The organism is Avibacterium sp. 21-595, assembly GCF_023611905.1.
Classification (GTDB): domain Bacteria; phylum Pseudomonadota; class Gammaproteobacteria; order Enterobacterales; family Pasteurellaceae; genus Avibacterium.
Map to the genome: position 1 here is coordinate 1,110,001 of NZ_CP091455.1, position 115,343 is coordinate 1,225,343.

Annotated in this window: 102 protein-coding genes, 2 rRNA genes, 1 other RNA gene and 1 pseudogene (2 of these 106 only partly in view); 67 read left to right on the top strand and 39 right to left on the bottom strand. The window is 40.2% G+C overall.

Features of this window, described 5'->3' with window-relative positions:
* Nucleotides 1-1,798 (top strand): 23S ribosomal RNA (locus L4F92_RS05190); it begins 1,101 nt to the left of the window's first position.
* A 113-nt stretch (nucleotides 1,799-1,911) separates the two neighbouring features.
* Nucleotides 1,912-2,027 (top strand): 5S ribosomal RNA (gene rrf / locus L4F92_RS05195).
* Between the two features lie 211 nt (nucleotides 2,028-2,238).
* On the opposite strand, the pseudogene L4F92_RS11120 reads toward rrf, so the two are convergent.
* Nucleotides 2,239-2,494: pseudogene (locus L4F92_RS11120) on the bottom strand (lipopolysaccharide kinase InaA family protein).
* Between the two features lie 412 nt (nucleotides 2,495-2,906).
* Between L4F92_RS11120 and L4F92_RS05200 the strand changes: the two are divergent.
* The 4 genes from L4F92_RS05200 to L4F92_RS05215 all read left to right on the top strand — a co-directional run bounded on the left by L4F92_RS05200 (nucleotide 2,907) and on the right by L4F92_RS05215 (nucleotide 4,621).
* The gene (locus tag L4F92_RS05200; protein ID WP_250364464.1) at nucleotides 2,907-3,071 is read left to right on the top strand and encodes a phage minor head protein; all 165 of its coding nucleotides are present in this window, start codon (nucleotides 2,907-2,909) and stop codon (nucleotides 3,069-3,071) included.
* The gene (locus L4F92_RS05205) at nucleotides 3,068-3,757 is read left to right on the top strand and encodes a PBECR3 domain-containing polyvalent protein (protein WP_250364465.1); all 690 of its coding nucleotides are present in this window, start codon (nucleotides 3,068-3,070) and stop codon (nucleotides 3,755-3,757) included. Before L4F92_RS05200 ends, L4F92_RS05205 begins: the two co-directional genes overlap by 4 nt.
* A 158-nt stretch (nucleotides 3,758-3,915) precedes the next feature.
* Entirely contained in the window at nucleotides 3,916-4,104 is a 189-nt protein-coding gene (locus L4F92_RS05210; protein WP_250364466.1) for a hypothetical protein, read from the top strand.
* A gap of 31 nt (nucleotides 4,105-4,135) precedes the next feature.
* A complete protein-coding gene (locus L4F92_RS05215; protein WP_250364467.1) occupies nucleotides 4,136-4,621 on the top strand; it encodes a phage virion morphogenesis protein in 486 nt (161 codons plus the stop codon).
* 455 nt (nucleotides 4,622-5,076) lie between these two features.
* Here L4F92_RS05215 and treC read toward each other — a convergent pair whose 3' ends face one another.
* From treC to dksA, 6 genes are all read right to left on the bottom strand, one after another.
* A complete protein-coding gene (gene treC / locus L4F92_RS05220; RefSeq protein WP_250364468.1) occupies nucleotides 5,077-6,756 on the bottom strand; it encodes an alpha,alpha-phosphotrehalase in 1,680 nt (559 codons plus the stop codon).
* 13 nt (nucleotides 6,757-6,769) lie between these two features.
* Complete coding sequence (treB, locus tag L4F92_RS05225; RefSeq protein WP_250364469.1) at nucleotides 6,770-8,188, bottom strand: PTS trehalose transporter subunit IIBC; 1,419 nt, start codon at nucleotides 8,186-8,188, stop codon at nucleotides 6,770-6,772.
* Between the two features lie 288 nt (nucleotides 8,189-8,476).
* Nucleotides 8,477-9,421, bottom strand: a complete 945-nt coding sequence (gene treR, locus L4F92_RS05230) for a trehalose operon repressor TreR (RefSeq protein WP_250364470.1) — start codon at nucleotides 9,419-9,421, stop codon at nucleotides 8,477-8,479.
* Between the two features lie 31 nt (nucleotides 9,422-9,452).
* Nucleotides 9,453-9,947: a 2-amino-4-hydroxy-6-hydroxymethyldihydropteridine diphosphokinase gene (gene folK, locus L4F92_RS05235; protein ID WP_250364471.1), complete on the bottom strand. Its 495-nt coding sequence runs from the start codon at nucleotides 9,945-9,947 to the stop codon at nucleotides 9,453-9,455.
* Complete coding sequence (gene pcnB, locus L4F92_RS05240; RefSeq protein WP_442778767.1) at nucleotides 9,947-11,443, bottom strand: polynucleotide adenylyltransferase PcnB; 1,497 nt, start codon at nucleotides 11,441-11,443, stop codon at nucleotides 9,947-9,949. Before pcnB ends, folK begins: the two co-directional genes overlap by 1 nt.
* 119 nt (nucleotides 11,444-11,562) lie before the next feature.
* Complete coding sequence (gene dksA / locus L4F92_RS05245; protein ID WP_250350415.1) at nucleotides 11,563-12,000, bottom strand: RNA polymerase-binding protein DksA; 438 nt, start codon at nucleotides 11,998-12,000, stop codon at nucleotides 11,563-11,565.
* Between the two features lie 377 nt (nucleotides 12,001-12,377).
* Between dksA and L4F92_RS05250 the strand changes: the two genes are divergently transcribed.
* Nucleotides 12,378-13,826: an NAD-dependent succinate-semialdehyde dehydrogenase gene (locus L4F92_RS05250; RefSeq protein WP_250364473.1), complete on the top strand. Its 1,449-nt coding sequence runs from the start codon at nucleotides 12,378-12,380 to the stop codon at nucleotides 13,824-13,826.
* Nucleotides 13,827-13,868: 42 nt separating this feature from the next.
* Here L4F92_RS05250 and argA read toward each other — a convergent pair whose 3' ends face one another.
* Both argA and L4F92_RS05260 read right to left on the bottom strand, forming a co-directional pair.
* Nucleotides 13,869-15,182, bottom strand: a complete 1,314-nt coding sequence (argA, locus tag L4F92_RS05255) for an amino-acid N-acetyltransferase (RefSeq protein ID WP_250364474.1) — start codon at nucleotides 15,180-15,182, stop codon at nucleotides 13,869-13,871.
* A 120-nt stretch (nucleotides 15,183-15,302) separates the two neighbouring features.
* Entirely contained in the window at nucleotides 15,303-15,566 is a 264-nt protein-coding gene (locus L4F92_RS05260) for a GrxA family glutaredoxin (protein WP_250364475.1), read from the bottom strand.
* A gap of 199 nt (nucleotides 15,567-15,765) precedes the next feature.
* Between L4F92_RS05260 and L4F92_RS05265 the strand changes: the two genes are divergently transcribed.
* Entirely contained in the window at nucleotides 15,766-16,683 is a 918-nt protein-coding gene (locus tag L4F92_RS05265) for an ATP-grasp domain-containing protein (RefSeq protein WP_250364476.1), read from the top strand.
* 110 nt (nucleotides 16,684-16,793) lie between these two features.
* Nucleotides 16,794-17,333: an alpha/beta hydrolase YcfP gene (gene ycfP / locus L4F92_RS05270; protein ID WP_250364477.1), complete on the top strand. Its 540-nt coding sequence runs from the start codon at nucleotides 16,794-16,796 to the stop codon at nucleotides 17,331-17,333.
* 45 nt (nucleotides 17,334-17,378) lie between these two features.
* Here ycfP and L4F92_RS05275 read toward each other — a convergent pair whose 3' ends face one another.
* From L4F92_RS05275 to L4F92_RS05290, 4 genes are read right to left on the bottom strand one after another with little or no spacing between them, the layout of a single operon-like run.
* Nucleotides 17,379-17,987, bottom strand: coding sequence for a hypothetical protein (locus L4F92_RS05275; RefSeq protein WP_250364478.1), 609 nt, complete (start codon nucleotides 17,985-17,987; stop codon nucleotides 17,379-17,381).
* A gap of 58 nt (nucleotides 17,988-18,045) precedes the next feature.
* On the bottom strand, nucleotides 18,046-18,435 hold the full coding sequence (locus L4F92_RS05280) for a SufE family protein (RefSeq protein ID WP_250364479.1): 390 nt from the start codon (nucleotides 18,433-18,435) through the stop codon (nucleotides 18,046-18,048).
* A 4-nt stretch (nucleotides 18,436-18,439) separates the two neighbouring features.
* Nucleotides 18,440-19,639, bottom strand: a complete 1,200-nt coding sequence (locus tag L4F92_RS05285; protein WP_250364480.1) for an aminotransferase class V-fold PLP-dependent enzyme — start codon at nucleotides 19,637-19,639, stop codon at nucleotides 18,440-18,442.
* Entirely contained in the window at nucleotides 19,629-20,162 is a 534-nt protein-coding gene (locus tag L4F92_RS05290) for a thermonuclease family protein (protein ID WP_250364481.1), read from the bottom strand. Before L4F92_RS05290 ends, L4F92_RS05285 begins: the two co-directional genes overlap by 11 nt.
* Nucleotides 20,163-20,285: 123 nt before the next feature.
* Between L4F92_RS05290 and L4F92_RS05295 the strand changes: the two genes are divergently transcribed.
* Genes L4F92_RS05295 through L4F92_RS05305 form a run of 3 tightly spaced genes read left to right on the top strand, consistent with a single transcriptional unit; the run spans nucleotide 20,286 to nucleotide 22,736 of the window.
* The gene (locus L4F92_RS05295) at nucleotides 20,286-20,699 is read left to right on the top strand and encodes a CidA/LrgA family protein (RefSeq protein ID WP_250364482.1); all 414 of its coding nucleotides are present in this window, start codon (nucleotides 20,286-20,288) and stop codon (nucleotides 20,697-20,699) included.
* The gene (locus tag L4F92_RS05300; protein WP_250364483.1) at nucleotides 20,696-21,382 is read left to right on the top strand and encodes a CidB/LrgB family autolysis modulator; all 687 of its coding nucleotides are present in this window, start codon (nucleotides 20,696-20,698) and stop codon (nucleotides 21,380-21,382) included. Before L4F92_RS05295 ends, L4F92_RS05300 begins: the two co-directional genes overlap by 4 nt.
* 1 nt (nucleotide 21,383) lies before the next feature.
* Nucleotides 21,384-22,736, top strand: a complete 1,353-nt coding sequence (locus L4F92_RS05305) for an anti-phage deoxyguanosine triphosphatase (protein WP_250364484.1) — start codon at nucleotides 21,384-21,386, stop codon at nucleotides 22,734-22,736.
* A gap of 14 nt (nucleotides 22,737-22,750) precedes the next feature.
* Here L4F92_RS05305 and L4F92_RS05310 read toward each other — a convergent pair whose 3' ends face one another.
* Nucleotides 22,751-23,086 carry a hypothetical protein gene (locus L4F92_RS05310; protein WP_250350402.1) on the bottom strand — a complete coding sequence of 112 codons (336 nt, stop codon included), beginning with the start codon at nucleotides 23,084-23,086 and terminating at the stop codon, nucleotides 22,751-22,753.
* Between the two features lie 236 nt (nucleotides 23,087-23,322).
* Between L4F92_RS05310 and lrp the strand changes: the two genes are divergently transcribed.
* The 6 genes from lrp to prfA all read left to right on the top strand — a co-directional run bounded on the left by lrp (nucleotide 23,323) and on the right by prfA (nucleotide 31,565).
* Nucleotides 23,323-23,802, top strand: a complete 480-nt coding sequence (lrp, locus tag L4F92_RS05315) for a leucine-responsive transcriptional regulator Lrp (protein WP_103852795.1) — start codon at nucleotides 23,323-23,325, stop codon at nucleotides 23,800-23,802.
* A gap of 1 nt (nucleotide 23,803) precedes the next feature.
* A complete protein-coding gene (locus L4F92_RS05320) occupies nucleotides 23,804-26,698 on the top strand; it encodes a DNA translocase FtsK (RefSeq protein ID WP_250364485.1) in 2,895 nt (964 codons plus the stop codon).
* Nucleotides 26,699-26,800: 102 nt separating this feature from the next.
* Nucleotides 26,801-27,421, top strand: a complete 621-nt coding sequence (gene lolA / locus L4F92_RS05325) for an outer membrane lipoprotein chaperone LolA (protein ID WP_250364486.1) — start codon at nucleotides 26,801-26,803, stop codon at nucleotides 27,419-27,421.
* Nucleotides 27,422-27,510: 89 nt separating this feature from the next.
* Nucleotides 27,511-28,860 (top strand): replication-associated recombination protein A, encoded by a 1,350-nt coding sequence (locus L4F92_RS05330; RefSeq protein WP_250364487.1) that lies wholly within the window; start codon nucleotides 27,511-27,513, stop codon nucleotides 28,858-28,860.
* A 73-nt stretch (nucleotides 28,861-28,933) separates the two neighbouring features.
* The gene (gene serS / locus L4F92_RS05335) at nucleotides 28,934-30,223 is read left to right on the top strand and encodes a serine--tRNA ligase (protein WP_250364488.1); all 1,290 of its coding nucleotides are present in this window, start codon (nucleotides 28,934-28,936) and stop codon (nucleotides 30,221-30,223) included.
* A 259-nt stretch (nucleotides 30,224-30,482) separates the two neighbouring features.
* Nucleotides 30,483-31,565 (top strand): peptide chain release factor 1, encoded by a 1,083-nt coding sequence (gene prfA, locus L4F92_RS05340; RefSeq protein WP_250350397.1) that lies wholly within the window; start codon nucleotides 30,483-30,485, stop codon nucleotides 31,563-31,565.
* Between the two features lie 75 nt (nucleotides 31,566-31,640).
* Here prfA and prmB read toward each other — a convergent pair whose 3' ends face one another.
* Nucleotides 31,641-32,579: a 50S ribosomal protein L3 N(5)-glutamine methyltransferase gene (gene prmB / locus L4F92_RS05345; protein ID WP_250364489.1), complete on the bottom strand. Its 939-nt coding sequence runs from the start codon at nucleotides 32,577-32,579 to the stop codon at nucleotides 31,641-31,643.
* A gap of 179 nt (nucleotides 32,580-32,758) precedes the next feature.
* A complete protein-coding gene (purE, locus tag L4F92_RS05350; RefSeq protein ID WP_250364490.1) occupies nucleotides 32,759-33,256 on the bottom strand; it encodes a 5-(carboxyamino)imidazole ribonucleotide mutase in 498 nt (165 codons plus the stop codon).
* A 252-nt stretch (nucleotides 33,257-33,508) separates the two neighbouring features.
* Between purE and pepN the strand changes: the two genes are divergently transcribed.
* The 5 genes from pepN to tyrA all read left to right on the top strand — a co-directional run bounded on the left by pepN (nucleotide 33,509) and on the right by tyrA (nucleotide 40,512).
* Nucleotides 33,509-36,118, top strand: coding sequence for an aminopeptidase N (gene pepN / locus L4F92_RS05355; RefSeq protein WP_250364491.1), 2,610 nt, complete (start codon nucleotides 33,509-33,511; stop codon nucleotides 36,116-36,118).
* A 73-nt stretch (nucleotides 36,119-36,191) separates the two neighbouring features.
* Nucleotides 36,192-37,208: a quinone-dependent dihydroorotate dehydrogenase gene (gene pyrD / locus L4F92_RS05360; protein ID WP_250364492.1), complete on the top strand. Its 1,017-nt coding sequence runs from the start codon at nucleotides 36,192-36,194 to the stop codon at nucleotides 37,206-37,208.
* Between the two features lie 148 nt (nucleotides 37,209-37,356).
* On the top strand, nucleotides 37,357-38,193 hold the full coding sequence (gene rnm / locus L4F92_RS05365) for an RNase RNM (protein ID WP_250364493.1): 837 nt from the start codon (nucleotides 37,357-37,359) through the stop codon (nucleotides 38,191-38,193).
* Nucleotides 38,194-38,297: 104 nt separating this feature from the next.
* Complete coding sequence (locus L4F92_RS05370) at nucleotides 38,298-39,362, top strand: 3-deoxy-7-phosphoheptulonate synthase (RefSeq protein ID WP_250364494.1); 1,065 nt, start codon at nucleotides 38,298-38,300, stop codon at nucleotides 39,360-39,362.
* 25 nt (nucleotides 39,363-39,387) lie between these two features.
* Nucleotides 39,388-40,512 carry a bifunctional chorismate mutase/prephenate dehydrogenase gene (tyrA, locus tag L4F92_RS05375; RefSeq protein ID WP_250364495.1) on the top strand — a complete coding sequence of 375 codons (1,125 nt, stop codon included), beginning with the start codon at nucleotides 39,388-39,390 and terminating at the stop codon, nucleotides 40,510-40,512.
* Nucleotides 40,513-40,722: 210 nt separating this feature from the next.
* Here the strand turns inward: tyrA and rarD are convergent, their stop codons facing one another.
* A complete protein-coding gene (rarD, locus tag L4F92_RS05380) occupies nucleotides 40,723-41,604 on the bottom strand; it encodes an EamA family transporter RarD (RefSeq protein ID WP_250364496.1) in 882 nt (293 codons plus the stop codon).
* 392 nt (nucleotides 41,605-41,996) lie between these two features.
* On the opposite strand from rarD, the gene L4F92_RS05385 reads away from it, so the two are divergent.
* The 4 genes from L4F92_RS05385 (at nucleotide 41,997) to L4F92_RS05400 (ending at nucleotide 44,508) form a co-directional block, all read left to right on the top strand.
* Nucleotides 41,997-42,308: an ArsR/SmtB family transcription factor gene (locus L4F92_RS05385; RefSeq protein ID WP_250364497.1), complete on the top strand. Its 312-nt coding sequence runs from the start codon at nucleotides 41,997-41,999 to the stop codon at nucleotides 42,306-42,308.
* Nucleotides 42,309-42,364: 56 nt separating this feature from the next.
* Nucleotides 42,365-42,823, top strand: coding sequence for a nuclear transport factor 2 family protein (locus L4F92_RS05390; RefSeq protein WP_250364498.1), 459 nt, complete (start codon nucleotides 42,365-42,367; stop codon nucleotides 42,821-42,823).
* On the top strand, nucleotides 42,816-43,187 hold the full coding sequence (locus L4F92_RS05395) for a nuclear transport factor 2 family protein (protein WP_250364499.1): 372 nt from the start codon (nucleotides 42,816-42,818) through the stop codon (nucleotides 43,185-43,187). The genes L4F92_RS05390 and L4F92_RS05395 overlap by 8 nt, the downstream gene beginning before the upstream one ends.
* A 109-nt stretch (nucleotides 43,188-43,296) precedes the next feature.
* A complete protein-coding gene (locus L4F92_RS05400) occupies nucleotides 43,297-44,508 on the top strand; it encodes an NADH:flavin oxidoreductase/NADH oxidase family protein (protein WP_250364557.1) in 1,212 nt (403 codons plus the stop codon).
* Nucleotides 44,509-44,801: 293 nt separating this feature from the next.
* On the opposite strand, the gene L4F92_RS05405 is transcribed toward L4F92_RS05400, so the two are convergent.
* The gene (locus tag L4F92_RS05405) at nucleotides 44,802-45,656 is read right to left on the bottom strand and encodes an aldo/keto reductase (RefSeq protein WP_442778848.1); all 855 of its coding nucleotides are present in this window, start codon (nucleotides 45,654-45,656) and stop codon (nucleotides 44,802-44,804) included.
* 154 nt (nucleotides 45,657-45,810) lie between these two features.
* Between L4F92_RS05405 and L4F92_RS05410 the strand changes: the two genes are divergently transcribed.
* The 5 genes from L4F92_RS05410 (at nucleotide 45,811) to cdd (ending at nucleotide 52,232) form a co-directional block, all read left to right on the top strand.
* The gene (locus L4F92_RS05410; RefSeq protein WP_250364500.1) at nucleotides 45,811-46,719 is read left to right on the top strand and encodes a LysR family transcriptional regulator; all 909 of its coding nucleotides are present in this window, start codon (nucleotides 45,811-45,813) and stop codon (nucleotides 46,717-46,719) included.
* 102 nt (nucleotides 46,720-46,821) lie between these two features.
* Nucleotides 46,822-48,219 carry a DUF262 domain-containing protein gene (locus L4F92_RS05415; protein WP_250364501.1) on the top strand — a complete coding sequence of 466 codons (1,398 nt, stop codon included), beginning with the start codon at nucleotides 46,822-46,824 and terminating at the stop codon, nucleotides 48,217-48,219.
* The gene (locus L4F92_RS05420) at nucleotides 48,216-50,162 is read left to right on the top strand and encodes a DUF262 domain-containing protein (protein ID WP_250364502.1); all 1,947 of its coding nucleotides are present in this window, start codon (nucleotides 48,216-48,218) and stop codon (nucleotides 50,160-50,162) included. The genes L4F92_RS05415 and L4F92_RS05420 overlap by 4 nt, the downstream gene beginning before the upstream one ends.
* 184 nt (nucleotides 50,163-50,346) lie before the next feature.
* Nucleotides 50,347-51,081 carry a phosphotransferase gene (locus tag L4F92_RS05425; protein WP_326938226.1) on the top strand — a complete coding sequence of 245 codons (735 nt, stop codon included), beginning with the start codon at nucleotides 50,347-50,349 and terminating at the stop codon, nucleotides 51,079-51,081.
* Between the two features lie 242 nt (nucleotides 51,082-51,323).
* Entirely contained in the window at nucleotides 51,324-52,232 is a 909-nt protein-coding gene (gene cdd, locus L4F92_RS05430; RefSeq protein ID WP_250364504.1) for a cytidine deaminase, read from the top strand.
* 124 nt (nucleotides 52,233-52,356) lie between these two features.
* Here the strand turns inward: cdd and tdeA are convergent, their stop codons facing one another.
* From tdeA to L4F92_RS05445, 3 genes are all read right to left on the bottom strand, one after another.
* Entirely contained in the window at nucleotides 52,357-53,733 is a 1,377-nt protein-coding gene (gene tdeA, locus L4F92_RS05435; RefSeq protein ID WP_250364559.1) for a toxin/drug exporter TdeA, read from the bottom strand.
* A gap of 107 nt (nucleotides 53,734-53,840) precedes the next feature.
* A complete protein-coding gene (locus tag L4F92_RS05440; RefSeq protein ID WP_250364505.1) occupies nucleotides 53,841-55,775 on the bottom strand; it encodes a MacB family efflux pump subunit in 1,935 nt (644 codons plus the stop codon).
* A gap of 17 nt (nucleotides 55,776-55,792) precedes the next feature.
* Entirely contained in the window at nucleotides 55,793-56,959 is a 1,167-nt protein-coding gene (locus L4F92_RS05445; RefSeq protein ID WP_250364506.1) for an efflux RND transporter periplasmic adaptor subunit, read from the bottom strand.
* Nucleotides 56,960-57,191: 232 nt separating this feature from the next.
* On the opposite strand from L4F92_RS05445, the gene glnS reads away from it, so the two are divergent.
* Nucleotides 57,192-58,850 (top strand): glutamine--tRNA ligase, encoded by a 1,659-nt coding sequence (gene glnS, locus L4F92_RS05450; RefSeq protein WP_250364507.1) that lies wholly within the window; start codon nucleotides 57,192-57,194, stop codon nucleotides 58,848-58,850.
* 293 nt (nucleotides 58,851-59,143) lie between these two features.
* Here glnS and ssrA read toward each other — a convergent pair.
* From ssrA to L4F92_RS05470, 4 genes are all read right to left on the bottom strand, one after another.
* Nucleotides 59,144-59,510, bottom strand: a transfer-messenger RNA (tmRNA) gene (ssrA, locus tag L4F92_RS05455).
* A gap of 105 nt (nucleotides 59,511-59,615) precedes the next feature.
* Nucleotides 59,616-60,251, bottom strand: a complete 636-nt coding sequence (locus tag L4F92_RS05460; protein ID WP_250364508.1) for a hypothetical protein — start codon at nucleotides 60,249-60,251, stop codon at nucleotides 59,616-59,618.
* Nucleotides 60,252-60,618: 367 nt separating this feature from the next.
* Nucleotides 60,619-62,757: a phosphate acetyltransferase gene (gene pta / locus L4F92_RS05465; protein ID WP_250364509.1), complete on the bottom strand. Its 2,139-nt coding sequence runs from the start codon at nucleotides 62,755-62,757 to the stop codon at nucleotides 60,619-60,621.
* 65 nt (nucleotides 62,758-62,822) lie between these two features.
* Nucleotides 62,823-64,025 (bottom strand): acetate kinase, encoded by a 1,203-nt coding sequence (locus L4F92_RS05470; RefSeq protein ID WP_250350296.1) that lies wholly within the window; start codon nucleotides 64,023-64,025, stop codon nucleotides 62,823-62,825.
* A 257-nt stretch (nucleotides 64,026-64,282) separates the two neighbouring features.
* Between L4F92_RS05470 and yfbV the strand changes: the two genes are divergently transcribed.
* From yfbV to smrB, 5 genes are all read left to right on the top strand, one after another.
* Nucleotides 64,283-64,723 (top strand): terminus macrodomain insulation protein YfbV, encoded by a 441-nt coding sequence (gene yfbV, locus L4F92_RS05475; RefSeq protein WP_250364510.1) that lies wholly within the window; start codon nucleotides 64,283-64,285, stop codon nucleotides 64,721-64,723.
* Nucleotides 64,724-64,887: 164 nt separating this feature from the next.
* Complete coding sequence (locus L4F92_RS05480; RefSeq protein WP_250350294.1) at nucleotides 64,888-65,388, top strand: CvpA family protein; 501 nt, start codon at nucleotides 64,888-64,890, stop codon at nucleotides 65,386-65,388.
* 12 nt (nucleotides 65,389-65,400) lie between these two features.
* Nucleotides 65,401-66,912 carry an amidophosphoribosyltransferase gene (gene purF / locus L4F92_RS05485; RefSeq protein ID WP_250350293.1) on the top strand — a complete coding sequence of 504 codons (1,512 nt, stop codon included), beginning with the start codon at nucleotides 65,401-65,403 and terminating at the stop codon, nucleotides 66,910-66,912.
* On the top strand, nucleotides 66,912-67,484 hold the full coding sequence (locus L4F92_RS05490; RefSeq protein ID WP_250364511.1) for a UbiX family flavin prenyltransferase: 573 nt from the start codon (nucleotides 66,912-66,914) through the stop codon (nucleotides 67,482-67,484). The genes purF and L4F92_RS05490 overlap by 1 nt, the downstream gene beginning before the upstream one ends.
* A gap of 281 nt (nucleotides 67,485-67,765) precedes the next feature.
* On the top strand, nucleotides 67,766-68,269 hold the full coding sequence (smrB, locus tag L4F92_RS05495; RefSeq protein WP_250351694.1) for an endonuclease SmrB: 504 nt from the start codon (nucleotides 67,766-67,768) through the stop codon (nucleotides 68,267-68,269).
* A gap of 19 nt (nucleotides 68,270-68,288) precedes the next feature.
* Here the strand turns inward: smrB and L4F92_RS05500 are convergent, their stop codons facing one another.
* A complete protein-coding gene (locus L4F92_RS05500) occupies nucleotides 68,289-69,131 on the bottom strand; it encodes a patatin-like phospholipase family protein (RefSeq protein WP_250364512.1) in 843 nt (280 codons plus the stop codon).
* A gap of 111 nt (nucleotides 69,132-69,242) precedes the next feature.
* Here L4F92_RS05500 and L4F92_RS05505 point away from each other — a divergent pair, with 111 nt between their 5' ends.
* The 4 genes from L4F92_RS05505 (at nucleotide 69,243) to folC (ending at nucleotide 73,124) form a co-directional block, all read left to right on the top strand.
* The gene (locus L4F92_RS05505) at nucleotides 69,243-70,007 is read left to right on the top strand and encodes a glycosyltransferase family A protein (RefSeq protein ID WP_250364513.1); all 765 of its coding nucleotides are present in this window, start codon (nucleotides 69,243-69,245) and stop codon (nucleotides 70,005-70,007) included.
* A 1-nt stretch (nucleotide 70,008) separates the two neighbouring features.
* Nucleotides 70,009-70,800, top strand: coding sequence for a tRNA pseudouridine(38-40) synthase TruA (truA, locus tag L4F92_RS05510; protein ID WP_250350289.1), 792 nt, complete (start codon nucleotides 70,009-70,011; stop codon nucleotides 70,798-70,800).
* Between the two features lie 73 nt (nucleotides 70,801-70,873).
* Nucleotides 70,874-71,773: an acetyl-CoA carboxylase, carboxyltransferase subunit beta gene (accD, locus tag L4F92_RS05515; protein WP_250364514.1), complete on the top strand. Its 900-nt coding sequence runs from the start codon at nucleotides 70,874-70,876 to the stop codon at nucleotides 71,771-71,773.
* Nucleotides 71,766-73,124, top strand: a complete 1,359-nt coding sequence (folC, locus tag L4F92_RS05520; protein ID WP_250364515.1) for a bifunctional tetrahydrofolate synthase/dihydrofolate synthase — start codon at nucleotides 71,766-71,768, stop codon at nucleotides 73,122-73,124. Before accD ends, folC begins: the two co-directional genes overlap by 8 nt.
* Nucleotides 73,125-73,179: 55 nt before the next feature.
* Here folC and L4F92_RS05525 read toward each other — a convergent pair whose 3' ends face one another.
* Complete coding sequence (locus tag L4F92_RS05525) at nucleotides 73,180-74,184, bottom strand: ornithine carbamoyltransferase (protein ID WP_250364516.1); 1,005 nt, start codon at nucleotides 74,182-74,184, stop codon at nucleotides 73,180-73,182.
* Nucleotides 74,185-74,260: 76 nt separating this feature from the next.
* Here L4F92_RS05525 and L4F92_RS05530 point away from each other — a divergent pair, with 76 nt between their 5' ends.
* Together L4F92_RS05530 and cspD are read left to right on the top strand one after the other, a co-directional pair.
* A complete protein-coding gene (locus L4F92_RS05530; RefSeq protein WP_250362976.1) occupies nucleotides 74,261-74,428 on the top strand; it encodes a YoaH family protein in 168 nt (55 codons plus the stop codon).
* 240 nt (nucleotides 74,429-74,668) lie between these two features.
* Nucleotides 74,669-74,878, top strand: coding sequence for a cold shock domain-containing protein CspD (gene cspD, locus L4F92_RS05535; RefSeq protein ID WP_103852945.1), 210 nt, complete (start codon nucleotides 74,669-74,671; stop codon nucleotides 74,876-74,878).
* A gap of 67 nt (nucleotides 74,879-74,945) precedes the next feature.
* Here the strand turns inward: cspD and yccS are convergent, their stop codons facing one another.
* The 3 genes from yccS to L4F92_RS05550 all read right to left on the bottom strand — a co-directional run bounded on the left by yccS (nucleotide 74,946) and on the right by L4F92_RS05550 (nucleotide 78,316).
* Nucleotides 74,946-77,099 (bottom strand): YccS family putative transporter, encoded by a 2,154-nt coding sequence (yccS, locus tag L4F92_RS05540; RefSeq protein ID WP_250351693.1) that lies wholly within the window; start codon nucleotides 77,097-77,099, stop codon nucleotides 74,946-74,948.
* 37 nt (nucleotides 77,100-77,136) lie between these two features.
* Nucleotides 77,137-77,595, bottom strand: coding sequence for a methylglyoxal synthase (gene mgsA / locus L4F92_RS05545; protein WP_250362977.1), 459 nt, complete (start codon nucleotides 77,593-77,595; stop codon nucleotides 77,137-77,139).
* A 61-nt stretch (nucleotides 77,596-77,656) separates the two neighbouring features.
* A complete protein-coding gene (locus L4F92_RS05550; RefSeq protein WP_250350283.1) occupies nucleotides 77,657-78,316 on the bottom strand; it encodes a curli polymerization inhibitor CsgI-related protein in 660 nt (219 codons plus the stop codon).
* Nucleotides 78,317-78,489: 173 nt separating this feature from the next.
* On the opposite strand from L4F92_RS05550, the gene L4F92_RS05555 reads away from it, so the two are divergent.
* Nucleotides 78,490-78,765, top strand: a complete 276-nt coding sequence (locus L4F92_RS05555; protein ID WP_250362978.1) for an acylphosphatase — start codon at nucleotides 78,490-78,492, stop codon at nucleotides 78,763-78,765.
* Between the two features lie 154 nt (nucleotides 78,766-78,919).
* Here L4F92_RS05555 and L4F92_RS05560 read toward each other — a convergent pair whose 3' ends face one another.
* The 6 genes from L4F92_RS05560 to L4F92_RS05585 form a co-directional block, all read right to left on the bottom strand.
* Complete coding sequence (locus L4F92_RS05560) at nucleotides 78,920-79,756, bottom strand: metal ABC transporter permease (RefSeq protein WP_250362979.1); 837 nt, start codon at nucleotides 79,754-79,756, stop codon at nucleotides 78,920-78,922.
* Nucleotides 79,756-80,607, bottom strand: a complete 852-nt coding sequence (locus L4F92_RS05565) for a metal ABC transporter permease (RefSeq protein WP_250362980.1) — start codon at nucleotides 80,605-80,607, stop codon at nucleotides 79,756-79,758. The genes L4F92_RS05560 and L4F92_RS05565 overlap by 1 nt, the downstream gene beginning before the upstream one ends.
* Nucleotides 80,604-81,521 carry an ATP-binding cassette domain-containing protein gene (locus L4F92_RS05570; RefSeq protein WP_250362981.1) on the bottom strand — a complete coding sequence of 306 codons (918 nt, stop codon included), beginning with the start codon at nucleotides 81,519-81,521 and terminating at the stop codon, nucleotides 80,604-80,606. The genes L4F92_RS05565 and L4F92_RS05570 overlap by 4 nt, the downstream gene beginning before the upstream one ends.
* Entirely contained in the window at nucleotides 81,511-82,398 is an 888-nt protein-coding gene (locus tag L4F92_RS05575; protein ID WP_395897669.1) for a metal ABC transporter substrate-binding protein, read from the bottom strand. Before L4F92_RS05575 ends, L4F92_RS05570 begins: the two co-directional genes overlap by 11 nt.
* A 76-nt stretch (nucleotides 82,399-82,474) precedes the next feature.
* Nucleotides 82,475-82,804: a TusE/DsrC/DsvC family sulfur relay protein gene (locus tag L4F92_RS05580; protein ID WP_250362982.1), complete on the bottom strand. Its 330-nt coding sequence runs from the start codon at nucleotides 82,802-82,804 to the stop codon at nucleotides 82,475-82,477.
* Nucleotides 82,805-82,884: 80 nt separating this feature from the next.
* Nucleotides 82,885-83,547 carry a Bax inhibitor-1 family protein gene (locus tag L4F92_RS05585; RefSeq protein WP_250350277.1) on the bottom strand — a complete coding sequence of 221 codons (663 nt, stop codon included), beginning with the start codon at nucleotides 83,545-83,547 and terminating at the stop codon, nucleotides 82,885-82,887.
* Nucleotides 83,548-83,723: 176 nt separating this feature from the next.
* Here L4F92_RS05585 and L4F92_RS05590 point away from each other — a divergent pair, with 176 nt between their 5' ends.
* Nucleotides 83,724-84,170 carry a YcgN family cysteine cluster protein gene (locus tag L4F92_RS05590; RefSeq protein WP_250362983.1) on the top strand — a complete coding sequence of 149 codons (447 nt, stop codon included), beginning with the start codon at nucleotides 83,724-83,726 and terminating at the stop codon, nucleotides 84,168-84,170.
* Nucleotides 84,171-84,197: 27 nt separating this feature from the next.
* Here the strand turns inward: L4F92_RS05590 and L4F92_RS05595 are convergent, their stop codons facing one another.
* Nucleotides 84,198-84,488, bottom strand: a complete 291-nt coding sequence (locus L4F92_RS05595; protein WP_250350275.1) for an addiction module antidote protein — start codon at nucleotides 84,486-84,488, stop codon at nucleotides 84,198-84,200.
* A 3-nt stretch (nucleotides 84,489-84,491) separates the two neighbouring features.
* Nucleotides 84,492-84,788, bottom strand: coding sequence for a type II toxin-antitoxin system RelE/ParE family toxin (locus L4F92_RS05600; protein WP_250350274.1), 297 nt, complete (start codon nucleotides 84,786-84,788; stop codon nucleotides 84,492-84,494).
* A 249-nt stretch (nucleotides 84,789-85,037) separates the two neighbouring features.
* Here L4F92_RS05600 and malQ point away from each other — a divergent pair, with 249 nt between their 5' ends.
* From malQ to L4F92_RS05705, 21 genes are all read left to right on the top strand, one after another.
* The gene (gene malQ, locus L4F92_RS05605; RefSeq protein WP_250364560.1) at nucleotides 85,038-87,134 is read left to right on the top strand and encodes a 4-alpha-glucanotransferase; all 2,097 of its coding nucleotides are present in this window, start codon (nucleotides 85,038-85,040) and stop codon (nucleotides 87,132-87,134) included.
* 9 nt (nucleotides 87,135-87,143) lie between these two features.
* Entirely contained in the window at nucleotides 87,144-89,426 is a 2,283-nt protein-coding gene (gene glgB / locus L4F92_RS05610) for a 1,4-alpha-glucan branching protein GlgB (protein WP_250362984.1), read from the top strand.
* 56 nt (nucleotides 89,427-89,482) lie between these two features.
* Complete coding sequence (glgX, locus tag L4F92_RS05615) at nucleotides 89,483-91,486, top strand: glycogen debranching protein GlgX (RefSeq protein WP_250362985.1); 2,004 nt, start codon at nucleotides 89,483-89,485, stop codon at nucleotides 91,484-91,486.
* Between the two features lie 31 nt (nucleotides 91,487-91,517).
* Nucleotides 91,518-92,825 (top strand): glucose-1-phosphate adenylyltransferase, encoded by a 1,308-nt coding sequence (gene glgC / locus L4F92_RS05620; RefSeq protein ID WP_250350271.1) that lies wholly within the window; start codon nucleotides 91,518-91,520, stop codon nucleotides 92,823-92,825.
* Between the two features lie 74 nt (nucleotides 92,826-92,899).
* Nucleotides 92,900-94,333, top strand: a complete 1,434-nt coding sequence (gene glgA, locus L4F92_RS05625; RefSeq protein ID WP_250362986.1) for a glycogen synthase GlgA — start codon at nucleotides 92,900-92,902, stop codon at nucleotides 94,331-94,333.
* A 131-nt stretch (nucleotides 94,334-94,464) separates the two neighbouring features.
* The gene (locus L4F92_RS05630) at nucleotides 94,465-96,927 is read left to right on the top strand and encodes a glycogen/starch/alpha-glucan phosphorylase (protein WP_250362987.1); all 2,463 of its coding nucleotides are present in this window, start codon (nucleotides 94,465-94,467) and stop codon (nucleotides 96,925-96,927) included.
* Between the two features lie 159 nt (nucleotides 96,928-97,086).
* Complete coding sequence (locus L4F92_RS05635) at nucleotides 97,087-97,443, top strand: DsrE/DsrF/TusD sulfur relay family protein (protein ID WP_250362988.1); 357 nt, start codon at nucleotides 97,087-97,089, stop codon at nucleotides 97,441-97,443.
* A 6-nt stretch (nucleotides 97,444-97,449) separates the two neighbouring features.
* Nucleotides 97,450-101,073, top strand: coding sequence for an exodeoxyribonuclease V subunit beta (gene recB, locus L4F92_RS05640; protein ID WP_250364561.1), 3,624 nt, complete (start codon nucleotides 97,450-97,452; stop codon nucleotides 101,071-101,073).
* Nucleotides 101,073-103,112 carry an exodeoxyribonuclease V subunit alpha gene (gene recD, locus L4F92_RS05645; protein WP_250362989.1) on the top strand — a complete coding sequence of 680 codons (2,040 nt, stop codon included), beginning with the start codon at nucleotides 101,073-101,075 and terminating at the stop codon, nucleotides 103,110-103,112. Before recB ends, recD begins: the two co-directional genes overlap by 1 nt.
* Nucleotides 103,113-103,393: 281 nt before the next feature.
* On the top strand, nucleotides 103,394-103,618 hold the full coding sequence (locus L4F92_RS05650; protein ID WP_250362990.1) for a Flp family type IVb pilin: 225 nt from the start codon (nucleotides 103,394-103,396) through the stop codon (nucleotides 103,616-103,618).
* Nucleotides 103,619-103,824: 206 nt separating this feature from the next.
* Entirely contained in the window at nucleotides 103,825-104,271 is a 447-nt protein-coding gene (locus L4F92_RS05655) for an A24 family peptidase (protein ID WP_250362991.1), read from the top strand.
* 8 nt (nucleotides 104,272-104,279) lie between these two features.
* Nucleotides 104,280-105,110: a hypothetical protein gene (locus L4F92_RS05660; protein ID WP_250362992.1), complete on the top strand. Its 831-nt coding sequence runs from the start codon at nucleotides 104,280-104,282 to the stop codon at nucleotides 105,108-105,110.
* A 1-nt stretch (nucleotide 105,111) separates the two neighbouring features.
* On the top strand, nucleotides 105,112-106,494 hold the full coding sequence (locus L4F92_RS05665) for a type II and III secretion system protein family protein (protein WP_250362993.1): 1,383 nt from the start codon (nucleotides 105,112-105,114) through the stop codon (nucleotides 106,492-106,494).
* A gap of 21 nt (nucleotides 106,495-106,515) precedes the next feature.
* The gene (locus L4F92_RS05670) at nucleotides 106,516-107,658 is read left to right on the top strand and encodes a pilus assembly protein (RefSeq protein ID WP_250362994.1); all 1,143 of its coding nucleotides are present in this window, start codon (nucleotides 106,516-106,518) and stop codon (nucleotides 107,656-107,658) included.
* A 15-nt stretch (nucleotides 107,659-107,673) separates the two neighbouring features.
* On the top strand, nucleotides 107,674-108,957 hold the full coding sequence (locus tag L4F92_RS05675; RefSeq protein WP_250362995.1) for a CpaF family protein: 1,284 nt from the start codon (nucleotides 107,674-107,676) through the stop codon (nucleotides 108,955-108,957).
* Between the two features lie 2 nt (nucleotides 108,958-108,959).
* Nucleotides 108,960-109,841: a type II secretion system F family protein gene (locus tag L4F92_RS05680; protein WP_250364562.1), complete on the top strand. Its 882-nt coding sequence runs from the start codon at nucleotides 108,960-108,962 to the stop codon at nucleotides 109,839-109,841.
* A complete protein-coding gene (locus L4F92_RS05685; RefSeq protein ID WP_250362996.1) occupies nucleotides 109,838-110,695 on the top strand; it encodes a type II secretion system F family protein in 858 nt (285 codons plus the stop codon). The genes L4F92_RS05680 and L4F92_RS05685 overlap by 4 nt, the downstream gene beginning before the upstream one ends.
* Nucleotides 110,685-111,437 carry a tetratricopeptide repeat protein gene (locus L4F92_RS05690; protein ID WP_250362997.1) on the top strand — a complete coding sequence of 251 codons (753 nt, stop codon included), beginning with the start codon at nucleotides 110,685-110,687 and terminating at the stop codon, nucleotides 111,435-111,437. The genes L4F92_RS05685 and L4F92_RS05690 overlap by 11 nt, the downstream gene beginning before the upstream one ends.
* A gap of 15 nt (nucleotides 111,438-111,452) precedes the next feature.
* A complete protein-coding gene (locus tag L4F92_RS05695) occupies nucleotides 111,453-111,962 on the top strand; it encodes a TadE/TadG family type IV pilus assembly protein (protein ID WP_250362998.1) in 510 nt (169 codons plus the stop codon).
* A 4-nt stretch (nucleotides 111,963-111,966) separates the two neighbouring features.
* Entirely contained in the window at nucleotides 111,967-112,620 is a 654-nt protein-coding gene (gene tadF, locus L4F92_RS05700) for a tight adherence pilus pseudopilin TadF (protein ID WP_250362999.1), read from the top strand.
* A 17-nt stretch (nucleotides 112,621-112,637) separates the two neighbouring features.
* The gene (locus L4F92_RS05705) at nucleotides 112,638-114,986 is read left to right on the top strand and encodes a TadE/TadG family type IV pilus assembly protein (RefSeq protein WP_250363000.1); all 2,349 of its coding nucleotides are present in this window, start codon (nucleotides 112,638-112,640) and stop codon (nucleotides 114,984-114,986) included.
* Between the two features lie 134 nt (nucleotides 114,987-115,120).
* Here L4F92_RS05705 and asnS read toward each other — a convergent pair whose 3' ends face one another.
* Nucleotides 115,121-115,343, bottom strand: the 3' end of a protein-coding gene (asnS, locus tag L4F92_RS05710; RefSeq protein WP_250363001.1) for an asparagine--tRNA ligase. 1,181 nt of this gene lie beyond the right edge of the window; only the last 223 of its 1,404 coding nucleotides appear in the window; the start codon falls outside the window, past its right edge; the stop codon is at nucleotides 115,121-115,123.

Below are 115,343 nucleotides of genomic sequence, written 5' to 3' on the forward strand. Positions count from 1 at the left end.
CTAGTCGAGTCGGCCTGCGCGGAAGATGTAACGGGGCTAAAATATAGTACCGAAGCTGCGGCATCAATCGAAAGATTGTTGGGTAGGGGAGCGTTGTGTAAGCGGAAGAAGGTGAATCGAGAGGTTTGCTGGACGTATCACAAGTGCGAATGCTGACATAAGTAACGATAAAACGGGTGAAAAACCCGTTCGCCGGAAGACCAAGGGTTCCTGTCCAACGTTAATCGGGGCAGGGTGAGTCGGCCCCTAAGGCGAGGCTGAAAAGCGTAGTCGATGGGAAACGGGTTAATATTCCCGTACTTGGTAAAGCTGCGATGTGGGGACGGAGAAGGTTAGGTTAGCGTACTGTTGGAGATGTACGTTTAAGTTGGTAGGTGGGTAGACTAGGCAAATCCGGTCTACTGTCAACACAGAGAGATGATGACGAGGCTCTAAGGAGCTGAAGTAACTGATACCACACTTCCAGGAAAAGCCACTAAGCTTCAGGCTTTACTAAACCGTACTGAAAACCGACACAGGTGGTCAGGTAGAGAATACTCAGGCGCTTGAGAGAACTCGGGTGAAGGAACTAGGCAAAATAGCACCGTAACTTCGGGAGAAGGTGCGCTGGCGTAGTGTGAAGTTCTTTGCGAATGGAGCATGAACCAGTCGAAGATACCAGCTGGCTGCAACTGTTTATTAAAAACACAGCACTCTGCAAACACGAAAGTGGACGTATAGGGTGTGATGCCTGCCCGGTGCTGGAAGGTTAATTGATGGTGTAATCGAAAGAGAAGCTCCTGATCGAAGCCCCAGTAAACGGCGGCCGTAACTATAACGGTCCTAAGGTAGCGAAATTCCTTGTCGGGTAAGTTCCGACCTGCACGAATGGCATAATGATGGCCAGGCTGTCTCCACCCGAGACTCAGTGAAATTGAAATCGCCGTGAAGATGCGGTGTACCCGCGGCTAGACGGAAAGACCCCGTGAACCTTTACTATAGCTTGACACTGAACCTTGAATTTTGATGTGTAGGATAGGTGGGAGACTATGAAGCGGTAACGCCAGTTATCGTGGAGTCGTTGTTGAAATACCACCCTTTAACGTTTGATGTTCTAACGAAGCGCCTGAAACGGGTGTTCGGACAGTGTCTGGTGGGTAGTTTGACTGGGGCGGTCTCCTCCCAAAGCGTAACGGAGGAGCACGAAGGTTTGCTAATGACGGTCGGACATCGTCAGGTTAGTGCAATGGTATAAGCAAGCTTAACTGCGAGACAGACAAGTCGAGCAGGTGCGAAAGCAGGTCATAGTGATCCGGTGGTTCTGAATGGAAGGGCCATCGCTCAACGGATAAAAGGTACTCCGGGGATAACAGGCTGATACCGCCCAAGAGTTCATATCGACGGCGGTGTTTGGCACCTCGATGTCGGCTCATCACATCCTGGGGCTGAAGTAGGTCCCAAGGGTATGGCTGTTCGCCATTTAAAGTGGTACGCGAGCTGGGTTTAGAACGTCGTGAGACAGTTCGGTCCCTATCTGCCGTGGGCGTTGGAGAATTGAGAGGGGCTGCTCCTAGTACGAGAGGACCGGAGTGGACGCATCACTGGTGTACCAGTTGTCTCGCCAGAGGCACTGCTGGGTAGCTAAATGCGGAAGAGATAAGTGCTGAAAGCATCTAAGCACGAAACTTGCCTTAAGATGAGTTCTCCCCGACTTTAAGTTGGTAAGGGTTGTTTGAGACTAAGACGTAGATAGGCTGGGTGTGTAAGCGATGTGAGTCGTTGAGCTAACCAGTACTAATTGCCCGAGAGGCTTAACTATACAACACTCAAGGGTTTTGGCTTGTTTTTGATTGAGAGAGTAGAGATTTTAGAGCGGAAGGCTTTGAAGTCTGTAGATAAGAGAGATAAGCTTTAGATAAGCGAAAGAATTATCTTGGCGGCGTTAGTGCAGTGGACCCACCTAAATCCATGCCGAACTTAGAAGTGAAACGCTGTAACGCCGATGGTAGTGTGGGAGTTTCCCATGTGAGAGTAGGGCACCGCCAGGTTTTGAATGAAAGAAGAACGCCATTGAGGGAACTCAGTGGCGTTTTTCCATTTTTGGAGGGAGGAGGATATTTTCACTCTATGGCTCAAAAGATAAAAGAGGCTTGAAATCTAAGTAGGCTATTAAATTTTTGAAATTCACTTTTTGCAAGGTCAAATAAAAATTTCTATTTTTATTCAAAATAAGAGAAAAGGATTTATATAGCTGCTAAATTATTTAGGATATCCAACTAAAATTTCATTCCAATCTGGCTGAGTAAATTGAATTGCCAGTTTATTTGCCTTTTTATTAAAAGAGCGGTGTAATTTAGTTAGATTTTGGGCTTTCCAACTATTACCCGATTTTTCTGTGCATTTCTAAGAGCCAATATTTTTGTTCTGGCGTGGCGAAATGTTGTACTAAAATAGTATGGGTGTTGAGGTTGGTGTGGCAAATTTGTCGATCATGTAATTGACGGATTAGTCGCAATACTCATTCAAACCCTGCTTCAAATAAACGCCTATCCATCGTAGCTGAATAAATCGTGAATGTAATTAAGCTATTTTGCTCTTTGATTTGAGCTGCAACAGGTGATGTGCGCAGGTATCGTTTAGCACTTTATTAGGCATAAGGGCGGTAATAAAAGGTATCCAATTCTGTTTCATCAATAAAACGGCTTAATATTCATCGCATTGTTCCAATGTATGTTGATAAGCGGCTACTTGCTCTGGTTTTTGCTCTCCTTTATAGCGGGCTGTCTTTTTTACGCGTAATACCCAAAATTCACTCAAATAAGTCATATTTGAGCGATTTTGTAAGTGTGGTGCTTTTTTGTTAATTATTTACTCGCCAAAATCATTGCTTTTTTGAGGATGGTGATTTTGCTCAGTGGTATCAACAAATGCGGGATAATGTAGATAGTCGCCCTTATTGGCAATATAGTGCCGTCAATGATGATCGCACCCGTCCAAGTCATAGTGCGATGAATGGTTTAGTATATGCCTACGATGATCCATCTGGCACACCTTTTACCCGCCTAATGGCTTTAATTGCCGTTGTACGGTGATTGCCCTTGCCGAGCGGGATATTAAGCGGCGTAATTTAACCGTGAGCCAAAGTGAAGGGCGATTGGTGGAATATGAGCGTAAAATTAACCAACGAGAAACCGAGAAAACCACGGCGTTTAAGGTCAATGAAGATCGTTGGGTGATTACTGACCGTGGCTTTGATTACAATGTAGGGCGCACAAGTTATAAACCCAATTTAGACCTGTACCCCGAAAAACTCGCTCACCAATTTACTAAACGGGAAATGAGTGGTACTGGCTTTAAATGGGATTTTAAGCAATTTGAAAAAGAGTTTAATACCGCTAAACAGGCATTAAAATTAGGTGATAAACCGAATAGCACGCAACTGACTGCCATCCGTAACCAGCTATGCCGTGAATATAAATTTACTGCTGGGGTGCTAAATGCAGAAGATAAAGCCAAACTCGCTAGCCAAACGGCAACCGTGTGGCTGTCTGATGATACTTTGATTAAGCAGTTTAGTAGTCGAGAGGGGCAAAACTTTGAGGCGGAAGAATATGCCGTATTGCCTGAATTAATCTATCAGCCAGATCTTATTAAGGAAGGAAAACAGAAGAAGCATTTTGAATTATATAAAACCATTGATGGTAAAAGCTATATAGCCGTAATTAAAGTGCTAGAAAAGGAAATCTTTGTGCAGTCATTTAGACGAGGAAAATTATAAATTAGCCACTAGGTAGGGCTCCCTACACCTACACACGCTCTCGCACATTTAAGTAGCTTTGAGGCTATTCAAACAGGCTGCGATCGGGAGATTCATCGCTTTTCTAGTGGCTATGATGACTATACCCCTTTTTATTTTTAATGACAATAGGAGATGCAATGGAAACATTACTTAACGACAAAAATTGGCAGGCTTACTTACCCTTAGCTTTGAGCCTACAGGAAAAAGATGAGATTAAAGCCGCATTGCTGAAAAACATAGCGCAAACCCCTGACAGTTTTACTGCGCTATGTGAATACTTAAGATGCTTACGCATTATTGAAGACTATCCGTTAAAAACAGAATAAGGCGATATAAACGAAATACACACGGGGTATTATGATCGAAATAAAAATCAACAACGAAAAAGAAGTGTTTGAGCTATTGGAACGCTTAAGCCAAGGTGTGCGTTATAACGCCCCTTTAATGCGTGTCATTGCGGGGACAATGCAATCGGCGGTAGATCAAAACTTTCAGGCAGGTGGGCGCCCCAAATGGTTGGGGGTAAAATCTCGCCCGAATGGTTCGCCTTTGATTGATAGTGGGGCGTTACGTAATAGTATTCGCGCCAGTTGGGATAATGATGAAGCTATTGTTGGCACGAATTTTGCTTATGCCGCTATTCATCAATTTGGCGGAAAAACCAAGCCCCATAAGATTAAGGCAGTAACCAAAAAAGCCTTGAGCTTTGGGGGCATTGTGCGAAAATCCGTTAATCACCCGGGGAGCAATATCCCAGCTCGTCCATTTCTGGTTTTAACCCCACAAGATGAAGCGGATATTTTAGAGGACGTACAAGCCTATTTTCAGCGTTTGATAAAATAATGCTATTTAGCCCCTAAATCGCACATTGTGCGATTTTTTCTTTTATGGGTACAATTTATCATTCCAAAATTTTTAAAACAAATTAAAGCGATTTAAAACGGTTTTAAAATGGGTTTGCTACTCTCTTTACCTTTTTATTTATTCTTTGCACTTAAATCTGTGCTGAACGTCAACACTTCTTTTCTCCTTTCTCTTTCTCGTTATGTTTGTCTTCATTGGATGAATGAGGACTTTTTAGGAAATTAGACTTATAACTGAGTGATAACGAAGAAAGTTTGAATATCTGCGCATACCATTTGTAATGAATAGCTCAGTTAAGTAGCAAAAAATGAAGTAAGTGACGAAGAAACGACAATGCGAGAAAGTGGATTTAAATACAAAATAAATGTTCTAAAAATGCTCTGCACTTGAGGTATCAAGCACAGAGCAAAGAGCGGTAGTTTTTCTACAAATTTTTATTTTTGATAGAAATACAGTCCTTGGAACGGTTCAAGTGTGAACTGGCTTGTTACTTGAGGTTCAGTTACCTGAATATGGCTATTTTCAAGTAATATCCATTGCTGGTTTGCCAAGTTTTCCGGCAGTTTAATGTGTTGTGGCTCGTTACTTAAATTGGCTAAAACTAACAATTTTTCATCCGCACTTTCACGCAAATAAGTCCATAGGTTTGGTGAAGTTGGATTGAGATCTTGGTAGTTTCCTTCAATGAAAATTGGATATTGTTTGCGTAAGGCGATTAAGCGTTGATAAGTATAAAATACCGATTGTTCATCAGCCAAAGCCTGTTCTACGTTAATCTCTGTTTGTCCAACACCAATCCAAGGTTCAACTTGGCTGAACCCGCAGTAAGTGCCATTATTCCATTGCATTGGTGTGCGGCTATTATCGCGAGATTTTTGTGCCAGAATTTTTATTAATAGGTTTTCATCCATTCCTTGTTCACGCAGTTCAGCGAACATATTCAGGCTTTCTACATCACAATATTGCTCAATTTTCGAGAAGTTTGGATTAATCATTCCAATTTCTTCACCTTGATAAATATAAGGCGTGCCTTCCATTCCGTGTAATACCATTGCTAGCATTTTGGCTGATTGTTGATGCCATTTGCCTTCATCACCAAAACGCGAAACAATGCGTGGTTGATCGTGGTTACACCAAAATAGTGCATTCCACGCTTTGCCGTGCATTCCTTGTTGCCAATAATTAAAAATTTGTTTTAATTCCACAAAATCAGGTTTGGCGAGTGTCCATTTTTCACCATTTGGATAATCCACTTTCAAATGATGGAAATTAAAGGTCATTGATAATTCTGAACCTTGCTGATTGGCATATTGCTGACAATGCTCAAGGCGGGTGGAGGACATTTCACCCACTGTCATTAAGTTACGAGGTTGGAACACTTCGCGACTTAATTCTTGCATAAATTCGTGGATGCGTGGGCCATCGGTATAGAAACGACGTCCATCACCTTGATTATCATCAGGAAAATCTTGTTGCTTGGAAACCAGATTAATGACATCTAAACGTAACCCATCTACGCCTTTGTCTGCCCAAAAATGACAAATTTTTTGTAATTCTGACCGCACTTGTGGATTTTCCCAATTCAGATCTGCTTGCTCTGTGGCGAAAAGGTGTAAATAATGTTTGCCCACGCGTTCATTCCATTTCCATGCGTTGCCACCAAATTTAGAACGCCAGTTATTTGGTGGGGTAGTGGCATCATCCCCTCGCCAAATATAAAATTGGTGATAAGGGCTTTGTGGATCTTGTGCCGCTTTGAACCATTGATGTTCCGTTGAAGTGTGATTAAACACCATATCCATAATAATACGGATATGACGTTGATGCGCTTGAAAAACCAGTTGCTCAAAATCTTGCATTGTGCCGTAAATGGGATCGATGGCACAATAATCTGCCACATCATAGCCATTATCTACTTGAGGCGACACATAAATTGGCGTGATCCAAATGGCATCTATGCCCAGTTTTTGTAAATAATCTAAGCGCTGAATAATGCCTTGTAAATCACCAATGCCATTGCCGGTGGTATCTTGGAAACTTTTTGGATAAATTTGATAAATTACGCCGTTTTTCCACCATTGAGGGTGAGAAAGTGCGGTATTTTTTTCTATCATTTTTGCCTCGCTGTTATTGTGGAAGTGTGCCATTGGCAGCACGACGTTTATACACGATCATTGTTAAAATGAGTGGCACAACCACGGCAACCACCATCGCAAAGGCAAACACACCCCAGAATGGTAATTGAATGGAAAGAATGCCGGGTAAACCACCCACACCAATACTGTTTGCCAGCACGCCATTTAAGCCACAAATTAGACCTGCACAAGCTGAGCCGATCATTGCACAAAGCATAGGGAAACGGTATTTCAAGTTGATCCCATACATTGCAGGCTCGGTAACACCTAGGTAAGCAGAAATGGTTGCTGGCACAGAAATTTCACGTTCATTGGCTTTTTTGCTTACAATTACAATGGCTAACACCGCAGACGCTTGTGCGATATTTGAAAGGGCAATCATTGGCCATACGGGCGTGCCTCCAATATTTTGAATCATTTGCATATCAATGGCGAGGGTAGTTTGATGAACCCCCGTGATAACTAATGGAGCATAAAGAAAGCCAAATAACGTTGCACCGATTGGCGCGAAACTGCCTGTTAATCCTGCGCGGACGACATAAGCCACGCCATTACCGATTTCACGACCAATAGGGCCGATAATAGAATGCGCAAGGAATACGGTGATAATTAACGAGGTAACAGGCACAATCACTAAATTCAATGAAGCTGGCACAATGCGACGTAAGCGCGTTTCGATCCAGCCTAAGGCTAACCCCGCCATAATTGATGGAATAACTTGCGCTTGGTAACCCACTTTATCAATAGCGAACCAACCGAAATCCCACATTTCAGGAATTTTTGAGCCAAGTTCGTAAGAATTCATTAATTGTGGTGAAACCAAGGTTACCCCAAGCACGATCCCCAAAATGGGTGAGCCTCCCATTTTTTTTACGGTGGACCAACAAATTCCCACTGGTAAATAGAAGAAAATCGCCTCACCAATTAACCATAGGAAAGAATGGATAGTTGCCCACATTGGGTGTGTTTGCACCAAGGTTTTGCCGTCAAACATTGGAATATCCCCAATTACATTGCGGAAACCTAAAATCAACCCTCCGCTAATTAAGGCAGGTAAAAGAGGAATAAAGATCTCCGCAAAATGTGAGATAAATTGTTCATACCATTTCATATTTTGGCGTGCAGCGATTTTCGCTTGCTCTTTATTTGCCTCAGAAATTTGCGTTTGTTTGAGCAATTCTTGGTAATAAAGATCCACTTCAGGCCCAATCACCACTTGAAATTGCCCAGCATTGGTAAAGCAGCCTTTCACCATAGGCAACGCTTCAATGCCTTTCACATCAGCAATTTCAGGTTGATTTAACACGAAACGTAAACGCGTGATGCAATGGCTCGCTGTGGCAATATTCTCTTTCCCACCAATTAACTGGATTAATTGGGTAATATATTGAGGATGAATTTTCTTTGCCATAATTTTTCCTTTCGTCTAAAAAATGTTCGTGCGTATCTTACGCATTTTTATTTTTCTCTCAATGGGAACGTTCCCAATCTGTGATCTAAATCACAGATTTAGATGCAACGAAGGGGAATTAATGAATGAAACGGAGATTGAATACGCCAAATAGCGTGAAAATGCACTGTTTTAACCTTTTCTTTCGTATCAATTTGGCTATTGTTCATCTTGATCGTCTGTATTTCATTGTAATAAAAAGACATTATTTTACGGAAAAATGAGATATGGCAAATAGCGTAAAAAGATCTAAACCAACCCACAATCAATGCAATTCGCCTTAATTTCTTTGTGTTTCAGTAAATGAAAGAGTTGTTTGACTGCTTGTTTACCGGCAGTAGTAAAGCCGAGATCGACACTCAAAGTTTGAGGGAAGAGAAATCGTAATAGCGGATTGTTACCGATGCCAGCTACGCGAATGTGAGTAATTTGGTGTTCTTGCAACCATTTGACTACTCCGATTGCCAAGGTGTCGGTGGCACAGACAATGGCAGAAATTTGCGAAAAATCCACCGCACTTGCTAATTGATAAGCACTGTCATAGCTTAACTCACCTAGCACGGCATAAGGTGAAAGCTGATGAGCTTGACAAAAGCGAAGATAGGCTTGATGGCGCAAGTAACCTGTCGTCATATCGCTTTCTTGTACACCAAGATAAGCGATTTTTTGATGACCTTGTTGATGCAAGGTTTCAAGTAACAGGGTTACGGCACGTTGTTCATCATAGTACACACAAGAAAATTGCACATAATGGCGTGCAATAACCACTAATTTTTTTTCCCAACCTTGCAGATCTTGTTCTTCTAAACCTGAAAACGCAAACAAAATGACACCATCAACACGGCGTTGTTGAAAGAAGTTGAGATGTTCCTGCAAACGGTGCATTTCCATTTGGCTTTCTACAATAATGGGTTCACAGTTCGCCGCGTAGAGTAGAGGGAGCATTGCGGAAAGGGCTTGGTTTTCCGCATTAGACGTTAAACGCGTGACAATAATGCCGATCATTGGGTTGCCTTGCCCACGCATCGCCCGTGCAGATTGCGAAGGGGTAAAGTTATGTGCTTGAATAATCGCTTGAATTTTCTCGCGTGTTTCCTTACTCACGTTGCTATCTTGGTTTAATACGCGAGAAACTGTTGATTTTCCTACGCCAGCTAAGGCAGCAATATCTTTAATCGTGAGTTTTTTTGCCATTATTCAATCCTATGCAGAGAAGGCGCTCTTTTTAAAGTGCGGTGCTTTTTTGCCGTATTTTCATTTCGTGATTACTGAAACCTTGTACGAGATCTACGATTTTTTTACCATCAGGCAAGATTAAATTAGGGGCAATATCATACAATGGCACGATAACAAATTCGCGATTCTGCATATCATAATGTGGGATCGTTAAGCGTTCAGATTGAATGATGTCGTCTCCGTAAAGCAGAATATCTAAATCTAAGGTGCGTTCACCCCAACGGCGTAAACGGACACGCCCTTGTTCTTGCTCAATACGTTGCAGCTCATCAAGTAATGCTAATGGGGATAATGCAGTGGCTAGGCAGGCTACCGCATTGACATAATCAGGTTGATCTTGTGGCCCTAAAGGCTTGCTTTGATAAAAATGGCTGACGCGCATTAATTGTGAGTGAGGCAGTTGCCCTAACGCGTGCAGTGCGTTTTCTAATTGTTGCACTGGGGTAGCTAAATTACTGCCTAAAGCGATATAAACCTGTTTCATTATATAACTTGCTCTTTCTGGGTTTTACGTCTTCTTGGACGATAACGTTTTTTCTTTGCGATTGGATGACGTTTTTGATGCGCTTTCAGCAACTCGTTACGTTGTGCGTCATTACTAAATTGATATTCGTGCCACCAAGTTGCCAATTCAATGGATTCCCCCCCTTCCACTTGTGCGCGCATTGCGAGCAAATCAAAGGCTGCGCGGAATTTAGGGTGCGCCATTACACGTATTGGGGCGTTACCATTACGTTTGAGCAATTGTAATTGTAAGAACCAAATATCACGAATCACCCCAGTATGGCGGCGCGGTGCAGCAAGGCTTGTGCAAAGCTGATCAAGAATGTCGTTGCTGGCTAAGGCGTAGGCATCGTGGTTATTTAAGCCACCTTCATTTTTCAGCATTTCCACTTTTTCTCTTAATGGATACCAGAAAAAGCAGGCAAATAAAAAGGCGGGGTTAATGCGTAATTTATCGGCAATGCGTTCATCGGTAGAGGTGAGCGCAGTCAAAATCATTCGCTCTGCAAAGCTATCTTGCTTTTCAGTGAAATAAGGCATTAGCGTTGGGAAAAGCTGATCAAACAAGGTGTATTGGCGCAGTAGATGATAGGTTTTTACGCCATTACCTGTTTGTAAGAGTTTTTGTGCCTCATCGTATAAGCGAGCTGGCGGAATATTGCGTAATAGGTGTGCCATTTGTTTGATTGGCGCTTCTGTCGGCTTTTCTAAAAACATATCCAATTTTGCTATAAAGCGAATGGCACGCAACATACGCACAGGATCTTCTTGATAGCGAATGACGGGATCACCAATTAAACGTAATTTGCCCGCTTTAATATCTTCAATGCCGTTGTAGAAATCACGCAGCGTGTTATCTTGCGGATTATAATAAAGGGCATTTACGCTGAAATCACGGCGTTCCGCATCTTGTTCTAGCGTGCCGTACACATTATCACGCAGTAACATTCCTTCATCGCTTTGCTTAGATTGGCGTTCGTTATTATGTTCAGAATGGCTAGCACGGAAAGTGGCGACTTCGATAATATCACGTCCAAACATCACGTGTGCCAAGCGAAAACGGCGACCGATCAAACGGCATTGGCGTTGAAAAATGGCTTGAATTTGTTCTGGACGGGCATTGGTTGCCACATCAAAATCTTTGGGTTTTTTATCCAGTAACAAATCTCGCAAACAGCCGCCTACCACATAGGCTTCATAACCGTGACGTTGTAATTTTTGCACCACCGTAAGTGCATTTTTACTGATCATTCTCGGTTGAATACCATATTGTGACGCATTAATAATATGTTTCTGAGAGCGATGAGCTGTTTTGCCTTGTGGTTTTTTTTCTCGTGACGTGGCATTTTCTACTAAAGCCACAGCAGGTCTAGCTTTGCTAGGGCTGGCTTTAATCTGTTTTTTATTTGCTCGTTTATGGGAAATTTTTTTCGAGCTCGTTTCTTGTGTTGCGTTATCTGTTTTCTTTTTAAACAGATTTTTAATTAAGGTTAAAATAGCGAACCCCTTGCTTAAAAAGCGAAATGACATTAATCAAAAGTGCGGTGAAAAATTACCGCACTTTGTAACTTAATAAACCTCTTTATGTCGGCGCATTAGCCGATCATCTGTTTCTCACGAATTTCAGATAAGGTTTTACAATCAATGCAAAGATCGGCGGTTGGGCGAGCTTCTAAGCGGCGAATACCAATTTCAATACCGCAGGAATCACAATAGCCGAAATCGCCACTGTCGATTTTTTTCAGTGTATGTTCAATTTTTTTCATTAATTTACGTTCACGATCGCGATTGCGTAATTCTAAGCTAAATTCCTCTTCCTGCGTGGCGCGATCTGCGGGATCAGGGAAGTTTGATGCTTCATCTTGCATATAAGCCACAGTGCGTGAGGTTTCTTCTTGAATTTGTGCGTGCCACGCTTCAAGGATTTTTCTAAAGTGAAGAATTTGATCATCATTCATATATTCTTCACCTTCTTTTGGTTGATAAGGCTCCACTCCGGCTAACGCTAATAAACTTAAAGAGGATTGAGTCATTGGTATCTCCTAATAGTAATTCATCCATTTTAACTTAGTATAACTGACCTCATTATCACCATAGGAATAGCAAAATTCAGCTATATTTTTGACCGCACTTTCGCGTTAAGTTAAGACTTTTTGAGGAGAGCCTATTTCCATCTCAAAATTAGGCTCTTTTTAAAGAGCGGTATAAATATCAGAACTTTGAGCAATTGGCAAATAAATTTACATAAGAAAAAATATTTTTACAAAATAAATCTCAATTTTGCGATCTAGCTAACAAAATGCCAGCATTCAAAATGGCTAATTGCGAGGAAAACATAAAAAAAGACTAGACAAGCTTTTAATTGCGCGAGTATCTTTTAAGCATCGTTTTTCAAAAAGAGAGAGACAAAATGCAAACATTTTCATTAATCAAAACAAAAGGCTATATTAATGGTGAATATGTCGAAAGTGCAAATGGGCAAACTTTTGCGGTGCTAAACCCTGCAACACAACAAGAAATTTGCCAAGTGGCCGATTTAGGTGTAGTAGAAACAGAACGTGCCATTTTAGCCGCGGAACAAGCACAGAAACAGTGGAAACAGACATTGCCGAAAGAGCGAGCGAAGATTTTAACCCATTGGTATGATTTGGTGTTGCAACATCAAGAAGCGCTTGCACAACTCATTAGTTTAGAACAAGGAAAACCGATTGCTGAAAGTCGTGGTGAAGTGCTTTATGGGGCAAGTTTTATCCAATGGTTTGCCGAAGAAGCAAAGCGAATTCAAGGGGATATGTTGCCGTCAGATAAAGGTCATCATCGTTTAATGGCAATAAAACAGCCTATTGGTGTGGTGGCTGCCATTACCCCTTGGAATTTTCCTAATGCTATGATTACCAGAAAAGCTGCACCTGCTTTGGCGGCTGGCTGTGCCGTGGTGCTAAAACCTGCACCTGAAACCCCATTATCTGCCTTAGCCCTCGCGGAATTAGCCAGCCAAGCGGGGTTGCCAAAAGGTTTGTTGAATGTCATTCCTACCACCCAAGCCGTAGAAGTTGGAAAAGTGCTTACAGCAAGCCCAATTATTCGCAAATTAACGTTCACCGGTTCAACCAAGGTGGGCAAACTATTAATGGCACAATCGGCGAGTACGGTGAAAAAATTATCCTTAGAACTGGGAGGCAATGCCCCAGCTTTGGTATTTGATGATGCGGATTTAGACACTGCCGTGGAAGGTGTGTTTGCGTCTAAATTCCGTAATGCAGGGCAAACTTGTATTTGTACGAATCGCATTTATGTACAATCGGGAATTTATGCGGCATTTTTGCAAAAATTCAGCGAAAAAGTACAACAAATTACCTTGGGTAAAGCCAATGAACCTAATGTAACAATGGGGCCATTAATCCGCCAAAGTGCTGTGGATAAAGTACAGCGTCACATTGATGATGCGTTACAAAAAGGGGCGAAACTTGTACTTGGCGGTAAACCTGCCAATCTTGGTGGCACATTTTTTCAACCCACTGTTTTAAAAGACGTTGACCAGACAATGTTAGTTGCTAAAGAAGAAACCTTTGCTCCTTTAGCACCAATTTTTAAGTTTGACACGGAAGAAGAGGGCATCGCAATGGCAAATGATACCGAATTTGGGCTAGCAGCTTACTTTTTCACACAAAATATTCATCGTATTTGGCGAGTCTCAGAAGCCTTAGAATATGGTATCGTGGGCATTAATGAAGGATTGGTTACGAATGAATTTGCCCCATTTGGTGGAGTGAAAGAATCAGGTATTGGGCGAGAAGGTTCTCGTTATGGTATAGATGAATTTTTAGAGCTAAAATACCTTTGTTTAGGCATAAAATAAAGTGCAAAAATAAGGGGCAAATGTTGCCCCTTTGTTGTGATGTTATGCCTCTAAATGTTGAATCAAAATCTTGGAACGACGCTGATAATTGTATTTTTCTCTTTTTTCTACGGGCAGATCTTCTACCTGAGCTAAGTAAAATCCTCGTTCTTGAAACCAATGTACTGTACGCGTGGTGAGGACAAATAATTTCTCAATTTGCTGTTCTTTTGCTCGTTTTTGAATGGCTTCTAATAAAATATCGCCGCGAGAAGAATTACGATAATCAGGGTGAACCGCAACGCACGCCATTTCTGCCATTTTTTCCTGTGGATAAATATTAAGTGCTGCACAAGCAATGATTACACCATCACGATCAATAATGGTGTAATTTGCAATCTCCATTTCAAGTTGCTCACGAGAACGTTTAACCAAGATGCCTTGCTGTTCCAATGGGTGGATAAGCTCCAATAATGCGGGAATATCCGCCACGTTGGCAAGGCGAATATGTTCTGAATTTTCCATTGAAAGCTGCGTTCCCACACCATCTCGAGTAAACAGTTCTTGTAGCAATGAACCATCTTCTTCATAACTTAATAAATGAGAACGTTTTACCCCCGCACGACAAACCTCAATCGCCGCCTGCAAGAAGCGGGCTTGCGAGCTGTGATATTGATTTTGGGAAATCAATTGAGTTAAATATTTTTCTGCCTCTTGGGGTAACAAATCGGCAATGGTTTCTTGCTGATCATTTAAAATACCTTGTGTATTAGAAAACGCGATCAGTTTTTCTGCTTTAAGTTTGATTGCCACTTGTGTTGCGATTTCTTCAAAAGGTAAATTAAAGGTTTCCCCTGTTACAGAAGGGGCGATGGGACCGAGTAGCACAATGGATCCCTGATCGAGTTGTTGCTGAATTTTTTCACTATCAATACGACGAATTTTTCCACTGAGTTGATAATCAACCCCCTCATCTACGCCAATCGGTTGTGCCAAAATAACATTGCTACTCACGACATTGATCACCGCTGAATGAGGTAAGCGTAAGGAAAGACGGGCGGCAATATCATAATTTAATTTACCTACTGCCTGTTTCACTACGTCAAGACTATGGGGATCGGTAATGCGAATATTTTTATGGTACGTTGGTGTAATGCCTTGTTGTTCAAGGAGATAATTAATTTGCAACCTTGCGCCAAACACAATAGCTAATTTAATGCCAAGGCTGTGGAGTAGGCTAATGTCATTGATAATATTGATGAAATTTGGGCTGGCAATGGTGTCGCCATCAAGCATAATCACAAAGGTTTTGCCTCTGTGCATATTTACATAGGGCGTGGATTGTCGAAACCACTGTACAAGTTCGGTGCTACGCATAACTTCCTTTTATAATTATTCATTTATCTTGAATTTATATTCATTTTTGAAAATATGCAAGGGAAATTTTGCTGAGATAAAAAATGCGGTGAAATTTCACCGCACTTTGTTTTTTAGCAATTAGTTTACTACGTTGAATTGTTCTTTCATTAATGCCGCAAAATCGGTGTAACCTCCTATTGGTTTTTCATCAATGAAAATTTGTGGTACGGTTTCGACCGGTTTACCTACGGAAGCAGATAAATCAGCTTTGCTGATACCTTCTGCGATAATATCCACATAACGATAGTCAAAATCGCTTAAGGTTTCTTTTAATTTGTCAGCAAGCTCTTTTGCACGTACGCAATAAGGGCAACCGGGGCGACCAAAAATAACAACGAACATAATGATTTCCTTCTGTTGAGGCTAAGCATATTGGCTAGATAAAAATTCAATAGAGACAAAATGCTTAGCAAGATAAAAAATTGTGTAAATTGTACTGATTATGGCAAAAAGAATAAAGGAGTTTTTTGGCATTGTTGTAATTGGTGTAATATATCAACATTGCACTCTGATAACGTCTATCTTGTAAAAGTAGGGAAAAATGAACTTATTAATGTTATGCCGTGAGCCTCGTCTTTATAGCTGTCAGCGTTTGAAAGAGGCGGCTGAAAGTTGTGGACATCAAATAGATATTCTTGATCCAAACCGTTTTGTGCTAAAACTTAGCGAAAATACACCGCACTTTGAATTGTATTATCAGCCAAATCGCGACACAGAACCTTATTTATTACCCGATTATGATGGGGTGTTGCCGCGATTTGGGGCGACTAGCACGCAGATGGGCTGTGCGGTGTTGCAACATTTTCAGGCAAAAGGTGTCGCCTGTTTAAATGATGTTGAGCCTTTTTTAAACGCGAGAGAAAAGTGGCGGAGCTTGCAAATTTTAGTCCAGCAAGGTATTGCTGTTCCGCCTTCTTTGCTGGCGGGTAATGAAACGCAGGCTAAACAAAGCCTTGAACTTATCGGCTCACCAACGATTTTGAAAACCTTAAGTGGATCACAAGGCATTGGTGTGATTTTAGCGGAAAGCCAAAGTAGTGCCAGCAGTATTGTAGAAACGCTTAATCACTCTGGCGTTCCCGTCTTAATGCAGCAATTTATTCGCGAGGCACAAGGTGGTGATGTACGTTGTTTTGTGGTTGGGGGTAAGGTGATTGCGACAATGGAGCGTAAAGGGCAAGCAGGCGAGTTTCGCGCGAATATCCACCGTGGAGGAACAGGTGAACAAGTGTGGCTAAGTGAGCAAGAAAAACAGATTGCCCTGTCAGCTACCCAAGCTTTAGGCTTAGATGTGGCTGGAGTGGATTTAATTCGCTCACAGCAAGGTTTGTTAGTGTTAGAGGTTAATGCTAGCCCGGGCTTAGAAATGATCGAAAAAACCAGCGGTTTGGATATTGCATTACAAATGATTTTGCATTTGGAGCGAAAAAGCCAAGCCAGATCAAAAAATAATGAATAAATAGCAAGTGCGGTAGAAAAATCGCGTATTTTTTGTTTTAATAAAGCCGTTTTCTCGCAATTCTTGCGGTTTCTAACGGCATCCGCCCAATTTAACTAGGTGAGGTTTTTATGATTATTTATTTGCACGGTTTTGACTCTAATAGCCCGGGTAATCACGAAAAAATAATGCAGTTAAAATTTATTGATGACGATGTTCGATTCATCAATTACAGCACCTTACATCCACGTTATGATATGCAATTTTTACTCAATGAAGTGCATAAATTCGTGTCAGAAAGCAATGATAAAACCCCACTCATTTGCGGTGTTGGTCTTGGTGGTTATTGGGCGGAACGCATAGGCTTTTTATGTGGTATTAAGCAGGCAATTTTTAATCCGAATTTGTTTCCCTATGAAAATATGCAAGGCAGAATTGATCGCCCCGAAGAATATCAAGATATTGCAACAAAATGCGTTGAAAATTTCCGTTTAAAAAATAAAGGAAAATGCTTAGTATTTCTTGCTACGCAAGATGATGTGCTAGATGCGCAGCGTAGCGCGGAAACCCTTTCCCCTTTTTATGAGATCGTTTGGGATAAAAACGAAGGGCATAAATTCAAAAAAATTTCGCAACATTTACAACAAATTAAAGCCTTTAAAGCAGGATAAAAAAATCGGGCGGATTGGAATTATCCGCCCGATTTTATTTGTTATCTAACCGTCTTCCCGTGTTTGTTGTTGAAATTCAAATTGTGGAGGCAGTTGGGGTTTTAATTCATCTTCATCAATTTTTTCTACATCTGGGGTATTAAGTAAAGGTTCTTCTTTACTGTGAGTACTTTTTTCCTTGCCGATTAGCTGTGGTAAAATTTTGCTGTAACTGCCTTTTGGTGATAAAGCGCTGGTGATAAAAGCACGGTTAAAGGCATCACCAAATTCTTTGTCTAGCACGGTGTCGTTTAAAATAAAATAGCCCTTGTTTGGCAAGGCAATGTAGCTTAATACATCATTAGGGGAGAAATCGGGAAAGATTTTTTGCAATTCCGCGAGCCAATTATCCGTATCCCCTTCTATCTTGAGGGCGTTGATTTCTTTGATTAAACTAATGGCGAAACTTTTGCCTTCCACGGGTTTATCAAAATTGAACGAGAGCATTAACGGGCGTTGATTTTCTTGATAATGGCCTGTCTCAGAATAGAGGCTTAAGGTGTAAATTTGAAACGGCCCCCAGTTATAATCAGCATTGCCGACCATTTTCCAATCTGCCCAAAGGGCGCTGGAAAATAAGGTAGAAATTAAAAATGCGACAAGTTTCTTTTTCATTCTTTTTCCTGATAAATTGCTTGTGGCGATTATAGCAAGTTTTTTATTTTCGACAGATTTAATTTGTACAAGTTGCTAAATTTCGCACAATTTGTTCAATTTGTTTTAAACCATTTAAGCGAGAGTGGCTCAATCGTTGTGCGATCCCAAGTTCATCAAAATAAGCGGTTAAATCAAAAGATTGTAATTGTGCCGCTGTTTTGCCGTTAATTTCTTGCAAAATCAGCCAAAGCAAGCCGTTAATAATGCGTGCTTCGCTGAAGGCATTAAATAGGAAAGTGCGGTCGTTTTTTTCTTCAAATTTGAACCAAACCTTGGCTTCACAGCCAGAAATAGGTTGCATTTGAGCAAGGGTTTGTTCATCTGGGCGAGAGAGCATTTTTCCGCTTTGAATGATGAAACGGTAGCGATCTTCCCAGTTTTTAGCGTTTTTTATTTTTGTTCTCATTGCATTAATCTAACAGTGCTAAAGCTTTATCCAAGGCGTTAAAAAAGTGTTCAATATCTTGCTCATTATTATAAGGGGCAAGAGAAAGGCGTAATGTACCACGTTGTCCAAGCCTTGCCAAATAAGGTTGTGCGCAGTGTTCGCCTGCGCGTAAGGCAATATTTTGTTCGGCTAAAAGGGTAGCGAGATCAGAAAGATCAATATGCTTAAATAAAAAGCTAATAATTGGGCTGTGATCGTGATACGCAAAAAGCTGACAAGTGGGATATTGTTGCAAGCGCGCGATGATTTTTTTACTTAATTGAGCCACATACTGATGTGCGGCATTTTTATCCCATTTTTCCAGCCATTCTAGCACCGCATTAAAGCCGATTACCCCAGCAATATTGGGCGTGCCAGCCTCTAGTTTATAAGGCAGTTCAGCAAATTCGGTATGCTGTGGGCTGACTTTCTGAACCATTTTTCCACCGAATAGCAAAGGCTGAAGTCGGTTAAGTGCGGTCAATTTTCCGGCTAAAACGCCAAGCCCTGTGGGGCCATAGATTTTATGTGCCGAAAAGGTGAGAAAATCCACATCAAGCTGTTGTAAATCAATCGGGAGATGATGAATGGCTTGTGCTGCATCAGCTAAGATTAACGCGTTACTTTGGCGGCGAATAATGGGGATGAGATCGGCTAAAGGCTGTACCACACCTGTTACATTCGACATCATATTTAATGCCACAATTTTGCAGGTTTTTTGCACCGCACTTTTTAATGCACGATCATCAATAACGCCGTTAGTCTGCAATGGGAGGACGATTAGTTTCGCGCCTGTTTTTTGGCTTAACTGTTGCCAGCTAACAAAATTGGCGTGGTGTTCCGCTTCGCTGATGATAATTTCATTTTGTGGCGTAAGCTGTGGTAATAAGCCGTTAGCCACCAAATTAATGGCGTGCGTGGTGCCTGATGTCCAAATAATGCTTTGTTCACTTTCTGCATTGAGCAGTTTTTTCACTCTAGAACGAGCCTGTTCATAGCGCGCGGTTTGTTGTTCATCATATTGGCTGCGATGTACCGATCCGGCGGATTGATAGAAAGCAACCGTCGCATCAATCAAGGCTTGCGGTTTTAAGCTAGTGGCTGCGCTGTCGAAATAAACGGCTGCGTTAGGTTGTTGAAAATAAGGGAAATTTTTCCTAAATTCTGCGGGATTAAAAGCCATAGAATAATCCTTTCTCTTTTTGTTGGCGTTTTTGTTTACGCTGTTCACTTTGTATTTTTCGCCATTGTTCAGGTGGAATGGGTTGCGGATCTTGCCATAAGCCGATGCGTTGTGAGCGTGCCTGCTGTTGGGCGGTAAAATAGTGTTGATCTTTTGCATAACGAGCATACACCCACGCCATTCCTTGCTTTACCATCATAAGATTTACATTTTGACCTTGTTGGTTGAACACCGTCGCGAGTGTACGTTGATAGCGGTCATAGCCTGTAATTTGAAGCTGAACAAATTGTTTATAAATCAGGTTTGCTAACGCTTGACGCGATTTATTACCAAAAGGTTGTTTCTTTTCTGGGGCATCAATGCTGTCTAAACGGACTTTGATCTGTTTGTTATTTTCAAGCAAGCAACGGAACGTATCGCCATCAGAAATCGCAACCACACGGCAAGGGATGATGCGTGTCGCATTGGCTTGGGGAAGCCAAAATAGTATCATAATAAAGAACAAGAAACGCTTTTTTAACATTCTGATCACATTGATTTTAAAAACTTTTGAAATTTTCCTTATTGTAACGAAAAGCCATAACAAAACGAATAAAATAAGAGTAGAATTATTGTGATTTTAGTCAATTAACAAATTTGTAGCGGTATGACCCAGAAGATTTTTCAGTTATTACGTTCTTTTGCGATTCTTTTTTTAATGCTTTTTCTCGGTGAGCAAATCGCTCGTTTTATTCCTATTGGCATACCGGGGAGTATTTGGGGATTGCTTTTATTATTCACCTGCTTAATGTTACAAGTGATTAAAGTGCATTGGATTTTTGCAGGTGCAAGCCTGTTAATGCGTTATATGGCGGTGCTGTTTGTACCAGTAAGCGTGGGGATTATTCAATATTCTGATCTTTTACTCCGTCAGGCCAAGGTGCTATTAATTCCTAATGTGGTTGCGACAATGCTGACATTAGTGCTAAGTGGCATTTTGGCGGATTATCTTTTTTCCCAACAGTCTTTTGCTGGATTACGCAAAAAAGTCTTGAAAAAACGGGCTAAGGAGAGTAGATGATTTACGCCTATACTTTGCTCACCCTTGTGGTGTTTAGTGTTGCATTACAAATTAGTAAGCGTTTGAAATCAATTATTTTTAATAGTTTTATCCTTACCGTGGCAATGTTGATCAGTATTATAGTAATGTTTGATGTACCTTATACCGATTATATGGCTGGTAATACGCCGCTAAATCATTTATTAGGCGTGAGTGTGGTTGCCTTAGCCTTGCCCTTATATGAACAATTTCGCCAAATTAAAGAATATTGGAAAACGATCTTATTTATCACCGCACTTTCTTCGCTATTCTCTATGCTAGTGGGCGCGCTACTCGCCTTGCTATTAGGGGCAGAACCGGAAATTGTCGCGACCATTTTACCGAAATCAGTTACCACGCCCATTGCGATGGAAATTGCACAAAATATTGGTGGTATTCCTGCCGTTGCCGCGGCAGCCGTATTGATTGCAGGACTACAAGGCTCAATGTTTGGCTATGTAATTTTGAAAGTAATGAAAATAAAATATGCGGAATCCATTGGGCTTTCCATTGGTGCTGTTTCGCACGTTTTAGGTACGGTGAGTTGTATGGAAGTCGATCCTAAAGCGGGGAATTATAGCTCAATCGCCTTAGTGCTTTGTGGTATTCTAAGTTCCATTTTTGCCCCTTTTGTATTCAAATTCATTTATTTTTGGGTTGTGTAGAATGAAAAATGTAGTGAATAGCCTTTGGCACGAACGTTATATCCCAGATAACCCGCGAGAAAAAGATCATCGTCCACCATTTCGTCGAGATCGTGGACGTATTTTACACAGTGCAGCCTTTCGCTGCTTACAAGCCAAAACGCAAATTCACGCAGTAGGTGAAAATGATTTTTACCGCACACGTTTAACCCATTCTTTAGAAGTGGCGCAAATTGGTAGCAGCTTGGTCGCACAGCTTAAATTTACCGAAGCATTCGCTCATTTGTCCGAGCAATTAAAGATAGACAAAAGCGTTTTACAAAAACAGTTAAAGCCTTTATTACCTTCTAATGATCTGATTGAAAGCCTATGCTTTGCTCACGATATAGGGCATCCGCCTTTTGGACACGGTGGTGAAGTGGCATTAAATTATATGATGCGAGATCACGGTGGTTTTGAAGGCAATGCACAAACTTTCCGCTTATTAACCAAGTTAGAGCCTTATACTGCAAATGCAGGAATGAATTTAACCCGCCGAACCTTACTTGGTGTGGTGAAATATCCCGCCATTTTAGATTGTTCTTCACCGCAGTATGGCGAAATTTTGCCGCAAGGAAGTGAAAATCCCTTGTATGCCAAAATTGCGGATTGGAAGCCGGGAAAAGGGATATTTCGCGATGATGTTGAAATGTTTCACTGGCTATTAGCACCATTAAGTGAAAAAGATCGCCAGCTTTTTCAGCAATTTAGCAAACCAAGAACAATGCCGCAGCAAACACTAAAAACCTGCTATAAATCTTTAGATTGTAGCATTATGGAATTAGCGGACGATATTGCTTATGGCGTCCACGATTTGGAAGATGCCATTGTGGTTGGGGTGATTCATTTACATCAATGGCAAGAGGCATTGCTGCAGCTTAAAAATAGCCCTTCTCAATGGATTAAGGCGAATATTGAAAGCCTGAGTGCAAAACTGTTTTCAGCCCACCATTATGAACGTAAAAATGCCATTGGGGCATTGGTAAATTATTTTATTACCAATGTGCGGTGGAAAATTCATCCTGAGTTTGATGACCCGTTATTACGTTATAATGCGGAATTGCCAGAAGATGTAATTAGCGTGTTGAAAGTGTTTACCGATTTTGTCTGGCGATATGTGATTCGTGATGTTAATACGCAACGCATTGAATATAAAGGGCAGCGGATGCTAACAGAAATGTTTCAAATTTTTGAGAGCGATCCGGAACGCCTGTTACCCCGTAATACGGCAGCGCGTTGGAAAAATGCAGCGCTGAATCAGAAAAAACGGATTATTTGTGATTATATCGCGGGAATGTCGGATGCTTATGCCATCAAAGTGTATCAACAGCTTTAATTCAACAAGGGAGGCTAAATACAGCCTCCACAACTTCCGCAACGCCAATCGTCTTTATTTACCGCTTGATAAAACCAGCGCATATAATTTTCTTCTAATGGAATATCCGCAGCAATAAACACATCACTTAGCCATTCAATATTAGCAAGAATCCAATCATCTTCATCAAGCCCCTCTAAGTAAAGTTCATCTGTGGGATCGATGAAATTATAAATTCCCCTTGTTCCCATATCGTGTTCGCGTTTTTGTTCTGGGATTTCAAGTGGCTTGTCTTGATAAAAAATTTCCCAATGCCCTAAACAAAGGGTATTGCCTTGCGTACTCCAACGCGCAATGAATGGATTTTCCATAGTAAGTATGAGTTGTTATCAATCAGTGATTGAATTATCGATCCAATTAAAACAAAGCCGAATACCCAATTCACCTTATTTTTATAAGGGCATTATGTGAAAGTGCGGTGTGATTTTGAGCGATTTTTCGTTTTTAAAGTCTGAAGTTTCCCTATAAAATTTTATAGAATAGTGTAAAATTAGTCGTTATTTCTATTTTAAGCGGTATTTTACCGTCGTTTACGGTGGAAAATTTTATGGAAAAAAAATTACCTAAAGCCCTTGATGCCATTGATATAAAAATTCTTAACGAATTACAACGTAATGGCAAAATTTCTAATATTGACCTTTCTAAGAAAGTCGGATTATCGCCAACCCCTTGTTTAGAGCGTGTAAAACGCTTAGAAAAACAAGGCGTGATTATGGGGTATCGTGCGTTGCTTAACCCTGAATTATTGGATTCGCCCTTGTTGGTGATTGTAGAAATTACCCTCGTACGCGGAAAACCCGATGTGTTTGAAGAGTTTAATGAAGCGGTGCAACAGCTTGATGAAATTCAAGAATGCCATTTGGTGTCGGGGGACTTTGACTATTTACTCAAAACGCGTGTAGCGGATATGGCAGCATACCGCAAATTGCTTGGCACAACCTTATTGCGTTTGCCCGGCGTGAATGATACCCGTACCTATGTGGTAATGGAAGAAGTGAAACAGACCAATTTTTTACAATTAAAATAAGATGATTAAACGAATTACAGCAAAACTCACACCAAAACAATATATTGCAGAATTGTGTTTAGGTGTCATTTCTTTATTTGGTTTGTATTTGATTATTGCTTGGTCAAGTTACAGCCCTTTTGATAACACGTGGGCGGTGTCTTCCTCGCAGCCTGAAACCCTCAATAAAGCAGGGGCGTTGGGTGCTTGGCTCATCGGCTTATTTTTCACCTTGTTTGGACATATCGGCAATTTAATTCCTTTTATTTTATGCTTTGTGCCTATTTATTTATTCAAAACGAAAAAATTCACTCAGATCACTTGGATTAAAGCCATTCTTCGCACTTTCGGAGGCGTTTTACTCTTTAGTGGCTTAACTGCATTAGCGACGTTATTGCTCTCTAATACCAGCGCTTATCTGGCTGGTGGGGTGTTGGGTGGAAGCTTGGTGGTTGCGCTTTATCCTCTTTTGGGTAAAGCGGGGGTGATTTTATGTGCCTTATTGTCTGCAATCGCTGGGTTTATTTTATGTTCTGGTAAGGCGCTGATACAGCTTTTCATCAGATTTTACTATTGGCTTACAATGAATGAAGATAAAACCCCTGCGATGGCAATGCCAACTGAGCCGCAAGCAAACAGCGAATCTGAGCCTTTAGAAGAAATTATTATCCAAAAGCCAGCGCCAATTTCGTCATTACAAAATGAAAATGCAGAGCAAAGCGAAGCAAGCGAAGAGCAAAATAAAGATAACCAAACCTTTATTCAAATTAGTGGCTTACAAGAATTTGTTCAGCCAGAAGTGCCACTTGCACATAATCAAAGCCAAGCCGTTTCCAATAACCAAGAGTTTTTTGATCCGCGCCAAATGGAATCCCTTTCCAATTATGATGTAGGGCAAGAAGAGCCATTGCCGAATGTGCGTATTCCTCAAGCAAGTACAGTAACAAGCCCAGCTACACAAATTGGCGTAAGCACAGAACAGACAATGGTTGAGCCTGTTCAACCTGTTGTAGCACAGAAAAATTCAGCGGTGCAGACAGATTTACCAAATGTGGCTGATTTACCAAGTGCGGTGGATTTTTCCACTGAATTTTCTGCAATAACGCAAGAACCTGAATTAAAGGTATCCATTCCTGATTATTCCTCAGAAAACCATTCAGAAACAGAAAATTGGGCAGAGCAAGAGAATGAAATGGATGAATTGGCACGTCAATTTGCAGAACAAGAACAACAACGTTTAGCGGAGATGGAACAGCGCGCAAAGGAAATCAATGCAGAGGAAGCCCTAACGCATATTCTTACCGAAAAATTACCAACAACGCACACTCAGCCGACGGAGAGTAAATCAGAGGTCAGCCAGCCAGCTTACAAACCTTATGGGGATTCATTAATTCACCCTGCCTTTCAACAACAAGTGAAAAAAGCGGAAAAACCGACCACACCACTGCCAAGTTTAGATTTATTAGATAAGCGTGAAGTGGAAGAGCAAAATATCACCCGTGAGGAAATTTTGGAAACCTCACAACGAATTGAACAACAATTACGCAATTTTAATGTGAAAGCAAGTGTAAAAGATGTGTTGGTAGGCCCCGTGGTAACGCGCTATGAATTGGAATTGCAGCCCGGAGTAAAGGCCTCAAAAGTGACCAATATTGATACGGATTTAGCTCGTGCGTTAATGTTCCGCTCAATTCGTGTTGCTGAAGTGATCCCGGGTAAGCCTTATATTGGCATTGAAACCCCGAATTTACACCGCCAAATGGTGCCACTGCGTGATGTGCTAGATAGCCCTGCTTTCCGTGAATCAAAATCCTTGCTTTCAATGGCATTAGGAAAAGATATCAGTGGCAATCCAGTGATTGTTGATTTAGCAAAAATGCCTCATTTATTAGTTGCCGGTTCAACGGGGTCAGGGAAATCCGTTGGGGTGAATACGATGATTTTAAGTTTACTCTTTAGAGTGAAACCTGAAGAAGTAAAATTTATTATGATTGACCCCAAAGTAGTGGAGCTTTCTATTTATAATGACATTCCTCACTTGCTTACCGAAGTCGTTACCGATATGAAAAAAGCAGCGAATGCATTGCGTTGGTGCGTGGACGAAATGGAACGTCGCTATCAATTATTATCCGCTTTGCGAGTGCGTAATATTGAAGGCTATAACGAAAAAATTGACGAATATAACGCAATGGGAATGCCTATTCCAAATCCAATTTGGCGTCCGGGTGATACGATGGATACAATGCCGCCAGCCTTAGAAAAACTCAGCTATATTGTGGTGATTGTAGATGAGTTTGCCGATCTTATGATGGTAGCAGGAAAACAAATTGAGGAGCTTATTGCTCGCCTTGCACAAAAAGCCCGTGCTATTGGAATTCATTTAATTTTGGCTACGCAACGTCCTTCAGTGGATGTCATTACGGGCTTAATTAAAGCCAATATTCCAAGTCGTATTGCCTTTACCGTGGCAAGTAAAATTGACTCTCGTACCATTCTTGATCAAGGCGGAGCAGAAACGCTATTAGGTCGAGGAGATATGCTTTATTCAGGGCAAGGGTCATCTGATTTAGTTCGTGTACACGGTGCCTTTATGAGTGATGATGAAGTGGCTCGAGTGGCTGATGATTGGCGAGCAAGGGGCAAACCTGATTATATTGATGGCATTTTAGACAGTGCTGATGAGGAAGAAGGGGAAGTCGCTCGCAGTGGTGATGAGGGCGATCTTGATGATCTTTTTGATGAAGTGATGAATTTTGTGATCGAAACAGGCACAACCTCTGCGTCATCAATTCAACGTCGTTTCCGTGTCGGCTTTAACCGTGCCGCACGCATTATGGATCAGCTTGAAGAACAGGGCATCGTATCACCATTGCAAAATGGAAAACGTGAAATTTTAGCTCGTCGCTCAGATTATTAGTTTAATCTTTCAGAAAATGACGTAAAAAATGCAACAAATGGGACATTTGATTGTCTGATTAACACAATGATTTCCCATTATTTTAGAATGTAAGGAACATTTATGAAAAAAATGGCAGCAAAAATGACCGCACTTATGTGTTTAGGATTAAGCCAATTGGCTTGGGCAGATGCGGTGAGTGAATTACAAATGCGTCTTAACAAAGTGGATGTATTAAGTGCCGATTATGTACAGAAAGTGAGTGATGCGAAAGGCAAAGAAATTCAACAAGGGCAAGGCAAACTTCGTATTAAACGGCCAAATTTATTTAGAATGGATAATCAATCTCCGCAAGAAAGCCAGATTGTATCAGACGGCAAAACCCTCTGGTTCTACGATCCTTTTGTGCAACAGGTTACTGCAAATTGGGTGTCTGACGCAGTGAATAATACGCCATTTGTGTTGCTTACTAGCAATGATCAGGCGCAATGGAAAAAATATACGGTGGCGCAATCTGCAGATACCTTTACCCTTAAACCGAAATCAGCGAAAAGCAATATTAAGCAATTCACTATTCGCATTGACACTGATGGCGTGCTGAAAAATTTCAGTACGACAGAGCGTGATGGGCAAACCAATTTATACTTATTGCGTAATATCACCAATCAACCGTTAGCGGATAATTTATTTAAATTTACTGTGCCGAAAGGGGCAGAATTAGACGATCAACGTAAGAAAAAATAACCGCACTTTATTCAAGGCTAAATTTCGATTTAGCCTTATTCTTTTTTAACTCATTGAAAAACAAATATTATTTAGCTGAGAATATACCAATGTCGAATCTTGCTTTTGATTTTGCTGAAAATGATTTCCGTCCTCTTGCTGCGAGAATGCGTCCCACTCACTTAGACGAGTATTACGGACAAAGCCACTTAGTTGGTGCGGGTAAGCCATTACGTAAAGCCATTGAAGCAGGGCATATTCACTCAATGATTTTATGGGGGCCTCCCGGCACAGGCAAAACCACCTTAGCAGAAATTATCGCACAGCGAATTAATGCGGAAGTGGAGCGTATTTCTGCGGTAACGGGTGGGGTGAAGGAAATTCGCGAGTCGATTGAACGGGCGAAGCAAAATCGCCTCGCTGGGCAACGCACGATTTTATTTGTGGACGAAGTACATCGTTTCAATAAAAGCCAGCAAGATGCTTTTCTGCCTTACATTGAAGATGGTACGGTAATTTTTATTGGTGCAACCACAGAAAATCCCTCTTTTGAACTCAATAATGCTTTGCTTTCAAGGGCGCGCGTGTATGTGCTGAAATCATTAACCTCACAAGAAATTGTAGCGGTTTTACAGCGTGCCATTGAGGATAAAGAAAAAGGGCTGGGCAATTTGCATTTAACCTTAGAAGAAAATTTGTTGTCAATGTTGGCAGATTATGTCAATGGTGATGCTCGACTTGCACTCAATAGCCTTGAATTAATGGTGGATATGGCGGAAGAAGAAAAAAATAGCAAATTTTTACACCGCACTTTATTAACGGAAGTGTTGGGCGAACGCCAAGCCCGTTTTGATAAACAAGGCGATCGTTTCTATGATCTGATTTCGGCATTGCATAAATCTGTGCGAGGTTCCGCACCTGATGCAGCGTTGTATTGGTTCGCACGGATTTTAACCGCAGGTGGCGATCCGCTATATGTTGCAAGACGTTTACTTGCCATTGCCTCTGAAGATATCGGCAATGCTGATCCCCGTGCAATGCAAGTGGCAATTGCTGCGTGGGATTGCTTCACGCGTGTTGGCGCTGCGGAAGGTGAAAGAGCCATTGCTCAAGCGATTGTCTATTTAGCCGTAGCGCCGAAAAGTAATGCCGTGTATCAAGCTTTCAAAGCAGCCAAAAAGCACGCCTTAGAAAGCCCTGATTATGATGTGCCAGAACATCTACGCAACGCGCCCACCCATTTGATGAAAACGTTAGGCTATGGTGCAGAATATCGCTATGCGCATAATGAAGAAAATGCTTATGCGGCAGGTGAAAACTATTTCCCTGAACCGTTGAAAGATACTCAGTATTATTTCCCAGTGGCAAGAGGAATGGAAATCCAAATTGGAGAAAAATTGGCACGATTACGTCAATTAGATCAACAAAGTACAAATATCCGTTATAAATCGAGTAAGTAGCCTAGTTTATTTTTCTTATCCGATCTAAAATAGAACCGTTTTTTGAGCATATTTATTTTCTAAAGGTAACAAAATGATCGATGCAAATTTATTACGCAATAATCTTGCCGAAGTGGCTGAAAAATTAAAACTAAGACGTGGTTTTGAGTTAGATGTTGCACGTATTACAGAATTAGAAGAGCAACGCAAAGCCTTACAGGTTAAAACCGAAACCTTACAAGCGGAGCGTAATGCTCGTTCAAAAGCCATTGGAGCAGCCAAAGCTCGTGGTGAAGACATTGAGCCATTATTGGCGGAAGTGGATAATATGGGCATTGAATTAAGTATGGCAAAAAGCCAACTTGATGACGTGCAAGCGGATCTGCAAGAAATTGCTCTTAGCATTCCAAATATTCCTGCCGATGAAGTGCCACTGGGCAACGATGAAAACGACAATATGGAAATTTCTCGTTGGGGCGAGCCAAGAACCTTTGATTTTGAAGTGAAAGATCACGTTACCTTAGGCGAGCATCTGCAAGGGCTAGATTTTGCTGCAGGCGTGAAATTAAGCGGCGCGCGTTTTGTGGTAATGAAAGGACAAATTGCCAAAATGCACCGTGCGCTAGCGCAATTTATGCTGGATTTACATACCGAACAACATGGTTATAGCGAAACCTATGTGCCTTATTTAGTTAATCACGCCACCCTTTATGGCACAGGGCAGCTACCAAAATTTGGCGAAGATTTATTCCACACCAAACCGCTAGAAGGGGAGCAACCTTACGCCTTAATCCCAACTGCGGAAGTGCCAGTTACCAACCTTGTGCGTGATGAAATTTTAGAGCAAGCGGAACTGCCAATTAAAATGACCGCGCATACCCCTTGTTTCCGTTCAGAAGCAGGATCTTACGGCCGTGATACCCGTGGTTTGATCCGTATGCACCAATTCGACAAAGTAGAAATGGTGCAAATCGTAGAGCCAGAAAAATCAATGGAAGCCTTGGAAGAACTCACTGGCCACGCGGAAAAAGTGCTGCAGTTGTTAAATCTGCCTTATCGTAAAGTGTTACTATGTACCGGCGATATGAGCTTTGGCTCAGCAAAAACCTATGATTTAGAAGTTTGGGTACCAGCCCAAAACACCTACCGTGAAATTTCTTCTTGCTCAAATATGTGGGATTTCCAAGCACGCCGTATGCAAGCGCGTTATCGTGTGAAAGGGGAGAAAAAGCCACGTCTTGTTCACACCCTAAATGGTTCAGGCTTAGCTGTTGGTCGTACTCTTGTAGCTGTGCTAGAAAACTACCAAAATGCTGATGGCAGCATCACTGTGCCAGAAGTGTTACGTCCATATATGGGCGGATTAGATGTGATTGGCAAATAATCTCACCCTAAAAAGACGGCTTTACTAATCTGTATCTCAAACGTTGAGTTAAGCTCAAGAACTTGAGGTACAGATTTTTTTATATTTAAACAAAGCCAACGCTTAACGCTTAAATGCTCAAATTATTAAGTGCGGTGCAAAATGAGCAAATTTTTCTTTAGATATAAATACGCCGATCTTTGTTTATTGCTATAAATTTTAACCGAAATCGTGCTAGAATAGTCGCCGTTTTTTGTCAGTGGATTTTATAGGTTAACAAATGAAACCCTCTATTATCAGTAAATTAGATAGTTTAAATGAACGCCACGAAGAGTTAGAAGCCTTGCTTGGCGATGCCTCAGTAATTAGTGATCAAGAAAAATTTCGTGCTTATTCTAAAGAATATGCACAACTCGAAGATGTGGTGAAATGCTTTGCACGTTGGAAACAGTTAAACAGCAATATAGAAGAAGCAGAATTATTGCTTGATGATCCAAGTATGCGTGAAATGGCACAAGAAGAAATTGAAGAATGCCAAGCTGAAATTGAGCAAGTAGAAGCGCAATTGCAAATTTTGTTACTACCAAAAGATCCGAACGATGAATACAACTGCTATTTAGAAATTCGCGCAGGAACAGGGGGCGATGAAGCTGGGATCTTTGCGGGTGATTTATTCCGTATGTATAGCCGCTATGCAGAAAGTAAACGTTGGCGTGTGGAAATGCTCAGTGCAAATGAAAGCGAACAGGGCGGTTATAAAGAAGTGATCGTAAAAATCAGTGGCGAAAATGTGTATGGTCAGCTTAAATTTGAATCTGGTGGGCATCGTGTACAACGTGTACCGAAAACTGAATCACAAGGTCGAATTCATACCTCTGCTTGTACAGTGGCAGTAATGCCAGAATTGCCAGAAAGTGAATTGCCAGAAATTAACCCAGCGGACTTACGTATTGATACTTATCGTTCATCAGGGGCTGGAGGACAGCACGTCAATACGACGGATTCTGCCGTGCGAATCACCCATATTCCAACAGGTATCGTGGTGGAATGCCAAGACGAGCGTTCACAGCATAAAAACAAAGCCAAAGCAATGTCGGTGCTTGCTTCTCGTATTGTTCAAGTGGAACAAGAAAAATTAGCTGCAGAACAAGCGGATACAAGGCGTAATTTATTAGGTTCAGGAGATCGTTCCGATAAAATTCGTACCTATAACTACCCGCAAGGTCGTGTTACGGATCACCGTATTAACCTGACGATTTATCGTTTAGATGAAGTGATGAATGGCAAAATTGATGAATTAATTCAACCAATTATTACCGAATATCAAGCCGATCAGCTTGCGGCATTGTCAGATCAAGGCTAATTAGCGAAGCAAGAAAATACAAGTGCGGTGGGAAATGGCTATTTTTTCCACCGCACTTATTTTTTTAGGAAATAATTAAGCGCGATTTAATTCAACCAGTTGTTTTTTTGTTAATGCAAAAACGCCTAATCCGCCATTTTTTAGCGCTAACCACTGGAATGGTGCGTGAGGGAATTGCTCAATTAAATGGATCATACTATTTCCCACCTCACACACTAATACCCCGTCATCTGCCAGATAATCAGCGGCAGATTTTAAAATTTGTTTCGTAATCTCTAATCCATCAACGCCAGAGCCTAGTGCCATTTCTGGTTCGTGATGATATTCTTCAGGCATTTCATCAAGATCTTCTTTATCCACATAAGGTGGGTTGGTCACGATAAGATCGTATTTATCTTGAGGAAGATGAGTAAACAGATCGGATTGAATTGGGAAGACGCGATCACTGAGATTGTGGTGCATAATATTGATTTCCGCCACATCTAAAGCATCAGTGGAAAGATCAATCGCATCGACTTCCGCCTCTGGGAATTGGCTTGCGCAGGCAATCGCAATACAGCCACTGCCTGTACACATATCCAAAATTCGTTGTGGGGCTTTGGTAAGTAACCCGGCAAAGCGTTCTTCAATTAAAGCGCTAATAGGGGAGCGAGGCACGATCACGCGTTCATCCACATAAAATTCTAATCCACAAAACCACGCGCGGTTGGTTAAATAGGCAACAGGAATACGTTGCTCAATGCGTGCCAAAATCAGTTCTAACAAATTTGCTTTTTCGCTTTGTGTTAAACGGCTGTCATAAAGCTCTGTAGGTAAATCAGGCGGAAGCTGTAATGTGGTTAATACGAGTTGCTGTGTTTCGTCCCAAGCGTTGTCATAACCGTGTCCATAATATAAATCAGAGCGATTAAAGGTACTGTATGTCCAACGTAGGAAATCTTTTAGAGTGTGAAGTGAATGTGTCACGTTATCTGCAAGAATTTGTTGAATGAGTTCTTGGTTAAAGGCTGTCATCAATGTTTTCCAATTCAAAAAGAATAAATTTAAAGTGGTTAATGATACATTAATCAATGAGCTAAGTCAGCTGAAGAGAGCAAAGAAAATAGACGGCGTGACAGTAATAAAGTGCGGTGGGATTTCAATTTGTTTTTGATTAAAAACGCGCAAAATTTTGACCGCACTTTTTTTACATATTAATCGCGCGGATCGGGGTTATCCAACACGGTTTGTGTTTGATTTTGACGGAATTGCTGTAAGCGTGTGGTAAGTTCAGGGTTAAAACGAGCTAAGATTTGTGCCGCTAATAACCCAGCATTCGCTGCCCCCGCCGCACCAATGGCTAATGTCCCAACAGGAATGCCTTTTGGCATTTGTACGATAGAGTAAAGACTATCCACGCCATTTAAGGTTGCACTTTTTACTGGAACGCCCAACACGGGAACAAGGGTTTTGGCGGCGATCATTCCGGGCAAATGAGCCGCACCGCCAGCCCCCGCAATAATCACTTTGTAACCATTCTTTTCAGCATTTTCAGCAAATTGAAATAATTTATCTGGGGTACGGTGAGCTGAAACAATTTCAATATGATGAGGTACGTTAAGCTCTGTGAGAATTTGAGCGGCTTCTTGCATTGTCGCCCAATCACTTTTTGATCCCATTACAATTGCAATTTCAGCGATTTGGTTTGGCATAGTTTTTCCTATTCATAAAAAATTAACTGAACTAGGATAGCATAGCTTACGCTTTATAAGCAAACGATTGCTTTGTTTGCTTGATTGACCAAAAATTAGCAAGATAACCTGATTAAGTGAACATAGCGTGGCTTGTTTTCCTTGCAACTTTGGGCTAAAAATCTTATCCTAGCAACAATTTTTCTACCCTAATCTTAATAAAGATTTCATATTGGATAACCTTCTTAAAAACAAGCATACTAGGTGTCATATATGCAGACAAAAGCTAAATACAGAAAAGATTATCGCTCGCCAGATTTTACCGTAACGGATATTTTCTTGGATTTTCAATTAGATCCAGAAAAAACTGTGGTAACAGCGAAAAGCCAATATCAGCGACTAAATTCGACGGCAACACAATTACGTTTAGACGGGCATAGTTTTCAATTTGCAGAAATTCGTTTAAATGGTGAAGATTTTAAGAAATATCAACAAGATAGTGAAGGGTTAAGCTTAGATCTGACGCATCTTAACGTTGAGCAATTTGAATTAGAAATTATTACCTATCTTAATCCAGCGGAAAACACCTCTTTGCAGGGCTTATATCAATCAGGAAATGCCCTTTGTACGCAATGTGAGGCTGAAGGATTTCGTCAAATTACCTATATGCTCGATCGTCCTGATGTGCTAGCGCGTTATACCACCAAAATCACTGCCGAGAAAACAAAATACCCTTATTTATTATCTAATGGCAATCGTATTGCCAGCGGTGAGCTAGATAATGGTTTCCATTGGGTGGAATGGCAAGATCCTTTCCCTAAACCGAGCTATTTGTTTGCCTTAGTGGCAGGGGATTTTGATGTTTTGCAAGATACCTTTACCACACAAAGCGGACGTGAAGTGAAACTTGAGCTTTATGTGGATCGGGGCAATTTAAACCGTGCCGATTGGGCAATGCAAAGCCTGAAAAAATCAATGAAATGGGATGAAGAGCGTTTCGGGCTAGAGTACGATTTAGATATTTATATGATCGTTGCAGTAGATTTCTTCAATATGGGGGCAATGGAAAACAAAGGCTTAAATATTTTCAATGATAAATTTGTATTGGCCAATCCACAAACCGCGACCGATGAAGATTATTTAGCCATTGAAAGCGTGATTGCTCACGAATATTTCCATAACTGGACGGGCAACCGTGTTACTTGTCGTGATTGGTTTCAGCTTAGCTTAAAAGAAGGTTTAACGGTATTTCGTGATCAAGAATTTTCCTCTGATACCGGCTCTCGGGCGGTAAATCGGATTAATAATGTGAAATTCTTGCGTACCGTGCAATTTGCTGAAGATGCAAGCCCTATGTCGCATCCAATTCGCCCAGAAAAAGTGATTGAAATGAATAATTTCTATACGGTAACCGTCTATGAAAAAGGGGCAGAAGTGATTCGTATGTTGCATACCTTGCTAGGGGAACAAGGTTTCCAAGCAGGAATGCGAGAATATATTTCACAAAATGATGGCAAAGCGGCGACTTGTGAAGATTTTGTGCTGGCAATGGAAAAAGCGAACGGCATCGATCTCAGTCAGTTCCGCCGTTGGTATAGTCAATCAGGCACGCCAGAACTCACTATTAGTGATAGCTATGATGAACGTTCTCATACCTATCGTTTGCAAGTATCACAACACACGCCAGCAACCGCCGATCAAATGGATAAAGTGAATTTACATATTCCATTGAAAATCGCCCTTTATGATGAGCAAGGAATTGCACAATCTTTGCAATATTATGGCGAAGTCGTGAGTGATGTGTTAGATGTCACAGAACAGACGCAAACCTTTGAATTTCATAATATTTATTCACGCCCTGTGCCTGCCTTATTATGTGATTTTTCTGCGCCAGTGCGTTTAGATTATGATTACAGCACCAAACAGTTGATTACCTTATTGAAGTTTGCGAAAAATGATTTTATCCGTTGGGATGCGGCGCAAATGTTGTTTAGTAACGAGTTACGTCGTAACTTATCACAATATCAGCAAGGACAACCACTTGAATTTTCAGAAGAAATTCTTACCGCACTAGGTCAAGTATTAGAAAACCATCAGAAAGATCCAGAATTAACCACGTTAATTCTTACCTTACCGAAAGAAACCGAATTTGCCGAGCTGTTTAAAACCATTGATCCTGAAGGCATTGCCGTAGTGCGTGAGTTTATGCTACGTACCTTAGCAGAATATTTGAAGTCAGAGTTATTCCGCATTTATCAGCATATTCATTTGGAAGATTATCGCGTGGTTCAGCAAGACATTGCCTTGCGTGCTTTGCGTAATCTCTGCCTAAATTATTTGGCATATACCCATTTAGGCAATAATTTGGTGTATAAGCACTATGTGAATGCAAATAATATGACAGATTGTTTGGCAGCGTTATCAGTAGCAACGAAAGCACAGCTACCTTGCCGTGATGAGTTATTGGCTGATTTTGAACAAAAATGGCAGCACGATGGCTTGGTGATGGATAAATGGTTTGCCTTGCAAGCAACACGACCTGATACTGATGTGCTACAAATTGTGGTGCAACTAATGGATCATCCAAGTTTTAACTTTAATAATCCAAATCGTGTGCGTGCTTTAGTGGGCAGTTTTGCAGGACAAAATCCACGCGCTTTCCACGCCGCAGATGGGGCAGGTTATCGTTTCTTAACGGATATTTTAATTCGTTTAAATGACACCAATCCGCAAGTTGCCTCAAGATTAATTGAACCATTAATTCGCTTTAAACGTTATGATGCACAGCGTCAAACCTTGATGAAACGTGCCTTAGAACGCTTGAGTGAAGTGGAAAATCTCTCTAAGGATTTATTTGAAAAAATCGAAAAAGCCTTACAATAATCCAACCAAAGTGCGGTTAAAAATGACCGCACTTTTTTACAGTTTAACTATCCAGTGAGATAAACGAGTGAATATGTATCCTTTAATCCGAAAAGCACTTTTCAGCCTTGATGCTGAAAATGCCCACAATTTAACGATCCAGCTATTAAAACTTGCTGGTAAACCTGCCTTATATCCGCTGGTTAAAGCGTTGTTCGTTTGCCCACAAGGTAATGAAAAAACGGTTATGGGGATTAAATTTAAAAATCCTATTGGGCTAGCCGCTGGCGCAGATAAAAATGCTGAAGCCATTGATGGCTTTGGTGCAATGGGATTGGGTTTTATTGAAGTCGGCACTGTTACCCCTTTAGGGCAAGAGGGCAATCCTAAACCTCGTCAATTTCGCTTAATTGAGGAAGAGGGTATTATTAATCGTAACGGCTTTAATAATCAGGGCATTGATGCGGTGATTGAAAATGTCAAGAAAGCACGCTTTGATGGCGTGATCGGGATTAATATTGGCAAAAATAAACGCACCCCCATTGAACGCGGTAAAGAAGATTATCTTTATTGTTTGAACAAAGCCTATAATTATGCCGACTATATTACAGTGAATATTTCCTCGCCCAACACGCCAGATTTACGCCAGTTACAATATGGTGAAGCGTTAGACGATTTATTGCAAAGCATTAAAGCCCGTCAGCATATTTTGGCAAACCAATATAATAAATATGTACCAATTGCGGTAAAAATTGCACCAGATTTAATCGAATCTGAATTGGTACAAATTGCAGATGCGTTACGACGTCACAAGATTGATGGGGTTATTGCAACGAACACCACCATTGCTCGCGACAGCGTGCAAGGTTCAAAAAATGCCAATGAAATTGGTGGGTTAAGTGGAAAACCATTACAGCAAAAAAGTACGCAAATCATCGCTCATTTATATCAAGAATTAAAAGATGATATTCCGATAATCGGCAGTGGTGGCATAAACAGTGTTGCTAGCGCGCAAGAAAAAATAGCGGCAGGTGCGCAATTATTGCAGGTGTATTCAGGCTTGATTTATCAAGGCCCTAGATTAATCAAAGAGCTAGTAACCCATTTTTAATGGATATATAACCAGAAAAGGCTTGAGAAGCAGCCTTGAAATAGCAATAAATGAAGGGCGGGCGAATGTCCGTCTTTATTTTTATCTTTTTAACTTAAAGCGGAAAAATCACAAAAAAAGCACCGCACTTTTTTATTTAGGAACAACAATGCAAAAGATTTACGATTTACATTGTCATAGCACGGCATCCGATGGGGTACTAAGCCCCAAAGAGGTTGTACAACGTGCTTATGACAATCAGGTTTCCGTGTTGGCGTTAACTGATCACGATAGCGTTACAGGTTTAACGGAGGCACAAGAACAGGCTGATTTATTAGGTATTACGCTGATTAATGGGGTGGAAATTTCGACGCAATGGGAAAATCGCGCTATTCATATTGTGGGATTGGATTTTGATAAAAATCACGAAAAAATGACCGCACTTTTGCAACAGCAAGCAGAAAAACGCTTAGCAAGAGCAATGGAAATTGGCGAGAAATTAGCAAAATTAGGAATAGAAAATGCTTTTGAAGGGGCAAAGCGCTTCACTCAAGGCGAAGTAACCCGCGCGCATTATGCGCGCTATTTAGTGGAAATTGGCAAAGTTTCTCATATTAATCAGGCTTTCAAACGCTATCTTGGGCAAGGCAAATCTGCTTATGTCAAAGCGGAATGGGTGGATATTCCTAGTGCGATTGAAATTATTCACCAAGCGGGAGGAATGGCGGTGTTGGCGCATCCTCTGCGTTATACTTTAACCACCAAATGGCTCAAAAAACTGATTACAGATTTTGCCCAAAGCGGCGGTGATGCAATTGAGGTTTCGGGTTGTGGGCAAACGAAAGATCAACGATTATTGCTGGCGCGTTGGGCGCTTGAACAAGGTTTACTTGGTTCTGTTGGGTCAGATTTCCATTTTCCTTGTGGCTGGATTGAATTAGGACGATCTCTTGAATTGCCGGAAAACGTGCCACCTATTTGGCAAAAATTTCGCACCATTTTGTAAATTTCGTGTAAAACAAGTTGAATTTCTCTTAGTTTAAGTGTAATTTATGCGTTACATATGTTGTATATAAAAATTTACACCCTGAGAGTGAGTAGGAAAGAAAAATGAACCACGTAAATCACAAAGATAGCATTCATAATGTGAATATTGTTAATGAAAAAGTGCTAATTACACCACACGAACTGAAAGAAAAATTGCCATTACCACAACATTTATCTCATCAAATTGAGCAATCGCGGGCGGATATTGCGAATATTATTCATAAAAAAGATAATCGTTTATTAGTGGTGATCGGACCCTGTTCCATTCACGATCCCCTTTCTGCCTTGGATTATGCAAAACGATTGAAAGCCTTGTCAGATGAATTAAAAAATCAGCTTTACATTGTGATGCGTGTGTATTTTGAAAAACCACGTACGACTGTCGGCTGGAAAGGATTAATCAATGATCCGAAAATTGACGGTAGTTTTGATGTGGAACACGGATTGCATATTGCACGCCAATTATTGTTAGAGCTGGCAGAAATGGGCTTACCGCTTGCTACTGAAGCCCTTGATCCTATCACACCACAATATATGGCGGATTTATTTAGCTGGTCGGCTATTGGGGCAAGAACCACAGAATCACAAACACACCGTGAATTGGCATCAGGCTTGTCAATGGCGGTAGGTTTCAAAAATGGCACAGATGGTAGCATTGCAACAGCTATTAATGCAATGAATGCTTCGGCAATGGGGCATAGTTTTATTGGAATCAACCAACAAGGGCAGGTAAATTTGCTCAACACGGCAGGCAATCCAAACGGACATATTATTCTGCGTGGCGGTAAAGTGCCAAATTATCAAGCCGAATTTATTCAACAAGCCGAACAAGAATTGCAAAAAGCTGGCTTAGCACCGGCAATTATGGTGGATTGTAGTCACGGTAATTCCAATAAAGATTATCGTCGTCAGCCAATTGTGGCGCAAGACGTTACGCAGCAAATTGTCAATGGCAACCAATCAATTATAGGCGTGATGCTAGAAAGCCATATCAATGCAGGTAATCAAAGTGCGGAACAGCCGATAAGTGAAATGCAATACGGCGTATCCATTACCGATGCTTGTATTGATTGGGAAACGAGTGAAAAATTATTACGCCAAATGGCACAAGACTTGAGCGAGAAATAACCAAACTGTAAATAAGGACAACAATGTGGACGCCCTAAAAGCACTGCGTACAGAAATTGATACACTAGATCAAGAATTATTGCAATTATTCGCGAAACGGTTGGCATTGGTAAAAAAAGTGGGAGAAATAAAACATCAACAAGGTTTACCTATTTATGTACCAAATCGTGAAGCAGAAATGTTGCAAGCAAGACGACAAGAAGCAGAAAAACTTGGTGTACCGCCTGATTTAATCGAAGATGTACTACGTCGTTTAATGCGAGAATCTTACACCAGAGAAAATCAATTTGGTTTTAAAACCGTTAATCCAAACATTAAAAAAATTGTTATTGTTGGCGGAAACGGAAAGCTAGGCGGATTATTCGGGCGTTATCTACAGCTTTCTGGCTATCAAGTTGAAAATTTAGGGCGAAATGATTGGTGCCAAGCAGATGAGATTCTATCGGGTGCAGATGTAGTCATTGTCTCTGTACCCATCGTAAACACAGTAGAAACCATCGAACGCCTTGCCCCTTATTTAACCGAAAATATGCTACTCACCGATCTCACATCGGTGAAAAAAGCCCCGCTAGCTAAAATGCTAGAAGTGCATAAGGGGGCAGTAGTGGGCTTGCACCCAATGTTCGGACCAGATATTGCAAGTATGGCAAAACAAGTTGTTGTGCGTTGTGATGGGCGTTATCCTGAGCGCTATCAATGGCTGTTAGATCAAATCAGCATTTGGGGCGCGAAGATTTATCAAGTGGATGCGGCAGAACACGATCAAAGTATGACTTATATTCAAGCTTTACGCCATTTTGCTACCTTCGCCAATGGGCTACATTTATCCAAACAACCCGTGGAATTAGCCAAATTATTAGCATTATCTTCCCCCATTTACCGCTTAGAATTAGCTATGATCGGGCGTCTATTCGCTCAAGATGGGGCATTATATGCCGATATTATTATGGATAAACCTGAAAACCTTGAAGTGATCGAAAGCCTAAAACAAAGTTATGAAGAAAGCCTCACTTTTTTTGAAAATGGCGATAAACAAGGTTTTATCAACGCATTTGAAAAAGTGCGTGATTGGTTTGGCGATTATTCAGAACAATTTCTTAAAGAAAGTCGTCAATTATTACAACAAGCGAATGACTATCGACATCAGTAAATTACAGATTTACATCGCATTATCGGCTTTCAACATTGACTTCTAATGAGCAGACGTTCTCTGCTCATTCTCATATTTAATCATCTTGCCAAATATTGTGGAATTTTCGGAACACGTGAGATCATAAGTGCGGTGTAAAATAAGGCCATTTTTTATTTTTAACCTGAGTGGTTAAGAAAAAACCAACTCCAACACTCAGGTCAAAAAGTTTTATCTTTTAACCATTTTTCTCCGATTCTTCCTCACCCCCTCAACACTCACCAAGAAAATCGCAAGCCATATTAGGGCAAAAGCGGCAAGTTTGGCACCGCCGACAGGTTCGTGATAGACAAAGACGGCAAGCATCAGCACAAGCGAGGGTGTGAGGTATTGCAGCATGGCAAGGGTGTTGAGCGGCAGGCGTAAGGCGGCAAGGTTAAAGGTGATGAGCGGCACCAAGGTCAGCACACCGCACAAAAAGAGCAAAAAGCCCGTTAAATCAAAAGCAAAATGGGTCGGATAATAGGCAAGATAGCCCAAGGCAAAGGGCAGCATCAGCGTGGTTTCCACCAGTAATCCTGCCATCGCCCCGACAGCGGCTTTTTTACGCAAAGTGGCGTAAAGTGCGGTAAAAACCGCCAAACAAACGGCAATCCACGGCAAGTTGCCTGCCAAAAAGATTTCTAGGGCAACGGCGAGAATAACCAGCACAAAGGCGGTTTTGCCCACAGGGCTTAAGCGTTCGCCAAACAGCCAAAAGCCCAGCACCATCTGCACAATGGGAGCGATGAAGTTGCCAAGGGCGGCATCGGCCATTCTGTCTGTAATGATGGCATAAATATAAATGTCCCAAGCAAGGGCAATGGTGCTGCCGCTCATCAAAAGCAGTAGCAGGCTGCGTTTGCTGCCGATAACGGTTTTGACGCTTTGCCACTGCCTGTTTAGGCTGATAAAAATAAGCAGCAGTAATAAAGAAAAGAGAATGCGAAAGACGATGATTTCTGTCGCCCCAACGCCTTGCAGCAGTTTAAAAACAAGCGGGGTTAAGCCCCAAATCAGCATGGTGATGAGGGCGTAGATTAGCCCTGCTTTTTGTTCGTTTAAAGGGTTCATTTTTTATCCTTGTGTTTTTATAAATTTATGGATGATTTTAGCATACTAGTGCTTTACTGATTAGCCCTGATTTTGGATAGGGTTTATCGAAATTTTGCGGTAATGGATTTGTTTTTATGGCAAAAGTCAAAGAATCAGGCTGCCTGAAAACGTCAAAATAGCGTTTTTAAACCGCTCGATGCTTTGGCAAGTCTTAAAATCAGCAGAAAATGGCAGCCGTGCTGATTTTACCCAAATTTTTATCGTGATGATGGTGCCGATTATCCCAAAAGGCTTGACCGTGCTGATGAATTAAGGTATAATTCGTCCAAGTTTTTAAACCTATAAACAGAGTTACAAACAGAAGATTATAGTCGCTTAAATTTAAACGAAAAAAGTTGCCCATCTGCCCTATGTCAGCCCAAACCAAAGCCATCTTAAAACAATGTATCCCCACTTTTTCCATTTTGGCGGACGAAAACCGCCACGAGATTTTGGATTTATTGATTATTCACGGCAAATTAAATGTGAATGAGCTTACCGAAAAAATCCATTTATCCCGTCCTGCGGTGTCGCACCATTTAAAGCTTATGCTTCAGGCGGGGCTGGTGCAGGTTACGCAAGTGGGCAAGGAGCGTTATTATTTTGCGACTTTGGAGGATTCCGCCCTTTTGTTAAAAGCACTGGTTGAGTCATTGCAAGCGCATTGTGGCTGGAACGGATAGCTTACGGATAGGACGAATTTTTTAGACTTCCCAAAGACTTTTTATAAGGAAAAATCATGAACCCTTTATTACAGCAATTATTAGACCGCCAAGCACTGCGTGATGTCGTTGATACCTTCTCTAATTTAGCGGACGAATGGCGGATTCACGAACAGGTTGTGCAACTCTTTACCCCTGATGCGGTGGTCAATACGCACATCAATGGGCAATTGGTGTATGAAATGCAGGGACACGAAGAGATTGAGCGGGTTTTTACCGATTTTACCAAGCAGTTTGACACCATGTATCACGCAAACGGTCAGCATACGGTAACTTTTCATAGTGAAACTCATGCAAGTGCCGTCTTGTATTGCATGGTGAAATTGGCAAATGCTGCCGAAATTCAAACCCATTCGGTGCGTTATCTTGATGATTTTATTAAACAAGATGATAAGTGGCTGATTCAAAAACGTGTGGCTCATTTTATGATAAGCGAAACACAAAGCAAATCCGCTTCAAAAAGCCCAAATGAATAATATGGCAATGACAGAACAAAGCCTGATTGAGCAAGTTTTTGATGACTATATGCAGGCGGTTATTAAGGTCGATATTGACACCCTTTATCGATTAACCGAAAGCGATTTTACACTGACGCACGTTACAGGCACTGTGCAATCATTGGCGGATTATGTGCAATTCATTCAAGAAGGCACTTTTCATTATTACTCCTATCATAAGCAATTGAGTGAAATTACGGTCGATGGACAACATGCCAAGATGTATGTGCGTGGCGAAACAGATGCCCGCATTTATGGCATAAGAAAAGTGTGGAAAATCGGTCAAACGCTATCCTTAATCCATAATGGACAAGCGTGGAAAATCAGCAAAATTGTGGTGTAAAACTTTTCAGGCAGCCTGAAACGACATGATAGGTTTAGGCTGCTTTATTTTTAACCTTATGAGTTTATATTCTTAAATCTATAAACTCTATTACAAGGAAATCCAAGTGATGTTATTTGAATCTTTCACCTTTAAAAACGGCAAAACCGCCAAAAACCGCTTTTTTAAATCCGCAATGGAAGAGCAGCTTGCCGTCCATAACCATGTCAGCGATAAATTGGTCAAACTCTACAACACTTGGGCAAAAGGCGGTGCGGGCATACTGGTTACGGGCAATGTGATGATTTGCCAGCAAGGCAAAGGTTCGCCAGATGATGTCGTGCTATCTGATGACGGCGACTTACCGATGCTCAAGAAATGGGCAACAGCAGGCACGCAAGACAACACCCTGCTCATCATGCAAATCAACCACGCAGGCAAGCAATCACCCAAAGCCCTAAACGCCGAACCTGTTGCCCCAAGTGCTGTGCCGCTTAGTGGCATGGAGGGCTTTTTTAATCCGCCCAGAGCTTTGACGATACCCGAAATTCATACCTTGATTGCCCAATTTGCCAAAACCGCCCAACTTGCCGAACAAGCAGGCTTTTCAGGCGTGCAGATTCATGCGGCACACGGCTATCTGATTAGCCAATTTTTATCACCCCACCACAACCGCCGTGATGATGAATATGGCGGCAGTTTGGACAATCGCATGCGGTTTTTGGTCGCCATTTATGAGGCAATTCGGTCAGCGGTGCAGCCTGAATTTTTGGTGGGCGTGAAACTCAATTCCGCCGATTTTCAAAAAGGCGGCTTTGATGAGCGCGAATCGGTGCAGGTGATTGCCAAATTAAGTGAGCTTGGGATTGATTTTATTGAAGTCTCTGGCGGTAATTATGAAAGCCCCGTGATGCTGTCAAGCAAGGCAAGTTCACAAAAACGTGAGGCCTATTTTTTGGATTACGCCCAAAAAGCACGCACGGTCAGTCAAGTGCCGCTTATCGTTACAGGCGGATTTCGTTCGCAAAGTGCGATGAATGATGCACTAACAAGCGGTGAGCTCGATTTTGTCGGCGTGGCACGCCCGTTTGCGTTAGTGCCTGATTTACCCAATCAAATCCAAGCTGGAACATACCAAACGATTGCCCTCAAGCCCGTTGCCACAGGGGCAGCCAAAATTGATGAAAAAATGGGGTCGGTGCTGGAAATGGGCTGGTATATGTATCAAATGGCACGCATGGGCGTTGGGAAAAAGCCAGACCCAAACACATCGGCGTGGCGGATTTTGTGGCGGACGCTTTGGCAAAACGGCAAGGCAGGTTTAAAAAGCAGTCGGGTTTGATGCTGCGGTTACTTTTTTTTAAATTTAAGCGGTTGAAAGGCTGCCTGAACATGTTGGTTTTAAGTTTTCAGGCAGCCTTTTTTATGGAAAAGAGAATGAAAAGTGCGGTCAAAAATCTTAAAATCTTTACCCCCATTTTGTCTGTTTTTAGTTTTAAATCATTTTTCTACCCACTCGGGTGGAAATTTACGTATCAGATAAATTGCTATTCTTTCAATCAGGCTGCCTGAAAACTTAAAAAATAGGTTTTTCAGGCAGCCTGTTTGCCTTTATCCATAGCCCTTTATAGCCGTTTACACCTCAAGCTTTCTGCCCGTCAGCCACGCCACCATGGCAGGGTCGCGGTGTGAGAAAAAGGCAGAGGTTTGGGTGTCAATGGCGGTGATGGCAAGCATATCTTCTTGGCTTAGGGCAAAGTCAAAAATATTGCGGTTTTCTTGCATACGTTCTTGACGCACGGTTTTGGCAAGCGAGACGATTTCACGCTGATACAGCCAGCGAAGCACCACTTGTCCGACCGTTTTGCCGTATTTTTCGCCGATTTGCGTGAGTACAGGGTAGGTAAATAAGCCGTTTTTGCCTTCTGCAAAAGGTGCCCACGCTTCGGAAATCACGCCGTTCGTTTGCAGCCAAGGCACATCATGCAGCCGCTGGTGAAACGGATTGACCTCAATTTGATTAACCATCGGGGCAATGCGGTTAAACGCCATCAAATCTGCCACGCGGTCGGGGTGGAAGTTGCTCAAGCCAATGGCTTTGATTTTGCCTGCTTCATACAGCTCTTCCATCGCCCGCCACGCCCCATACACATCGCCATAAGGCTGATGAATCAAATACAAATCCACATAGTCAAGCTGCAAGCGGTTTAAAGAACGCTCAAATTGGGCTTTTGCACCCTCATAGCTTGCATCTTGCAGCCAAAGTTTGGTGGTGATGAAGAGTTCATCTCTTGCGATACCGCTTTGTTTAATGGCGTTGTCGACTTCGCGTTCGTTTTGGTAGCTGGCAGCGGTGTCTATCAGGCGGTAGCCCGATTCAATGGCACTGAGTATCGCTTGTTCGCATTCTTTGGCATCATTCATTTGGAAAACACCAAAGCCGATTTTGGGCATAGATACGCCGTTTTTTAAGGTTAAAGTGTGCATCATGGTTTCCTTTTTTGTTTAATATCAATAATCAATGGGTTCATTATAGCGCTTGCAAAAGGCTGTGATTAGCCCATCATTTCCGATATACTTTATCGAAAAATACGCATAATTAATTTTATTGCCGTTTAATTTTCAAATAATCCACGGATAAAAAATGGAAAGTCTTGACCGCCTACATTTGTTCACTGCCATTATTGACGCGGGCAGTTTCACCAAAGCGGCTGCCCAGCTTGGTATTGCCCAGTCGACCCTAAGTTACAGCCTAAAACAGCTAGAAACCTCGCTTGGCGTGCGGCTTGTGCAGCGTAACACGAGAAGCCTAGCCCTCACCGAAGCAGGGCAGCGGCTATACGATGAGCTAAAACCACTGCTGCGTGCCGTACAAAACAGCACCGAACTGGTGCAGGAATTTGCCCATGAACCGCAAAGCCGTATTCGGCTGACGGGGTCGCCACTCGTTTTTCGTTATCTTTTGCAAAAACCGCTTGCCGCGTTTCGCCGTGCCTATCCCAACGTCTGCCTTGAGCTGCACAGCGATGTACGCTTTACCGACATCATTCACGAACGCTTTGATGCAGGTATCCGCTTGGGGGGATTTTTGGCGAAAGACATGATTGCAAGGCGAATCAGTCCTGATTTAACCATGACGGTGGCGGCAAGCCCAAGCTATCTTGAGCGCCACGGCGCGCCCCAAACTGTAGACGAACTGCACAGCCACAGCTGCCTGCTTTACCGCCTGCCAAGCCTTGATAACCTGATGGCTTGGGAATTTTGCGATAAAAATGGCCGCACTTTTTCCATCACCCCAAGCCATAGCCCATTGATTACCAATGATTTTGACCTGCTTTTTGCCGCGGCTAAAGCAGGCGAAGGGCTGATTTGGCTGCCTGAATTTGTCTTAAAACAAGAAAGCAAGCAGGGCGAACTGGTCGCCGTCCTCAAGGATGATGCGGTGTGCTATGAAGGCTTTCACCTTTATTACCCAAGCCGCAGAGAAAGCCCTGTTTTTAATGCACTGGTGCAGATGCTTGTGGCGGCGGAATGCGGTTTAATGAGGTTTTGATAAGCAGTTATTATTTTACAGATAAAATGAGCTGGATATTTCTTATCACATTAAAGCACTTATTTTCTAATTTTAAAATGAGAAAAAATTGAAGGAAAAGTAATGACAGATATTAAAAAACCTAATGTTTTTATTTCTAAAATAGAAGACTTGCTGAGTAAAAATCTAAATCTGCCTGATTATCAACGCCCGTACAAATGGGAAACTCGCCATGTGCGGCAATTATTAAATGATTTATTGAACCATTTTAAACAAAATCAGCTTACACAAAATCAGCTTACACAAAATCAGCGGTATCGGATTGGTACGGTAGTCTTGCATCAAAATAAAGAAAAAAAAGAAAAAAATGATATTGTGGACGGACAACAACGCTTAACCACACTGACATTACTGCTAAAAATTTTGGATAATAAATTGGATTTAAAATTATTAAATCAGGAATACCCACATACCATTAGCCAAAAAAATCTAAGGCAAAATTATCAATTTATTAAAGATTTCTTAAAAGAAAATACGGATATTAAGCAAGACCAAGACAAGTTTAAAAAATATATTTTATCCACCTGCGAAATGGTTTGTGTAGAATTGGATAATTTAGACGAAGCTTTTCAATTTTTTGATTCACAAAATGCACGCGGAAAAGCCCTAGAAACTTACGATTTGCTCAAAGCCTACCATCTGCGGGCAATGCAAGGGAAACCAGCCGCCAGCATTTATCAATGCGTTTCAGCGTGGGAAGAGGCGGCACTTGCAGATAAAGACGCACCTAATTTACACAAAATTATCAATCAAATGCTTTTCAGACTGCGCGTGTGGCAAATGGGGCAAAGCGGTGAACATTTTACCAGCGATGAATTATCGGTTTTCAAAGGGGTTTCGGAAACGGCTTCATATCCTTATATTCAGGCTGCATTGGCCTCTCAAGCATTAGCAAAATTTACCTCTGCCAATCCTTTTTGGTTTCGGGAACAATTTACCCAGCCCAGCTTTCAAGCCAAGCAAACCATTATTGATGGCGAGTGGTTTTTTCAGTATATAGAACATTATCGCAAAATATACAATCAATTATTTAATAAAGAAACGGGTTTATTATGCAAAATCACGCAGGTGAATGGTGTTGATTTAGATAAAAATTTAATTGATTTTTTAGACAATCATCACGGTGCTTATCGTACGGGCGACCGTTATTTACGCAGTTTATTTGAGTGTTTGGTATTGGCTTATTTTGATAAATTTGGCAAAGAGAAATTGAATGCTTTTGTCAATAAAGCGTTTATTTGGATCTATCGGATACGCATTGAATCAGGACGCGTTACTTTTGCCACTATCGATAATGAAGTAACGGCGAGAAATAGCCTCTTTACCCATTTAGAATATAGCCATACACCAGAAAATGTTATGCAATTTAGCAATCTGGCTATTAAAAATATTAAATTTGAAAATGTTGATAAAAAAATTCAACAAATTTTTAACATTCCAAATAAAGAAGAAGCAAAATGAGACAAGAAAACACACAAATTAAATCACTTACGGTTGAAAAATTATTGCGTGAAGATGATTATATTATCCCCATTTATCAACGCAATTATGCTTGGGGCGATACTGAAATAGAAGCATTATTGACTGATTTGGTTAACGCCTATAAACGAGATGTGAAGAATTATTATATTGGCAGTTTGGTGGTTTATCGCCGAGATGATGGCAAATTTGAAGTGATTGATGGGCAGCAGCGTTTGACCACTTTCACCTTAATCAAAGCATTTTTCTTGCAAAAAAATCTAGCTGATACTTTATCCGCTGGACGCAATCTTTCATTTGAATATCGTGAGGAATCCGATAATGCATTAGATAATTTACAGCAGCCTGAAAAGCTGCCTTGGAATTTTAAAGACGCGATGCAATCCATTCAACGGCATTGGGATGCATTGGTTAAAGATATTGATTTACAAGATTTTATTAATTTTATTTTGAATAATGTGAAAATTATCCGCACGGAAGTTCCGCCAAAAACGGATTTAAATCATTATTTTGAAATAATGAATACGCGAGGCGAACAGCTTGAAAAACACGAAATTTTAAAAGCACGGCTGATGAGCCGCTTAGCTGAGTTATCTAAAGATGATGCCAATACCGTAGGTTTTCAGGCAGCCTTTGCCAAAATTTGGGACGCGTGTTCGGATATGAACCGCTATGTGGTGATGGGCTTTAAACCTGAAATTAGGAAACAAATTTTTGGTAAGAATTGGCAACAAATTCCCTCTCAACGTTTTGACGAGATTGCAAAAGATTTTGAGAAGAATAAAAACAATGATGATAAACAAACTTCCTCTCAAAATTCTGAAAACCAAGATAGTAATGAAAAATTTACTATGAGAAATATTATTGATGATGAAGTAAAAATTGCCACAGAAGAAAATGAAGAAGGAAACGGAGGAGGAGATGAAAACTCGGAACGATTTAATTCCGTGATTGATTTTCCTAACTTTTTGCTGCACGTTTTGCGTATTTATCACGAAAATAATCAAATTAATTTAGGACAAGTGAAGAAAATTGCATTAGATGACAAAACATTGTTAGACAGTTTTCAAAAGAAAGATTTTGAACTTGAGGATATTAAAAAATTTGCCTATCTTTTGCTAAAATGTCGTTATCTATTTGATAGCTATGTGATTAAATCGGACAGCACCAAAGAAGAAGAGGGGAATTGGTCATTATTAAAAATCCAACCGCAAACCAATAAAACAAGTAGCTATCAATATAATAACAGTTTTGGCGATACAGAAGAACAAAGAAAGACGGTTATGCTGCTATCTATGTTTCATATTTCGTATCCATCACGAATTTATAAAAACTGGCTGTATGCGGTGTTGCGTTGGCTGTATCAGCAGGAGAATATTACTTCTAATCAATATATTTCATTTTTAGAAAATTTAAGCGACAAATATTATTTTGGTCATTATGGAAAAGGCAGTGATTTTTTTGATTTAATTACTAAAAATGATGATGTTATCAGTGCCGTTGCCATTCCAGAAGATGCTGAAATATTAAATTCTGGGACAAATGTGCCGAATTTTATTTTTAACCGCTTGGATTATTTATTGTGGAAAAACAAAAAGGGGCAATACCAAAATTTCACCTTTACCTTCCGCAGTTCAGTGGAGCATTTTTATCCGCAAACGCCACAAAATGGTGAACCTTTAAGCGATGAGGTCTTGCATTCTTTTGGAAATTTGTGTTTGATTTCATCAAGTATGAATTCTAAATTTTCTAACAATATGCCCGAAGCAAAGATTGCTAATTTTGGGACAAATCAAAATCTGAGTTTAAAATTATCTGTGATGATGGATAAAAAAGCATGGGACGAAGAAACGTGGAATGAGACGGCAATCAAGCGTCATGGAAAAAAGATGATTGAACTATTAAATACAAAGCATTCTGAATAGAAACCGTGTCGTAATGGCTTTCAGTAAATATGCAAGGCATTCCCCTATACTCATCGTTTACCGGCATCACGCCTATTAACAAAGGCTGGTCGGAAGATAAAAAATACCATATTAAAATGAAAGACGGCAGCGATCTTCTCTTACGGCTTTCAGGTAGCCAATACCACAAAGAAAAAGCGGCGGAATTTGCCCTTGCCGAGCGTATGTATGCCGCCGATATTCCTATGGCACGCCCGATAGCTTTTGGTGTATGCACGGACGGCGAAAACGTGTATCAGCTTTTGAGTGGTGCCAAGGCGAAGAAGCCAAAGAAATCTTGCCATCAATGCCCATTGACCAGCAATATCACTTTGGCGAAAAAGCAGGTGAAATCCTGCGGCAAATGCTCAGTATTGAAGCCCACGCACTCTCAAATAAATGGGCAGAAATTTATGGGCAAAAAGTGCAGCATTATTTGGCAAATTATCGCAAGTTCGGTGCAAAACTTTTTGGTGAAACATTGCTGCTTGATTATTTAGACCGCCATCAAACTTTGCTTAACAATCGCCCAATGCACCTTTTGCACGGCAATTATCAGACCGACAATATGGTGATTTTTGAAAATCGCTTAAGCATTCTTGGCTTTCAGGGCAGCGGTTTGGTGGATTCGTATTACACGCTCACGGGGGCAATGGTGAGTGCCGAAACCAGTCCCGCTTTTGCCACAGGGCAGCTGCATCGCTATTTTGGGGCGAAGATTCCGCAGGATTTTTGGGCGTTAAATGCCTTTTATCTGGCAGCCGAAAGCCTTAATGCCTTTACCGTTGCAGTGGCTTTGGGCGAGGAGGAAGTTGCCTTTTGTCAGCAAATGAGCCAAAAAATGCTCTCGTGGTTTGATGATTTTAGAAGGCTTGAGCCTGATTGGTTTTTGGAATTTTAGATGAGGTATTAATAAAAGGCAGCCTGAAAGGTAAAGATCGTTTTCAGCAATCTTTTAATTAGTAAAGTGCGGTCATTATTTTGTTTATTTTTTACTGATAGATGAATAGGTTAGCTAGATTTTATGCAATTAAAAATGGGATTTTTGAGCTAGCTCACAAAATTGATGTCTTTCGCAAGATCTTTATCGTATTCTACTTTATGATTCACAATGTTTTATCGTGATGTAAAGGAGAATGCGAAATGAATAATCATCTTCAACAACATATTTCAGAGAGAATTCGGCAATCACTTCCTGAATTAAGTCATCCATCTTTGGCTTTAGATCTTTGGAATATCCTTGCAGAACAGCATTTTCAAGGCTTTCTCCCGCATTTTACGGTTAATCATTTATGTGAAAAATATCATCTGACCGCCAAACAATTGGCATTAGTCTTACTGCCTATTAGTGCGTGTTATGCAAATCCAACGATTTCTCATTTTAGCGTTGGGGCTGTTGTAATGGGGGAAAGTGGCAATCTCTATTTCGGTGCAAATCAAGAGTTTTGCACCACGCATATTCAGCAAACTATTCACGCAGAGCAAAGTTCCATTTCCCACGCTTGGATGCGAGGAGAGCGAAAATTAACGGACGTAACGGTAAACTATACGCCGTGCGGACATTGTCGCCAGTTTATGAATGAATTAAACAGTGCTGAAACGTTGCATATTCACTTGCCTCATAGCCAAAATAATTTGCTGCATCACTATTTGCCTGATTCGTTTGGTCCAAAAGATTTGGCTATTTCTTGTCGATTGTTTGATGAACATCATAATGGTTTACGTTATAGCACAGAAGATCCTGTTATTTTGGCCGCTTTAAATGCCGCTAACCAAGCTCACGCCCCTTATTCGCAAAGCTATTCGGGGATTGCGATTCAGTTGCAAGATCATCAAATTTTCTGTGGAAGTTATGCTGAAAATGCCGCATTTAACCCTGCATTACCGGCAATGCAAGTGGCATTGAATTATTTGTTATTAAGTGGCGCAGAAACAGAAATGATCCAACGGGTTGTGATGGTGGAACAACCTCTCAATCTTTCTTATCGCAAAATGGCGGAAGAATTATTGGTCTATTTAGCTGATGTGCCGTTGGAGTATGTGGTTTTATAGTAATTTTAGTTTTACTAGGTTATGTTTTAGCCAGAAAAGGAATATTTATTTTACGATAAAAGTGCGGTTAACATTTTAATAGCCACTCAAACTTTAAAAGTTTTTACCGCACTTTTGTACTCAATTACAATTCTTCTGAAGAATAATATCCCCCCATTGCACTATAAACCGCATTTTCACTTTGAATAAGATTATATTTAGCGTTCAAAATAGAAAGCTCAGAATTACGCTCGGTGCTGGCGGCGTTTAGCCATTCTCTTAATTCAGAAATGCCTGCATCATAGCGATTTTTATAATATTGCGTGATGCGTTTATTGTAATCATAAGTTTGTTTTAAGTTCGCAAAGTTTTGACGTGCTTGGCTGTAAGCAAAATAATTAGTATCAATATCGTTTAATGCTTTTGTAATACTTTGCTCAAAATTCACTAATGCTAAATCATAGGCTGATTCTGAAATTTTTACGTTCCATTTCACCGTATTCCAGCTCAAGAATGGTAAGCTAATTCCGACCGTCCCACCTGCAATTGGTGTATTGAATGCATTATCAATTTTGTTTCCACTAGAACCTAAGCTACCGCCTAAAGTAATGCTTGGGAACCAGCTTTTTTGCATTGCTTTAGCATCTTTGAATGCACTGTTCAAGCGGTATTGATAGCCTTTTACATCTGGACGATTTGCAATCGCTGAGAGGGGAACATTCAGGTTTACGCCCACATTCTTCACGTTAAGAATATGTGGATAGTTCACTTTTAATGGATCGCTTGGTTTTAAATTCAATAAGTTACGCAATGTCGCTTCCGCTGTTTTCTTTTGCGTTTGATAATTGATTAAGCTATTACGCGCTGTTAAAACCGCCTGTTGTGCTTGATCTGAACTTGCACGATCGGCAACCCCTTGGCGGAATTTATTTTGCATAATACGATTAATTTCAGAATAGTAATTAATGGTTTTATTCACGGTGCTGATGGCATCATTTAAGTAACCGAGCTGATAATAGGTTAAGATGACGGAATTGATTAATGAAATACGTGTTGCCTCAAGATCTTGCTCAGTCGCAGCGTGTCGCCATTCTGCTGCAGAAGCAGAATCAGCTAAACGACGCCATAAATCTAGCGTATAGCTGACGTTTAATGCCCCACCATGACTAATTACAGAAGCGCCACCATCATGAATATTTTTACTTGCAGAAGAAGAAACAGAACCGCTGAAATTCGGGACTAAATTCGCCCCAATTAAATTTGCATTATAAAGTGCGGTATTTACTGCAATGGCGGCTTTGGCTAAATCTTTATTATTGACCAGTGCTTGTTCAACCAGTTGATTGAGTTGCGGATCTTTGTACAGTGTCCACCAATTCTCTTGGATATGGTATTGTTTGGTTAATTCTTCATATTGTTGGAAATCTTGTTGTGAAGCGTTGTAAGAATCATCAAGATTCGCACAGCCAGCTAATAACACAGACAAGCTAATAGCAAGTGAGAGTTTGGATTGTTTTAACATCATTTTTTCCTTATTAAATAAATTCGTAATAAAATGTTAAGTAAATAAAGTGCGGTGTTATTTTACCGAGTTTTTATTTGCCTGATTGTTGAAATTTTATCAAAAAACTATTCCTGAGCTAAAGCGGTAATTGGATTTAATTGTGAAGCATTTTTCGCCGGCATATAACCAAAAATTACACCAATTAAGCTTGAACAGAGTAGGGCAGCAATAATTGAGAAGGTGGAAAAAATCATCGTAAAGTCTTTCACCAACCAATTAAATACGGTGCCTAATACCATTGATAGTATGACACCCGTAATGCCACCAATTAAACAAATCAATACCGCTTCAATTAAAAATTGTTGCAAGATGTTAAATTGTCTTGCACCAATTGCCATTCGCACACCAATTTCTTTGGTGCGTTCGGTAACTGAAACCAGCATAATATTCATCACCCCAATGCCACCCACTATAAGGGAAATAATGGCAATGGAAGAAATCAGCAATTTCATTGTATTTGTGGTACTTTCAATGGTTTGCTTAATCGTATCGGTATTGAAGACAAAAAAATCTTTTTTACCGTGACGCACAGTTAATAAGCGAGTGAGATCTTTTTCCGCCACTTTTGAGCTAATTTCATCACGAATTTTCACCGTAATTGAACTAATTTTGGGATTACCAGAAATTTTATTCATCGCTGTGGTGTAAGGGATATAAATATTCAAGCTTGAGCTGTTCATTCCCATATTATTGCTACTCGCTACACCAATAACGCGCAATGGTTTTTTATTAATCATTAAAATTTTGCCCAGTGGATCTTGATTATTGAATACTTCGCGTAACGTATTTTCATCAATGACAGCCACTTGTTCGCTGTGTTTTACTGCGTCAGCCGTAAAAAATGTCCCTTCCGCTTTGCTTAACCCTCGCACATTAAAATATTGCTCTCCCACACCACGTATTTGGGCGGTAAAACTTTGATTACCATAAGTTAAGGTGCCATTCACGGAACTGTTTGGTGTTACACTGGCGATATAACTTTGTTTAGCTAGCATATTCGCATCAGCCACAGTGAGATTTTGATTTTTCGTCGCGCGCCGATCGCCAAAGCCCGTTCCGTTATAAATATCCATAGTATTTGTCCCCATTGCATTGATATTACTGAGGATTTTTTGTTGTGAACCGTTCCCTAAGGCGACCACACAAACCACCGAAGTAATGCCAATAATAATCCCTAACATAGTGAGTAAGGAACGTAGTTTATGTGCTACAATGGCTTTAATAGACATTTTGAAAGATTCAATAAACTGATCTTTATAAAATTGTAATCGGCTTTTATTGCTTTGCGGTGCGATGTCTTGCTTTTGGCTAATTTGCTCCGATTTGCGTTGATCTTCAATAATTTTGCCGTCTTTGATCTCAATAATGCGATTTGCAAAATTTGCCACGTTTTTATCGTGTGTTACCAAAATAATGGTGTGACCTTCGCTGTGTAGCTGGGTGAGAATATCCATCACCGTTTCGCCACTTTTGCTGTCTAATGCGCCAGTGGGTTCATCAGCCAGAATAATTTCTCCCCCGTTCATCAAGGCACGTGCAATACTCACACGTTGTTGTTGACCACCCGAAAGCTGATTTGGCTTGTTTTCTAAGCGATCACCCAATCCTAATTTTTCTAATAAGAGCTTGGCTCGTTGTAGGCGAGTAGGTTGATCAATACCTGCATAAATCGCAGGAAGCGCCACATTTTCCACCGCACTTAATGTTGAAAGTAGGTTATAGCGCTGAAAAATAAAGCCGAATTTTTTCTGGCGTAAATCAGAAAGTTGATCACGATTTAGCTGGCTTACTTCTAACCCCTCTACTTTATAAGAACCTGATGTTGCGGTATCCAGACAGCCAATAATGTTCATTAATGTGGATTTGCCAGAACCTGATTGCCCAATAATGGCAATAAAATCCCCTTTTTTAATATCCAAATTAATATCTTTCAACACCTGCGTGCGGTTTTCACCTTCACCAAAAAATTTGTTAATGTGGCTTAATTCAATAATATTCATAAAAAAACCACCGCACTTTATAAAATTCGAGGGCCACGGAATGAATTACCTACTTTTTCATCGCGGGTTACTTGTGAGGAAATCACTTTTTCGCCTTCTGATAAGCCACTTAGAATTTGCGTATTCATATCATCACTTAACCCTGTAACAACTTTGCGTTTTTCTACTTTATTATTATCTATTAATAGATTAACAAAGGTTTCTTTTCCTTCTTTGTGTAACGTAATTGTCGGAATAAGCAAGGTATTTTGTTCATCGGCAATGATGATCGTATTTTGTGTGGTCATTCCAATGCGTAGCTGGTTATCAGGATTATCTACCAATACATTCGCGTAGTAATAAACAGCGCTGGTATCTGACGCACTTTCTTTATATTCATTATCCGTGAGCGTGGTGATGGCAGGATCAACAGAATGAATGGTGGATTGATACACTTTATCTGGATCGGAAAGGGTAGTGAACTCCACTTTCATTCCAGCTTTTACTTTTGTAATATCCCCTTCAGAAATTTCGGGTTTAATTAAAATTTTAGTTAAATCAGCAACTTGAACAATAGTTGGGGTGGTTTGATTCGCATTGACTGTTTGACCTTCAGAGACCGGAATGGAAATGACTGTGCCATCAAGAGGTGAAAGAATTTTTGTGTATGCCAAGTTTGTTTTAGCCGTATCCACCTGAATTTCAGCACGTTGAATGGAGGCTTCCACTTCAGAAATTGCCGCCTTAGTGGCAGATAAATTATTCTTTGCCGCATTCAGTTCATCTAAGGAGGTTGATTTACTTGCATATAATTTCGCAAGACGATCATAGGCCGATTTGGCCACATTGTAAGTCACTTGCTTGGCGTTAAGTTGAGCTTGATAAGCCTTTAATTCCGCTTGTGCTGAATTTAACGCATTCACTTGATTTTTTGAGTCAATTTCTGCGATTAAATCGCCTTGCTTGATGTGCTGTCCTAGTACAACGTGAATTTTTTCAATTTTACCTGAGGCCTGCGCACCGACTTCTACACGATTATAGGCTCGTACTGTGCCAGCAGTAATGACAGATTTTTTTATCTCACCACGATGCACCTGTTCGGTTAAATAGGTGGTTTCTTGTTGATTAGAATGAGTGAAATAACTATAAGCACCAAATACCATTAGCCCAATGGCAAGCAGGGAAAAAATCGTTTTTTTACGCATAAAAACTCCGAGAAAAATAACAACGGTTTTATTTGATGATTATAGTAGAAAATCTTTCTTAAGAAGATCTTAAGAACAATCAATTTACACTGAATGAACGTTCGTTCATTTTTAGGGCGTGAATTGTATCATTTATGCAAGGAAAATCAACCGCACTTTTGAATTCTGCCTGTAAACATAGTAGAATGGACGGCAATTTTTTTACAAAAATCGAGAATATTTTGAGGTCAAAATGAGCCATATTACAGAGAACGAACATCAACCTACCAATTTTATTCGTCATATTATTGATGAAGATTTGGAAGCAGGAAAAGTAAACCACGTTTATACCCGTTTCCCACCGGAACCAAATGGCTATTTACATATTGGTCACGCAAAATCTATCTGTTTAAATTTTGGTATTGCAGAAGATTACAAAGGTTTGTGTAACCTGCGTTTTGACGATACCAACCCGGTTAAAGAAGATGTGGAATATGTGGATTCGATTAAACAGGATGTAGAATGGCTTGGCTTTCACTGGGAAGGTAAAGCACGTTATGCCTCCGATTATTTTGATGCGCTTTATGGTTATGCCATTGAACTGATCGAAAAGGGGCTTGCTTACGTTGATGAACTTTCACCAGAGCAAATGCGTGAATATCGTGGCACACTGACCGAACCGGGTAAGAACAGTCCTTATCGTGATCGTAGCGTGGAAGAAAATTTAGCGTTATTTGAGAAAATGAAAAATGGCGAATTTGCTGAAGGAAAAGCCAGTTTGCGAGCTAAAATTGATATGGCATCGCCATTTATGGTAATGCGTGATCCCGTGTTATATCGCATTAAATTTGCTGAGCATCACAACACTGGAAATAAATGGTGCATTTACCCAATGTATGACTTCACTCATTGTATTTCAGATGCGATTGAAGGCATTACGCATTCATTATGTACATTGGAATTCCAAGATAACCGCCGTTTATACGATTGGGTGCTTGAGCATATTTCTATTAAACGCCCATTGCCACATCAATATGAATTTTCTCGTTTAAATTTAGAATACACGCTGACATCTAAACGTAAATTATTAAAATTAGTAGAAGATGAAGTGGTTGATGGTTGGAACGATCCGCGTATGCCAACTATTTCAGGTTTACGTCGCCGTGGCTACACTCCTGCTTCAATCCGTGAATTTTGCCGTCGTATTGGGGTAACTAAGCAAGATAACGTGGTAGAATTTAGTGCGTTAGAATCTTGTATTCGTGATGATCTCAACCAAAATGCGCCGCGTGCAATGGCAGTGATTAATCCATTAAAACTTGTCATTGAGAACTTTGACGGGCAAGAAATGCTTTCAGCGCCAAATCACCCAAATCGTGAAGAATTAGGCCATCGCCACCTGCCATTTACCAAAGAAATTTATATTGATCAAGCGGATTTCCGTGAAGAAGCAAATAAACAATATAAACGTTTAGTATTAGGCAAAGAAGTGCGTTTGCGTAATGCTTATGTGATTAAGGCTGAGCGTGTAGAAAAAGATGCGGAAGGTAATATCACTACCGTGTATTGTACTTATGATCCTGAAACTTTAGGCAAAAATCCAGCCGATGGACGTAAAGTAAAAGGCGTAATTCACTGGGTTTCTGCCACCGACAATGTACCAGCTGAATTTCGTTTATATGACAAATTATTCACCGTGCCAAACCCAAGTGCAGCGGAAGAACTTTATGAAGTGCTAAATCCAAATTCTTTGGTGGTAAAACACGGTTTTGTGGAAAAAAGTTTAGCTAACGCAAAAGAAGAAAAAGCGTATCAATTTGAGCGTGAAGGCTATTTCTGTGCTGATAGCAAAGATAGCCACCCTGAACACCTGATTTTCAACTTAACCGTAAGTTTGAAAGAAGGGTTCTAGTTTTTCCTTGAAAAAAATAAGTGCGGTAGAAATTTGAGCAGAATTTCTACCGTTTTTTTATGGTAGATTTTTTTATTAAGGGATGAGCCTAACTTAGCAGTCTCTTTATAAAGGAATTTAAGAGGATTCTGTTTTTTACAAAATTTACATTATTCTTATCGAGATAAAAATGAATAGGAAGTAAAAAGGAGTAACAAGTAGATAAGGCTAGTAGCTTTAGATGATCATCAAAATAAACATTGATGACAGCTCTCTTAATTTTAATAAATCATTATCTTTGAGGGAATCAAATTTGGTGGAGCTGGGGGGAGTTGAACCCCCGTCCGAAATTACTCTACCTTCAGTACTACACGCTTAGTCTAGTCTTTAATTTCACTTAATCACTGCGGACAGACACGCGATAACTAAGCTAGCTTGATTCAATTTAACGCTTCGATCCTCAAGCGGAGGCGTCCACGCGATCTCGTTTGGATTTGACTCCTCTTGATCCCCGTCTTACGAGCGGAAGCTAGGGAGAGAAGGCTATGAGCAGGTTATTAAGCTGCTAAAGCGTATTGTTCGTCGTTTGCGACTATTTTTTTGCGGTTTATTTACGAGGCCAACCGCACCTCGACGTGCACCTTGGGCTTCGCTAATCCCGTCGAATCCAGAATCAGCCCCAAAATTTGGTTAATTCTATCAAGGAATTGATTGAATTTAAAGAGAAATAAAATAAAAAGGCTAGAAATATACTAGCCTTTTCTAGTTATCACTGATATTACTAAATTATTTAGTTAAACTTTCAATTTTTTCAACTGCGGCGTCTTTCGCTTCAGTTACTTTTTCTACTGCAGCATCTTTTGCTTCTACCGCACTATCTTTAACCGCTGCGGCTTTGTCCATTGCAGCATCTTTTACTTCAGCTGCTTTTTGTGCTGCTGAATCAACTACTGAACTTGCTTTTTCTACTGCGGCATCTTTTGCTTCTACGGCAGCATCTTTTACATCTGCCGCTTTTTCTGCTACTGCATCTTTAGCACCAGTTACTTTTTCTACTGCTGCGTCTTTCATTTCAGCTGCTTTTTGGGTAGCCGCATCAGCCATAGAAGTTACTTTATCAGCCGCTGTATCTTTCATTTCAGTCACTTTTTGTGTTGCTGCGTCAGCCATTGAGCTTGCTTTTTCAGTAATTACATCTTTAGCTTCAGTAATTTTTGATACTGCAGTGTCTTTTACATCTTTTGCAGCTTCAACTGCTGCATCTTTAACATCTGATGCTGCTTGAGCTACAGCGTCTTTTGCTTCAGAAACGCTTGATTTTGCATTTTCAACTTGTGCTGAAACTTTGCTTTCTTTATCGAAACAGCCAGTTACAGTTAAAGTTGCACCTAATACTAATGCGGCTAATAATGATTTTTTCATTTTTACTCCTAAATAAATAATTCAATAATGAGATACAAACCCCACGTTTGCGGTGCATAGTCTGTAACAAAAATGTGGAAAAATAAACTACTATTTACATTTTTTTACGTATTAATTTTAACAATGTTTAAGATGATGCTTTTAACTTATTGAAATTAAATAAAAAGATATTTTTTAAATAATAGATTGTTATTTTATGTAAAGAATGGAACTTTTACGAATGATGAATTTTATAGCTTAATGTGGTTGTTTTATCATCGTTATGCGTTTTAGACAGAAAATTTTGATGTAAAAAAATCTGCACTTAACGCTTATTTTAAGGTTAAAGTGCAGATTTAAAGTGCGGTCAATTTTTTCTTAGTTTTTGTTATTGCGTAGCTTGAATTGCTGTTAGTGCGATAGTGTACACAATATCATCGACTAATGCACCGCGAGAAAGGTCGTTTACTGGTTTACGCATACCTTGTAGCATCGGACCAATAGAAACGAGATCTGCAGAGCGTTGTACCGCTTTATAGGTGGTGTTACCAGTATTTAGATCAGGGAATACGAATACTGTCGCTTTACCTGCAACTGGTGAGTTTGGTGCTTTAGAACGCGCTACATCTTCCATAATTGCCGCATCATATTGTAATGGACCATCAATAATAAGATCAGGGCGTTTTTCTTGAGCAAGACGTGTTGCTTCTTTCACTTTTTCTACATCTGCACCACTACCAGATGTGCCTGTAGAGTAGGAGATCATTGCCACTTTCGGATCTATACCAAAGGCTTTCGCAGAATCGGCGGACTGAATTGCAATTTCGGCAAGCTGTTCTGCGGTTGGATCTGGGTTTACTGCACAGTCACCATAAACAAGCACTTGATCTGGTAATAGCATAAAGAAGATGGAAGAAACAATAGAATTACCCGGTGCGGTTTTGATAATTTGCATTGGTGGACGAATGGTATTTGCTGTGGTGTGTACTGCACCTGAAACTAGACCATCTACTTCATTTGCTTCTAACATCATGGTACCAAGTACTACGGTGTCTTCTAGCTGTTCACGTGCGAGTGCTTCAGTCATTCCTTTATTTTTACGCAATTCGACTAAACGTGCTACATAGTTTTCACGTACGCTCGCAGGATCAATGATTGTGATACCTTTACCTAGTTGTACACCTTGGGCTTCAGCAACACGCTGAACGTCAGCTGGGTTAGCTAAAAGTACACATTCTGCAATACCACGTTCTGCACAAAGTGCAGCCGCTTTGATTGTGCGTGGCTCGTCCCCTTCAGGCAAGACAATACGTTTTTTCGCTTGACGTGCTAATTCGGTTAATTGGAAACGGAAAGCTGGTGGCGATAAACGACGTTGGCGAGAAGATTCGGCCACAATTGAATTGACAAATTCAGTATCAAATTGTTGGCTTGTGTATTGTTTAATGCTTTCAATACGTTCTTTATCATCCACAGGTACTTCAAGGTTGAAACTTTGTAATGCAAGGGCGGTTTGCCAAGTATTCCCTTCAATACGGAAAATTGGCAATCCTGTACTTTCAAAAACAGGTTGGCAAAGTTTTTTAATTTGGCTATCTAGTTTGTATCCACCAGTTAAAAGCAAGCCACCTAATTCAATACCGCTGCTTGCTGCAAGGGCGGCGGCAACTAGCACATCAGGGCGATCAGCTGAAGTGACTAACAAGCTACCATTACGGAAGTGTTCAACCATATTAGGTAAGCTTCTTGCGCAGAAAGTAATGCTACGAATACGGCGAGTCTGGATTTCCCCTTCATTGATAATGGCTGCGCCTAAATGTTTTACCAAATCAATGACACGGGTGGCGATAAGTTCTGCATTCCAAGGAATACAAGCGAGTATTTTGATTGGGCTTTTTTCAAATAAGTTATATACTTCAGCCACGTTGTTATGACTATGTTGATAAGCGTCAAAAATTTCACTTAAATCAGGGCGAGTACGACCAGATTCATCAATTGGTGCATTAAATTTGTTAATGACGACACCCAATAAGTTTTTGTTATTTTTACCCCCAAATTGTGAAGCAGCGGCTTCTACACGCTCTTTAAGCTGAGCTGGCGTTTCTGTTGAAGGGGCAGCCACAAGAATGATTTCTGCATCTAAGGCTTGGGCAATTTCATAGTTAATGCTGTTTGCATAGCTATGTTTACGTGTTGGAATTAATCCTTCAACAATGATAATTTCATTGTTTTTAGCTAATTGTTGATGATTTTCAACAATTTTTTCTAATAAAACATCAGATTGATTTTGACCAATCAAGCTTTCCGCTACGCTCAGCATAAACGGCTCAGCAGTTTCAATAGAGGTGCTAGTACGAACGATAGAGGTGCTGCGATCGAGTTTATCTTCGCCAGTATTTGGTTGTGAAATTGGTTTCATAAAACCAATTTTTGCGCCTTTTTCTTCAAGTGAACGAATTAAACCAAGGCTAACACTGGTTAAACCAACGCCAGCACTCACCGGAATAAGAATAATTGTGCGAGACATAATAAACCTTTAGGTTAAATAATGAAAAAGAAACTGCCGAATGATTCGGCAGTCTGTTTATAACGTTAGATACAAAGTTTTGCAGTATCTTGTGCAATAACAAGTTCTTCGTTTGTTGGAATCACCATTGCAACAGGCGTGTTGTCTGCGGTGATCACACCTTCGTTACCAAAACGAGCAGCAAGATTTTTAGCGTTATCTAGTTTATAACCGAAGAGTGTTAAATGCGCTAAGGTTTTTTCACGAACAAGTCCTGAGTTTTCACCAATACCGCCAGTAAACACAATAGCATCTAAACGCTCACCAATCACAGCCATATATGAACCGATATATTTTGCTAAACGGTAACAGAATACATCTAATGCACGTTTTGCTGCGGCTTCTGCATCATAGTTGTCTTCGGCATAACGACAGTCGCTGGTGACTTCTGTTAAACCTAATAACCCTGATTTTTTGGTTAATAGAGTGTTGATTTCCTCAACGCTCATACCTAGATTGTCGTGTAGGTAGAAAATGATTGCGGGATCTAAATCACCAGAACGTGTCCCCATCACTAAGCCTTCTAATGGGGTTAAGCCCATTGACGTATCAATACATTTACCGTGACGAACGGCAGCTACAGAGGCACCGTTACCTAAGTGACAAGTGATCACATTAACTTGATCCGCTGGCACATTTAAACGCTCAGCGGCTTGCTGGCTTACATAGTAATGGCTTGTACCGTGCGCCCCATAGCGGCGAACACCGTGCTCTTTATATAAAGAATAAGGAATTGCATAAAGATAAGCTTCTTCAGGCATTGTTGTATGGAATGCTGTATCAAAAACCGCCACGTTTTTATCTTTTAAGTGCGGGAACATTTTGAACGCTTCTTCAATACCAATTAAGTGAGCTGGGTTGTGTAATGGTGCAAATTGGATCGCGTCTTTAATACCTTGAATCACTTCATCATTGATGACAACAGAAGAAGTGAATTTTTCACCACCGTGAACAATACGATGACCAATTGCTACAATTTCATCTTTTAATGATGGATCGAGTGGGAAAATATTGTTCACAATAAATGCAAGCGCTTCACTGTGTGCCGCACCAGCACCTAATTCGGCATTGCCTTTTTCACCGTGTAATTTCCACTTAATACGTGCATCGGGTAAATGGAATGCTTCTGCTAAACCAGATAATTTTTCTTCACCCGTTACCGGATCTAAAATTGAAAATTTAAGTGATGAACTACCGCAGTTAAGTACGAGAACTAATTTTTGAGACATAAGTAACCTATCTTTAATTAAGTTAAAAGGAATCCGTCTAAAATAGCCTAAACGGAGCGACATATAAAAGTCGTTAGATCTTGCATAGGATACACTGTTCACTCAATAAAATAAATTCTCAAGGCAGAAAAAATACGATATTTATCAAAAAAATGATTAAAAATTAAAATTTTTTTATAAAAAATAAACCCAAGAGAAAGGAAAAGAATGGGCTATAATGCCCAAATTGATTACCGTTCAGCATAACAAGGAAAACAATGAAATTTTTCACCGCACTTCAACAAGGACAACAATATCTCGACACTTGGCCATTAATGCCTAAATTGGGAATGATTTTCCCCGAAAATCGCGTAATTAAAGCCACTCAGTTTTCACAAAAGTTGATGCCATTTTTGGCAGTGTTTGCATTGGTGTGGCAACAAATGTACGCCAAAGGGGATATGGTGGCGCTGGCGGCAACAATATTAACAGCACTTTTTTCTTTGTGTTTACCTTTGCAAGGGCTTTATTGGCTCGGCAAGCGTGCGAAAACACCATTGCCTCAACAAAGTGCGGTGCAATTTTTGCAAATTTGTCAGCAGTTAGAAAAAGTCGGAAGTGGTGTCAAGATACCAGAGAAACCGACTTATCAAGATCTCGCATTCGTACTAAAAAAGGCAGCACAAAAATTGCCCGCAGACGTTTGGCAATCCTTATAATGCTCTTAATATGTGCTTTGTTGATCCCGCTAAAAGCGAGTGATATAGTACGGCACTTTTTAACCTTTAGGATAAAAAACTGCAAATAATGCTACGCAAACGTTTTCGTTTTTTGCTAGAATAGCGCGGTCATAAATATCCTATCTATTGTAGAGATTATTTTCGTGAACAATTATTTAGATTTTATTATTATCGGAATTATTGCTTTTTCTATTATTGTCAGCCTTTTGCGTGGTTTCGTGCGTGAGGTGATGTCCCTTGCAAGCTGGGTTGTCGCTTTTTTGGTCGCAAATCATTTTTATCCTTATGTTGCCAACTTTTTAACTCAAATTGAATCAGGCTATATTCGTAATGGCGTAGCCATTGCCATCTTATTTATTGCCACTTTAATCATTGGGGCAATTGTGAATTATTTAATTAGCCAACTGGTAGATAAAACCGGGTTGTCTGGCACAGATCGTGTATTAGGTGGCTGTTTTGGCTTATTACGTGGGGTATTGATTGTTGCGGCACTCTTATTCTTTGTCGATACCTTTACTAACTTTAGTCAAAGTGATGTGTGGAAAGAATCAAAATTAATCCCGCACTTTGGCTTTATTGTGGAATGGTTCTTTCAAAAAATTCAGGAAAATTCCAGTTTATTAAACTCAACATTAACTCAATAGGGGATAACACGAATGTGTGGTATTGTCGGTATAGTGGGGACAAGCCCTGTCAATGAAGCAATTTATAATGCCTTAACGGTTCTTCAACACCGAGGGCAAGATGCAGCAGGAATTGTCACTATTGATGATGAAAATCGCTTCCGTTTACGTAAGGCAAATGGGCTGGTAAGTGATGTTTTCCAGCAAGTACATATGCTACGTTTGCAAGGCAATGCTGGCATTGGGCACGTTCGTTATCCGACTGCGGGCAGTTCCAGTGTTTCTGAGGCGCAGCCTTTTTATGTAAACTCACCTTATGGCTTAAGCCTTGTTCATAACGGTAATTTAACGAACTCTGAACAACTGAAAAAGACCTTATACGAACGCGCTCGCCGCCACGTGAATACCAATTCAGATTCAGAAATTTTGCTTAATATCCTAGCCTATCATCTTGATCATATTTATACCCAACACCTTTCGCCCGAAGATATTTTTCACGCGATTAAAGCAACACATAATGATATTCGTGGTGCTTATGCTTGTGTGGCAATGATTATCGGACACGGAATGGTTGCGTTTCGTGATCCGAATGGGATTCGTCCTTTAGTGCTAGGAAAACGTGAAGAAAATGGCAAAACAGAATACATTTTTGCCTCAGAAAGTACCGCACTTGATGTGGTTGGTTTTGAATTTGTACGTGATATTCAGCCGGGAGAAGCGGTTTATATCACCTTTGACGGCAAATTTTATGCACAGCAATGTGCGGATAATCCAAAATTGACGCCGTGTATTTTTGAATACGTCTATTTTGCCCGTCCAGATTCCAATATTGATGGGGTTTCTGTTTATGCTGCGCGTGTGCATATGGGTAAATATCTGGGCGAAAAAATTGCGCGTGAATGGAAAACGTTAGACATTGACGTGGTGATCCCCGTACCAGAAACGTCAAATGATATTGCCTTACAAATTGCCCATATTTTGAATAAGCCTTATCGTCAGGGCTTTGTAAAAAATCGCTATGTAGGACGCACTTTTATTATGCCCGGGCAAACTCAGCGAGTGAGTGCAGTGCGGCGTAAACTCAATACCATTTCTTCTGAATTCAAAGGCAAGAACGTGCTATTAGTAGATGATTCGATTGTACGTGGTACAACATCAGAGCAAATTGTTGATATGGCGCGTGCTGCAGGGGCGAAAAAAATCTACTTCGCCTCAGCCGCACCAGAAATTCGTTATCCTAATGTGTACGGCATTGATATGCCAACAAAACACGAACTCATTGCTTATCAACGAGAAGTGGACGAAATTGCGGCACTGATTGGCGTGGATAAATTGATTTTCCAAGATCTTGATGCGCTAACCCAATCTGTCCAACAAGAAAATCCAGCAATTAAAGATTTTGATTGTTCTGTGTTCACAGGGCATTATGTAACAGGCGACATTACACCAGAATATCTTGATCATATTGCCGATTTACGCAATGATAGTGCCAAGAAAAAGCGTGAGAAAGACGCCACTAATCTTGAAATGCACAACGAGAGCTAATGACCAAACAACGTTTAATTATTGCCATAACGGGTGCTTCAGGAGCGATTTATGCCATACGTCTATTGAGCGTGTTGCAAAACGTTCCTGAGCTTGAAACCCATCTAATTATCAGCAACGCCGCCAAGCAAACTTTGAGTGCCGAAACCGATTATAGCATTCAACAAGTACGTGCTTTGGCCGATAAAACTTATGATATTCGCGATATTGGCGCCGCCATTTCTTCGGGATCTTACCGCACATTGGGAATGGTGATTCTGCCTTGTTCAATTAAAACCTTGTCAGGTATTGCACACAGTTACACCGATGATCTCATCACTCGTGCGGCAGATGTTTGTTTAAAAGAACGTAAGCCGTTGTTTCTTTGCGTGCGAGAAACGCCGTTACATTTAGGCCATTTACGCTTAATGACCCAAGCAGCAGAAATTGGGGCAACCATAATGCCTTTAATGCCAGCCTTTTATCATCGCCCTGAAAGTATTGATGATATTATCAATCAGAGTATCAATCGTCTTTGCGATCAATTTGGTATTACGCTTGAGCAAGATTTATTTCAGCGTTGGGGAGAATAAGCGTAATAGGGCGATTTTCTCTCTTGAGCATCCCATTGAAAATCCTTTAGCCCTATTGAATAATATAGGGCTTTTTACTATGGTTATTGCTGCTTAAAGCAAAGGCTTGCGTTAAAAAAACTGAGAACAAAGTTTTAATTAAATATGTGGCAATAAAAGCGTTTGTGATATTTTAATGCAATATCAGGGCTGCATATATCGTATAGCAAATATGGTTTTGTAAATGTGAAACTCGGCTACCGATAACATAGGGTAATACTAAGAAGTTTATAGCAATGAATATGATAAATGATGAAGAAAAAGCATTATTTCGTGATGCAATACGCGGGGTCAAACCATTAACACAAAATGAAATCGTGCCAATGTATAGACAAACGAAACAAAAACAGGCACAACGGGAACAACGCGAAACAGAAGATACATTATTCTTTTTCTCTGATGATTATGAGCCTTTATTAAATGAAGAGGGCGCAGTGAAGTATTTGCGAGAAGGGGAAGACACTTATCTGCTGAAACAATTACGTCGTGGTGATTTTTCACCTGAATTATTTTTAGATTTGCACGGTTTAACGCGAGAAAAAGCAAAATTGGAACTCGCGGCGCTAATTCAAGCCTGTGAAAAAGAGCATATCTATTGTGCAAGCATTATGACAGGCTATGGCACTTATACGTTGAAACGCCAAATCCCTCGTTGGCTTGTGCAGCACCCGCGAGTTCGCGCGTTACACCAAGCGCCGAAAGAATGGGGTGGGGAAGCCGCAATTTTAATTTTGCTTGATGTATAGTGTTCTCCTCGCAAGCACGCTATGCGTTAAGATAGCCTCTAAGATTATCCATTTGTTTTTCAGCTTCATTCAGCCCTAATTCATACATCGCTTGAATTTTTTGTGGATCTTTTTCGATACGCTTAATTTTCAGATCTTGTGATGGGCGAATGACGAAAATTTTTCCCGCCTTCTCTAACTTAATAATATTCTCAATTTGTTGATTATACGCATCAGCGCGTTGGATAAGTTTTTCAGCCAAGCGGGGATAGTGACGGTAGAACCCACTAATCAGCCATTTTGCCGAAGGTTTTTTGCGATAATCTAAAGTGCGGGTCAAAATGACGATGATTTTGTCGTAGCCCAACCTTTGGCAAAAATCTAAAGGAATGCTATCAGCAATGCCCCCATCTAAATATTTTTTGCCATTTATTTCAACATATTGTGAAACAAAGGGCATTGCAGAAGTGGCGCGTAAGGTTTCCATTTGAGCAAAAGGATCGGTGATTTTTACATATTCTGCTTGCCCTGTTTCAATATTGGTTAGCGTGGCATAGAAATCAGTATTCGCTTGCTTGAAGGTGTCATTATCAAAGGGATCAAGCGTAAACGGCAGTTGATAAAAGGCAAAATCCTTGTTCACAATATTGCCTGTGGTCACTAAGCTAGTTAAGCCGAGATAGCGTTTGTCATTTAAATATTTTAGGTTATAGCGAATGACACGCCCTGCTTGCTTAGAAGGATAATTCACGCCAAATAATGCGCCTGCTGATACGCTCACTATGCCGTCAACATGTACATTTTCGTTAAGAAACACATCAAGCACGCCAGCAGTGAACATTCCACGCATTGCACCGCCTTCTAACACTAATCCCACTTTCATTCTTACTCCAATTGTTCAAAATTTTTTGATCATAGCATTTTATGATTATTGGATAAAAATATTTTTTTATTTACTTTATAATGGACGAAATTGCATTTTTTAGGAGATTTAATGAATTTTCCATTAATTACAGTAATCACACCAACTACGGGCAATATTCATCTGAACCAGGCAATTCAATCCGTGGCACAGCAGAGTTATCCTTATATTCAACATTTAATTATGGTTGATGGACAGGCACCTAAAGCAATGGAGATTTTATCTCATTATCGCCATTATGCTCATCTTGATATAGTGCAGTTGCCCTATAATATTGGTACTAGAACCTTAGATATCGGGGGGCATACACTTTTAGGGCATCCTTCTTACGGTATGGGCTTGTTCTTAGCGAAGGGAGATTGGATATGCTTTCTTGATGAGGATAATTGGTTCTCTCCCGAACATATAGCATATTTTGCTTCCATCCTGCAACAGGAAAAGAATGCTAATTTTTGGGCTTATGCATTACGTAATATCGTTGCCCAAACTGGGGATTTTATTTGTCAGGATAATTGTGAATCTTTAGGGGTTTGGCTTAGTGTGGGAGGGTATCATTTAATTGATACAAATTGTTACTTCTTACCGCGTCATTTGGCTTTGCAATTTGGAGAGATATTTTATCACCCTTTTATGGACAGGCTATTATCTCAAAGTTTACTTCAACAATCATATAAAATATGTTGTACTGGAGAATATACTGTAAATTATCGATTAGGAAATCGAATAGATTCGGTAAAAGCAAAATTCTTTCTACAGGGGAATGATATAATGGCAAACAATTATCCTTCCCCTTTCCCTTGGCAAAGTACAAAACATAAATTAAAAGGATTAATATAGAATGAAAATTGCCCTAGGTATTGAATATAACGGCAAGAATTATTTTGGCTGGCAACGGCAAGAGCGTGTAACGAGCGTGCAAGAGCAGTTGGAAAAAGCCATTTCTTTTGTGGCGAATGAAGAATGTCAAATTTTCTGTGCGGGAAGGACGGATTCAGGTGTTCACGCAACGGGGCAGGTGGTGCATTTTGAAACCAATGCCATTCGTGCAGAAAGTGCGTGGAGCTTTGGGGTGAATGCCAATTTGCCTGATGATATTGCGGTCTCTTGGGCAAAACAGGTCGATGATGATTTCCACGCACGTTTTAGTGCCACTGCACGTCGTTATCGCTATGTGATTTATAACAATAAACTGCGTTCCGCAATTTTACCAGAAGGCGTAACGCATTATCATCAACCTTTGGATCACCGATTAATGCACCAAGCTGGGCAAGCATTATTAGGTGAAAATGATTTTTCTTCTTTCCGTGCCGCACAATGCCAATCGCATACGCCGTGGCGAAATGTGCATCATTTAAATGTGGTCAGACAAGGAAAATACATTATTGTGGATATTCAGGCGAATGCCTTTGTGCATCATATGGTACGAAATATCGTAGGAAGTCTAATGGAAGTCGGGGCAGGGCGTCAGCCTGTGGAATGGATAGGTTGGTTGCTGGCGCAGAAAGATCGCAAACTGGCAGCGCCCACCGCAAAACCTGAAGGGCTTTATTTAGTGCAAGTTCATTATCCCGAATCATTTGCTATTCCTCAAAATGCGCTTGGACCACTTTATTTGTCGGATCAGTTATAATGTTTAAAAGCTAGAATATTATAATAAATTATGGTCTAATAAGCGGAATTTTTTGTTAATAGAAAGGGTTAAAATGAGCTGGATTGATCGAATTTTTAGTAAGAATACGGCATCAAATACGCGTAAGGCGAATGTGCCAGAAGGCGTTTGGACAAAATGTACTTCTTGCGAACAAGTATTATATCGCGATGAATTAACGCGTAATTTAGAAGTTTGTCCAAAATGTGGACACCATATGCGTATTGATGCGCGTACCCGTTTATTGGCATTGTTAGATAAAGAAAGTGCGGTGGAAATTGCAGCCGATCTTGAACCAAAAGATATTTTAAAATTCAAAGACTTAAAAAAATATAAAGATCGCTTAACCGCAGCACAAAAAGAAACAGGTGAAAAAGATGCGCTCATTGCTATGGCAGGGACATTATATGGGATGCCTGTGGTTACTGCCGCGTCTAACTTTAGCTTTATGGGCGGCTCAATGGGGGCTGTGGTTGGGGCAAAATTTGTACAAGCAGCGGAAAAAGCCATTGAGGATAATTGTCCTTTTGTGTGTTTTTCTGCCAGTGGTGGTGCGCGTATGCAAGAAGCCTTGATTTCCCTTATGCAAATGGCCAAAACCAGTGCCGTATTAGCAAGAATGCGTGAAAAGGGCGTGCCGTTTATTTCTGTACTAACAGATCCAACGCTAGGCGGTGTCTCAGCAAGTTTTGCAATGCTTGGCGATATTAATATTGCTGAACCAAAAGCCTTAATTGGCTTTGCAGGTCCGCGTGTGATTGAGCAGACTGTGCGTGAAAAACTGCCAGAAGGTTTTCAACGCAGTGAGTTTTTATTAGAAAAAGGGGCGATTGATATGATCGTAAAACGCGGCGATATGCGTGAAACCCTTGCGAGTTTGTTGGGGAAACTTTCTAATAAGCCTTCTCCTTTTGTGCAAGCTGAATTAGTAGAAAACCTTCCTGAGAATGAATAATTTTAAGTTATCTTTAACAGCCACTTCGCCTTTGTCTCAGTGGCTTTCTTATTTAGAACAAAGCCATTTTAAAGCCATTGATTTAGGTCTTGAGCGCATTAAATCCGTTGCACAACAACTTGATTTGCTTAATCCCGCCCCTTTTGTGATCACCGTTGGTGGGACAAATGGCAAAGGCACAACTTGTCGCCTGTTAGAGCAGATTTTGCTGAACGCAGGTTATCGCGTCGGCGTGTATTCTTCACCGCATTTAATTCGCTACAACGAGCGTGTTCGCATTCAAAATCAGGAATTACCCGATGAGCAACATAGTGCCTCTTTTGCTTTTATTGAGCAGAATAAAACGCAATCTTTAACTTATTTTGAATACAGCACCTTATCGGCGTTATATTTATTTAAACAAGCTAAGCTAGATGTCGCTATTTTAGAGGTTGGGCTAGGCGGTCGATTAGATGCGACCAATATTGTAGATAGCGATATTGCGGTGATTACGAGTATTGATATTGATCACACTGATTTTCTTGGCAACACCCGTGAGCAAATTGCGTTTGAAAAAGCAGGGATTTTTCGTGCTAATAAACCTGCCATTATTGGTGAGCCTAATGTGCCAAACACAATGTTGGAACAAGCACAAAAGCAACATTGCCAGTTAAGCCGTCGTGGGGTAGATTGGACGTTTAGCCAAACTGCGCAAAGCTGGCAATGGCAACGTGAACACTATCATAATCAAGAAAGTGAAAACAAAAAAGTGCGGTTGGAAAATCTGCCTTTTCCGCACATTCCTCTTGCTAATGCCGCCACGGCTTTAGCGGTGTTACCTTATTTGCCGTTTCACATTGCAGAACAGCATATTCGTGAAGCGTTACAAAATGTACAACTTGCGGGACGTTTTCAGTCTTTAGAGAGTAAGCAACGACAAGGCTTGGCTAAGCTGTTACATTGTAACGAAAAAACATTGCCACAGGTAATCGTTGATGTCGGGCATAATCCGCACGCAGCAAAATATTTAGCGGAAAAACTCACTGCACTTAAAAAACCGACACAACGTATTCTCGCCGTTTGTGGTATTTTGAAAGACAAAGATGCACAAGGTGTCTTTTCCCCCTTGCTTGATATTATAGATGAATGGCATTGCGTGAGTTTATCCGTTGCACGAGGACAGCGCAGCGATGAGTTACTGGCACAATTGAACCAGCTTGCTTTATCGCAAGGAAAAAAAATCAATGCGTCTGCAGAAATATCAATGACACAGGCATTACAAAGTGCGGTGCAAAATTCGCAAGAAAATGATGTGCTGCTCGTGTTTGGCTCATTTTATACCGTAGGGCAGTTATTAGCATTACTCGCATAAAAAAATGCCCGATGGAGGGCATTTTTTATGGTAAGCGATAAAGGTTGGTAAGCTGTTATGCTAACGATGCGACCATTACCGCTTTAATGGTGTGCATACGGTTTTCTGCTTGATCAAAGGCGATGTTCATTGGTGATTCAAACACCTCTTCCGTTACTTCAATACCGTTTGCTAAGTGCGGGTATTTTTCGGCGATTTTTTTACCTACTTCGGTTTCGCAATTATGAAAAGCTGGCAGGCAGTGCATAAATTTCACTTTAGGGTTACCACTGCGTTGCATTAGGAGTGGGGTAACTTGATAAGGCAAGAGTAACTCAATGCGTTCACCCCAGCTTTCAAGCGGTTCACCCATTGATACCCAGACATCAGTATGAACGAAATCAACGCCTTTAATGGCAAGATCAATCTCTTCTGTAATGGTGATTTTTGCCCCTGTTTGCTGTGCGAATTCTTGGCACATTGCCACGAATTCTGCTTCTGGCTGCAAGGCTTTTGGGGCGCAAATGCGCACGTCCATTCCTAATTTTGCCCCGATTAATAATAAGGAATTGCCCATATTGTTACGTGCATCACCGATATACACATAGCGAATTTCAGACAATGGCTTATCACAATGTTCCATCATTGTAAGTACGTCCGCCAGCATTTGGGTTGGGTGAAATTCATCGGTTAGCCCATTAAACACAGGCACGCCAGCATATTCTGCCAGTTCATTCACAACGGCTTGTTTAAAACCACGGTATTCAATGGCATCATACATTCGCCCCAATACACGCGCGGTGTCTTTCATACTTTCCTTATGTCCAATTTGCGAAGAATTGGGATCAATATAGGTTACATTTGCACCTTGATCATAAGCCGCCACTTCAAAGGCACAGCGTGTGCGGGTAGAGGTTTTTTCAAAAATTAAGGCAATGTTTTTGCCTTTTAATTTAGGCTGCTCTGTGCCTGCGTATTTCGCGTGTTTTAAGTCTTTGGCAAGTTGCAGTAAAAATTGAATTTCTTGTGGGGTGTGGTGTACAAGGCTCAGTAAATGACGGTTTTTTAAGTTAAAGGGCATAATTTTTCCTCTTATGTTGTGTTTGCGAATTTTGTTGGTATATTACTGATTTCTTTTAAGCGAATAAAGGTAAATTATGTTAGATCACGCATTATTAAGTTTAACGCACGAACAACAGCAAGAAGCGGTGGAAAAAATTCAGGCATTAATGGAACAAGGCATAAGTAGTGGTGAGGCAATTACGATTGTCGCCAAAGCACTACGCGAACAGCACCAACAAAACGCAGAAAACCATTCCTGTTAAGGAATAATTTCATACCTAAATAAAAATTTTTGGAGTAATTTTTTATTTGCTGAACTGTGTAAGCAACACATATATAAAGAAATTTTGTGATCTCTGTTTGATTTTAGAAGATTGGTTCTTGCGAAAAAGAGAAATTTATTTGAATATTTACTCGAAAAATTAGGGAATAAGGCGAGTGCTTTATTGGTTTTCAAAATTCTATCAGAGATAGAAAATCCATTTAGAGGTGAAATGTTTATTATGGAAGTTGGTGTTGTTAAATGGTTCAATAACGCAAAAGGGTTTGGATTTATTTCAGCAGAAGGGAATGATGCAGATATTTTTGCGCATTATTCTGTGATTGAAATGGAGGGTTATCGTTCTTTAAAAGCTGGGCAAAAAGTCAATTTTGAAGCGGTACACGGTGATAAAGGCTCGCACGCAACCAAAATCGTCCCAGTTGTAGAATAGATAAAGTAAGTTCATATCCTTTAAGAAAAAGGCAAAGTTTAGCACTTTGCCTTTTTTCTGTTCTATTTTAATGTGCTTGTGCGTATTTTCTATTATGAAAAATCACATAAATATGCGGCAAGATTTGGCTTATCATATTGAGTTGTTGAATTGGAATGCCCACTTCAGATTGGCTCAGTTTTTCTCCTTGTTGCTCATTTAGTTGTTGCAAGGATTGATGAATGTTTTTTTGCAGCTTATCAAACACAGGCTGCGATAAGGATTCAATATGCTCTAATGCGTAGATCAGTTTTTTCGCAATAGGATAATATTCTGCCATAAAATCAATATTTTGCTGAATTTGCTTAATATGTTTGCGGTAAGCACCAAGGGCAGAAATATAGCTTAATAAGGAATAATTGAGTTTTAACATTTCAAAGCCTTCTTGTAAGTGATCTTTGTATTTTTCTGGATCACTATTCATATTAGACATCGTCGCGCTAAGCGCGGTGGCATATTCGTGCGCTTTTCGGCGTGCAATGCGATATTGCAAGTTATCACATTTACCAAATTGAAGTTGGCTGATGATATACAACAAATATTTGCCATCACTTTGAATGGCTTTGTGAATCACTTGGCTAAGTTGTAGATACTTCCAATCAGGCCATAAATAGGAAACCGCAATCCAAGCAATAAAAGCGCCTGCTAAGGTATCAATTAAGCGAGAATAAAGGGCAGAGTGAATATCAAAGCCAATTATATTAAAGCTAATAAGTACCTGTAAGGTAATGAAAAACGTGGAAAAGCTGTAATTATTACTGCGGAAAAAGAAAAATAACGTACTGGTTGCTACCACCAAGCCCATCTGTAAGGCTAAGGTCGGGTGGGCATAAGGTAATAATGATCCAATAATTACCCCGAGAATAGTCCCAATAATGCGTTGTTTTAAGCGTAATTTCGTGGCGGCATAATTCGGTTGGCAAACAAAGACAGCCGTGAGCAAAATCCAGTAACCGCGTGAAAGCTGTAAAAATTCTACGATGGTACAGCATACAAAAACCACAATCGACAATCTGACTGCGTGGCGGAAAAGCTGTGAATCAAAACTTAAATGGCTACGAATGGTGAGCCAAATATTTTTTAGCCCTGTTACATCGCTATCATCGTGAATTTTCACCCAGCGGTGATGTGTTTCAGAAGATTCAGGGGCTTGCCCTAAATGGCGTAGCTGCCAGTCCACCCCTTGTAAATTATTAATTAGGGTTTTGATCGCGGTATTTTGCGTATCATCTTGATGCTGCTGCGCATAATGCTCAAAAGATTGATTTACGCCAGCTATTGCACGTTCTAAACGAGGGTTATAGCGATAATGGCTATTTTGTTGCAGGCTTTGTGCAAAATCACGGCACGCTTGAGCTTGCAACTCTAAAAGGCGTTGAATACGAAAGATTAAATCCGTATTTTTAAGCTGCTGCGCTAAGACTTGATAATTAAAATAACTAGAATTAGCGCGTTCGTGAATATCTTGTGCTGCAAAATAATAATTGATCATCTGTGTCGTACGCGTGTGGCGATATTGCCCGCGAATACGGTAAAACAGCGCAGTACGGCAAGCATTAAAGGCATTAATCAGTTGGCTATTTTTCATCGCAAGGGTAATTTGCTTGCTTTCGAGTTGATCAATATCATCGGGATCAAAAAATAAGGATTTTGCTTCTAAATATTCAGCTAATGCTAAAAAAGATTTCGCCACCGCATCTTGCACTGGGCGGTTAGGAAAAAAAAGATAAACGATAATCGCGGTAATGCTATATAGCAATGTACCTAATAAAATTAATAAGGAATTGAGATACCACAGGGTTTCAGGTTGATAGGTGAGGGTGGTGTAAAGGGCAACCACCAGCGTACCAAAAGAAATCGTATTGTAACGTTGTCCCACCGCACCGATCATCGTAAAAATAAAGGTGATGACTGTCATCAACAGAGTAAATGCCACCCCATTACCCAACGTGAGTTGAACGCTCAATGTGGATACCGAAAAGGCAAGTAGGGTATAGAAAATATTTTTCAGCCGCCCAGTTAAACGATTGTCTAAATCTGCTAAACCGCCAGCAATAATGCCTAGCACCAAAGGCATACTTTGCTGTGAAATATCAAATAACCAAACGGAAAAAGCAGCAATGTTTACTGCAATAAAAACAGGAATGGTTGCGATAACTTTGGCATTTAGCCAGTTATTGATTGTCATTTTTATACCCTAAATTGCATTAACGCGAGATTTATTTTAACCGCGCTTTGAGATAATTGGCATAATCTGGCACTTGAATATCAACAGTTTGGTTAAATAATTGACTTTGCACCAAAAAGTCAGCACTGGCGATATTCATTGCAACAGGAATATTCCACACCGTAGCAATACGCATTAAGGCTTTGACATCAGGATCGTGCGGCACGGCATTCATTGGATCCCAAAAGAAAATCAGCACATCAATTTTCTGTTCTGCAATTAATGCACCAAGCTGTTGATCCCCGCCCATAGGACCGCTTAACAATGGTGTGATGGGAAGAGCAGTTTCTGCTTGGATTAAATTGCCCGTTGTCCCTGTGCCATAAAGAATATGAGCAGAAAGTAAAGTGCGGTGCTTTTTACACCAATTTATTAAATCTTGTTTACAGTGATCGTGGGCAACCAAAGCAATATGTTTATTTTCTGCAAGCTGGCGCGTGGTATTTTGCATTTTTCCTCCAGATAGCAAAAAGTGAGCGTAAAGCCCACTTTTTCTCAATAATAATTTACGATTATTTTTGTTTTTTTGCCCAATTTAAGAAACGTGTTTGCGTTTCTTTATCTGCTTGTTGGAACCAATATTGTAATTGCTGTTCCACCACATTTTCACCTTGTACGGTAATTTTACCTTTTTGTGCTTTTGCTGCAGAAGGCAGTGCTGCTGGCATTGCTGTTGTGGCAAAAGAAGATACCGAAGCAACCGCACCTGAAGCGTTGTACTCAGAAAGATTGTCAATGAGATTTAAACCGGGTAAGAAACCTTCCTGTTTTAATAGATCCTGTTTAAATGGCACATTTTTTCCAGAAACAGTTTTTACGCTAACAACAGGGTTTTTATTATAAGCTTCAGTTTCACGCTCATCTTCAAGGTGTGGGGCAGAAATCACAACGTCTTCTGCTGTCCCTTGGAAAGTGACGATGATTGGATTGGATTCAAATAATGCCCGATCAGAACCACCCGATCTCACCACTTCACTTACACGCACCACAACTTGATGGGGTTGTGTATCATTAGCTTTAAAAGAATTTGTTGATTTTAAAAGAGATTTACTCGCCTTTTGTCCGTCAATGGCTAAAAAATCAACATTAGATGAACTGGTTACCATACCAGCAAAACTTGCTGTACTAGTGAATAACGCTGCGGTAGCTAATGCAGCAAAACGAAATTTCATATTCGCTCCTTTCATATAAGGGATAATGTTTTATTTTGATTCACTTTAATCATTTAAAGTGGACTTGGCTATGCTATGCTAATTTGGCAAAAATGAAAATAAAAAATTTTATTTTTGCTTGAAATTTGCGCAGTTAAATGACATTGGAATGATTTGGATCATTAGGAAGGAAAATGAACGTAAAAAAATTTGCCGTTTATGGGTGTGTGCAAGGGGTAGGGTTTCGCTATTTCACTTGGAAAGAAGCCACAAAAATCGGGCTAACGGGCTGGGTAAAAAATCGCTCAGATGGAAGTGTATTGGTTATTGCGAAAGGTTCAGAACAACAATTAACCCAACTTTATCAATGGTTACAACGTGGCTCACCCAGTGCGGTGGTGAAACAGGTCATTATGGAAGATTATCTTGGTGATGCAGTTTTCCACGATTTTTCTGTACGTCGTACTTAATGCAGATCAAATAAGTCGCACTTAATGCAGATCAAATAAACAGAATATCGCGTTATTGAATGCCTCAAAATACAAGCCTATAACGGGTTAAAGAACGGGAAGCCAAGCCATAAGCAAAATGTACCTTGTTGTATTGGGACAGAACGCTGTTTTCTTAGTTAATTGGACGAAGTTTGCGATAGCCTAACGCGAGTACAAAGCCTAATGCCTGTAACAAAATAATGGTTGGGCCTGTAGCCGCATCAAGATGATAGCTCAGAATTACGCCAAGAAAACTGCTTATTGTAGCAGTGGCAATGGCAATAAGTAGCATTGTGTTGAAATTTTTACTCAACACATAAGCGGTGATCCCCGGTGAAATCAGCATTGCGGTGACTAAAATAATCCCGACCACTTGCATTGTGCTGATGATCGTTAAGGCGAGCAAAAACAGCAAACCATAATGCAATTTTGTTACCGTAAGCCCAATTACACGCGCGTGGTTTGGATCAAAACAGAAAAGCAAAAAATCTTTTCTTTTCAGTAAGATAATCAACAAAACTAGCGTGGCGATAACCAGTGTTTGAACTAATTCCTGTGGGGTAATCCCTAATAAATTGCCGAATAGAATATGGGAAAGGTGTTGTTCCGTCTCGACCTTACTAAATAGCACAAGCCCCACTGCGAACATTCCTGAAAACATAATGCCCATCACCGTGTCTTCCTTAATGCGGCTGTGAGATTTTAAATAGCCAATGCCAAAAGCACAGCATAAGCCAGAAACTAATGCACCTATGGCTAAGGGAATGCTTGCTACATAAGCCAACACGATTCCCGGTAAGATCGAATGAGAAATGGCATCGCCCATTAGCGACCAGCCTTTCAAAATCAAAAAACAAGACAATACAGCACAAATCACGGCAATGATTAATGCCATAAATAACGCATTTTGCATAAAAGGATAACTGAGCGGTTCAACCCACCAGTTCAGTCCGACGTCAATCCAATTCATTATTCCTGCTCCTTATTAGCAGAACGCGTGTGGCGTAAAATGCCGTATTTAGGGGAAAAGAAAAACGCGGCTAAGAAAAGTGCGGTCTGAAAACACACAATTAATCCGCCTGTTGCACCGTCTAAATAATAGCTGATATACACCCCCAATAAACTGCTCCCTATGCCAAAGCTTACTGCAATGATCACTAAGGTTTTAAAGCGATCCGTGAGTAAATAGGCCGTTGCCCCCGGTGTGATGACCATTGCGATCACCAAAATTGCGCCAACGGTTTGCAAGGCAGCCACCACACAAGCACTTAACAGGGCAAAAAAGAGTATTTTGTAATAACGTGGTGATAATCCTACGGTGGAGGCTTGCATTTCATCAAAAAAGACCAGTAACAGATCTTTCCAAAAAATCAGTAATAGGATAAAACAAATGCTAATAATGATTGCCACTTGCCAAATATCTTCTACTGAAATACCTAAAAGGTTGCCTAATACAATATCTTGTACGTTAATGGCGGTAGGATTGAGAGAAATAATAAATAATCCCAGTGCAAAAAAGGTGGTAAAAATAAACCCGATCACTGCGTCTTGACGTAAGTTTGATAAGGATTTTACCCATAAAATAGAAAGTGCGGCTAAAATTCCTGAAAAAAATGCCCCGATTACATAAGGGAAAGAGAACGCATAGGCGATGGCAACCCCGGGAACAACAGAATGCGAAAGGGCATCCCCAATTAATGACCAACCTTTCAACATTAAATAGGCGGATAAAAACGCACAAATTCCTCCCACCATTGCGCTTAATATAAGGGCGTTGATCATATACTCATAATGGAAAGGTTCTAATAATAAGGCGATCATTGGGTGTTCTCTTGAGTCGCACGGCACGGGCAATCTTCCACATTACAATCACGAATAATCGGCGCAGGTGGATCATTTTTAGTTTGTCCATAAAACACCGCAGGCAGTTCATCGTCGGTGAGAACGGTAACGGTACGTTCATCTTCATCATCGTGTAGATCGCGTGCGCTGAGTTTGACATTGCGCAACACACCACCAAAGACCTGTTCTAAATTTTGTTGAGTGAAGGTGCTGGCAGTACTGCCTTGCGCAAGCACTGTGCGGTTGATCATAATCACTTGATCACAATAATCAGGGACAGCCCCTAAATTATGGGTGGAGACAAGAATTAAATAGCCTTCTTTACGCAAATTGGCAAGGAGATCCATAATTGCTGCTTCCGTTTGTACATCAACGCCCGTGAAAGGTTCATCAAGCAGAATAATTTTGCTTTTTTGCGCAAGTGCGCGCGCAAGAAAGACGCGTTTTTTCTGTCCACCAGAAAGCTCGCCAATTTGACGTTGTGCAAGGTGCGCAATATTTAAACGTGTCATTGCAAGCTGAACTTCTTGTTTATCAAGTGCGGTGGGAATTCTTAGTAAATTCATATAGCCATAACGCCCCATCATCACCACATCATAAACGGAAACAGGAAATTGCCAATCCACCTCCTCACTTTGTGGCACATAGGCGATTAAATTTTGTTTTAGTGCGTTTTTAATTGGCTGATCACAAAGCAAAACTTGCCCTTGTTGTGGTTTGACCAATCCCATTAAACTTTTAAATAAGGTGGATTTACCACTCCCATTCACGCCCACCAATGCACAGGTTGTCCCGCCTTGTAATTGAAAAGACACATTATGAATGGCGGTATGTCCGTTGTTATAACGGACGGTGACATCCTGTACCTTAATGGTGGGCTGATTATTGGGCATTTTCAAATCCTTCAATAATGGTTGTTATCGTGGTGTTAAGCAAATCTAAATAAGTGGGAACTGCCCCTTTGGCATTGGAAAGGGAATCCACATATAGCACACCACCATAATGAATGTGGCTTTCTTTCGCCACTTGTTGAGCAGGTTTTGGCGAGATGGTACTTTCGCTGAAAATCACTGGAATGTGATGTTGGCGAATTAAATCGATCATCTGGCGTACTTGTTGCGGTGTGCCTTGCTGTTCTGCATTTATCGCCCAAAGATACACTTCTTTAAAGCCATAATCCTGAGCGAGATAGCTAAAAGCGCCTTCAGAGGTGGCAAGCCAGCGCTGCGCTTGGGGAATTTTATCAAATTTAGGACGAAGTGTGCTATCTAAAGTGCGGATCTTTTTTGCATAATTTTCCGCATTTTGACGGTAGGTTTCTGCATTTTGTGGATCATATTTAATCAACGCATTTTTGATATTTTCCACATAAACTAACCCATTACTTGGCGACATCCACGCGTGTGGATTTGGGATTTTTTTCTCGGCACTTTCCGCAATAAAAATTGGCTGAATGCCTTCTGTTACCACCACGGCAGGTTTATCTTGCACATTCTGGAAAAAACGTACGAACCAACGCTCTAAGTTTAGCCCATTCCATAATACCAAATCCGCAGACTGTGCTTTAACAATATCTTTTGGCGTTGGCTCATAGCCGTGAATTTCCGCGCCGGGCTTGGTAATAGATTCTACGGTTGCTGCATCACCTGCAATATTTTGTGCAATGTCTTGAATGATAGTAAAGGTTGTGACGACTTTAAATTTAGCATAGCTGAGATGACTGAATAAGATTGTCGCGATTAAGCTCGCCATAGTGAATAATTTCAACATAAATCCCCTTAAAGTGAATGGTTTTTAATGATTATAAAGGGTAAATCATCGCAAGTAAATGAGAATGGTTCTCAAGTTATAAGCATTTTGCTGGTTTTGGTAATCCAGCCAGTTTCGTTGCTTGCTTTGCAGGGCCTTCTGGGAATAAACGTTGTAAGTAACGGCTGTTGCCTTTATCTTCCCCTAATTTTTGTGCTACTGCTTTCACCAACATTCTGATCGCTGGGGAAGTGTGGTATTCCTGATAAAAATCGCGTACAAAATGAATGACTTCCCAATGTGCCTCGGTTAGCGTGAGTGCTTCTTGCTGTGCAATAGCTAGCGCGACATCAGGCGTCCACTGGGTTAAATCCAATAAATAGCCTTCATTATCTGTTTCGATGATTTGATTGTTAATATTCAACATTTTTCTTTCCTTTATTGTTTTTTTAATTATACAAAAACGCCCCTAGAAAGGGGCGTTGAATTTACCGATTAAAGCAATTATTAATCATTGCGTAAAATACCGAGTAAGTTTAATAAACTCACAAAGATATTATAAATAGACACATAAAGGCTCACGGTTGCACGGATATAGTTGGTTTCACCACCATGAATGATGCTACTGGTTTGATATAAAATGCCCATACTAGAGAAGACGATAAATAATGCGCTTAACGCAACATAAAATGCAGGCATTTTAAAGAAGAAACTGGCAATCATTCCCACTACAAGCACAATAAATAGCGTAAACATCATACCTGAAAGGAATGACATATCTTTTTTCGTGCTTAATACATAGAAAGAACAGGCGAAGAACACCGCTGCAGTTCCGCCAAGTGCAAGGGCGATTAAATCTCCCAATCCTGCACCGATGTACATATTTAATACCGGCCCTAAAGAATAGCCAATAAAACCGGTTAAGGCGAAGGTTGAAAGAATTCCCCACGCACTATTTTCTAATGCACTATTTAAAAATAATAAGCCATAAAATCCCACTAATAACACACCGAAATGTAATGGGGCAACATTTAAGGTCATTGCCACATAAGCAACAATGGCAGAAAAAGTTAAGGTTAAAGCGAGCAAGAAATAGGTATTGCGTAACACTTTATTGGTGGCTAATACCGATTCTTGGCGGCTGTCTTCAACGATTAAACGAGATTGCATAAACGCTCCTGTGATGAATATAAAAGTTAGACTGATAAAGTATAGGCTAGAGGGGGAAAAGTCAATGAATAGCAATGGATTTTTATTTATTTTCCTATTGCTGTGAATAGGCAAAAAACACGGAGATTGTTATAATTCAAAACATAATGTTAAAGAAGACATCAGCAATCAAACGAATGACAACACAATTAGAAAAAAACTTTTGGCAACATAAATCACTACTGGAAATGAATGAGGCAGAATGGGAAGCCTTATGCGATGGTTGTGGAAAATGCTGTTATCGTAAATTTATTGAAGGGCGAGGGCGTCGAAAAACCTTATACTTTACTCGCATTGCGTGCAATTTATTAAATTTAGAAACAGGAAAGTGCGGTAATTATTTGCAACGTTTTCAACTTGAGCCAGATTGCACTAAACTGACAAAAAAGAATTTACCCGACTTTCATTGGCTACCCGCGACCTGCGCGTATCGTTTGTTGTATGAAAATAAATCGCTTTTTGATTGGCATCCATTAATTTCTGGCGATCCAAACACCGTTAAACTCGCCCATATTCCCATTGCCAATGGCATCCACGAAAAAGAGGTGATTGATTGGTTTGAGTTTGTGATTGATGAGCCGTAATTTATATTTAGCCTTAAGGTACATATTTTAAAGGCTGATACTTGGTTTAACCTGAAAAGTGAGATTTAAGGCTTTCATCACTTTTAATATCGTTGCAAAAGTTGGGTTGCCTGAACCCGATAAGGCTTTATATAACCCTTCTCGGCTAATTCCTGTTTCTCTTGATAATTGGCTCATATTTCTTGCTTTGGCAATATCGCCAAGTGCAGAAAGAATGAGTTCCATATTATCTTCTTGTAAAACTTCATTAAGATAAAGTTGCATTTCTTCTTCATTGTTGAGGTATTCAGCTACATCAAAATTGGTTAATTTTTCCATTGGTTAAACTCCCAGCGTTTTAGCTAATTGTTTCGCTTTTAAAATATCCTTAGATTGAGTGGATTTATCACCACCACATAATAAAATAACCCATTCACCATTATGATTTTTCAGATAGATGCGGTAACCTTGCCCTTCAGTAATTCTCAGTTCAGATAGTCCTTCACCAATAGGTTTGACATCACCGAAATTTCCAAATGATAAACGTTTTAGTCGTGCAAGAATTTTGATTTTCGCACGTTGATCTTTAAGATTTTTTAGCCATTTATCGAAGGTTTCGGTACGTTTTATAGAAATCATTGAAATAACTAGCGGGTTAGAGAATGGATAAATTATATCTTAAAATGTGTATTTGTAAACCACAGTTATCAGATTAGGATTTGCCTACAATAAGTGTTATGCCTTAAAAGGTGTTTTCTATTTTCCTTCTCGTATCCTGTAATCTTTATTTGATAGAGATCACGAATTTAAAGGAAACCGTTTGCTTTTAACTCATTGATTTGTAGAATGAAGTTAATTCTCCAGTATTTATGGTTGTTGGAAGAGCAAATGGATATGAAAACACCAAGTTATACAAGAGCTGAGGAATTAGGCATTGCCATTTCTCATTATGATATCGACGGCAATTTAATTTATGCTAATCCAGAGAGTTTGGCGTATTTTGTTGAATTGCTTTCTTTGCGGCGAGACAATCCAGATAAGAAAAGTGCGGTGCAATTTGATGATGTTTTTGTGGTGAAAGAAGGGGAACCGATTATTTATGATACTGCACGGTTAGCACCAATATCGCCGATACGCAATGCGATCTTATTTAACGAACAACATCAGCCCATAACGCCACTTTCCTTTACGAATTCACTCTTTTCTTTTCCTACACAACCTTTTGGTTATTATCTTTTACAGCTTTCTACTTGTGAAAAAACCTATCACGTTCGCCTCTTTGTTCACCCTAAAACGACTTACCAACCTACGATTTTTCAGCAGAAAAAAGCGTGGGGCTTAAATGTTCAGCTTTATAGCTTACGTTCAGCACGAAATTGGGGGATTGGTGATTTTGCTGATTTAGCGTATTTGGTCGAACAAGCAAGCTGCTATGGTGCAGAATTTATCGGCATTAACCCATTGCACGCAATGTATTCAGCCGTGCCTGAATGGGCAAGTCCTTATAGCTCAGCCTCAAGACGTTATTTGAATTGGCTTTACCTCGCCGTTGATCAATTGCCCGAATATAAATTGTGTCAATCCGTGCAGAATTGGGTTAATCAAGCAGAGATTCAACAGCAACTTTTTGTTTTACGCAATGCAGAGCAAGTGAATTATACGGAAATTACGCAGCTAAAATTGACCGCACTTGAAAAATTATATGCTTATTTCCAACGTAGCCGTGCGGCAAAAATCCAGCCTCGGCAAAAGGCGTTTGCCGATTTTGTTAAACAGCAAGGGAATGATTTGTTATATCAAGGCTTATTTGACGTATTAGATCGTCAAAGTTCGCACTCAACCATTGAGCAAGAAAGCCAAATTGGCTGGCTTGGTTGGCAACAATATCAACAACTTAATACGAAACAACGGGATAAATTAATTCGTCAGCATAAAGATGAAGTGATGTTTTATTGCTGGTTACAATGGCTTGTGCAAGAGCAACTTCATCGTCTTCAAGCCTTATGCCAAGAGAAAGGAATGTCTTTAGGCATTTATGGTGATTTAGCCGTAAGTAGCTCAAGGGGCAGTGCAGAGGTGTGGGCAGATCCCACTCTTTACTGCGTAGCGGCGTCTGTGGGCGCACCACCCGATCCCTTAGGTCCTGTGGGACAGAATTGGCATATTCCGCCTTATAATCCGAGTGAACTAAAAGCCCGTGGTTTTCAACCTTTTATCGATTTATTACGAGCCAATATGCAGCATTTTGGCGTGTTGCGGATCGATCATATTATGGGGCTTTTCCGCTTATGGCTCATTCCCCCAGAAAAAACCGCCGCTGATGGGCTTTATGTGCATTATCCTTTTGCCGAATTAATGGCGATTTTGGCGATTGAAAGCCAACGTAATCAATGCCTTGTTGTCGGGGAGGATTTAGGCACCGTGCCAGATGAAGTGCGGTGGAAATTAAACGAATTTCAGATTTTTTCCTATTTTGTACTGTATTTTGAGAAGCAGGATTTGCAATATCCCGATAAGAATGCGTTTCCAACGAATGCCTTTGCCACCATTGGCACGCACGATGTGCCGTCTTTAAGTAGCTTTTGGCATTGTCGAGATCTCGAACTTTTTGCTCAACTTGGCGTGCTGCAAGGGGAAATGCTAAAACAGAAATATGATCAACGTGTTATTGACAAACAAGCGTTACTCAATAGTTTACACCGCGATCAGTATTTGCCAGCTGATTATTGGGGCGATGCACTCAGTATGGCAATGCACCAAAACTTAATGCGAGTGATCCACCTTTATTTGGCAGAAAGTCAAACCAAACTCATTGGCGTACAGTTAGAAAATTTATTGGAACAAGAGATTTCCTTTAATTTGCCCGGAACCTCATTGGAATACCCAAATTGGCGAATGAAATTATCTCGTTCGATTGAAAACATCTTTTCTGACGAAAAAATCACCGCACTTTTAACTGAAATTAATCAAGCGCGTCTGCGATAAGAGGTTTGTATGAATAAATACCTTCCACAAGAAACCATTAATGCCTTTTTTAACGGGACACATTCTGATCCATTTTCTGTATTAGGAATGCACGAAACAGAAAAAGGGATTGAAATCCGCGTGTTATTGCCTGATGCGGATAAGGTCGTGATTATTAATAAAGAAAATCAAGAAAAAGTGTGCGAACTAACTTGCCTTGATGATCGTGGCTTTTTTGCCGCGGTAATGCCAGAGACACGCAGTTTTTTTGCTTATCAATTAGAAGTTTACTGGGGGAATGAACCTCAGCTTATTGAAGATCCTTATCGTTTCCACCCAATTATTCAAGAGCTGGATAATTGGCTGTTGGCGGAAGGCTCACATTTACGCCCTTATGAAATTTTAGGCGCTCATTTTATGCAATGTGAAGGCGTATCAGGCGTGAATTTTCGCCTATGGGCGCCGAATGCAAAACGCGTTTCCATTGTGGGCGATTTTAACTATTGGGACGGTCGTCGCCACCCAATGCGTTTTCACGCCACCAGTGGCATTTGGGAATTGTTTATACCAAAGGCAACACTCGGACAGTTTTATAAATTTGAAGTACTCGATTGCAATGATCAGTTACGTTTAAAAGCCGATCCTTACGCCTTTAGCTCACAGCTTCGCCCTGATACTGCCTCACAAATTAGTGCATTACCAAATGGGGTAGAAATGACCGAAAAACGACGTAAAGCAAACCAATTTGATCAGCCAATTTCCATTTATGAGGTGCATTTAGGCTCTTGGCGGCGTAATCTTGAGAATAATTTCTGGTTGGATTATGACCAAATTGCCGAGGAACTCATTCCTTATGTCAAAGAAATGGGCTTTACGCATATTGAATTTTTGCCCTTGTCGGAATTTCCTTTTGATGGTTCTTGGGGCTATCAACCCATTGGGCTTTATTCACCAACCAGCCGTTTTGGCACACCTGAAGGGTTTAAACGTTTGATCGAGAAAGCCCACGAGGCAGACATTAATGTGATTTTAGATTGGGTGCCGGGGCATTTCCCAAGTGATACTCACGGTTTGGCTGCCTTTGATGGCACGGCGTTGTATGAACACGCTGATCCAAGAGAAGGCTATCATCAAGATTGGAACACCTTAATTTATAACTATGGTCGTAATGAGGTGAAAAACTTCTTATCGGGGAATGCATTATATTGGCTTGAACGCTTTGGTTTAGATGGTTTGCGTGTAGATGCCGTGGCATCAATGATTTACCGAGATTACAGCCGCGCAGACGGTGAGTGGATTCCAAACCAATACGGGGGCAGAGAAAACTTAGAAGCCATTGAATTTTTAAAACACACCAATTATGTGATCGGCACAGAAAATGCAGGCGCAATTACTATTGCGGAAGAATCCACCTCCTTTGCAGGTGTAACCCACCCACCGCAAGATGGCGGCTTAGGTTTCCACTTTAAATGGAATATGGGCTGGATGAACGACACCTTATCCTATATGCGAAAAGATCCGATATATCGTCAACATCATCACGATCAGATGACCTTTGGAATGATGTATCAATATCGTGAAAACTTTGTACTCCCACTTTCTCACGATGAAGTGGTACACGGCAAAGGCTCACTTATCGGCAAAATGCCGGGAGATGCGTGGCAAAAATTTGCCAATTTGCGCGCTTATTATGGCTATATGTGGGGGTATCCCGGCAAAAAATTGCTCTTTATGGGCAACGAATTTGCCCAAGGGCGTGAGTGGAATTACCAAGAAAGCCTAGATTGGTTCTTACTTGATGAAAGTGTTGGTGGGGGCTGGCATAAAGGCGTATTGAATTTAGTGAAAGATTTAAACCGCACTTATCAAACTCACCCAGCGTTATACCAATTAGATTACGATCCAAAGGGCTTTAATTGGCTTGTGGTAGATGATTATCAACATTCTGTCTTCGTGTTTGAACGTTGTAGTCGTGATGAGGAACGTATTATCGTGGTCAGTAACTTCACGCCAGTACCGCGTTATGCGTATCGCTTTGGCGTGAATGAAGCGGGGGTATATGAAGAAATTCTCAATACAGATTCTTACTTCTATCAAGGTGCTAACCTTGGTAATCAAGGTGAAGTACAGAGTGAAGCTATTCCAAGCCACAATAAGGCACATTCTATTTCCGTAACCATTCCGCCATTGGCAACGATTTACCTAAAATGGCGAAAACCTGCTAAAAGTGAGAAAAGAACGCCAAGCACCCAAGTGGAAAACGAGCAAAAAATGAAAACGACAACGCGTAAAACAAAAAAAGCACCGCGATAAAAGAAAAAATCCGCCTAAAGAGGCATTTAAATCAAGTGATAAATGGATAACACAGAATGATCAGCACGGCAGCAGGAAAGCCTTACCCATTAGGGAGTTCTATTGAAATTTTGCAAGATAATTCTGGCAACAAAAAAGTGGGCTGGAATTTTGCGCTATTTTCTTCTTGCGCAGAAAACGTCAAATTATGTTTATTTTTTGACGGACAGGAATTACCCCTAGAAATGTACCAAAGTGGCGCGTTTTGGCATTTATGGGTGGGGGAATTGCCTTATGGCACGCAATATGGCTTTCGTATTACAGGACAAGATAACACCTTATGCAACCCAAAAAAATTAATGCTCGATCCTTATGCGAAAGCGGTGATAGGTAAGCCGGATTTAAGTCGCGTTGAAAAGCAGCAATGGTTTTTACTCAGCGATCCTCGAGATAACGCTCACCTTGCGCCTAAAGGTGTCCTCGTTGATAACCAATTTGATTGGCAAGGTGATAAACCCTTAGCCACGCCTTGGGCTGACACCATCATTTATGAATTGCACGTTAAAGGGTTTACCCAGTTACGACAAGATTTACCAGAGGCTATTCGCGGTACTTATGCAGGCTTAGCACACCCCACAATGATTACCTATTTAAAAGAACTGGGGATAAGTGCGGTGGAAATTTTACCGATAAATTATCATCTTGATGAACCGCATTTACAGGAAAAAGGATTGGTCAATTATTGGGGATATAGCCCATTGGCGATGTTTGCCGTAGAAACAGCTTATTGGTCAGGGCAAACGGGAACAACGCCATTGAGTGAATTTAAAACAATGGTGAGAGCGCTTCATCAAGCGGGTATTGAAGTCATTTTAGATGTGGTGTTCAACCACAGCGTGGAATCAGAAAAACACTTTCCCACTTTTAGCCAGCGTGGAATTGATGATCGGGCTTACTATTGGCAAAACGCACAAGGGGAATACCTGAATGCCACAGGCTGCGGCAATACCTTAAATTTAGCCAATGACATCACTCGCCGCTGGGTGTTGGATTGCTTAATTTATTGGGTGGAAGAATGCCATATTGACGGTTTCCGTTTTGATCTTGCCACCGTATTAGGCAGAGAAACCCCAGCGTTTAACCCACAGGCAAGGCTTTTTGCTGAGATTGCGCAAGAACCGCGTTTACAGCAATGCAAATTTATTGCTGAGCCTTGGGATATTGGCGAAGGCGGTTATCAAGTGGGGAATTTCCCTCACTATTTTGCTGAATGGAACGATCGTTTTCGTGATGATCTCTGCCGTTTTTGGTTATGGAAAAGCGGTGAGTTAGGCGGTTTTGCACAACGTTTTGCCGGATCGAGTGAAATTTATCAAAAAGAAGATCGCAAGCCACATCATTCTGTGAATTTTATTACTGCACACGATGGCTTTACCCTGTGCGATCTCACCAGTTATAACGAAAAACATAATCTCGCCAACGGTGAGCAAAATCGTGATGGACGTAACGAAAATTACAGTTATAACCACGGGATAGAGGGCGTAGAAAATCTTCCAGAGGAAGTGAAATACCAACGTTTTTTAAGCTGTGGCGGTTTGCTAGCGAGTTTATTGTTAGCAAATGGCACACCAATGCTGCTGGCAGGTGATGAATTTGGACATAGCCAAAAAGGTAACAATAACGCCTATTGCCAAGATAATGAAATTACGTGGCTAAATTGGCAAAAATTTCAACCGCACTTCGTTGAGATGACTAAACAGCTTATTGCCCTAAGAAAGCAAATCCCAAGTTTACAACGGGATCAATGGTGGACGGAAGAAAATGTGCAATGGCGTAACGTACAAGGGCAATTAATGAGCGTGGCGGATTGGCATAATCCCCATAGCAAAGCAATGCAAATTCAGTTAGATGAAGATTGGTTACTTTTAATCAATGCAAAAGCAGAATTACAAACGTTCTTGTTGCCAGATGGGAAATGGGAAGTTGTATATAGTGGTGCGTTCGTACAAATGCAAGGAAATCTATGGGCTGTGAATGATCTCGCATTCGTATGTTGCACAAAAAAAGGAAATGATTATTGAGCAATCAATAAATTAATGCGAGGACAATGCAATGAGCAACAGTATATCAAAATCACCAAATAAAAATGATCTTGTGAAAGATACCTTGGTGCTAATTTTAGCGGGCGGACGAGGTTCAAGACTTTATGAGCTAACGGATAAACGGGCGAAACCAGCACTGTATTTTGGCGGCAACAGACGAATTATTGATTTTGCGTTATCCAACTGTATTAACTCAGGGCTAAACCATATTGGCGTGGTTACCCAATATGCGGCGCATTCATTATTACGCCATTTGCAAAAAGGCTGGTCGTTCTTGCCACAAGAGCGTGGTGAGTTTATTGATATGTTGCCAGCCCGTCAGCAAATTGATGATTCCACTTGGTATCGTGGCACGGCAGATGCGGTGTATCAAAATATGGCGATTATTCGCGATCATTATTGCCCGAAATACATCTTAATTTTGGCGGGTGATCACATTTATAAACAAGATTATAGCCAAATGTTGTTAGATCACGTTTCCAGTAATGCGCAATGTACCGTAGGCTGTATTGAAGTGGAACGTGAAAAGGCTTGTGAGTTTGGGGTAATGGCAGTTGATGAAAATCTTAAAGTAAAAGCCTTTGTTGAAAAACCCAAAGATCCGCCAGCGATGGCAGGCAAACCCAATATTTCTTTAGCATCAATGGGCATTTATGTGTTCAATGCAGATTACCTATACGATATTTTAGAACGAGAAGTGAACACCCCCTACACCTCCCACGATTTTGGTAAAGATATTTTGCCGAAATGTTTAGATGAAGGCACGCTTTATGCCCACCCATTTAGCCGTTCTTGTATGGGACGCAATACCGATGGCGAAATTTACTGGCGTGATGTGGGAACGCTAGATAGTTTCTGGCAATCCAATATTGATTTGGTTTCCGAAAACCCACAACTGGATATTTATGATCAACGCTGGCCAATTCGTGGTAATCCAACGCAAACCTATCCATCAAAATTCTTTTATAGCAAATCAGACATTAAACCCGTGGATAACTGTTTGATTTCGGGTGGTTGTGTGATCACCGATGCGTCGATTAGTTATTCTGTCCTTTTCGATCGCGTTATCGTGCAAGAAGGCTCATTGGTTGATCATAGCGTCGTGTTACCGCAAGTGACCATTGGTAAAAATTGTACGCTCAAACGTTGTATTGTTGATCGCCATTGTGTCATTCCAGACGGAATGGAAATTGGTGTGGATTTAGCACTGGATAGCAAACGCTTTAGAGTTAGTAGTGGCGGTGTGGTGTTGGTTACTGCATCAATGTTAAAGAAGTTAAATGGTGAAACAGTTGCGTTTGAAGCGCATTTAGATTAATACAAGGTAAAGAGAAGTGCGGTGGAATTTTGCGGAATTTTCACCGTATTTCTCTGTTTTAAGGAAGAAAAAGAATGAGAGTTTTACACGTTTGTTCAGAACTTTACCCGTTACTCAAAACGGGCGGTTTAGCGGATGTAATGGGGGCATTACCTTTTGCGCAACAGCAAATTGGTATGGATAGCCGAATTTTACTGCCGGCTTACCCTGCCATTGCTGCTGGCATTCCTAACACCGTTGTGGTGGCGGAATTTGATCATTTTGCAGGGCATATCGTGCTACGTTATGGTGAATATAACGGGCTAGGCATCTATCTGATTGATGCACCGCATTTGTATGCCAGAGAAGGCAATCCGTACCACGATGAATGGTATAACGATTATGCCGATAACTATAAACGTTTTGCCTTACTTGGCTGGGTTGGGGCAGAACTTGCTGTTGGATTAGATGCTTGGTGGCAAGCGGAAGTGGTTCACGCCCACGATTGGCACGCGGGTTTAACAAGTGCTTATTTAGCATTTAAAGGGCGACCTGCCAAATCCGTATTTACCATTCATAATCTCGCTTATCAAGGAATGTTTTCTTATCACCATTTGTTTGAACTTGGTTTACCGTTGGAAATGTTCCATATTAACGGCTTAGAGTTACACGGACAAATTTCTTATTTAAAATCAGGGCTTTATTATTCTGATGTGGTGACTGCCGTTAGCCCAACCTATGCTCAAGAAATCACGACGCCAGAATTTGGCTACGGCTTGCAAGGCTTGCTTGAGGCATTGCGTCAAGAAGGGCGATTAGTTGGCATTCTCAATGGTGTTGATGAACAAATTTGGAACCCGAATAGTGATCATTACCTTGAAGATCATTACAAATTAAAAGCAATGGCGGGCAAACGTAAAAATAAAGAAAAATTACAAGCCTATTTCAATTTGCCACAACAGCCTGACGCTTTATTATTTGTAATGGTGACACGTTTAACCGAACAAAAAGGCGTGGATTTACTGATTCAAAATGCTGAAACCATCGTACAACAAGGCGGTCAGCTTGCTTTACTGGGTTCAGGTGCACCGCATTTAGAAGAAGGATTACGCCACCTTGCCGAACGTTATCCTGAACATATCGCAGTAAAAATTGGCTATGATGAAGCCTTATCACACTTAATTATTGCGGGTGGTGATGTGATTTTAGTGCCAAGTCGTTTTGAGCCTTGTGGCTTAACCCAGCTTTATGGATTGAAATACGGCACTTTACCATTAGTACGAGCCACAGGTGGCTTGGCTGACACGGTGGTAGATAGCCATTCTGAAAACATCAAAGCTCGTAAAGCCACTGGGTTTGTGTTTAATGATGCCAATGCGGAAGGGCTAGGCTGGGCGATTAATAACGCCTTTGCATTATGGCAAAAACAGCGCCTATGGCAAAGTGTACGCGTGGTTGCAATGGAGCAAGATTTTAGCTGGCAAATTGCGGCAAGACATTACCAAGCATTATATCAACGCATTTTATAGCTTCATTCGATTTGCCTAAAATCAAAGTGCGGTGAAAAAACGCCGATTTTAGGCTGGTTTTTGTTGTGTTTTTATACAAAAAGGATAAAAATACGCCGATTTTAAATTGCAATAAATTAGGAGAGCCACTTATGACAACGGATAACATTGATTTTCCCTTCTCTTATAACCAACCTGAACAAACCACAGAATCGCTGAAAAAAGCGATCGTGTATAAATTGATTTTCTTAATTGGGCGTTCACCACAAGAAGCAAGCCAACGTGATTGGCTCAATGCCACCCTTTATGCGGTGCGTGATCTTGTGACAGAAGGCTGGATTTCGACCGCCCGTCAATCCCGTGATGAAAAAACACGTCGCGTCTATTATTTATCAATGGAATATTTAATGGGGCGGACGCTTTCTAATGCGTTGATTGCAGAGGGCGTTTATACCCTTGCTAAAGAAGCCTTAAATGAGCTTGATGTGGATTTAGAAGAAATCATTGAGAAAGAAGTGGATCCCGGTTTAGGTAATGGCGGTTTAGGGCGTTTGGCTGCGTGCTTTATGGATTCCATTGCCACCTTAGCTATTCCCGCAATGGGATATGGTATCCGTTATGAATACGGTATGTTTCGACAAACGATCGAAGAGGGTAAACAGGTAGAAAAACCCGATGCGTGGTTAGAAAAAGGCGCACCTTGGGAATTTATTCGTCCTTCTAAACGTTTCAATATCCAATTTGGCGGGCATATTTATTTTGAAGGAAAAAAATGTGTTTGGGAGAGTAAAGAGGAAATTGTTGCCTTAGCTTATGATCAAATGATCCCCGGGTATGCCAACGACAGCGCGGCAACTTTACGCTTGTGGAGCGCCCACGCAGGGGATTCTTTCAATCTTGCCGAATTTAACCGTGGTGACTATTTTCGTGCCGTAGAACAGCGTGCTTCCAGTGAAAATGTCTCGCGCGTGTTATATCCTGATGATTCCACTTGGGCAGGACGTGAATTACGTCTACGCCAAGAGTATTTCTTAGTTTCCGCCTCACTACAAGATATTATCAAACGCCACAAACGCACGCACGGTAGCGTAAAAAATTTGGCAGATAAAGTGGCAATTCACTTAAACGATACCCACCCAGCCTTAGCTATTCCTGAATTGATGTACATTTTAGTGGATAAAGAAGGCTATGATTGGAAAACCGCGTGGGATATGTGTCGCCGTATTTTCTCTTACACTTGCCACACGTTGATGTCTGAAGCATTAGAAACTTGGCCTGTGGAAATGATGGCAAAAATCTTACCACGTCATTTACAGATCATTTTTGAAATCAATGATTATTTCTTAGAATATGTCCGCACTTATGTAACCACCGATGACAATTTTATTCGTCGTGTGTCTTTAATTGAAGAGGGTGATGTGCGTAAAGTACGTATGGGCTGGTTGTCTGTTGTGGGATCGCACAAAGTCAATGGGGTTGCTGCTATTCATTCAGATCTTATGGTAACCTCAACCTTTGCCGATTTTGCGCATATTTACCCTGAACGTTTTACTAACGTCACCAATGGCATTACACCACGCCGTTGGATTGCCGTGGCAAACCCGGATTTATCTGCCTTATTTGATCGTTATATTGGCACGCAATGGCGTCGAGATCTGAGTTTATTAAATGAGCTCAAAGCCCATCTTGACGATCCTGATGTGCAAAACGCCATTCCAGCCATTAAACGTGCCAACAAAGTTCGCTTAGCTGATTATGTGAAAAAAGAATTAGGCATTGAACTCAATCCTGATGCCTTATTTGACGTACAGGTAAAACGTATCCACGAATACAAACGCCAAATTCTCAATGTGTTACACATTATTGCCCGCTATAACGAAATGCTAGAACACCCTGAAAAAGACTGGACACCACGCGTGTTTATCCTTGCGGGTAAAGCGGCTTCAGCCTATTACGCAGCGAAACAAACCATTAACTTAATTAATGATGTAGCAAAAATCATCAATAACGATGAACGTTTGCAAGGTCGTTTAAAAGTGGTGTTCATTCCAAATTATAGTGTAAGCCTTGCACAAATGATCATTCCAGCGGCGGATATTTCTGAACAAATTTCCCTTGCGGGAACAGAAGCCTCAGGCACAAGTAATATGAAATTTGCTCTCAATGGTGCATTAACCTTGGGAACATTAGATGGGGCAAATGTAGAAATCTTAGAAAATGTCGGCGAAGACAATATTTTCATCTTTGGGCATACCGTAGAACAGGTGGAAGCGTTACGTCGTAACGGCTACCGTCCTTATGATATTTATCAAAACAATGAACAGCTACGCCGCGTGATTGACCAAATCACCTCAGGATTTTTCTCCCCGAATGATCCGCATCGTTATCAAGACTTGCTTAATGGCTTATGTTATCACGATTATTATCAATCCTTTGCCGATTTCCAAAGCTATGTGGAAGCACAAAAACGGGTTGATGAAAGATACCGTGATCAAAGCGCGTGGACCAACAGTGCATTACAAAATATTGTGAATATGAGTTTCTTCTCATCAGACAGAACCATTGAAGAATATGCGAAAAAAATCTGGAAAATCCAACCGCTCAAGCTAAATTAGGTGGTTTAAGTAAAGGCTTTCACAAAGTGGGCAAATGAAAAATGCCCACTTTTTTATTACTGTTATCCGTGTAAAATAAGCAAAACCAAGTGCATAGGCAACCCCTTAATGCCGCTTAAAATGACACCGCATTTCCACAATCTAAAAAAGGACATTCTTATGCAAAACATCTTATTTATTGTACATTCTTCCCCTTATGGCGATGAACATTTTTTCAGTGCGTTACGCCTTGCTTTACAGTTACAAGAGCAACATAAAAGTGCGCTACAATTACGCTTATTTTTTATGTCTGATGCCGTCGTCGGAGGATTGGCTCAACAATCGCCTGCAGAAGGTTATCATTTACAGCAAATGATCGAAATTCTCACCGCACAGGGGGCAGCAGTAAAATTATGTAAAACCTGTGTGACTGCGCGAGGTATCCACAATGCCCCGCTCGCAGAGGGGGTAGAAATTGGAACATTAATTGAACTTGCCGATTGGACAATGGAAGCAGATAAAGTATTAAATTTTTAATTTATGATGACGATAAAAACGCAAACACTCAATCCAGCCACAATGCCTTTGCAAGGTGTGAGCCTGATCGAAGCCTCAGCGGGAACAGGGAAAACGTACACAATGGCGTCCCTGTATATTCGTTTGCTGTTACAAGCAGGGGAAAACTGTTTCAACCAACCACTCTCTGTCGATAAAATTTTAGTGGTAACCTTTACCGAAATGGCAACGCAAGAATTGCGAGAACGTATTCGTGCAAGAATTTACCACAGCAAGCAGTTACTGTTGCAATATCAAACCACGCAAGATCTAACGGTCTTTGCACAAGGGGGCGATCCCTTGCTGGGTGAATTAGTGCAAGGCTTAAATGACCTCCCCCTCGCCATTCAGCGCCTTAGTTGGGCAGAGCAGAGTATGGATACGGCAGCGATTTACACGATCCACAGTTTTTGTCGTCGTATGTTAATGCAATATGCCTTTAATTCGGGCGTGCATTTTAATTTAGCGTTGGTAACCGATGAAAGTGATTTACTCGCACGTTTAACCAACGAATTTTGGCGAGAAGCCTTTTATCATCAACCTGTGCTTGTCGCAAAATGGGTGAATCAAACGCTAAAATCGCCGCAAGCATTATTGAAAAAAATTCGCCCACATTTAGGCAAAGAGGGGGTTGAGGTTGCCCTTTCTCATCCGCACCTACTTGAGCTATCTCTTGATGAATTTTTCCAACAATATTTATTAACCACCTATCAGGCAATTGATGCGTTTAAGCAAGAATGGTTGGCAAACGCCGAAGAACTTGCCGTATTCTTCACGGAAAACAAAGAAAAAATTAAATACGCGAATCATTATGCAGGACGCCTTGAGAAAATGCGGGCGTGGGCGGAAGATCCAAACAATTACAGCTTGCCAGATATTTTTATTTATTTTACCGAAAGAGAGATTAACGCAAAAATAAAATCGGGGTTTGCCCCGTTACAACATCCTCTTTTTTGCCAAGCAGAACATTTATTGACACAATCAGAAGAAATGGCGCTTGCCTTACCGATTGTGCTATATCACGCCATTCAAGCCATTCGCAAAAAATGGTTTGATTATAAAAATCATCACATCCAAAAAGGCTTTGATGATCTGTTACGTTTAGTGCGAGAAGGGCTATATGGGGAAAATGGGCAGGAGTTAGCTGCGTTGATCCGCAATCAATATCCCTTTGCGATGATTGACGAATTTCAAGATACTGATGCACAGCAGTATCAAATTTTTTCTAAAATTTATATTGAAAAGCCACCAGAACAATCTCAGCCCACACCGTCAGGCTTTATAATGATTGGCGATCCGAAACAATCTATTTATAAATTTCGTGGCGCAGATATTTTTACTTATTTTAAGGCTTCGCAACAAGCCAACCAGCGTTTTACACTGAAAGAAAACTGGCGTTCTACCGCTGCATTAATTCAATCTGTTAATGGGATTTTTGATTTTGAACAGCCCGCGCCATTTTTATTTGACGAAATTCAGTTTGATCCCGTAAAAGCAGGGAAAAATCTCCCGCACTTTAATCTCAATGGGCAAGATGAGCCTGCGTTGCGTTGCTATTTAGGTGAGGGCTATGATCAAGAACAGTTTGCCAAAAATTGTGCGATTTCCATTCAGCAATGGCTAAAAAGTGCGGCGCAAAATCAAGCAAAATTTGCCGATGACCCCTTGCAAGCAAAAAATATTGCGGTGTTGGTGCGTACAGGAAAAGAAGCTCAGCGCATTAAAACCGCCTTGCAAAATTTGGGCATCGCCTCGGTATATTTATCCGATAAAAGCAATGTGTTTGACAGTGAAACCGCACAGGAATTGGCTCTGATTTTGCAGGCCTGTTTAAATCCGCTGAATGAACGCTACATTCTCAATGCCATTGCCACCCAATTATTTGGCTTAACCAGTGCAGAAATTTATCAAATTAAGCAAGATGAAACCCAGTGGGAGCATTGGGTGGACGCCTTTTTCGCTTATCAAAAAACGTGGCAACAAAAAGGCATTTTGGTGATGTTGCATCAATTATTGCTTAATGAAGAAACCCCGATTACGCAACGCTTGCTTGCACACAATCAAGGTGAACGAATTTTGACAGATTTCTTGCACTTAGCGGAACTTTTACAACAAGCTAGCCGTTTAAACGAAAGTGAAGCTGCCTTATTGCGTTGGTTTGAAAAGCAAATTCAAGGGACAGATCGGCTAGAAGAAAGCATTCGTTTAGAAAGTGAACGAGATTTAGTTAAAATCGTGACTATTCATAAATCAAAAGGCTTAGCTTATGATCTGGTGTGGTTACCCTTTATCGCCAAGCCGAAGAAAGAGGAAAAAAACACAATCACCACCTATTACGCCACAGAACAAGACCACATATTGTGGGATATGGAAAATCAGCAATCAGCACGCGTGCTTAAAGAAGATCTAGCAGAAGAAATGCGTTTGCTTTATGTGGCGCTTACCCGTGCTAAATACCAAGTGGCATTGTGTTTACCGAAGACCTTTGAAAAAAAATGGAATGGGTTGCTCTATGCCTTAACGCAAGGAAAGTGCGGAGAAAGCCTAAACTTATCCGCAACCTATGACAGCACAGCATTATTACAAATCTTGCAGCAAAACGTTGGTGAACAGAATGTGGCGATTAGCCACAGCGACGATCTTATCGCAAGCGCACCGTTGGTTTCCCCTCATCACACGCAGCACTTTAGCCCCGCGATATTTAATGGCAAGATTGAATACCATTGGGGAGTAACCAGCTTCACGGATATGGTGCATAAGCATCAACGCAATACATTGCAATTACAGGCTGAAAATGAAAGTGCGGTGCAAATTTCGCAAGTTTTTGATCAAGGTAAGGATTACGATTTCAACCTGCCACAAGCCTTCCCGTTAAACGAAGAAATAACGCCACAAGAACGTACCTATCCACAAGGTTATACCCCTTTTGATTTGCCAAGTGGCGTGCGTGTGGGGACGATTTTGCACCGTTATTTAGAAAAAAATACCGCACAATCCGCTCTTGATGAACAAAATCTTGCCAAATTATGCCAAGGGTTACAGCTTGATGAACAATGGATTGTGTCATTACAGCAATGGTTTAACGCCATTTATCACAGCCCATTATTGGTTGGTGAAAACGTAACCCTTGCACAAATTCAACCGCAAGATTGTATAAAAGAAATGCAATTTTATTTAAAATTAAACAAAGCCTTTGATGCCACCGCGTTTAATCGAGCCTTGCAAGATTATCACCCATTTCCCTCACAATCGCTGATTTTTGAGCGTTTGCAAGGAATGTTGCGTGGTTTTATTGACCTCGTGTTTCGTCATCAGGGTAAATATTATGTGCTAGATTACAAATCAAACTTGCTTGGTCATCAAATGGAAAATTATCAGCCTGCCCAGTTGCCTGAAGTGATGAAAAATGGCTTTTATGATTGGCAATATTTGCTTTACAGCTTAGCGTTACACCGCTATTTAACCTTACGTGATCCACATTATCAATATGAAAGGGATTTTGGGGGCGTGATTTATACGTTTTTACGCGGAATGAATGGCAAAGATCAAACAGGTATTTATTTTGATAAACCAGATTGGCGATTAATTCAAGCCTTGGAGGAATTATTCTAATGCTCAGTCTAATTAAAGCACTTCAAGAAAAAGGCATATTTAGCCAAGGGGATTACCATTTCGCACGCTTGATTGCCGAAAAACAGCAAGGCAAAGGGTATTCCTTATGCCAACAAAATTTAGCGATTTTATTGGCGGCATTGTGCAATTATTCTTATTTACAGGGGCATAGTTGCTTGGTGCTTGAGGCTAATTTAGCCAGTTTATTACCATTACCTCAGCAAGAATGGGAATATATAGAAAAAATCAATGCCAAAATTGATTATTTACCCCTTACCCAATGGCAAGATTGTTTACAGCAACATATTGCCTTTACCGCACAGCCGCAAGAAAAAATCGCCCCTTTGGTGTTTCAGTTTAATGCGCTGTATTTTTATCGTATCTGGCAAGATGAATACCGCGTTGCAGAATATTTTGCCCATTCCATTCAACGCACGGAACAAAATGGGGGGCAAAGTGCGGGGCAAAATTCAGGTATTTTTGACCGCACTTTTGATCCACAAGCCATCGCAACAATTTTGCAAAAATATTTTCCTCATTCCGCACAACCAAAACAAATTAATTGGCAAGAAATTGCCGTTGCAATGGCAATCAAACAGCCTTTTACCCTAATCAGTGGTGGACCCGGTACAGGCAAAACCACCACCGTAACACGATTATTACTTGCCTTACAGGATTTATATCAGCAAGGTTTACGTATAAAACTGGTTGCCCCCACAGGGAAAGCCACCGCTCGGCTAAAAGAGAGTATGGATAATTCCTTAGCTCGCTTAAAAGCAGAATTGGCGTTGCCAGAGGCGTTAATCGCTGCCATACCGACACAGCCAGAAACCTTACATCGACTACTTGGCGTACGCTTCTTTGAAGATATGCCCAAGCATAATAAACAGAACCCATTATTGCTTGATGTGCTTGTGGTAGATGAATCTTCAATGATCGATTTATCCCTAATGGCGAAATTGTTGCAAGCCTTAAAACCACAAACCAAATTAATTTTATTGGGAGATAAAGATCAGCTTGCCTCCGTGGAGGCGGGGGCAATTTTGGCAGAATTAGGCAAATTTCTGACGCAAGGCTACAGCCCCGATTTTGTGGCGTATTTACAACAAACCACAGGGCAACATTTGTCTGCGATAACACAAGGCAATCCAATTCGTGATCATCTTTGTCATTTAACCCAAAGCCATCGTTTTGATGAACATTCTGCCATTGGGCAGTTAGCGAAATTGATTAATCAAGGCAACGCAGAAGAAAGCTGGCAGTTGCTACAAGCGGGAGATTTGAAGAAAAGTGATGTTGTAACAATTTCGCCTTTAACCCTCGTTGATTTTATGCAATTGACACACAAAGGGGAAGCGAATAGCTTGGCGTATCAGCAATATTGTGCCAATGCGGTGGTGAAAAGTGCGGTGCAAAATTACACCAATTTTTTAACCTTAATTCAGCAAGTTACGGCGCAAAATCAACCTTTAGATTCAGAAAAAATTCAGCAAATTTTCACCGCATTTAATAAAGTCCGTTACCTCACCGCATTACGCGTAGGGGAGTTAGGCAGTGAACAGCTCAACCAACGTATTGCAGAGGGGCTGCGTGCAAAGGGCTTAGTGCAATTTAATCAAGCGCGTGAACATTATCTCGGCAAACCCATTATGATTACGCAAAATGATAGCAATGTGGGCTTATATAATGGGGATATTGGGTTATATTTAGTCAGCCCCAATGAACAAGGGCAACTAAGAGGGCATTTTTATTTTGAAAATGGCAAACGGGAATTAGCCAGCCGTATTCCACGCCACGAAACCGCCTTTGCAATGACAGTGCATAAATCACAAGGCTCTGAATTTGACCACGCCTTTATGGTACTGCCCACTGAACCTAGCCCGATTTTATCCCGTGAATTGGTTTACACGGGAATTACCCGTGCCAAGAACCAAGCCACCGTATTTAGCACGGAGCAAAGCTGGAAAACCGCCGTAAGAAACCCCACCAAACGACAAAGTGGATTGGCGTTGTTATTGGAGGAACAGTTGGAATCGTAAGCAAGCACATTGAAAGAGGGAACGTTTGATTTTTAGTGATAAGACCAAGCAATCACGTTATTTATTAAAAACTAAGTAAAGTTTATTAAAAAACAAGTAAATGAACTGATTAATAAACAGTCAATGATTTACAAATTCTTCAAAAAATTTACATTTTTTTACAAAAAGACTTGCTACCCCCCCCCCCTCAGTATAGAATAATAAATGCTCAAAATTATTGAAATAATGTTTTGGGCTTACTTATTCAATATACTCAAAATTTATTTAGGAGATCTTAAAAAATGTTTAATTTAACTACTAAAGCCTATATTGCTGTAACTGAAGGTTTACGTCGTTTTAAAGAAAACCAACAAGGTGTAACAGCAATCGAATACGGCTTAATCGCTGTGGCTGTTGCTGTATTAGTGGTTGCTGTGTTCTATAGCGATACTGGTTTTATCAACCAGCTTAAAGAGAAATTTAAGAGCTTAACGGATACAGTTAAAGCAGCAAATATTGCTAAATAATTCTTTAGGATAATCAGAATTTTAGAGGGAAGAATAGTTTTCCCTCTATTTGGAGAAATAAACCATTTGAAGAGAATTACACATTACAAAATAAAAAGGTAATGAGTTTCTCTAATGGTTTATACGCATTTAGAGCAAAGCAAATTTTGCCATTTAAAGGATGTAAAAATGGTAAAAAATAAAAACATTTAATAAGATAAACTAAAATGGAAATAATGGTTTGGGTGCTTATTACAATAATTAGCGTATTACTTAGTGTTCTCAGCTGGCAGGATATTCGCCACAGAATATTAAGTAATAAGTTAATTTTTGCCGTTTTTTTAACCGCACTTCCTTTAGGCTGGTTGCTAAACCATACCTTATATTGGCAGCCCGCGTTAATTACGCTCGTTATCGGATTTTTTCTTTTTCTCTTTAATGTGATTGGTGCAGGAGATATTAAATTATTAACTGTATTAATGCTATTAGTGCCACCAAACAATGCCTTTTTTGTTTTATTGTTAATTAGCTTATTTGGTTTATTGCTAATTATTGGTGGTTTACTTTTCTTTAGAAGTGCAATTAAGAAAAATGGCTTACCTTACGGGGTTGCAATTAGCCTAGGTTTTCTTAGTTATCTGTTTTTATTCATCAACATTCAACTATTGCCATAGGAGCAGCTATGAATTATCGGGTATTATTTATTACCGCATTTCTTATTTTAATCGTTGGAATTAGTGGAATATTCTTTTATTCCTCTGATAATTCCTCTTCTCAACCGCAACAAACGGTGGAAGTTCCACAGCCTGAGCCAGAACAGCCTGCAGTGGAAAATCGTGAAAATAATGAAAAGAAAAAGGCATTATTTGCCACAGTAAATAAAAATATTCCTCGCGGGCATATTTTAAAACAACAAGATATTGTGTTTAGTGAACTACCTATTGATGAAAATAGTGTGCTAATGCAATATGATTTAACTTCATTTTTATCTGGACAGGAAAATCCAGAAGATAAAAATACTGAAGATAAAAGATTACGCGGTTTCACCGTTTCACAAGATGTTGCCCAAGGGGATTACCTTTCTCCAAAAATTTTAATTTCTCCAGATGATGAGCGTTTCATTAGCTACACCATCGACCCTACGCGTGAAGTGGCACACACCGCTTGTATTTATGATGTAGATAGTTCTAGTTTAGAAACCCTACAAGCAGGCGATAATGTGGCAGTTTCTGTTTTTGCCGGAAAAGATTCAAACCCAAACAAAGTGAAATTTGTTCCGGTGTTTAAATCGGTAAAATTACTGCAAATTAAGAAAACACCTGTAACGGAAGAAAGCAATAAAAATGAACTCAAAACCTGTGCATTCAAAATTCGTTTAAAACTTGAACCAGCGCAACTTAAAACACTTTATCTTGCTGCAACTGAAAATCGTTTATTAATACTCCCAGAAAATACTGATAAACAGCCAATCAAACAAAATGGCACATTAATTCGTTCTTTAAGAGGTAACTAAAATGCAATTTTCTATTTTTAAATTAGCTCGTGCCGCATTGGTTGTTGGTGCGGTATTTCCATTAAGTGTTTCTGCCCAAGTGTTCAATATGGAAGATGGGCAAAGCCGTACCCTTCAAACTAAAAGTAAAATTGATACGATTTTTATTTCTTCACCTGATGTGGCGGATTATGAAATTATTGGCGATAACAGTTTTATCATTTATGCCAAAGGTGAGGGGGTATCCGAAATTACCGTATTAGATGAAGAAGGTAATGAGTTACGCAACGATACCATTAATGTGAATGGGATGATGAAAGGGCTTGATCGAGCCAATCAACAAATTAGACTTGCCTTTCCAAATACGAATCTTTCGGTGAAACGCGTAGGGCAGGCCTATGTGATTGAAGGCAAAGCGAAATCTGCCGTTGAACAGCAAGAAGTCACACGGATTGTTGGCGAAGCGTTGGGGGCATCAAAAGAAACCATTAAGCGAGAGGTGGATATTAACGGAAATGGCGAAAAAGAACACGTGCCATTCCTTGATGAATATCGTTATAGCAATGTTGTAGATGCATCTACCACCAATGATTCAGCACAAATTAACGTGCAACTTTCTGTTGTAGAAGTGAGTAAAAAATTAACCGATGAAATGGGCATTAATTGGAGCTGGAGTGATTATGCAAGAGCGCTTTCACCGAGTAGTTCAACAGAATCTCACGCGTGGTTAGTTGGTGCGACAAATGGGGTTGGATCTTTAGCTTATGCGGCAACACATTTTGCAACCTTTATTCGTGCGTTGCGTAATGACTCAAAAGGCAGAGTATTAGCAGAACCGAATATTTCACTTTTATCTGGTGAAGTGGGTGGCATTCTGATTGGGGGAGAAGTACCTATTGTTCGCTATGACAGAGATGGGCGTTCCGAAGTCACATATAAAGATTTTGGGATTAAATTAAATGTGGCGGCGAAGTTATTAAAAGATCGTCGTATCCGCGTATTGTTATCTCAAGAAGTAAGCAATATTTCAAACCAAAGTCAAACAAAAGATGGCTTATTAGTGCCTGTGTTTGAATCTCGCCGTTCTCGTTCAACCTTTGAAGTGCCAGATGGCGGTAGCTTTATTCTTGGCGGGTTATATAACGAAACAGATCGTGATGTAATCGCAAAAACACCATTCTTAGCGGACATTCCTGTTTTAGGGGCATTTTTCCGCAGTGTGGATAAAAACAGAGATAAACGTGAGCTAATTGTGGTGGCGACCGTTTACCTTGTTAAACCGACAAGAAGTGATGCGATTGTATATCCTAGCTATAAACCAACAGGTTTGCTTGAAGATATGTTAAAACTTCCAATTCCTGATGATACACGCAACTTCTTTAGACAAGCTGGATTTAGTCAGTAATTAAAATATAGGTTTTTTATAATGCTTTTATTAGATAAAAATAAACTCGGAATTGATGATTCAGTTTCCTCTAGAGTAAGAAAAATTTGTATTATTTCTGACCGTGAGAATGTGAGTACTGCAATTGCACAACTTTTAAGAACGCGTGGATTAGAGCAGATTGAAATTATTCCTAATAATTTTTTAGATGTACAAAAAAAACTTCAGTTATCTGCAGAGATGTATTTTGGCATTATTGTCGATATTCACGATGCCGTGAGTACTGAAGATGTTTTATCCCGTATCCACAGTACAGTGCCACAAAATGTGTGGTGCTGTGTTGTTGGGGATAATGATTCAATTCGTTTTTCACAACGCTTTGCACGCGAAGGATTGCCGTATTTCCATTCGGATTCACAACTTCCTCAAATGGTGGAAAGAATTTTATTAGGCATTAATATGCCAACTAAACGCCATACGGTAAAAGTGTGTGTGTTAGGATGTAAAGGTGGAATTGGCTCAAGTCTTATTTCATTACATTTGGCTAATCGTATTGTTACTGAATCGAAAGTGCCTGTATTACTTGTTCAAGGTAAAGGCGGTTCACAAGACCTTGATATTTTAGTCAATAAGAAAGTTGTGAAAGATGAGGTTGTTGAATACAGCGAATATCTTCATCTTTATCGTGGTCAATTAAATAGCATTCCTGAGAACGTTGCGAGTAGCTATAACTATATCATTTACGACCAGCCAATTTTCAATGTGGATAGAGATGAATTTAATCAATTCTATGATGTTTGTGATAATTTCGTGCTGGTTGCTAATCGTAATCTTGGTGCGTTACGTGTGGCAAAATCATTTTTATCTGAATTAGCGCGCGTTCAAAATGCAGATAAGCGTTTAGCACGCTGTTTCATTTGTGTGGCAGATAATCATCCTGAACTGGCTAAATCAATGTCTATTTCTGATATTGAAACCTTATTAAATGCACAAATTGATACAGTGATCCCTTATTTGTCTAAAATTAATATCAAAAATTCATTAGCAATTAAATTTGGTCGCAAAGGTGAGCAACAATTAAAAAAATTAACACAGTCTGTTATTGGGGTGCTATCAAGAAAATACCATTCTAGCAAGCCTGAGGGATTAAAAGGCGCGTTAATGAAGTTATTAACAGGGAAATAGAAATAGGCGTAAATTATGCTAACTAGGGAAGAACAGATATTTTTCCGTAATGAGATTTTAAGAAATTTGGATATTGATAAATTAGACGAAATCGAAAATGAGCGGGAAAAATTAATTGCCGAGCTTGCCCAAAATGTAAGCCGTATCGCACAACGGAATGATATACATATCGTTGCATCAGACACTCTTTATATGGCAGAAGTAATGGCTGACGAAATTGATGGATATGGCGCAATCCGTGAGCTAATGAATGATGAAACGGTTGCTGATATTTTGGTGAATGGCCCTGACGAGATTTGGGTCGAGCGTGGCGGTGTATTGCAAAGAGAAGACCGCCATTTTATCAATAATGAACAGCTTACTGATATTGCTAAGCGTTTAGTCGCAAAGGTAGGACGTCGTATTGATGAGAGTTTTCCTCTAGTGGATAGCCGATTACCAGATGGTAGCCGTTTAAATGTGGTGATTCCGCCTATTGCATTAGATGGTACGTCAATTTCTATTCGTAAGTTTAGTAAATCGAAAAAATCATTAGGTGAATTGGTTGAGTTTGGTTCAATGAATGTGGCAATGGCTAACTTTTTGATCATTGCCGCGCGTTGTCGAGCGAATATTATTGTATCTGGAGGTACAGGTTCAGGGAAAACAACATTATTGAACGCACTTTCAGCTTATATTTCTTCTACTGAGCGTGTGATAACCCTTGAGGATACGGCGGAGCTACGTTTAGACCAGCCTCACGTTGTGCGTTTAGAAACTCGTCAAGCGGGGGTTGAGCATACTGGGGAAGTTTCTATGCAGGATTTGGTGATAAATGCATTGCGTATGCGTCCTGAACGAATTATTGTTGGGGAATGTCGTGGTGCCGAAGCTTTCCAAATGTTGCAGGCGATGAATACTGGCCACGATGGTTCAATGTCCACATTGCACGCAAATTCACCTCGTGATGCCTTAGCTCGTTTGGAAAGTATGGTTATGATGGCAAGTGCCAAATTACCTTTAGAAGCTATCAGGCGGAATATTGCTTCGGCAGTTAATATTATTATCCAAGTTTCACGTTTAAATGATGGAACGCGTAAAATAATGAATATTACAGAAGTTGCTGGAATGGAAACAGGGCAGATAGTATTACAAGATATTTTTTCCTATGCGCCAAGTAAATTACGAGATGAAAATGGAAAAATTAAAGGTGAGTTTAAATCGCACGGTTTATTACATAGCTCTGTTGTTTACCAAAATGCACAAATGTTTAATCTAAGTGATGAATTGCAACGCATTTTTGAGGAAAGATCTGAATGAGTATGACAATTATTTATTACTTTATTGTTGTATTTGGCGTGTTATTGCTGTTAGCGACAGGGTTGTCTTGGTTTTCAACTAAGAAAACAATTAATCAAACCCAACGTGAGAGCAAATTTACGACGCTATTAACGAAAATCAAAAATCTTTATCGTTTATGGATATTCTACTTTACTCGTGGTAATAAACGAAAACTTATCCCAAATTTGTTAATTAGTGCAGCAATTATCTTTGCATTATATCTCGTCAATTTTGCGTATTTCCGTATTGATAATCACATTTTTCTTCTTAGTGTAATCACTATTATGATTTTAGGGGTATGGAAATTTGGGCAACGACAAAACCGCAAATTGTTTGAGCAAGTTTTTCCTGAAGTGTTACAAATTCTTAATTCGGCATCTTCAGCTGGAAGTGGATTGCTTTCTGCGTTTGAGCGTTGCGGACAAGATATTGGTGGGCAAATTGGCGAAGAATTTAAAAATATTCACCGTCGCTTAGTTCTAGGGGAAGATCCTTCTTCTGTTTTTGATGATAGCTATACTCGTTATCCTTATAAAGAATATTATTTCTTTATTATGACGATTAAATTGAACTTAAGTAAAGGTGGTCAAATTCGAGAAGTCATTAACCGTCTGAGTCGTGTGATTTCTGCAAGCAAAAAAATGGAGCAGAAGAAGAAAGCAATGACTTCAGAAGCAAGAATGTCCGCAATGATTGTAGGCTGCTTCCCCGTAGGATTTTTCATTTTTATGCGTTTTGCTCAGCCAGAAAACTTTGATTTTTTAATTAACAATCCAAGTGGCAGAATCGTCTTGTACGGTGTGTTTGGTAGCCAATTATTCGGCTTTTTAATTATTTGGTGGTTAATGAGGAGAGTATCATGACGACGAAGTTATTACTTATTTTCCTTCTATTAATTTTTCTGAGTTTATTCTTGTTCGTAGTCGCTGTGATAATGAAACGTCGCTATGACTATCAAGCCAAGATAATTCAAGATGTTTCAGATAATAATGAGGAAGAACAAGAAGCTCAACCTAAAAAGAATAAAAAACAACGTGAATTAGAATTAGTACTAATTAATAGTAGCCCTGTGTTATCGGTGCTAGGTATGATTGATAGAAATATTAGACTAAAATTGTTATTAATTGCTTTTTTATCAATATTTGTTTATCTATTTAATTTATCAACACCACAGAAAGACCTTATTGTTTATTATTTGCTGATTGGTATTTTTGTTATTTTATTACCCGGCATTTTGACATCAATGATTCTTAATAGGAAGATTAAATCTATAATGACAGATCTTCCGAGTTTTATCGATCTGGTTGCAGTAAGTGTTCAAACGGGGAATAGTATTGAAGGTGGATTAAAACAGGTTACAGCTGATTTTAAAAAGCTAAATCCAGCGCTAACCTATGTGATGACTAGGATTATGCGTAAGGCTGAATTGTCAGGATTAAGTTCGGCACTTAAGGATTTAGCGGTAGCATTACCAACCACAGAGATCAAAATGTTTTGTACCGTGTTGCAACAAAGTTTGAATTTTGGTTCGTCTATCTATGATCAGTTAATTGTACTTTCGGCTGACATTAGGGAAATTCAATTACTTCAAATTGAAGAGCGGTTAGGAACGCTTGCAGCTAAAATGAGTATTCCATTAATTCTGTTTATTATGTTTCCTATTGTAATTTTGATTTTAGCACCGGGTGCAATGAGGGTTTTTCCAAATGTTTTCTAAAACAATGAGATTATGTACATTACTAAGTGCAGCGCTATTATTATCTGCTTGTTCTCAGTCTGTGTTTACTAAATTTAATCAACAAGATATTTCAGTAAAAGAAAAGTTTTATCTTTCATCAAATAATTATCGTGAATTAATTTCACTTTACCGAGAATCGTTAAAACAGAAAGAAGATCCAGCTATCCGTTATAAACTTGCTGAAAGTTATTATTCTATCGGTGATAGCCGTTCCTCTCAACTTTATTTAGAGCCATTATTGACGTCAAAAGATAAAAAAGCAAACGTGCAAGATGCCTTGTTATTACAAATAAAAAATAATTTACATAATGGTGATTATCGTCAAGCAGTAGAAAATGCGGACAATATGTTATTGTCCTATCCAAATAATGGTGAAGCTTATAACTTACTTGGTATCGCTTACGCTAAATTAGGTGACTATAAGCAAGCAAAAGATAATTTCAATAAAGCACGTTCATATTTTGTTGATGATGTTAAAGTGCTTAATAATCTTGCTATGATAGATATTTTACAAAAAAATTATGCTGGTGCAGTAGATATTCTATTACCTCAATATACAAATGGCGTTAAAGATAATCGCTTAGTGCATAATCTTGTTTTTGCTTTAGTTAAAAAAGGTGATAAAAAATATGCTCTAGATATTATTGAAAAAGAAAATTTAAGCGAAACGCCAGAGGCGCTTGTTGAAGAGTTAAAAAGTGCAAAGCATATTTCAAAATAATTAGAGAAAATAAAAATGATTTCATCGTTAAATAAACTACTAAAACCTTTTCTAACGAATAAAAAAGGTGCAGGAACCGTTGAATTTTCTTTAACTATTGTTATTTTTTTAGTTATTTTGGGTAGCTTATTCGAGCTTGCTCGATTAGCTATTTTATCTGCCTATGTTGATTCATCTGCAATGTTAGCGATTAGAGAAGTGAAAAACACTGAAAATATTTCTGACTATGCAACGCAAGTAGAAGATAAACTGAATACAGTACAACGAGACTGGAGTTGGCTGAATAATAGTCAATTTCAGGTCAATGTAAAGTATTATGGCAACGCCAATCACACGGGGGCAAATAATATTGATGTGATTCAAGATATGATCAATGGAAATGGTGCTGCTACCCCTAAAAATGCGATTTGGGCAGAATATTTTATAAACTATGAGTATAAACCGATGTTTAGTTGGTTTCCAAAAGAGATCGTGAATACGATGATGCAACGTAATATATTGGTGCTACAAGAACATGAAAAATAATGCTATGAATAAGTTTTTTCGCCAACAGAAAGGGGCAGTAATCATTGAATTTGCATTTATGTTGATATTGCTATGTTTGCTTATCGCATTTATGACCGATTTATTTATTGCTCGTTCAACTATTGGAAAATTAGACCGCACTTCATATTCTCTACTGAATGTGATTAAAGAGCGTGCTTACAGTGGTATTCCGAATAAAGATGGAAAGATTGGCGATTCTCCTTCGCAGGATGAAGTAGAGCATTTAATGGAATTAGCAAATCGATTATTGTTTAATGATAAGAATGAGAGACGCGCGGTGGTCTTTGTTGAGCCTTATATATTTGAATTTGGAAAAGGAAACTTCCGCCCACCCGTTGATAATGCGCGCAAGCCTCCATTTACAACGCCTCCTGATCTGCATTCTTCAAATGCAAATGGGCATAAAGGTTGCCAGCAACCACCTATTCGTAACTTCAATAATATTGTGCCTCTTTCAGAGATAGAAAATAAGCAGCGTTTTGTGCCGATTATTCGGGTTACGGTTTGTATTCCTGAAGCGCCAAGTTTATTTTTAGCGCTGATGTCTTTTTTCGGAAAAGAGCCAAAGAAAAGCGCGTATTATACCTCTTCTTCTGTTGGCGTTGTTAGAGCATCGTCTTTTGTGAATAGTCAATAATTAGAGAACTCATTACTATGTTAAATTCACGCATTTATTGCAAAGTAACAGCCCTATTTACTTCATTTGTTAAGCAACAAACTGGCGTATATGGAATGATAATGGGGTTAATTACTGCTTTTCTTCTTGTAATCATTGGTTTTACCATTGATGGTTCAGGGGTTCTTCTAGACCGTGCAAGATTGTCGGATTCCCTTGAACAAGCCGCTTTAGTGGTGACTTCAGAAAATAATAAATATCGTAATGATGAATATATTTTGGGCAGTGCTACAACAGCAAATGGCAAAAAAGTGAGAAATGATCAGCTCGTTAAACAGCGTGATGAAAATATGATAAAAGCCTATATGGCTCTTTATGCCAATGCTTATAGCAAAGTTAAAAATATAAATTATGACTGTGATAAAGAAAATAACCGTATTATTTGCTATGTTCAAGGGGAATTGGAACGAAGTTCTTTATTACCTATTAGCTTTAATAAAGATGTTTTTATCCCAACTCGTATTGACATTGATCAATATGGAAGAGCATTTAAAGAAGAAAAAAGCGCTCCGCCATTGGATATTATGTTTGCAGTAAATTTTTCTAGTGAAGTTTATACAGGCATTGCTGATAACCCTAATGGCAGTGTGTGTAATGGCCCATATAGAGTCAAAGCAGACAATATTACTGTTGAAAATCATCTTACTCGATTAGCAAAATGTGGTATTACGCCTTGGGCAGATTCTATTTTTGAAAGCCTCAAAAAATATGTCAATATGCTAGAAATTTTTAAGGCTTCCACTAATAATGGACAACCAAATAATAACCGTATTGGGTTAACCGCATTTGCACTTGGCGCTCAACCGATTAATGAAGGAAATAATGTGTGTGCATTGCCATTTAAATTTCCTTCCGACAAAAGATTTAATGACCCGCTTGTTGAAAGCCAAACCTTTGTTTCTGAAAAGATAAGTGATAATTGGGAATATCGAGTTAGAACGGTTAATTTGCCTGATGTGAAGACAAACTTGAAAGATATGTTACAAACAATCAATAGGCATTTAGTCACTCGCGCAGATACCTATGATTCAATGGAGCCAGGGGTTTTAGTGGCTAAATATCTTCCGCTTTCATTGGATATTTGGCCAGAAGATTTAGAACAAGATTTTCAAAATGGTAAGCAAGGCAGCAAGCGTACTTGGTATGACATTAGACCAGAGAAACAATATTTAGACCTTAATTTGGGATCACCTAATAAAGCGGTGTATGACACAATTGATCAAATCGTTGATCCTACAACAAGGGAAAAATATACCGCATACCGAATTATTAAAGCGTCAATTAATGCTAAAGGAAAAGGGTATTCGCCGACTGCTAGCGAGAAAAAAGCCCTCTCTGATGCACTGAAATCCTTGGCACAGGATAAAGATGTGAGAGGCTATGGAGTTGATGATGAAAGTACCCGCCAAAGTTGGCTAACCCTCAATAAGAAAAATGGCACGCGAGTAGGGCTTTGTTTTGATTATTCAGGCAAGAACAGTAAGGCGACAACACCTCAAGCTGATTCTGCGTGGTTTACAAATTTGGCGGATTTTACAAGTAAATTAGATTATAACTCCTCATCTACCCATTTAGGAGGCGGAAAACTTGGCGTGAGTGGGTTATTGATGGGTGCTTATAATATGGTGGCAAACACAGACACACAACAAAAAGCTAACCAGAATAAAAAACGTGTGCTTGTTTTTGTGGATACAGGGTTTGAAGATGATATGTCAACCTTCAACTCGCTAACTAAACTTTATCAAAAGAGTTGGACATACGATCCATCAGTTAATCCATACAGAACGGAGAATGGAAATTCAATTACATTAGATAAAAAATGGACCTTAGATAATTCTCGTTATGTTACCTCAACTTGGTACTATAATAAATTCAATCAAAGAGTTGACGGAGAGCCTTATTTGGAATATCGCAAAGCGAATCAGCTTTATGCGTTAATTACGCCCGCTTTCTTAAAAAAAGGTTCTTCAGATGATACCAGTGCAAATAGCTCGCATCCAAGCCCAGCGATATGTGATGCAATTAGGGCAAGATTTATGAGTTCTCCTTTCCAAGATCCACAAGTAGGGGAGGTGTATGATCCAGAAATTGTTTATATCCAATACCGCTCTGCGCAGCTTGGAAATAACTATCGCTCTAAAACCGATAAATATTGGGAACAATGTGCAGATAAAGCGTTCTTTATTGGTATAAGTGATAATGGGGCAGTAGATCAATCGCAAGATCAAAAGATAAGAGATTATTTTACCTCTTTGCAAGAACAATCAGCTACGAGTAATATGTCTGGAAAAGAAATCGAAGAAGTTGGGCGTAGCTTAACAAAATAGCCAGAAAATGATTAAGAAATAAAGCTACTGTAATGAGCAGTAGCTTTTTATTTACTAGGAAACAATACACATAAAAAGAGCGATGAAAATTTGTTATTTTTTCACCGCTCTTTATTTTTTAACTCATTTAAAACCTAGAAATTCGCATTTCTCGGTGCGCGTGGGAATGGGATCACATCGCGGATATTTTGCACGCCAGTTACATAAACGATTAAACGTTCAAAACCAAGACCAAAGCCTGAATGTGGTACAGTACCATAACGGCGGAGATCGCGATACCACCAGTAATCTTCTGGGTTTAAGCCCATTTCTACCATACGTTTATCCAACACGTCTAGGCGTTCTTCACGTTGTGAA

Excerpts from the sequence above, each read along its gene's own strand:
- cdd (WP_250364504.1), top strand. The coding sequence starts at position 51,324 with ATGAATAATCATCTTCAACAACATATTTCAGAGAGAATTCGGCAATCA.
- dksA (WP_250350415.1), bottom strand. The coding sequence starts at position 12,000 with ATGACTCAATCCTCTTTAAGTTTATTAGCGTTAGCCGGAGTGGAGCCT.
- treR (WP_250364470.1), bottom strand. The coding sequence starts at position 9,421 with ATGGCAAAAAAACTCACGATTAAAGATATTGCTGCCTTAGCTGGCGTA.
- L4F92_RS05530 (WP_250362976.1), top strand. The coding sequence starts at position 74,261 with ATGTTAGATCACGCATTATTAAGTTTAACGCACGAACAACAGCAAGAA.
- L4F92_RS05660 (WP_250362992.1), top strand. The coding sequence starts at position 104,280 with ATGAATTATCGGGTATTATTTATTACCGCATTTCTTATTTTAATCGTT.
- cspD (WP_103852945.1), top strand. The coding sequence starts at position 74,669 with ATGGAAGTTGGTGTTGTTAAATGGTTCAATAACGCAAAAGGGTTTGGA.
- rarD (WP_250364496.1), bottom strand. The coding sequence starts at position 41,604 with ATGAACCCTTTAAACGAACAAAAAGCAGGGCTAATCTACGCCCTCATC.
- L4F92_RS05275 (WP_250364478.1), bottom strand. The coding sequence starts at position 17,987 with ATGAAAAAGAAACTTGTCGCATTTTTAATTTCTACCTTATTTTCCAGC.
- L4F92_RS05295 (WP_250364482.1), top strand. The coding sequence starts at position 20,286 with ATGACCCAGAAGATTTTTCAGTTATTACGTTCTTTTGCGATTCTTTTT.
- L4F92_RS05305 (WP_250364484.1), top strand. The coding sequence starts at position 21,384 with ATGAAAAATGTAGTGAATAGCCTTTGGCACGAACGTTATATCCCAGAT.
- ycfP (WP_250364477.1), top strand. The coding sequence starts at position 16,794 with ATGATTATTTATTTGCACGGTTTTGACTCTAATAGCCCGGGTAATCAC.
- L4F92_RS05300 (WP_250364483.1), top strand. The coding sequence starts at position 20,696 with ATGATTTACGCCTATACTTTGCTCACCCTTGTGGTGTTTAGTGTTGCA.
- L4F92_RS05330 (WP_250364487.1), top strand. The coding sequence starts at position 27,511 with ATGTCGAATCTTGCTTTTGATTTTGCTGAAAATGATTTCCGTCCTCTT.
- accD (WP_250364514.1), top strand. The coding sequence starts at position 70,874 with ATGAGCTGGATTGATCGAATTTTTAGTAAGAATACGGCATCAAATACG.
- L4F92_RS05200 (WP_250364464.1), top strand. The coding sequence starts at position 2,907 with ATGCGGGATAATGTAGATAGTCGCCCTTATTGGCAATATAGTGCCGTC.
- L4F92_RS05420 (WP_250364502.1), top strand. The coding sequence starts at position 48,216 with ATGAGACAAGAAAACACACAAATTAAATCACTTACGGTTGAAAAATTA.
- L4F92_RS05395 (WP_250364499.1), top strand. The coding sequence starts at position 42,816 with ATGAATAATATGGCAATGACAGAACAAAGCCTGATTGAGCAAGTTTTT.
- L4F92_RS05250 (WP_250364473.1), top strand. The coding sequence starts at position 12,378 with ATGCAAACATTTTCATTAATCAAAACAAAAGGCTATATTAATGGTGAA.
- L4F92_RS05570 (WP_250362981.1), bottom strand. The coding sequence starts at position 81,521 with ATGCCCAATAATCAGCCCACCATTAAGGTACAGGATGTCACCGTCCGT.
- L4F92_RS05440 (WP_250364505.1), bottom strand. The coding sequence starts at position 55,775 with ATGAATATTATTGAATTAAGCCACATTAACAAATTTTTTGGTGAAGGT.
- L4F92_RS05285 (WP_250364480.1), bottom strand. The coding sequence starts at position 19,639 with ATGGCTTTTAATCCCGCAGAATTTAGGAAAAATTTCCCTTATTTTCAA.
- glgA (WP_250362986.1), top strand. The coding sequence starts at position 92,900 with ATGAGAGTTTTACACGTTTGTTCAGAACTTTACCCGTTACTCAAAACG.
- L4F92_RS05590 (WP_250362983.1), top strand. The coding sequence starts at position 83,724 with ATGACAACACAATTAGAAAAAAACTTTTGGCAACATAAATCACTACTG.
- recD (WP_250362989.1), top strand. The coding sequence starts at position 101,073 with ATGCTCAGTCTAATTAAAGCACTTCAAGAAAAAGGCATATTTAGCCAA.
- tdeA (WP_250364559.1), bottom strand. The coding sequence starts at position 53,733 with ATGTTAAAACAATCCAAACTCTCACTTGCTATTAGCTTGTCTGTGTTA.
- treC (WP_250364468.1), bottom strand. The coding sequence starts at position 6,756 with ATGATAGAAAAAAATACCGCACTTTCTCACCCTCAATGGTGGAAAAAC.
- L4F92_RS05675 (WP_250362995.1), top strand. The coding sequence starts at position 107,674 with ATGCTAACTAGGGAAGAACAGATATTTTTCCGTAATGAGATTTTAAGA.
- L4F92_RS05445 (WP_250364506.1), bottom strand. The coding sequence starts at position 56,959 with ATGCGTAAAAAAACGATTTTTTCCCTGCTTGCCATTGGGCTAATGGTA.
- pta (WP_250364509.1), bottom strand. The coding sequence starts at position 62,757 with ATGTCTCGCACAATTATTCTTATTCCGGTGAGTGCTGGCGTTGGTTTA.
- L4F92_RS05685 (WP_250362996.1), top strand. The coding sequence starts at position 109,838 with ATGACGACGAAGTTATTACTTATTTTCCTTCTATTAATTTTTCTGAGT.
- mgsA (WP_250362977.1), bottom strand. The coding sequence starts at position 77,595 with ATGCAAAATACCACGCGCCAGCTTGCAGAAAATAAACATATTGCTTTG.
- L4F92_RS05415 (WP_250364501.1), top strand. The coding sequence starts at position 46,822 with ATGACAGATATTAAAAAACCTAATGTTTTTATTTCTAAAATAGAAGAC.
- L4F92_RS05550 (WP_250350283.1), bottom strand. The coding sequence starts at position 78,316 with ATGAAATTTCGTTTTGCTGCATTAGCTACCGCAGCGTTATTCACTAGT.
- L4F92_RS05400 (WP_250364557.1), top strand. The coding sequence starts at position 43,297 with ATGTTATTTGAATCTTTCACCTTTAAAAACGGCAAAACCGCCAAAAAC.
- L4F92_RS05705 (WP_250363000.1), top strand. The coding sequence starts at position 112,638 with ATGTTAAATTCACGCATTTATTGCAAAGTAACAGCCCTATTTACTTCA.
- folK (WP_250364471.1), bottom strand. The coding sequence starts at position 9,947 with ATGAAACAGGTTTATATCGCTTTAGGCAGTAATTTAGCTACCCCAGTG.
- L4F92_RS05320 (WP_250364485.1), top strand. The coding sequence starts at position 23,804 with ATGATTAAACGAATTACAGCAAAACTCACACCAAAACAATATATTGCA.
- rnm (WP_250364493.1), top strand. The coding sequence starts at position 37,357 with ATGCAAAAGATTTACGATTTACATTGTCATAGCACGGCATCCGATGGG.
- L4F92_RS05215 (WP_250364467.1), top strand. The coding sequence starts at position 4,136 with ATGATCGAAATAAAAATCAACAACGAAAAAGAAGTGTTTGAGCTATTG.
- glgB (WP_250362984.1), top strand. The coding sequence starts at position 87,144 with ATGAATAAATACCTTCCACAAGAAACCATTAATGCCTTTTTTAACGGG.
- L4F92_RS05470 (WP_250350296.1), bottom strand. The coding sequence starts at position 64,025 with ATGTCTCAAAAATTAGTTCTCGTACTTAACTGCGGTAGTTCATCACTT.
- tadF (WP_250362999.1), top strand. The coding sequence starts at position 111,967 with ATGAATAAGTTTTTTCGCCAACAGAAAGGGGCAGTAATCATTGAATTT.
- recB (WP_250364561.1), top strand. The coding sequence starts at position 97,450 with ATGACGATAAAAACGCAAACACTCAATCCAGCCACAATGCCTTTGCAA.
- L4F92_RS05405 (WP_442778848.1), bottom strand. The coding sequence starts at position 45,656 with ATGATGCACACTTTAACCTTAAAAAACGGCGTATCTATGCCCAAAATC.
- L4F92_RS05280 (WP_250364479.1), bottom strand. The coding sequence starts at position 18,435 with ATGAGAACAAAAATAAAAAACGCTAAAAACTGGGAAGATCGCTACCGT.
- L4F92_RS05670 (WP_250362994.1), top strand. The coding sequence starts at position 106,516 with ATGCTTTTATTAGATAAAAATAAACTCGGAATTGATGATTCAGTTTCC.
- L4F92_RS05410 (WP_250364500.1), top strand. The coding sequence starts at position 45,811 with ATGGAAAGTCTTGACCGCCTACATTTGTTCACTGCCATTATTGACGCG.
- L4F92_RS05695 (WP_250362998.1), top strand. The coding sequence starts at position 111,453 with ATGATTTCATCGTTAAATAAACTACTAAAACCTTTTCTAACGAATAAA.
- L4F92_RS05560 (WP_250362979.1), bottom strand. The coding sequence starts at position 79,756 with ATGAATTGGATTGACGTCGGACTGAACTGGTGGGTTGAACCGCTCAGT.
- truA (WP_250350289.1), top strand. The coding sequence starts at position 70,009 with ATGAAAATTGCCCTAGGTATTGAATATAACGGCAAGAATTATTTTGGC.
- L4F92_RS05655 (WP_250362991.1), top strand. The coding sequence starts at position 103,825 with ATGGAAATAATGGTTTGGGTGCTTATTACAATAATTAGCGTATTACTT.
- L4F92_RS05600 (WP_250350274.1), bottom strand. The coding sequence starts at position 84,788 with ATGATTTCTATAAAACGTACCGAAACCTTCGATAAATGGCTAAAAAAT.
- L4F92_RS05665 (WP_250362993.1), top strand. The coding sequence starts at position 105,112 with ATGCAATTTTCTATTTTTAAATTAGCTCGTGCCGCATTGGTTGTTGGT.
- L4F92_RS05500 (WP_250364512.1), bottom strand. The coding sequence starts at position 69,131 with ATGAAAGTGGGATTAGTGTTAGAAGGCGGTGCAATGCGTGGAATGTTC.
- glnS (WP_250364507.1), top strand. The coding sequence starts at position 57,192 with ATGAGCCATATTACAGAGAACGAACATCAACCTACCAATTTTATTCGT.
- serS (WP_250364488.1), top strand. The coding sequence starts at position 28,934 with ATGATCGATGCAAATTTATTACGCAATAATCTTGCCGAAGTGGCTGAA.
- lrp (WP_103852795.1), top strand. The coding sequence starts at position 23,323 with ATGGAAAAAAAATTACCTAAAGCCCTTGATGCCATTGATATAAAAATT.
- L4F92_RS05680 (WP_250364562.1), top strand. The coding sequence starts at position 108,960 with ATGACAATTATTTATTACTTTATTGTTGTATTTGGCGTGTTATTGCTG.
- pyrD (WP_250364492.1), top strand. The coding sequence starts at position 36,192 with ATGTATCCTTTAATCCGAAAAGCACTTTTCAGCCTTGATGCTGAAAAT.
- malQ (WP_250364560.1), top strand. The coding sequence starts at position 85,038 with ATGGATATGAAAACACCAAGTTATACAAGAGCTGAGGAATTAGGCATT.
- L4F92_RS05690 (WP_250362997.1), top strand. The coding sequence starts at position 110,685 with ATGTTTTCTAAAACAATGAGATTATGTACATTACTAAGTGCAGCGCTA.
- smrB (WP_250351694.1), top strand. The coding sequence starts at position 67,766 with ATGATAAATGATGAAGAAAAAGCATTATTTCGTGATGCAATACGCGGG.
- L4F92_RS05650 (WP_250362990.1), top strand. The coding sequence starts at position 103,394 with ATGTTTAATTTAACTACTAAAGCCTATATTGCTGTAACTGAAGGTTTA.
- treB (WP_250364469.1), bottom strand. The coding sequence starts at position 8,188 with ATGGCAAAGAAAATTCATCCTCAATATATTACCCAATTAATCCAGTTA.
- L4F92_RS05385 (WP_250364497.1), top strand. The coding sequence starts at position 41,997 with ATGTCAGCCCAAACCAAAGCCATCTTAAAACAATGTATCCCCACTTTT.
- L4F92_RS05265 (WP_250364476.1), top strand. The coding sequence starts at position 15,766 with ATGAACTTATTAATGTTATGCCGTGAGCCTCGTCTTTATAGCTGTCAG.
- L4F92_RS05310 (WP_250350402.1), bottom strand. The coding sequence starts at position 23,086 with ATGGAAAATCCATTCATTGCGCGTTGGAGTACGCAAGGCAATACCCTT.
- L4F92_RS05390 (WP_250364498.1), top strand. The coding sequence starts at position 42,365 with ATGAACCCTTTATTACAGCAATTATTAGACCGCCAAGCACTGCGTGAT.
- prmB (WP_250364489.1), bottom strand. The coding sequence starts at position 32,579 with ATGACAGCCTTTAACCAAGAACTCATTCAACAAATTCTTGCAGATAAC.
- folC (WP_250364515.1), top strand. The coding sequence starts at position 71,766 with ATGAATAATTTTAAGTTATCTTTAACAGCCACTTCGCCTTTGTCTCAG.
- L4F92_RS05555 (WP_250362978.1), top strand. The coding sequence starts at position 78,490 with ATGAACGTAAAAAAATTTGCCGTTTATGGGTGTGTGCAAGGGGTAGGG.
- L4F92_RS05575 (WP_395897669.1), bottom strand. The coding sequence starts at position 82,398 with ATGTTGAAATTATTCACTATGGCGAGCTTAATCGCGACAATCTTATTC.
- L4F92_RS05525 (WP_250364516.1), bottom strand. The coding sequence starts at position 74,184 with ATGCCCTTTAACTTAAAAAACCGTCATTTACTGAGCCTTGTACACCAC.
- L4F92_RS05635 (WP_250362988.1), top strand. The coding sequence starts at position 97,087 with ATGCAAAACATCTTATTTATTGTACATTCTTCCCCTTATGGCGATGAA.
- argA (WP_250364474.1), bottom strand. The coding sequence starts at position 15,182 with ATGCGTAGCACCGAACTTGTACAGTGGTTTCGACAATCCACGCCCTAT.
- L4F92_RS05505 (WP_250364513.1), top strand. The coding sequence starts at position 69,243 with ATGAATTTTCCATTAATTACAGTAATCACACCAACTACGGGCAATATT.
- glgC (WP_250350271.1), top strand. The coding sequence starts at position 91,518 with ATGAGCAACAGTATATCAAAATCACCAAATAAAAATGATCTTGTGAAA.
- prfA (WP_250350397.1), top strand. The coding sequence starts at position 30,483 with ATGAAACCCTCTATTATCAGTAAATTAGATAGTTTAAATGAACGCCAC.
- L4F92_RS05630 (WP_250362987.1), top strand. The coding sequence starts at position 94,465 with ATGACAACGGATAACATTGATTTTCCCTTCTCTTATAACCAACCTGAA.
- purE (WP_250364490.1), bottom strand. The coding sequence starts at position 33,256 with ATGCCAAACCAAATCGCTGAAATTGCAATTGTAATGGGATCAAAAAGT.
- L4F92_RS05260 (WP_250364475.1), bottom strand. The coding sequence starts at position 15,566 with ATGTTCGTTGTTATTTTTGGTCGCCCCGGTTGCCCTTATTGCGTACGT.
- L4F92_RS05595 (WP_250350275.1), bottom strand. The coding sequence starts at position 84,488 with ATGGAAAAATTAACCAATTTTGATGTAGCTGAATACCTCAACAATGAA.
- L4F92_RS05565 (WP_250362980.1), bottom strand. The coding sequence starts at position 80,607 with ATGATCGCCTTATTATTAGAACCTTTCCATTATGAGTATATGATCAAC.
- pepN (WP_250364491.1), top strand. The coding sequence starts at position 33,509 with ATGCAGACAAAAGCTAAATACAGAAAAGATTATCGCTCGCCAGATTTT.
- L4F92_RS05580 (WP_250362982.1), bottom strand. The coding sequence starts at position 82,804 with ATGTTGAATATTAACAATCAAATCATCGAAACAGATAATGAAGGCTAT.
- L4F92_RS05490 (WP_250364511.1), top strand. The coding sequence starts at position 66,912 with ATGACCAAACAACGTTTAATTATTGCCATAACGGGTGCTTCAGGAGCG.
- lolA (WP_250364486.1), top strand. The coding sequence starts at position 26,801 with ATGAAAAAAATGGCAGCAAAAATGACCGCACTTATGTGTTTAGGATTA.
- purF (WP_250350293.1), top strand. The coding sequence starts at position 65,401 with ATGTGTGGTATTGTCGGTATAGTGGGGACAAGCCCTGTCAATGAAGCA.
- L4F92_RS05370 (WP_250364494.1), top strand. The coding sequence starts at position 38,298 with ATGAACCACGTAAATCACAAAGATAGCATTCATAATGTGAATATTGTT.
- L4F92_RS05210 (WP_250364466.1), top strand. The coding sequence starts at position 3,916 with ATGGAAACATTACTTAACGACAAAAATTGGCAGGCTTACTTACCCTTA.
- L4F92_RS05460 (WP_250364508.1), bottom strand. The coding sequence starts at position 60,251 with ATGAAAAAATCATTATTAGCCGCATTAGTATTAGGTGCAACTTTAACT.
- yfbV (WP_250364510.1), top strand. The coding sequence starts at position 64,283 with ATGAAATTTTTCACCGCACTTCAACAAGGACAACAATATCTCGACACT.
- glgX (WP_250362985.1), top strand. The coding sequence starts at position 89,483 with ATGATCAGCACGGCAGCAGGAAAGCCTTACCCATTAGGGAGTTCTATT.
- L4F92_RS05585 (WP_250350277.1), bottom strand. The coding sequence starts at position 83,547 with ATGCAATCTCGTTTAATCGTTGAAGACAGCCGCCAAGAATCGGTATTA.
- L4F92_RS05290 (WP_250364481.1), bottom strand. The coding sequence starts at position 20,162 with ATGTTAAAAAAGCGTTTCTTGTTCTTTATTATGATACTATTTTGGCTT.